The sequence below is a fragment of the Spirosoma horti genome (assembly GCF_054776595.1).
In genome coordinates this window covers 1-115,343 of sequence record NZ_BAAHBQ010000013.1, presented here as the reverse complement: position 1 = coordinate 115,343, position 115,343 = coordinate 1, and the positions used below count along the sequence as shown (strand labels likewise).

Sequence of the window (115,343 nt, the reverse complement as noted above, 5' to 3'; positions counted from 1 at the left end):
CTGCGCTTCGGCAACGGTACTGCCGAGGTCGCGCTCCCGCACCGAGAACTTCACACCGACAAACCGTTTGTTGTTATCGCGGTAGACAAAGGCTGGTCCCGTAACTTCCCGTAAGGTGGCAATTTCGCGCAGCGGTATTTTATCCCCGCGAAGAGTGGGAACCATCAGCCGCATGATATCATCGCCGGTACGCCGGTAATCTTCGCCATACCGAACCCGAATGTCGAATTTCCGTTCGCCTTCGTATAGAATAGAGGCTGTTTTACCGCCAATGGCCATTTCGATAACGGATTGAGCATCAGCCGTCGTTACCCCGTAAAGCGCCATCTTCCGGTCGTCGAACAACACGCTGATTTCCGGCTGGCCAATGTTCCGCAGCACACCTACATCTTTTACCCCTGGCACATCGTGTATGGCCTCCGTTACCCGATTGGCATACTTTTCAAGCTCGTCCAGGTCACTCCCAAAGATCTTGATTCCGTTGCTGGCCTTGAAGCCTGCTACGGCCTCGGCTACATTGTCAATGATGGGTTGCGAATAGTTGTAATTAATGCCCTGATAGCTTTTGAGTTTTGTGTCCATCTCCTCGATCAGGCCATCGACTGTAATGGTGCGTTTCCAGTCTGTTTTAGGCTGGAGATCGACCTGGAACTGGCAGAAGTAGAACCCATTGGGATCGGTACCGTCATTGGAGCGGCCGGTTTGTGAGAGGATTTGCTTTACTTCCGGAAATTTCTGTAAGTCTTCCCGGATGGAACGCGCCATCTTTATACTTTCGGGCAGTGACATGCTCATCGGCATTTCGGCCGTTACCCACAGCGCTCCTTCGTTGAGGGTCGGCAGAAATTCCGAGCCTAAAAGCGTTGAGGAGAAAAAGGTGGTGGTCATGAAAGCGATGCTAGCGAATAAACTCAGCCGTCGATGGGAAAAACACCAGGTAAAACCCGCCATCACGGTTCGGTCGAAGAAGTTGACCAGCGGATTGTTCTTTTCCCTAACGTCTTTCTTAAGCAGGATCGAGCACAAAACGGGTACCAGCGTTAGGGTGAACAGCAGCGCGCCTAACAGGGCAAAGCCCAGCGTCCAGGCCAGGGGCGAGAACATCTTTCCTTCAACTTTCTGAAACGAGAAGATAGGCAGCAGCGCGGTGATAATGATCAGTTTGGAGAAGAAAACGGCTTTGCCTAACTCACCACCGGTTTTTTTTATGAGTCCCCACTTCGCCATTTTGTTAAATCTGGCCATACCGACCCGATGCGCCTGGTGGTCAAGCGTGACAAAAATTCCTTCGACCATCACGACGGCACCATCAACGATAATCCCGAAATCGACGGCACCCATAGAAAGCAGGTTCGCTGACATGCCCCTCAGTTTGAGGCACATAAAAGCAAACAGCAATGCCAGCGGAATAACGATAGAGACAATGATGGTTGTGCGCCAGTCGGCCATAAACAAAAACACAACGACCGTTACCAGAACGATACCTTCGGTCAAATTATGCAATACTGTTCGGGTACAGAACGAGATCAGGTCGTCCCGGTCATAAAAGGTAACCATTTTGACATCGGAGGGTAGAACGCGGGTGTTCAAATCTTCGATTTTGGCTTTTACTCGTTCCAGTACCTCACTGGGGTTTTCATTTTTACGCATGACCACGATGCCTTCCACAACATCGTCGTCGCTGTTGAGCCCCACCTGCCCCACCCGCGGCAGATTCGATTCGGCCACCTCGGCCACGTTTTTAACGAGTACCGGATTGCCTCCCAAATCCTCAACAATCAGGTTCTCGATGTCGGCAATCGACGTAAGCAGGCCGATGCCCCGCACGACATACGCCTGTCCATTTCGTTCGATCACATCGCCCCCCACGTTGATGTTGCTGCGCGTTACGGCCTGATAGACTTCCAGGGGCGTGATATCATATTTAGCCAGTTGAGTGGGGTTAACCCGGATTTCGTAGCTTTTTTCCCGTCCGCCGAAGGCGACCACATCGGCCACGCCCGGCACGCTGCGCAACTGGCGGTCAATGACCCAGTTATGGAGCGTCAATAGTTCGCGGCTGTCGCGGTTGGGCGACGCGAGCGTAAACCGAAAAATTTCGCCCGTGGGACCATACGGAGGCTGCACTTCCGGATCGACGCCCTCGGGCAGCGATACGGAGCGAAGTTGGTTATTGACCTGCTGGCGGGCAAAAAAGTCATCGACATCGTCGTCAAAAATAATCTTGATGACACTCAACCCAAACATGGTAACGGAGCGAACGCTGGATTTGCGTTGCACGGAGTTCATGCCGATCTCGATGGGGGCGGTTACGAAGCGCTCGATTTCTTCGGCCGAGCGGCCTTTCCATTCTGTTACGACAATAATTTGCGTGTTTGTGACATCTGGAAACGCTTCGAGTGGCGTGGTGAGGTAACTGGCGACACCGGCAATGATGAGGCCGATGGTCATGAAAAAGATGAAAAAGCGGTTTTTCAACGAAAAACCCACTACGTTACGGATGAAGGCATTCATAGCTTAGTTGGATGGGTGGGTTAATCATTCAGCGCATCGTACACCAAAAGTTGATTTTTGGCAATGACGCGTTCGCCGGGTTTGATACCGGTGCGGATATAGGCCACATCGCCCAGGGATTTCAGCAGCGTTACTTCACGGGTTTCAATGTCGGTGCGGCTTCGGAACACCATGACATAGTGCTTGGATTTGTCGAAAATGACCGACCCCGCGGGTACCGTGGCCATTTGGCCACCATCGTCATAGCGAATGGTGACGGTAGCATGCATTTCGGGGCGCAATTTCAGGCCCGGATTCGGGAGCCGGATGCGTACCGTCATGGCCTTCGTGCCGGGGTCGAGCACTGTGTAGAGCTTATCGACTTTACCCCGGAAAAGCTCATCGGGATAGGCCAGGGTCTGCATCTCGGCCGTCATGCCGGGCTTCACCCGGCCAATGTCGCTTTCATTGACATTGGCGAGTACCCATACGTCGCTGATTTGGCCCACTGTAAACAGGCTATTGGCATTATCCGACCGAAGCTGCGTACCCTGATTTACGTTTTTCTGGATGATATAACCATCAATGGGCGCTTTGACGATGTAGGTCGATGATTTGCTGACGCCATAAATTCGGTACACTTCTTTGATGCGACTCACTTCGGCCTGGGCTCGTTCCAGTTCTTTCTGGGCCGCAATGACTTCACGCTGGGAGTTGAGTTTGCTCTCAAACAGATCCTGCGCTACCCGAAGGTTCTTTTCGGCCAGCAGTAAATCGGCTTCGGCCTGGGTGTTCTGGCGTTCGAAATCGGCCACTTCCCCCGACCGTATAGTGGCCAGCGTCTGGCCTTTCCGGACATAATCGCCGAGTTCTACTTTTACGCTTTCGACATTTCCACCCACCAGCGGAAACACCTCGATCACCCGGTTTTCGTCGGCAATGATTCGCCCAACGAGGGTCAGTTCGCTACGCAGGGGCTGGGTGCTGGCGGTGTCGATCTGAATACGGCTGAGCATCGTATCCGACAGCATGAAGGCGGTAGCTTCCTGAGGTGCCGGTTTGGGATTACAGCCATTCATAAGAATAATACCTGTAATCAGGATAAAGAAAATACGTAAGCGCATGGGAAACATAGCGTTTGTTATCAAAAAATAAGGGCTGTTTGTTAATTAAAGAGGTCGTCGCCAACAAGGTAATTGAGTTCTTCGTAGGCATTGACGCGGTCGGCTTTCAGGCGATTCAGTTGCCGAATACTCTCGTTATAGGTTTCGATTAGATCGACGAACTCCAGCAACGAGATATTTCCTTTCTGGAAACTCGTGACCACACCCTGATTGAGGAGTTCGAACTGATCGGTAAAGCGCCCTTCTACCGACCGGACCATCTGCTCCACATCCCTGACTTTTTGCAGCGCCGTCGATACCTCGTTGGTTACCTGCATGGCCCGCTGTTTCTGAAGCTGGCTCTGATAACCGATCTGGCTGCGAGCGGCCCGAATGGCTCCCTGATTGCGGTTGAATACCGGGATATCCATACCTACCGACAGCCCCACATAGTTCGGAATGTAACTGCCATTCTGGTCGTAGCTGCCACCCACGCGCAGGTCGGGTTTGGCCAGTGCCCGCTGGAGGTTGTAATTCAGTTCGGCCTGTCGACTCAGTGACTGGGCCGCCCGTAGGTCGGGGCGGTTGCGCAGGGCCAGTTGTTGAAGAGAGTCTTCGGGTTGGGCTGGAATTCGATAGCGGGTCAGGGCTTCATTGCGAACAATTGGCCGAATCGGTTGATCCACGGATAACAACGTTCGGATGCTCCGCTGATCGTCGGCGAGTTGAAACCGAATTTCGGTACGGTCGTTGCTGAGCTGGAACAGCAGGGCTTTTAGCCGGAGTAATTCGCGCAACGATACGTTGTTCCGGTCGTACTCCCGCTCATAGGCCGTCACGGTTGTCTGGATCGTAGCGATCTGGCGGTCATACCGGGCAAGAGTCTGCTGCTGGAAATAAATGGCATAGAACCGGCTGCGTAATTCAAACCGAAGTCCCCGCAGCAGATCGAGCAGTTCGAGTTCGTTCAGGTGAGCGGCTTCGGTGGCCAGCGCAATTCGTTTGTTTCGCTTTCCGGCGGTATAAAGCAATTGCTGAATCGAAATAATTTTTTCGCCCCCGCGCCCAACGTCCACAACCCGGTTGGTTTGGTTGTTGAATGCACTAAATTCAAGTGAAGCAGTGGGGTTGTCGCGCAGGCTGGCCTGGAGAATCTGTGCCTGGCTGACATCAATTCGGAACCGTTCGGCCAGTAATAACAGGTTATTTTTGATGAACAGACTGTCGGCCTGCTGCCGGGTCAAACGAAGGGAGTCCCCACCTTTGACCTGTGCCGCCAAAAGCAGGAATAAAAATAAAATCCAGGAACGCATTACGGATGGTTTTGTTGATACCAGCCACAAAGTTGCTCAGGCTAATCAGGATGACCGATTTTAAGCGATTAGAAAAAAATTAGATTTCTTTAATCGTCCTTAAGGGCGGGGCAATCCCATCACGAATGTGCTTCCTTGGCCAGGTTCGCTTTCGACGCTGATATGGCCATTGTGTAGCTCCAGAATACGCTGACAAATAGCCAGTCCAATTCCGAATCCATTGAAACTGATGGCACCCGGCGCGCGATAAAAAGGCTCGAAAATATGCTTTTGCTCGTCGGTGTTCAGGCCAATGCCTGTATCGGTCACGCTTAGCCAGACCTGTTGGGCATTCTTCCCAATGCGTACGCTTGCCCGTTGGTCAGCGGCATATTTACAGGCATTATCGAGCAGGTTCAACACGACCCGAACCAGCAGCGATTCATTGCCCAGCACAACCATGTCTGTTTCTGTTTCCGGAACCTGGTCGTACTGAAATTGCACGGTATAACCGGAGTGAGCCGTGCGTAATTCTTCCTGAGCGGCAAAGAACACATCATCGAGTCGGACCGATGTCATGGTCACGGCTTCCAGGTTTTCGAGTGTGCGTGCCAGCAGAAGCAGGCTGTTGGACAGGGCAATCAGCCGATCCGTATCGGAAAGCAGATTCTGGAGAATTTCGGTATGGCGCTCGGCGGAAAGTGGTCGGCGCAGGCCCAGCTGAATTTCGGATTTAAGCGCGGCCAATGGGGTTCGTAACTCATGCGACGCATGCGAGACGAAACTACGCTGCTGCTCAAAGGCCTGTTCGAGCCGCTGCAACACGGCGTTAAAATTGACGGCCAACTGGTCGATCTCATCCTGCCGTCGGCCTTCGTCGAGCCGCTGGCGAAGGTTACGGGCCGTAATGGTCTGGACCTGCTGATTAATATGGCCGATGGGTTGCAATGACTGTCCGGCGAAGAAGAAGCCTAACGCGACGGTGAGGCCAATGCCGCCCAGTAGCCCCCAAAAAAGCGTCAGCCGCAGGTTTGCCAGTTTGCTTTGTCCAAACTGGTCGTAAGCCGAAGCCAGCACAACCAGCCGTTTGCCATTGGCTTCATACAGAATGCCCACCAGTTCGTTGTCGCCATTGGTGGTTTCTACCTCTTTGGTCCGGCGAACTTCGTCGAGCAGAGCGGCCTTGTATCGCACCAGATGGTCATCGACGCTACTATAAACCAATTTATTGTTATCGTCCAGAATCAGGACTTTTTCGTCAATCATGGCCGTCAGCGTATTCCGGTCGATGATCCGGAGCAGGTCCCGATCGACCTCCTTTACTTCGACCAGAAAGCGGACCGTTGTCCGGGCCTTACTTTTGAGCCGTTCGTAAAACTCTTCGCGCCGGTAAGTGGCTGATACCAAATAGATCAACAAGGAAAATCCGATCAAAATCGACGCGACGATTAACGTAAACTGGCCGGATATGCGGTTACGAATAGTCATGATTCTTCTTTTAACACATACCCATAGCCGGAGCGGGTATGAATAAGTTTGGGTGAAAAATCGCGATCAATCTTTTTGCGCAGGTAATTTACGTACACCTCCACAACGTTTGTGCCCGTGTCGAATGGCATACGCCAAACGTGTTCGGTCAGTTCAAGCCGCGATATAGCCCGGCCCGTGTGTTGCATCAGGTAGTCCAGCAACACAAATTCTTTGGTTGTCAGCTCAATCACGCGCCCATCCCGAAACACCTCCCGTGTCGTACGATTCAGGGTCAGGTTAGCCACAGTAATAATGTCGTCAGGCTCGTCGGGTTCGGTGCGTAGATCCGCCCGGCGTATGCAGGCGGCTACCCGGGCCAGCAGTTCCCGAAAATCAAATGGCTTCACCAGGTAGTCATCCGCGCCAACGCCAAGCCCAGCTACTTTATCGTCTATTTCACCAAGAGCGGTCAGCATCAAGACGGGCAGATGAGGGTTCTCGGCTCTTAATTCCCGGCACAAATCATAGCCATTCAGCCCCGGCAGATTTACGTCCAGAATGAGTAGGTCAAAGGCATGAGAAAGCGCCAGTTGCCTGCCTTCGAGTCCATCATAAGCAATGACCGTTTCGTATCCTTCGTCGGTCAGGCCCCGGCTTATGTTCTGGGCAATACGCCGGTCGTCTTCAACAAGCAGGATGGTTTTCATCGGTTTCAACGCAAAACTGTACAAAAAAAGCCCGGCGTGACGAGCCGGGCTGTGGTATCTCAAACAAGTAAGTCACTAAATCCGTCCCTTACCGCTTCCGCTTCACTGACGTTCTGGCTGCAACTTCGGCCTGAAACTTTACCTTTAACTTCCGATCAAGCTCTTTATCACGGGGTACAAAGATGCTCGTTTTGCCATCCGATGATTTAAGCATCCAGTAGACGCTATCAGTGGTTGGCGGGATGGAAGTGTACGTCTGTTGGCTCATAACCTAGGGGATAATAGTGAGTTCATGTGACCGTATTGGTACATGTCTATCCAGACAACCCCATTTGTTGCCAAATAGTGTCATTTATGGTCAAAGAGCCCTTAGAATAATTCTAAAAGCTAAGCAACCTGTTTGGCCACATCAACCGCACTTTGACCTTTGGGCGTCATTTCAATAGTAAATGACACTTTATCGTGCTCTTTAATTGGTTCTTTCAACCCATTGACGTGCACGAAAATACTGTCCTGCGACTGTAGATCTTTGATGAACCCGTACCCTTTCGAATCGTTGAAGAAGGTAACTACGCCTTGCCGGATCAAATCCTGCGGGTCAACCGGTTCCTGTTTAGCGACGCCGATCTGAATATCTTCCTGATCAATGCGTTTCTTTTTTCTGGGGTCGGGAGGAGTCGACGAAATGTTGCCATTCTCATCCACATACGCCATCATCTCGTCAAGGCCCTGCCCTTTTACGGCATTGGCTTTCCGATCTTCTCGTTTTTCTTCTTTGTCTTTTCTCTTTTTTTGTCTAGCCTTCTCTTTTTCTTTTTTACTAAATGTCTCCATTCTTTGGTTTTATTCTTGTGAGGTTAACCTACCTGAACTAGGTATGGTATTTTCAGAAAGAGGTGGCTAGGTAGATTGAAAATTGATATACGTGGCGACTTAAGACGCCCCACCATATACAGAACCAAAAACAAGTGAAATAAGTTGATCATTGCCAATTCAGGAAGCAATATTATACGCTACCTCTGATTCCCGGTGAAATTTGCGGTCCGTTAACGCAGCTAGAAGGGGGCCGTTAAGAAGTTTAAACAATAAAGCCCCATTACAACGTAGTGGGGCTTTATGTTACTATACCTAATTTTTATTAAAACAAGTGCTAAACAACCAGAAAGTTAAATAAACATATTTCTTTTTCATAGAATTATAAAAAGCCTTTATCCAGCGGGTCTTTCGAGGGTATACGCTTTCGTTTACAGAGAATTAGCTGCCCATTATTTTCTGGATGCCACGCAGCATATCGCTGGCCACGGCTTCGGGCGAGTAGGGTGCGATAATTTCTTTCGAAGCCACCTGCATCGTTGTCCGATCAAGATCACCATTCATAAACCGAAGGAGCAAAGCCGTGAGCTGGGACTGATTATGAGGATCGAATACAAACCCATTTTCGCCTTCCCGAACCAAATCGGAGGCACACCCGCAACGGTCTGACACAATAACGGGCAGCCCGCAGGCCATGGCTTCATTAACGACCAGTCCCCACGGTTCCGACAGGCTGGGCAGCACCAGCACATCACTCAGGGCTAACAGATCAGGAACCTGATACCAGGGGCGGCTTGGAATCAATTTGACCGGATCGGCCAGACCGAGCGCATTAATCTGGCTGTCGAGCGACGCATAATCCGGGCCTTCGCCCAACAAAATCAGCCCCCATTCGGCCGACTGAGGGGATTGTTGCAGGGCATCGGAAAAAGCCATAAGAAGAGCGGGTAAATTCTTGAAGGCAATGAATCGACCCACAAAGATGAAGTTATTCGGGCGTAGCCCAAGCCGATTCTGTTCCTGAGTCCGCCTAACCAGCGCACGGTCATAAGCGCTCTGAAGCGTATGGTTGTCGACCGCGTTTTTACGCAGCAGAATTTTTTCCGGGCTGACGCCTAGTTGAATCAGGTAGTTGGCCGACTGCGTTCCGAAGCAGAAGAACCCATCACACTGGCTGAAAATCCAGCGTTTGATGCGTTCTTTCCAGCCGCCCCGTTCGTGGTCGGCGGCTGTACTCTCATTTTGCATGATTACCCGAATACCCTGCCGCCTGGCCCATCCTAACAGAAAAACCTGAGCCAAATCATAGTAGCCCGTAAGGACAAGGACATCGGGCTTGTAGGCGCGAGCGTGTACCAGAAGTGCCTTGAATCGCTCACGCAACGTGACCTCCTCCACAAAGCGATCAAAGAGTAATTCGTAGGTATAGGTGTAAGCCGGTGTATGCCCGTCAGCCGGAGCAATTTCCAGTTTGGCCCTGGATTTTTCGTTACGGGCAATCTGTAAAACCCTAAGGCTGGTGTCTGGCTGCTGGTCAGTAAGTTGTTGTAACGCTTGAAAGACACTGGATTTATAATGGGCCCAGAGGATATTGTGAACAATCAGAATGCGCATCAGGAGCGATAAAATCGTTGCGATCAAGCAGTGACGGCGTGCTGACTTCGAGCCTACACGCCGGTCGGTTGATCAAACGAATAAGTGTTTTTTCCTTATTAAGGGACTAAAATTAACTTTTTCGGCCAGATATGTTCGATTACACAACGAAAAAAGGTGAACGCATAGCCGGGTTCACCGAAGTCGGCTGGATGGGTTTGGGCATTTCAGGTAACCATTTTGTCTGCTTTCGACTTATCTTGCGTAGGGTTGTAAGAATAGTGACAGACGCATGACTTTTTCGGTATTGGTGGGGGTGAAAAACAACCTGGTTTATACGCAGTACTTCTATAACCAGACCCGACTGCTGTATCCAACCCTTGAGTTGGTATTTGTCAGTTTTGCTAGTGTCGATGGGACGCACCAATGGCTCGACTCGTTGCAGGATGACCACGTTGTGTATTATTATGAGGACCGGGAACGTACCCTGTCGGATACCTACAATAAGTGCATCGAACTGGCCACGTCGGACTATGTCATCTTCGCGCACAACGACATGGTGCTGGCACCCGGCTTCATTGAGCAACTAACGGCCCTCCAAACCGATCAGCGGGTGATTTTCTATACGACCGTGGAGCCGCCCATTTTCGCCGATGATCCACGTCCGGGGAAAATTGTCCAGGATTTCGGGGCTGACGTAACTACCTTCCAGCGGGATGCTTTCTTTCAGTTTACATTGGCTGAACAGCAACGAAATGAGCTGGCAGGCCAGACGGCCGTCAGCATCAGCAAGGGTATTTTCTTCCTGGCCGCGTCGCGGCAGGTGCTGCTGGAGATGGGCGGACTGGATCCATTGTTCAACCCGATGTTCTGCGAAGACGATGATCTGTTGCTGCGACTTGGCCTGAAAGGGCTGGAAATGGTTGTTGCGCTGAATGTGTTATGCTATCATTTTGTCAGTAAAACATCTCGGTTTTCGGATGAATATGTACACCGGACGAAGCAAATTGAACGGCAGTCCAATCGAAACTTCATTCGAAAATGGGGCTTTCGTAACAGCGCTGTTCGTCGGCAGACGTACGACATCGGCTTGGTGCTGACCAACGGTACGGTGGATGCGCTGCGGGAACTGGAACCCTGGGCGTCAACCATCTACACGAACCTCGATCCAGCGCCCTACATTCGGGAGGAGCAACCCTTTACGGCTATTGACCTGGCTAAGAAGATAAAACCGCTGACGGCCGAGCGTACGAATGGTATCCTGGTTTCACTGGATGGCCGAAAGGCCGATGCGACGCAACGGGAGCAGGTTATGTTTCTTCAGGAGATTATACATCATCGAATTACCAAACCCCGATCTTTGTTGAAGCGACTGTGGTATCGCATCTTTCCGGCGTTTCGCTGGCAAGGGTACCGTATCCGAATCATTGACCCGACTACGCACGAAGCGCGGTTGATCCACAAGGAACTGATGTATGCTTGACCGATTGCTTTCCCGTCGTATCCGGCTGTCCTACGGGATTACCGTTTGCAATGAAGCGGTGGAACTGGAGCGGCTGATTCTGTTCCTGCTGCTCCACAAAGATCCGCACGATCAAATCCTGGTGTTGCAGGATAGCACCCGGCCCGACGACTGGGTTACCGATGTATTGAACCGATACAAGGATAAACTAACGCACCAGTCCGCGCGGCTCGACGGCGATTTTGCGACGTTTAAGAACCACCTGTTGACGATGGCGTCGGGCGATTACCTTTTCCAGATCGACGCCGATGAACTACCCACCGAAAGCCTGCTCCGTTCGTTGAAGGGCGTACTCCGGAAACTCCCAAAAGTGGATTGTCTGGCCGTACCCCGGATCAACCTGGTGAAGGGACTGACGCAGGAATGGATCGATGCCTGGCAATGGCAGGTGGATGAACAGGGGCGCATCAACTACCCGGATTACCAGCTACGAATCGTTAAGTTGAACCACATCATTCATTGGAAAAATAAGGTACACGAAGTGCTGGACGGTCAGCAAAATTGCCATTTTCTGCCGTCTGACAGGGACGATTTTTGTCTTTTGCACCTAAAAGATATTGAGCGGCAGAAAAGGCAAAACGAGTTTTACCAAACGCTCGAATGAGTCGAGGTAGCTGGCGAGATGAACCGGAAATGCACCGGTAGCCGGTTGTTATTCGTTAGCTTAGTTGTATGAAGAAAATAGCGTTTGTCGTGCAGCGATACGGCGTTGAGGTTAATGGTGGGGCCGAATATCACTGTCGACTGTTGGCCGAGCGGCTGGCGGCTACCTACGACGTTGACGTGCTGACCAGTTGCGCCCTTGACTACGTTATCTGGACCAATTGGTACCCGACTGAAACCGTAACCATCAACGGGGTAAAGGTTCACCGATTTGCAACGGCGCATGAACGGCTGGTCGAACAGGGGTCCCACGCCCAACACAAACTCATAAAATGGTCGCAGCCCGAGCAATGGCAGGGGGTAAACCGACTCAAGATGTGGGCGCGGGCCCTGGTCGGCAAAACCATCCGACGCTATAGCCGTTTGTGGGCTATTTATCAGGGCCCCTACACGCCCGACCTGATCAACTATCTGAAACGAAATCACAAACAGTACGATGCGCTGATCTTCATTACGTACCTGTATTATCCTACCATTGCCGGTCTGGACGTAGCGCCCCGCAAGTCCATCCTTATTCCGACCGCGCACAACGAAGAACCGATTTACCTGCCCGTGTTCCGGCCGCTGTTCAAGAAACCGCGCGCCATTCTGTTCAATACCCCGGCCGAACAAAGCTTTGTTCACCAACTGTTCAGGAATGAATCGATCTACAATGACATCGTCGGTGTGGGTATTGAGCCTGCCCGTGCCCTGGCAGAACAACCGGTGAGCGAGATACTGGGCACCAAGGCCGATTACCTGCTGTACATCGGCCGGATAGACACGGCGAAGGGCTGCGATACGATGTTCGATTTCTTTATGCGCTACAAAGCCGAGCATCCATCGGCCCTGAAACTGGTGCTGGTCGGGCAGGCGTTTATGCCCATTCCGGAGCATCCTGATCTGCTACCGGTTGGCTTCGTAGACGAACCCGTGAAAGCGATTCTGCTGCAACACGCGAAAGCGCTGCTCATGCCATCGCCCTACGAAAGCCTCTCGATGGTGACGCTGGAAAGTTTTGCCGTGGGTATTCCCGTCATCGCCACTGCCGAATGCGCCGTCCTCCGCGACCACATCGTGGGGAGTCAGGCGGGCCTGCTGTATCATAGCTACGAGGAGTTCGCAACGGCCATCGATCAAATGCTAACGCAGGATTCGTCCGAGATGGCCAAGAATGGCCGCGCTTACGTTCGTCAGTACTACACCTGGGAAACCGTGCTGGCGAAGTTTGATAAAGCGGTGGCGTATGTGGCAGCGCGCCAGTAGATCTACTGTAACACCTCCTGTATATTATTCAACCGCTTGTAAATACTATCAGTGCGGTTGATGAGGTCGTAGTGGTTGCCGCGCTCGACGATCTCCCCGCCCTCCATGATCAGAATCTCGTCGGCTTCTTTGATCGTGCTCAGGCGGTGGGCAATTACCAGCGTCGTACGGCCTTCCATCAGGTTGTTCAGCGCTTCCTGAACGGACTTTTCGGATTCGACATCGAGGGCCGAGGTCGCTTCGTCCAGGATGAGAATGGATGGTTTTTTGAATACCGCCCGGGCGATGCTCAACCGCTGACGCTGTCCGCCACTCAGGCGTATGCCCCGATCGCCGATGTTGGTGTTGTACCCGTCTTCGGTGTCCATGATGAAGGCGTGGGCATTGGCCACTTTAGCCGCGGCAATGACATCTTCCAGGCGGGCGTCCGGCTGGCCGAGGGCGATGTTGTTGAAGATCGTGTCGTTGAACAGAATGATTTCCTGCGTCACGAAGCTCATTTGTTTGCGTAACGACTCCATGGTGTAGTCGCTTACATCGACGCCATCGATGGTGACGCTGCCCTGGGTGGGTTCATAGAAACGGGGAATTAGATCGGCAATGGTCGATTTGCCAACGCCCGATGGGCCCACCAAGGCGATTTTTCGCCCTTTCTCCATTCGGAAGCTGACGTTTTTCAGGACGGGTTTATCGCCGTACCGGAAGCTGACGTTCTCGAAGACGACATCCCGCTGAAACCGTTCCATCGGTCTGGCATTCGGCTTGTCGTTGATCTCGATGGGTTTGTCCAGGAGCTCCAGGATGCGCTCCCCGGCGGCCTGTCCTTGCTGAATGTTCGTGATGGCCACCACCATCGCTTTGGCGGGTCGGATCACCTGGGAAAAAATGGCAATGAACGCAATGAACGAGCTGGCTTGCAGGTTGCTATCGCTGTTTAGCACCAGACTGCCGCCATATACCAAGATACAGGCTACCACAAAAACGCCCGATGCTTCGGAGAACGCAGGAGCCAGTTCCCGGCGTTTGAAGCCTTCCAGACTGGCTTTCCGGTAAAAATCATTTTCGAGGCTGAACCGCTGGAGCACAAACGGCGTCGCGTTGAAGGAGCGAATGATCCGCATTCCCATCAGCGTTTCGTCCATGAGCGTCAGCATCCGGCCCATCGACGACTGAACATCCTGGGCTTCTTTTTTGAGCCGCTTGGTGACGGCCGCAATGCCCACGGCCGAGATCGGAATGATCACCAGTGTAAACAGCATCAGTTTGGCTGAAATCAGGAAGAGCGCCACGAAATAGCCAATCAGCATGTAGGGTTCTTTAAAGACAACCTCGATCGAACTACCGGCTACGCTCTCGATGACGTAGACATCGCCGTTGAGCCGGGAAAGCAGGTCGCCTTTGTGTTCCTTCGTGAAATAGCCCAGGTGCAGGTTGTTGATTTTGGCGAACAGGGCCTCCCGCAATCGTTTGACCAGCAGAGTTCGGGCTGCCAGCAGGCACTGCTGCGCCAGAAACCGGAAGATGTTGGTCATGATCACCGCCACCACAATCATCCCCGCCAGAAAATACAGCGCGTAGATCGGGTTCGTCGTTTTGAACTGGTAGATCAGGTGGTAGAAAATATCCTTGAAGTAATTCCCGGTCAGATGAAATTCAGGCATCGACGCGTACCTGGCCGCATCGGCGGTGTTGGTCGGATTGAACAGGAAATTAAGCAATGGGATGATCAACGCAAACTGGAAGACGTTGAAAAACACACTGATAATGGTGAAGAAAAAGAACGGAACAATAAATTTTCCATAAGGCTTGGCATACGCCATCAGCCGTCTATAAACCTTCATTCGGTAGTTGTAACGTATATAATGCCATCCATTTCAAAAGCGAACGGATGGCTCTAGTTGGATCAGAACAGGTGTTTTACCCGAGCAAAGATCGGTAAACATCCAGATATTTCCGGGCCGAGTCTTCCCAGTTGAACGTGGCGCTGTAGGCTTTCATTGCTTCCCGGATGTTGTTGCCCGCCTTCTGGTAGTGCAACATGCCGGATTGAAAGTCGTCGTGCATGTTATCGAAATCCTGAAAATAGAAGGCGAAATCTTTGCCGATCTCCGTCATGGCCGTGTGTTTCGACAAAAATACGGGCTTACCTACCGACATGGCTTCGGTGATGGGTAAGCCAAATCCTTCGGCCAGCGACGGCATAACCAAGGCCTGGCAGTTGTGGTAATACCAGGATTTTTCGCCTTCCGTCACTTCATTCACCAGGTGCGTTCGGTCGTGTACTTTCAGCGCCGTGGCCTGCTGCCGGATAAAATTCGCGTAGTCTTTATCTTCGTGTCGACCCGCCAGTACGAGTTCCATGCTCGGGTTACTCTGGAGCAGCGGTAAAATCTGATGCTGGTTCTTTTTGCGGGTAACGGCACCAATGTTGAACAGAAACGGAACGGCGGGGCGGTACGACTTTTCTTCCAGCGCTGGTTTGGGCAACCCGTTTGTCCCATTATAAATAACGTGTACGGCCCGGTTACCGACTTCGCAGTGGGTCAGCACGTCGTTGCGGGTAAATTCGGAAATACAGACGATCGCATCGCTGCGGTTGATGTTCTCCTGTAAATGGCGAAGGCAGCGGGCTTTCTTCCGATCGGTCTTATCTTCATACAGGAAGTTAAGGTCGTGAATCGTGAGCAAGACTTTTATTTTCTTGTTCTGGCGAGGCAGGTAATTGGTATTCTGGTACGTACAATGCCATAGGTGATGCTGACTAACCGATGGCATAAAAAACTTCTGCAACGAGTGCTGCGGCAGGGTAGCTACAGATGGGCCAAACGCGGATTTCATGTGGCTCGGCATGAATACCGACAGCTTTTCCTGAATCATATTTTTCTGGAGGGCTCTCCCCAGATTGAGACAAAAGTAGTACAGGCCTGTGTTGGTGTACTTCATTCGCTCACAATCGAAAATGGTTTGATGCATAAAGAAATCGCTTTATAACGTTGGTTAGCTGAAGGGACAGTTTAGAACGAGCGTCATGGCGAAAAATAAGTGCATACCTGTATAAGTTTACAAGCACGACAGTTCGTCTGTAGGTGATGAGTATCAAACCTTATGAAAGGGTTGGAAAAATGCTCAGGCAATTTTCCTCTACTATAAAACTAGACTAAACCTGATAATGTTGTACAAACTAGCCAAATCTGCGGGTAATTCCCCCATAAACCTGCCATTTTAATCAATGTCTAAAATCATATTGGACTGCGACCTGATGAAGTATTCACATTCTGGGTTGTACCATTATTGCCAGCAACTTGGCGATCATGTCAATGAGTTGCTTAAGGAAAAAAATCAGCCGTTCATGCAGATGTATTTACCGCCCCGGCGAAAATTACAGATCGATCCTGAGCCATATCATCTGGCGGAAGAGCGATGGCATAAACTGTTTCGACCGTTTCTGAATGATTGTCAGGTGTGGCATGCTCCGTTTCAGTCCGGGCGCCTTTTACCCAACAAGAAGCGCTACCCGAACCTTAAGGTTGTGCTGACCATTCACGATTTAAACGTACTGCACGAAGGGAAACCAGCGGCTGTCCAGCAAAAAAGCCTGGCCCATACGCAGTGGCTGATCGATCAGAGTGATGCGATTATTTGCATTTCCGAATTTACCCGAAGCAACGTTCTGGCCCATTGTAACGTCGGCAACACGCCCATACACGTCATCTACAACGGCCTCAATAAACTACCGGAACAGTCAGGAGAGCCCGTCGGGTATAAGCCCACCCGTTCGTTTTTTATGGGCATCGGCTACCAGAATAAGAAAAAGAATTTCCATGTTCTGCTGCCTCTATTGCAGTCGAACCCGGATATGGAATTACTGCTGATTGGCCATCACGACGACCCGGCTTACGTGGATCAAATGCGGCAGTTGGCACAGGGTATGGGGGTTAGTGAGCGCCTGCACCTGCTGGGTACCGTTTCGGAAACCGATAAAGTCTGGTACCTGAAGCACTGCAAAGCCTTCCTGCATCCCTCGTTGGCAGAAGGCTTTGGGTTGCCCGTTATTGAGGCCATGCAGTTTGGTAAGCCGGTGTTCCTCTCAACGGCCACGTCGCTGCCCGAGGTGGGGGGCGATGCGGCATTTTACTTTCCAAGCTTTTCGGCCGAGGTTGTGCAGACGGTGTATGAGGAAGGAATGAAAACGTACGAGAGCACCCCCCGAGCCGAAGCCATCGTTCAGAATGCCGCCCGATTCACCTGGGAAGAAAGTGCCCGGCAGTATTTAGCCGTTTATGAGTCGCTAATGAGTTGACCCCGTGAGTATGGGATCAGCGAAGCCTCCTTTTACAACAGAAGCCAGCTCATTGGCGTGTATCCTTGGCGTTCGGGTCGGCTCAGAATATACACGGCAATGACGGGCGGTTCTCTGGTCCAACTAGCTTCGTTTACTTCGTGAGTCTATAAAAGAACTATCCAATTTATTTATGAACAATTACAAGAGGGTGGGAATTATGATGGCAATTTCTCTGGCAGTATCCCAGAGTTTGTTTAGCCAATCGACCCCTATGACCCGCACTGATTCTGAAACAATTATTGCGCCCAACGCGACGCTTCAAAAAATATCGAGCCAGTTCAAGTTTACCGAAGGCCCCGCCGTCGATAAAAATGGGGCTGTTTATTTTTCTGATCAACCCAATGACAAAATCTGGAAGTACGATACCGATGGTAAACTATCGCTTTTCCTGGATAAGACCGGCCGTTCCAACGGCATGTATTTCGATAAAAAAGGAAATCTGATCACCTGTGCCGATGAGAAAGATGAGTTGTGGTCCATTAGTCCCGACAAAAAAATCACGGTTCTGCTAACCGACTTTCAGGGGCACCGGCTCAACGGTCCTAATGATTTATGGATCGATCCCAAGGGTGGTATTTATTTTACAGACCCCTATTACCAGCGGGATTACTGGGAGCGCAAGAAACCCGACATCGACGGAGAAAAGGTCTATTACCTGCCCAAAGGGCAAAAAGAAGCCATTCTGGTTGATGGCGATCTGAAACAGCCCAACGGCATAGTGGGTACGCCTGATGGAAAGTACCTGTACGTAGCCGATATCCGGGATAACAAGACCTACCGGTACGACATACAGGCCGATGGCAGCCTGAAAAACCGCCAGTTGTACGTTAGCCAGGGGTCTGATGGCATGACGCTCGATAACCGGGGGAACCTGTACCTGACGGGCAAGGGCGTTACCGTGTATGGCCCAGATCGGGTGAAACTCCAGACAATTCCGGTTCCGTCGGGCTGGGTCGGTAATATTTGTTTTGGCGGCAAAGATCGAAACGTGCTCTTCATTACGGCATCGGAGTCTGTCTATACGCTGCAAACGCAGGTGAAAGGCGCTAAATAAAAAGTTGCTTATTCGTCTACACAGAGCGGCCCCGGCAGTTGTCGGGGCCGCTCTGCGTGTGCGCCCGAGCAAAACACTGACCACTAGCTTGCACAAACAGAGGTAACCAGAACCCTACGGTCGAACATGGAGTTACGTGAGGGTTGCTAGATGAATTACCTGTTTGAAAAAAGTGATCCCGGTTTTTTTGCTGCTCAGGCAGGCATTTACCAGCCTGCAGGCCAACGACCCCATTCGCATGGCCGGGGCAACGGCATTCTTTTCTTTTTTCGCATTGCCGCCCATCGTCATCATTCTCAGCAGCGTACTGAGTCAGCTGTTCAACGACCGCTACCAGCGCGTGAGCGGCCAATTGTTCGATGAGCTGGCCGACCTGTTCGGACCGAAAAGCGCCAATCAACTGGAAGATATTTCACATCGTCTTCAGCTTCCCAAACCCAGCCTGCTCTTAACGGCAGGTAGCTTCGTGCTGTTGTTTATGGCGTCGACGACCTTGTTCACCATCCTAAAAAACTCGCTTAACCAACTCTGGAACGTTAAGCCCAAAGCAGGCCGGGGCGTCCTGAATGTGTTGACGGACAAGTTGATCGCCCTGGCCATCATTCTGGGCTCTGGCCTGCTGTTCAGTACCTTTCTGGCGTTGGAACAGCTGATGGCTCACCTGGGAGGGGCGATGGCCCTGTCGTCGCTGGCCTATTATAAGGGCATGGTCGGTATGGCCCATCTGGTGGCGTCGGTGCTGATCCGTACGGTCTGGTTTGCCCTTCTGCTCAAATTTCTGCCCGATGTCAACATTTCCTGGCGAGCCGTTTGGCTGGGTGCTTTTTTTACAAGCTGCCTGTTTAAACTAGGGGAGGGCGTATTGAACTACCTGCTCATCGACAGCCAGGTAGGGTCGCTCTACGGCACAGCGGGGGCTATTATTCTGCTGTTATTATTCGTTTTTTATGCGTCCCTAATGTTTTATTATGGCGCTGCTTTTACCCGCCAGTTCAGCGAGTGGACTCATCTGTCGGTGAAACCCAGCAGCCATGCTGTTGCCTACACGATTACCGAGATAGATCCAGCGGAGTCAACGAACGAATCTGAAACGTAAACACTATGGGTATCCACATTGGCACATCAGGTTGGAGCTATGATCATTGGCAGGGCGTCTTGTATCCCTATCCGACTCCGGTTCAAAAACGGCTGGCCTATTATGTACAGGCGTTTCAGACGGTTGAACTCAACAGTAGCTTTTATCGCTGGCCTAAACAGAGCACCTTTGCCGGATGGGAGCAGCGCCTGCCCGAGGGTTTTCTGTTGACCGTTAAAGCGCCCAGGGGACTGACCCATGCCAAAAAACTTCTTGAGCCAGAAATCTGGATGGAGCGTATCAAAACCTGCTGGCATGAACTGTTGCATAAACGGGCGGTTCTGCTTGTTCAACTGGCTCCTCAGCAAGCCTGTGATTACCCGCGACTGGCGTATTTTCTGGAGCAGGTGCCCTATTGGATGCGTGTCGCCATTGAATTCAGGCATCCAAGCTGGCATACCGACGCCATTTTTGCCTTGCTGGAGCAACATCAGGCGGCTTATTGCATCATGAGTGGTGCCCAACTGCCCTGTATTCTGCGTGTTACGGCTCCTTTTGTCTATGTTCGGCTACACGGCCCGGATACGAGCCATCTGTATGGAGGCTCGTACTCCGATGCGGATCTGCAGTGGTGGGCAGCCCGAATTCGGGAGTGGGCAGGCATGGGGAAGGAGGTATTCGTTTACTTTAACAACGACGGGGCTGGTCATGCCGTGCGGAATGCCCAGACGTTGCAGAAAATACTGGCCTAAACGGTTGACTACCCAATTGCCGGAAGCTACACGGTATGCCCTAATCCGGATTCTTCTTCCAGTTTCTCGGAGGCATCCTTGATCGCTTCTTCTATCGAGTGTGATTTTCGGAGGTCCGATGCTTTTTGGGTGATCTCGGCCATGGTCTGATAATGTTGCTGCAACACACACAGTTCTTCTTCGGTTAAATCTTCTACCGATACCAGCCGGTTACTGGCTCCCTTTGTGGCAGCGATCAGCTCATTGAGCTTTAGCTGAACCGACATCGATTCTTTATTCTGCGCTTTTTGAATCAGAAAAACCATCAGGAATGTGATAATTGTTGTACCCGTATTGATAACCAATTGCCAGTTTTCTGAGTAACCAAAAACAGGGCCCGTTATGGCCCAAAGAATAACCGTACCGAGGGCTACTAAAAAAGCCGCAGAGCTGCCCGTGGCTTTCGTCACACTGGATGAAAAACGTTCGAAGATACCTTTGGAGGTACTGTGAGAAGAACTTTGCTGAGTTTCCATGGTCAATTAGGATGTAGGCGGAGGTCGACTGTTTTAACTAGATAACAGAATAAAGGCCCGTTTATCTTGATTTAATGAACTTTTAATTAAGCACTTGCAGAGCAAAGACGCAGTAGTGGCGGAGGAAAAGCATCGGAGACGCAAAGCGTAAGACGGTTTGTCGGTGATATGGGTAAACTATGCCCTTGTGCATGATAACTGGTTGATCTGTTAATCTGTAGGAGGAGTAAACCATTGCCACTTTTTTCCTTTATTTTGGATTGCCATTACCTAATTATCCGGATGACGGGCAATAAGAAAAGTGCTGAAGAGGAGGTACTCGCCCTCCAGAAAGAACTTCAACGAGTTAAGCAACAAACCGCTTCTGCCCTGGAAGCGGTTGGCATCGGTTTGTGGGTTATGTATCCCGACCAACGCAGGGTCGAGTGGGATGAGCAGTGCCAGAAAATTTATGGATGGCCCCAGACAACGATTTCACTGGATGACCTGTTCCGGCAGATTCATCCCCAGGATCTCATCCATCTGCGGTCATTGGTTGCTGATCCACCCAGTCGGAAAACGCAGAAACCAACAACAATCGACTACCGCATCACCAGCCCCGTAGATGGCGTTATGCGCTGGATACGCCTGACAGGCCGGGTAGCCAGACAGCCATCCGGAATGGGTGATTGCTTTTCGGGGACGGCCCAGGATATTACCGATGAAAAACGCAGGGAGGCAACGTTGAAAACAATAGAACAGCGATTTCAATCGGCTTTCATGAATGCCTCGGTTGGCGTTGTCATTCTGGATACACAAAGCAACATTCAGCTTATTAATAAAGCGTTTGCAGATTTGGTCGGTTACTCGCAGGATGAACTACTCAATCAGCACTTTGGCACCATCAGTCATCCCGATGATATGGAGGAAAACATGGCCCTGATTCAGCAGCTCATACGGGGTGAGTCAAACTCGTATATCTTCAATAAACGCTATCTGCATAAAAACGGCACCATCGTGTGGGGTCAGGTTAGTTCAGCCCTGATTCGGGATCAGGATGGAAAGCCGGACAGTTTTATCAGCATTGTACAGGACATTACGGCCGATTTACAGGCGCAGGCGGAGCAGAAAAAGCTGGTATCGCTGCTGAAAGCCAGTGAAGAACGCCTGCAAGACGCCATCGAACTAGCCGAACTGAGCACCTTTGAAATAAGCCCTGGCGACGGTATAATCCGGCTCTCCGGGCGGGCTAAAGGTTGGCTGGGTTTTAAACCGGACGAGGTGCTTTCACTGGATCAGGTTCTCGACACGATTCGGGATCGGGATCGTGTCGAAGCAACTCTGCGGCAAGCAATAGCCAGCGGCATCGATACGGCCGTGGATATTGAATTCTGGGCTGTCAATCGACAAACGGGCCAGGAGCGGCTGTATCATGCCCAGGGTCGAGCCGTGCGAAATGGGCTGGATGGGGTGTCGCTGCTAATACGGGGCATTGCCAAAGACATAACGGCTCAACGGCAATACGCTCAGGATCTGGAGCAGCAAGTCCAGGGCCGTACGCAGGCCCTGCAGCGAGCCAGCCTGCTGGTCAGGACCCAGGCTGATCAGCTTCGGTTTGTAACCGATAGTTCGTTGACGGCTATTGCCCTGTACACGATTGTTCGGGATGAAACGACCGGTGAAGTCGTCGATCTGAGATACGAGTTAATCAATCAGATGGCGCAGCGCATGACAGGGCGCCCGGCGACCGATTTGCTGGGGCACACCCTGCTGGAGGTATTTCCGGGTATGCGCGAGAACAGTATATGGGCGCGCTACCTTGAACTGGCGCAAACGGGCGTTCCCCTGCGTTACCACAACCACTACACGCAGGATGGGTACGACATCTGGTACCAGGTGCAGGGGGTCCGCCAGGGTGAACTGCTGGTCTTGTCTTTTCTCGACATTACTGAACTTAAACAGACTCAGCTCAAACTCGAAGCGCTTAACAAAGACTTGCTGGAAGCCAATAATAACCTGGAACAGTTTGCCTTCGTGGCCTCGCACGATTTGCAGGAACCATTACGGAAAATTCAATCGTTCGGCACGCTCTTGCTGGAGCAGTACGCTGAGCGGCTGGGTGATGGAACGGACCTGATTCAGCGGATGCAGGTGGCCGCCGAACGAATGTCCATTCTGATCAAAGATTTGCTCACGCTGTCACGCATTACAACACAGCACCATTCTGCCGTTGAGATTCCGTTGTCGCGGGTGATCCATCGGGTTATCGACGACCTGGACTTTGTTATTGAGGAGGCCGACGCAACGATTCATATCGATTCGTTACCTTCCGTAAAAGGGGATGAATCTCAATTGCGGCAGCTCTTTCAGAACTTACTGTCCAACGCCATCAAGTTTCGTAAGCCGGGTGTGGCTTTGCAGGTGCGAATCACTGCCCGTATCATGGTAAGAGCTGATTTGCCAACGATTGTCAAGCCAACCCGGGAGGCCGTTCAATACCATCAGATCAGCATCGAAGACAATGGCATTGGCTTCGATGAAATGTATCTGGATCGTATTTTTCAGGTATTTCAACGCCTGCACACCAAGAGCCAGTATGCCGGTACAGGCATTGGATTAGCGATCGTGCAGAAAGTAGCGGCCAATCATGGGGGGGCTATAACGGCTACCAGCCAGCCCGGTCTGGGGGCTACGTTCTCGGTATATTTTCCGGTATGATTAAAAACCTATACGCCGGGCCGCCGGAGCGGTTTCAAAAACCGTATAGGTTTGCTGTGGTATCGGTTTTGAGAAACCGACACCACTTGGTACAGCACAAAAGATACCTCCCCGTTTTTTTATTGTCCCGTAGAAATGTAGTTTTGAAACCCATCGACTACAACCGTTTACTTGTTTCTTTATGTTAGCCAAAACGTTCGGCGCTGCCGTGTATGGCGTAAATGCCAGTCTTATTACCATTGAAGTCGTTGTAGCACAGGGCCTTCATTTTCATCTGGTGGGCTTGCCCGACAGTGCGGTCAAGGAAAGTGAACAGCGTGTCGAGGCCTCCCTGAAATTTTTTGGCTACCGCATGCCCCGTCAGAAAGTTGTTGTCAATCTGGCTCCCGCCGATATTCGGAAAGAGGGATCGGCCTACGATCTGCCCATTGGGCTTTGCGTACTACAGGCCTCCGAACAGATCACCACGACCCGCAGTCTGGAAGACTATGTCATTATGGGTGAACTGGCGCTCGACGGTACGCTGAGGCCCATTAAAGGCGTACTGCCTATTGCCATCGAAGCCCGGAAACGAGGCTACAAGGGCTTTGTGTTGCCCATCGAAAACGCCCAGGAAGCCTCTATCGTTAACCAGCTGGATGTCATTGGAGTAGCCACTATTCAGGACGCCATTGAATTTTTTGAAGGGAAAAAAGAAATCGTGCCTCTGGAAACTGACACGCGTGATTTGTTCATGACTCAGATCAATGCCTATGATGCTGACTTTTCGCACGTGCAGGGGCAGGAGAACATAAAACGGGCCATGGAGATAGCGGCTGCCGGCGGCCACAATGTCATCATGATTGGCCCACCGGGCGCGGGTAAAACAATGCTGGCCAAGCGGTTGCCCAGTATTTTGCCTCCGCTCACGTTGCAGGAAGCGCTGGAAACAACGAAAATCCATTCGGTGGCGGGGAAGCTTGGTGCCCGAGCTACCCTCATTGCGACCCGCCCGTACCGGTCACCACACCATACCATCTCCGATGCCGCACTGGTGGGTGGGGGCAGCTTTCCGCAGCCGGGCGAGATATCCCTGGCCCACAATGGCGTGTTGTTTCTGGACGAACTGCCCGAGTTCAAACGGTCGGCGCTGGAAGTGATGCGTCAGCCACTCGAAGACCGGAAGGTGAGTATTTCGCGGGCCAAATGGGCCGTCGAGTTTCCCGCCAGCTTTATGCTCATTGCCAGCATGAACCCCTGTCCCTGCGGCTATTATAACCATCCCGAAAAAGAATGCGTCTGCGGACCGGGCGTTGTGCAGCGCTACCTGGCCAAAATAAGCGGGCCCCTGCTCGACCGAATCGACTTGCATGTGGAGGTAACGCCCGTTTCCTTCGATCAGATGACCGCCAATCGCCCCGCCGAAACCAGCGAAGCCATTCGTGAACGCGTGATCCGGGCCCGTGAGATTCAGACAACCCGTTTCGCCAGCCAGCCCGGTATTTACTCCAACGCCATGATGCCCTCGCAACTGGTGAAAGAGATCTGTTTGATCAACGATCCTGGTCGGGCTTTGCTCAAAACGGCCATGGAGCGTCTGGGCTTATCGGCCCGCGCCTATGATCGCATTCTGAAAGTAGCCCGTACCATTGCCGACTTATCGGCCAGTGAGGAGATTCGCATCGAGCACCTAGCCGAAGCCATTCAATACCGGAGTTTAGATCGCGAGAACTGGGCAGGCTAATGAGTAGGCAGACGTTAAAAATGTGTGTAAATATTGCCGGTTTTTCTTGCCAGATTGGATGCATACACACATATTTGGCTCCAAACTAAACCCGATGATGAGACCTTATAGAATCCTGGTGTTCATGCTGTTACTCGCGTTGGAATGGCCGCTTCAGGCACAATCCATCGCTTTTGAAAAGGGGAAGTGGAACGATATGCTGGCCCGGGCAAAAACGGAAAAGAAATTAATTTTTGTTGACGTTTATGCGGTCTGGTGCGGCCCTTGCAAAATGCTTGATCAACAGGTGTTTACCGACAAGCAGGTTGCCGCTACGTACAACGCCTTTTTTATCAACTACAAAGTCGATGCAGAAAGGGGCGAAGGGATGACCCTGGCTCGACAATACAATGTCAGAGCTTACCCAACGGCTTTGTTCATTGATGGCGATGGCCAACTGATTGATACTTGGACGGGGTTCATCCCGCCCGCTCTCTTTAAACAGCAAGGCGAACGCGTGTTTAAAAAAACGCCCCTTGGCCTGACGCTATCCCTGCACGAAGCCGCCTACGCAGAAGGAAATCGCTCGGCCGCCTTCATGAAAACGTATCTGTGGCTGCGCCGTCAGGCTGGTCTTGACGTTACGGATGTGTTGAACGACTACGTGAGCCACGTACCCGCCGACTCTCTGAAAACGCCCCTGTTCGCCACGGTTCTTCTGGCCAATACGACGTCGGCTAAAGGGCCTGCCTTTGAGCTGATGATGCATCGAAAAGACGAGCCTCGGTTTCGGTCGGCTCTCGATATGATCGTTCAGCGGGACGTTAGTGTGGCCGGTAAAGAACGGAGTCGATCCGAGTTTAAGGCGCTTTGTGGCGTAATCGAACGACTAACGCCCACCGATCAGGTAGCTGAACGGCTGGCCCATTATCAGCTCGTTTACGATGCCGAGGCCGAAGACTGGAAGGGGTATGCCGACCATGCTGAAGCGTATATGAATCAGTATTTAGTGCCCAACTTGACCACCCAGGCCCATCAACAACAGCCAGCGTCGTTTCAGAATCGCTATGACCAGTTGTGCAACATGGGTTATTTTATCTGGAAAAACAGCAAAGATGATGCCCGGCTGTCGACCCTGCTAACGACCCTGGTGTCGGTTGGGCAGATTCACGAAAGCCCACTTAATACCAGCCTACAGGCATGTCTGCGGTACAGGCTGGGTGAGCGGGTCGAAGCCGTAGCGCTTCAGACAAAGGCCATCGAACAGGCGCGCACCCAGGGTGAGGATGTATCCAGTTATGAAGCAACACTGCTCCGAATGCAGAAAAAGAAGGCGCTTTAACAGAATGCTAAGGAGCTACTAAAGAGCAAAGTAAGGTTGAGAGCTGGTGCTGGTGGCTGCCCGGGCCAACCCATGATCGGTTTATCTATTTTACATTTATTATTCGCGTGACCGAACATTACTGAATAAAAAAGGTAGTTCTAGTATCCCTACATACATACAGGATTAACTAGCATTGCCATGAGTACAGAACAAAACCGAACAAATACAAACGATAAGCTTGACGAACTGGAACAGAATCGGGAATACAGCACGGGCGAATTCCTGACTACCAACCAAGGCCTGCGCGTCAATGACGATCAGAACTCACTGAAAGCCGGACCAAGAGGGGCCACGCTACTGGAAGATTTTATTCTTCGGGAAAAAATTACCCACTTCGACCATGAACGTATTCCCGAGCGGATTGTCCATGCGCGAGGAGCGGCTGCCCACGGCTATTTTCAAGTTTATGAACCACAGGCCGGTCTAACAAAAGCTAAATTTCTACAGGATCCGTCCGTAAAAACGCCCGTGTTCGTGCGGTTCTCTACCGTGGCCGGTTCGCGCGGTTCGACCGACCTGGCCCGTGACGTACGGGGTTTTGCGGTTAAATTTTATACTGAAGAAGGTAACTTCGACCTGGTTGGCAACAACATGCCGGTCTTCTTTATACAGGATTCCATCAAGTTTCCCGACTTTGTGCACGCGGTAAAACCGGAGCCCAACAACGAGATGCCGCAGGCCGCTTCGGCTCACGATACATTCTGGGACTTTATCTCGATCACGCCTGAGTCGATGCACATGATTATGTGGGTCATGTCGGATCGGGCCATTCCCCGTAGTTATCGCATGATGGAAGGATTTGGGGTACATACCTTCCGGTTTATCAACGCCGAAGGTAAATCGAGCTTCGTAAAATTCCATTGGAAACCACTGCTGGGTGTTCATTCAGTGGTTTGGGATGAAGCCCAGCTTATTTCGGGCCGCGACCCTGATTTTCACCGTCGCGATCTGTGGGACTCCATTGAAGGTGGAGCTTATCCGGAATGGGAACTGGGTGTTCAGATCGTGGCCGAAGAGGACGAACATAAATTCGACTTCGATTTGCTGGATTCGACGAAGATTATTCCTGAAGAACTGGTGCCGGTTCAGCGCATCGGAAAGATGGTGCTCGACCGTAACCCCGACAATTACTTTGCCGAAACCGAACAGGTAGCCTTCCACCTTGGTCATTTGGTACCGGGCCTGGATTTTACCAACGACCCACTTTTGCAGGGACGTTTGTTTTCCTATACCGATACCCAGTTGAAACGCCTGGGTGGGCCCAACTTTCACGAAATTCCCATTAACCGACCCATTGCTCCGGTACACAATGGGCAGCGTGATGGCCACATGCGGCAAACGATCAACGTGGGTCGCACCAGCTACAGCCCGAATGGCATCAATGCCAATTCGCCCGCGCAGGCAAAAGAGAGCGAGGGTGGTTTTACGAGTTATGCCGAACGAATTGACAGCCATAAAATACGCGCCCGAAGCAAAAGTTTCATGGACCACTATAGCCAGGCGAAACTATTCTGGAATAGCCAGTCAGACACGGAGAAAACGCACATTGTGAAAGCGCTGCGCTTTGAGCTAGGCAAAGTAGCCGTGGAAGAAATTCGGGAGCGGATGCTGATTCACTTCGCTCAAGTCGACACGACGCTGGCTACGCTGGTGGCCGAGGGTTTGGGGCTGACGGTACCATCGGCACAGGGTGTTCAGCTCAACATGGGTGTTCCGGCTGATGCCAATCCCGCTGATTATCAACCAACCACCGCTCGCACGGACGTAGGAAAGTCGGCAGCGCTGAGTATGGCTAACCCGCCTAAAGTAGGCATTAAAACACGTCAAGTAGCTATTCTGGCTGCCGATGGCGTAGACAATGCCCAACTCGATGCCATGAAACAGGCGCTGTCGGCCGAGGAAGCCGTGATTGCCATTATTGCTCCCCGTTTGGGTAAGCTTAAAACCTCAACGGGTGAAGCTGTCAAGATCGACGCCAGTTTACAAACAACGGCCTCGGTGCTGTTCGATGCCGTTTATGTGCCCGGCGGTCAGGCCAGTGTTCGTTCACTCTTGCAGGAAGCTGACGCGATCCGATTTGTCCACGAAGCCTTCATGCATTGCAAACCCATTGCCGCTACCTCAGACGGAATTGACCTCCTGAAAGCAGCCGCCAATGGGGGCGCCGAGAAACTCCTAAGCAGTGATGGTATCATTACGGGCGAGGCCACAACCGCTGATGCTGTTCCTCAACAGTTTATTGAGGCCATTGGCCAGCCCCGTTTCTGGAGCCGGGAAAAAACGCTGGTGTAAGCTTTGGGGTAAAGAAAGACATTCGAACGAATTGTATCTGTGGGCTTCAGCCCGTGTATGAACTGGAAGGGACTACGAGCTAAAGCCCGTAGGTACAATATCCTTCTTCAACCAAATAAGTAGCATTGAGTAGCAAAACAGCCCAACTTCACTTTTTTAGCAAAAGTGAAGTTGGGCTGTTTTGTATTTAATTACGACTTGCTGAGTCTATCTCACTTTAACGAGCGTATTTAGCCTGCATCAGCTTAATGAATTTTAGCCCATTTTCGGCAATATTCCAGGGGTCGTTATACTCCCGCCAGACGTTGATCGAATTGGCAAAATCAATATCGTTCCGGGTGAAGGCTTCGATGGTCATCCAGCCGTCGTAGTTCAGCTCCGCCAGCGTCCGAAACGTGTCATCCCAGGGAATATGCCCATCACCGGGTGTACCACGGTCGTTTTCGCTGATATGCACATGGGCAAGTACCGGTGCAATGGTGCGAATGGCTTCCGGAAAACGTTTCTCCTCCATGTTGGCATGATGGGTGTCGAACATAGCCCGAACGTTCGGGTGGTCGGCTCGGCGGATCAGGTCCAGCAACTGGCTCATGGTGTTGCACAGATAGCATTCAAAGCGATTCAGGGCTTCCGGTGCCAAGATGATATTGGCCTGCTGGGCGTAGTCACCAGCGGCATGAAGCACCTCGGCACTGTGAGCATATTCATCGGGCTGGGGCTCCCGTCGACTGAAGGTGGCAAACGCCGAGTGCATCGGCCCACAAATGACGGTGGCGCCCATGGCGTGGGCCCGATCGATGGCTTCTTTCAAGAAGCTTACGGCCTGCTCCCGGATCTTAACCGATTCACTGACCGGATTTTGATCGGGGCCAACCACCATCACGCACGTACGCTGTAAGCCCAGCTGTGTCAGGTGATCACCAAACTGGCGGTATGCGGCAATATTCTGATTGTCGATAAAGCATTCGATGCCATCATACCCAATGTTTTTCAGGCGTTCGGTTATTGGATTTAGTTTCTCCGACATAACGGCCGACCAGGCCAATACATTAAAGCCAATGGGAGACGTTGAGCTTGATTTAGGGACTGTGGCTGCTTCGGACATAGACGGGTAAGATTAACGCAATTTATACGATCTCATAGTAAAGCGTTCGCGAACGTATTTTTCCTGTTAGGTAGCCAAAAATAATGGTGTATCCGTGCTGATGGCCTGGATGGACAGACGTGGCTGAATGAAGACATGCACCGCCGGGGGTTTACTCCTTGCCTTAGTGGATATTTACTCGTTTATTGTAAATCGTAAGGGTAATAGGCAAGAGTGCATTAATGGACTTTTAAGTAGTTAGTACCCGAACCGTCGTACCTTTAGTTCGGAACTATAGCTATACCATAACCTATGTCATTAAAGGGGCCTATTATCTCAATTGAGGATGATGAAGACGATCAGTACCTGATCGGTCAAGTTATTCAGCAACTGAACCTTCCCAATTCGCTTCGTTTCTTCTCAAATGGGCAAACGGCTCTGAACTACCTTAAAACCACTGTTGAACAACCCTTTCTGATTCTTTGTGACATCAACATGCCCATCATGAATGGGCTGGAACTACGGAAAGAGATTAACGAGAGCGAGTATTTAAGGACCAAGTCCATTCCTTTCGTTTATTTGACAACAGCGGCTAATAGCCAGTTGATTCAGGAAGCCTACGATAGTATGGTTCAGGGCTTTTATAAGAAAGCCATTGACTATTCGGGGCTTAATCAGCAACTAAAACTTATCGTTGAATATTGGCAGAACTGCCTGCACCCAAACAGTCAGCTTTAATGGTTGCACCTGCTACTGAAGCCGCGTTATTTCCGCCGGTTCTCCAGCACAATAAGCGGAATAAAGCCATTCCAGGTAGGTGTAAACCGGACTTCGTTCAGGAAGCCCCGCGCGTAATTTCCCAGCACGATGTCAAGGTCGCCATCGTGGTCCCAGTCGCGGGCATCCATACAAATCCAGCGCCCATACTGGCTCACCGGAACGGCATGCGGGGTGAACGATAGGGGTTTAGCCTGCTCAAAATAGATGAAGGTTTCGGCTGGATTATTTTTAAGATCACCGAAGAACGCAATGGTGGCTATGTCCAGATCACCGTCCAGATCGAAGTCCGCAGCCATGGCTTTGGTGCAGCCATTGATTGGGTAAAAGTAAGTCTGTTTGTACTGGTCGCTTCCCTGATTTGTGAAGATATAAACGCCATGAAACGGCTTCAGAATGCGCGAATAGTCGCTGTTATCCCCACAGGTATAGAGAATATCCAAACGGCCGTCCTTATTGATATCGATCAACTGAAAGCTGGTTGAGCCATAAACGGGTGGAAAACGTAGTAAATTCTTATCAGAAAACCCGCCTTTCTGGTCATTCGTGAACAGCCAGATGCCTTCATCGGCATGGGCGAACAGGGCCATAAAATCAAGCCAGCCATCGTGGTTGAAATCGCCGGATATAATCTGCGATGCACCGGCAACTTCCTTAATAACTATTTTTTCGAACGTGTGATCGGGGCGCTGTTTGAGCCAGTACAGAGCCCCCGCTTCATGGCCAAATCCGCAGACAATCCAATCGGTCAGGCCATCTTTCGTGAAGTCGCCGGGGAGAGACTGAATTGGCCGGGGGAGTTGACTCGCCAGCACAACGGGCGATGAGGTGCCTCCTTTGCTGAGACTAATATCCAGGAGTTCGCCCGAGGGCCGATCGACAGCCAGCATGGTTCCAATGCAGGTAAGTTGTGCCCAGCGTGCGCCTGAAGCGTCGACCGTGAAGCTAGCCTGCACTGCCGGAGACGGCAGTTGCTGAATCAGCGTTGGTTTTAGGGCCGAATTCCATTGATAAAGTCCAGCCGTATTTTCATTACTGGAATAAATCTGCCCGCCAGCGGAATCAATCGCAACCAGCGTTGTGGTTGCGAGTTCGGTTTTAATTTCGGCAGGTTTTCGAAGGCTGAACAGGGACCAATCGTTGACCAGCGGTGTTGGCGGAGTGGCTTTTTTGAGTCTGGTCGGTGCCCGTTTTTCATAGTACGCCAGCAGCTTCGTCCAGTTTTCGAATGAAATCGTCGCCTTCGGGGATGGGTAATAATGGGTTTTTTGCCAGACTTCCAGCCCTAGCTTGAGAGCCATTGCCGGTAAAACGTGCTTGCTCCAGGTCTCTTTGTCGAGTGCCTCAGGCGCAACGGGCAAATGGCAGGAACTGCAATAGTGCTTCGCTAATTTTTCCCCTTCGGCATCGGTCGGGTCTTTTGCCGCCGTTGACTCGTTGCTGGATTGGCAACTGGCAACGGCAATAAATAGCCCTAGTAAGGGAAGGACGCAACTGGTATTAAAAAGAAACGATATGTGACGCATGTTGGCTTATTGGAATCGTACCCGACAGCCTCTGGCTGTTTGAGCCGTAGGCTAGGGGTCCGGGTCTTGTTAACTCAAACAACCAGAGACTGTTTGGTACAAGAAAAGGGGCAGTGCGATGACTGCCCCTTTTCTTAGTGTAAGAAAACCCTGACGAATTAATTATACCCCGGATTCTGGGTCAGCGTTGATTTGCCACCCGATGTGCTCAGGTCGATCTGCCGTTGTGGAATAGGGAAGTAATCATTCTTTCCGGCAACGAAGCGGCCACCCCGGATATCCGTCGTGATGGTGCTCTCATAGGTGAAGTACTTGTTTAGCTCGCTCTCGGCAACGCCCCAGCGGACAAGGTCGAAGAACCGGTGGCCTTCGGTGGCCAGTTCCAGCTTGCGCTCGAAGTAAATGGCGTTTAAGGCACCCACCTTACCTAAACCGGCGAATTTACCAGCCGGATACACCGCAATTTTGTAGTTAGCTGCGGGCGTTGTCGAATAGCCCGACAGCGGTGCGGCATTGTTCGCGTATTTATACACGAAGTTGATCGGATTGGCTGCCCGCGCCCGCACCTGATTCACATACGTTTGCGCCTGCTCCAGGTTGCCCAGGTTGGCTTCTGCTTCCGCGGCCATCAACAAGACATCGGCATAGCGAATAATATTCCAGTTAATGGCCGTTCCGGGTGCCCAGGAATGGTTGTCTGAATACTGATCCTGCGTGGCCTGCATGTAAATGTTTTTCTTGGGCGAGTAAGGACCGGCATAGGTTTGACCCGGGCTCCGAATCCAGTCGGCACCGGGGTGATTGCCCCAATCCAGATACGGAATACCCCGGCGGCCAATCGTCCAGTCGATACGAGGATCCAGCGGATCGGTATCTGGCGTAAAGGGCTGGGTCGACGCAACGCCCTGATCATTTTTCACCGGATGGCTGTTGTAATCATTCAGATAGGGCAAACCCGTCGCATCGGTCCGGTAGGAGTTGGCCAGCTCTTGCGACGGCTGAAAGAAGCCACAGCACCGAAAGGGGCTGTTCCCATAGGGGAAGTTCAACATGTCTCCCTGATTAGCATTGGCAATTGTACCCGTACCGTCATTGGCGACCATCTGAATCTGGAAAACCGATTCGGAGTTATTTTCCGTAGCGGCATCGAAATTGTCGTGGTATTTCGGCATCAGCGCGTATTTCAACCCATTACTCGTAACGCCCTGACTAACAACCTGGTCGAAGAGCGTTTTTGCTTCGGCGTATTTGTGTTCGTACAGATACGTTTTCGCCAGATAGGTCGTGGCGGCCCATTTGTTCACCCGACCTACATCCGACTGGGTAGTTGGCAAATTATCGGCCGCATATTTGAAATCAGCCTCAATTTTTGGCCAGATATCCACCGTGTTTGGCTGGGAACTGGCAGCTGATGTTTCGATGGTCTCATCAATCCAGGGCACTTTGTTGAACATACGCTTCAGTTCAAAATAGTAGTGTCCCCGCAGGAAACGGGCCTGAGCCGCCAGTATGGCACGATCGGCATCCGAAATAGTGGTTGCCCGAGCCAGCAGACGCAGGGTCGAGTTGGTCCGGTTTATGCCTTCATATACCGTCCGCCATTTTCCATTGAAGAACCCATTGCTGGCGTCGGTTGTAAATTTGGCAATGGCATCAATCGCAGGCTGATCACTACCGTCGCTTCCTTTGTGTGCTTCACCCCCGGCAATACTGCCGTATACCCAGTTGCTGGGCGATGCCTGCCAGGCATCCGAGCCACTCAGGTTCAAGGCTGAACCATTGTTATACTGGCCATCCAGGGCGGCATAGGCCCCTGTCAATAGGGCATCTACCCCAGCTCGGTTGGCCAATACATCGTCACTAAGGGCACCCTGAGCCGGTATTTCCAGACTTTCCTTACAAGAGTCAAACATCAATCCGGCAGCCATAACTGCCCCGATTGTTATATACTTTGCTAGTTTCATTGGTTGTCGAGTTAATACAAATTAGAACGTCACATTCAGACCAAATAGGAACTGACGTTGGTTTGGATAAACACCTTCGTCGATACCGAACGAGGTGCTATTCGAGAACGACTGGTTCAAACTACCGCCCGAACTGTTGTTGGTGTTGGCCGTAGTACCGATCTCGGGATCCAGACCCGAATACTTGGTAATGGTGAACAGGTTGGCCGACTGAACATAGACCCGTAGCCGTTCGATACCCAGTTTCTTCAGCGTATTGGCGGGTAACGTATAGCCAAGCTGCGCGTTCTTCGCCCGCAGGTACGAACCATTTTCTACGAAGTACGAGTTCGGTACGTTGGCCGAGCTGAATGAACCAACCGTTTCCTGGATAGGCGCTTTCGCGTCGTGGTTTTCGGGTGTCCAGGAATCATATAGGGCCGTCTGGCTCTTGGCACCCTGGAAATTGGCATTGAAGTCCGTCCACCATCTTACGTTGTTCCAGATATCGTTCCCCTGCGTGCCGTAGAAGAAGATGCTGAAATCGAACTTCTTGTAGGTAGCGCCCAGATTCAACCCATAGCTGAATTTTGGGTTTGGATTGCCCAGAAAGGTGCGGTCAGCTTCGGTGATCTGTCCGTCGCCGTTGACGTCAGCATACCGGAAACGACCCACGGCAACGTCGCTCTGATAAACGGCCGCTGTGTTTCCGGTCTTCTGTTGCGCCTGGGCATTTGCTGCGTTGATTTCCTCCTGCGAGTTCCAGAAACCGGCGGTCTTGTAGCCGAAGAACTGACCAATGGAGTGACCAACGGCGTTGCGAACAATGTAGCTCCCGTTGAACCGGCGACCTTCCTGATCGAAGTAGTCGATACCGTCTGCCAGCGAAACGATCTTGTTGTTATAGGTCGTGAACGTCAGCGTTCCGGTCAGTTTCAGATCGCTCGTCACGTTGATCGCGCTCGATGCTGCAATGTCGAGACCCTGGTTGCGCATCCGGGCCACGTTGACGGCCGGAGCCGTTCCCAAACCCGCCGTTCCGGCCAGTTCGAGCGTATAGAGCAGGTCGCGAACCTGTTTGTTGTAGTAATCAACCGTCAGGTCCAGTTTGCCTTTCCACAGGCTGGCATCAAAGCCAATGTTGGCGTTTATGTTCTTCTCCCAGCGAGCGTCGGGATTCCCGATGCGGGTGCGCTGGAAACCCAGTGAGTTCGCCGAATTCGACCCGGTTATGGCGTAATACGATGACGTACGGTCACCACCATAAGTTGTGTAGGCATTGGCCGGATCGACGTTCAACTGGTTACCCATGATCCCGTAGCCCCCCCGGATTTTCAGGTCATTCAGCCAGGTCAGTCCGCTCAGGAAGCTTTCCTGCGAAATACGCCAGCCTGCACTCACCGCCGGGAACCAGCCATACTGGTAGTTCAGGAATCGGGAGGAGCCGTCGCGTCGAATCGTTGCGCCAAAGAGATACTTGTCTTTTAGCGAGTAATCGACCCGGCCAATCAACGAGAACAGCGCATCGGCATAGCGATTGCTGTAGTTGGTTGGTGTTCCCGACCCCGTTGAGAGGTTGGTATAGTTAGGGTCGAAGGAGAAGTAACTCTGCGTGGTTCCACCAACGTTGCGTCCCTGGTTCTGATAGGCTTCTGTACCGACCAGTACTTTCAGATCGTGCGTGTTGTTGAAGTTGTGCTGATATTGTACGGTGTTGGTCCATGTCCAGTTTGCCCCGTTGAACGTGTTCTCCGTGTACGAATTGGTTGTGGTATTTTCCTGGTTCTCATACGTGGGGTACGTGAACGAATGGAAGTTACCCATGTAGATCTCACCCCCGAAGCTAGTGCGGGCCGTAAAGTCTTTCAGGAAGTCGACTTCAGCGTACATATTACCGAACAGTCGATTGTTCTGACCCCGGTTATTGGCTGTCCGCTGCTGAATGGCAACCGGGTTATTGGCATTACCCAATCCCTGGCCGTATCCACCGGCATAGTTGCCCATAATGTCATAGACCGGAATAATGCGCTGTTCCCGGAACGCCATACCAATGGCGCTACCTTCCTGTAAGGCGTTTACCCGTGGGTTATCCGACACGGAGAAGGCCAGGTTTTCGCCTACGCGGATGTTCTCCCGGATGTTATACTGGCTGTTCGACCGAATCGTGTACCGTTTCAGATACGTGTTGATCAATGTTCCCTGTTGATTGAAGTAATTGAACGAGAACAGGTAGTTGCCTTGTGGGCCGCCACCGCTCACGGCCAGGTTATGGCTCATGATCGGCGCTGATTTGAAAATCTCGTGGAACCAGTCCGTGCCGGTTTTATTAGCCCGTGTAATTCGGTTAAATGCGTTGTACTGAGAGGCATCGTTGTAGGTCGGATTGACATTGTACCGCGATGGATCGACCGACGGATCCCCTTCTTTGGCCCCCTGCGGAGCAATATAATCCGGTAAAACAGGCGTAGTGCCGCTACCATAGAGGGGATCATTGATCGCTGCGTTCGGGTTGGCATTGCGGAGGGCATTAAATTTGAGTTGGGCCGTTTCCTGCGGATCCAACAAATTCCATACGTTACCGCTCTTTGGGATCTGAACACCATAATAGGCATCGTACTGTACTTTCACTTTGCCCGTTCCGCGACGCGTTGTGATAATAATGACACCATTGGCCGCCCGCGAACCGTAGATCGACGCTGAACCGGCATCCTTCAGGACCTGCATCGAAGCCACGTCGTTCGGGTTGATGTCGTTGATGTTCTGCGTCGGTACACCATCCACGACATACAGCGGCTGGTTATTGCCGAAGGTGTTTAGCCCCCGAATCCGCACCTGTGGCGCTTCGCCCGGCTGGCCCGAACCCAGCACCGTAACCCCCGACGCCCGGCCCTGCAACTGGTTGGTAATCTGCGAGGTTGGCTGTTGTTGGAGTTCCGCTACGTTGACCACCGCCACGGCCCCGGTCAGGTCTTTTTTGCGCTGTGTACCGTAGCCAACCACGACTACCTCATTCAGCGATTTTACATCGGACGCCAGCTGGATGTCGGGTAGGGTCGTGCGGTTGTTGATCGCAACCTCCTGCGTAGTGTAACTGATGGATGAGATGACCAGCGTTCCATTACCGTCGGGTACGTTCAGGGTAAAGCGCCCATCGGCGTCCGTTGCCGTACCGACGTTGGCGGTTCCTTTGACAAGGATCGTTGCGCCCGGCAAGCCCGTCCCTTTTTCATCGAGAACCCGGCCCGTGACGGTAATTGGCGGAACGGGTTTTTCGACGTTTGGGTCAGCTGCTGCGCGTGAATTTGTTGACGAAGCATCAGCTACCCGTTTCAGAATGATCGTTTTCCCGCCCACTTCATAGTTAATGGCAGCGGGTCCTAACACGGCGTTGAGTACCTCGGACAGCCGCTCGTTGGTAAACGTGAGCGAACTGATCCGTTGTTGGGTAAAAATGCGCGGGTTATACATAAACTTCACATCGGCTTCTTTGCCAATGCGACTAATGGCCTGCTCAATGGTCAGGTTAGATAACTGAAGACTTACCCGGCGATTAAGTAGTTCCTGACCATACGTGTCATGTGCTCGTGCTATGGTAGCAAAGGCAGTCACCACGAAAAACAGGTAAAAACTGACGCGCATAATTTTGAGCAACTTTTGCTGCTTTTGTATTCTAATTGTCATACTTTTGAATTGGTTGTCGGTTTACATCGGCAATAAAAATCCCTTACCCTATCAGGGCATGCTTTTTTTCGCAGAGAGCAATTGGGAGACTAGTTCCAGAGTCAGTGATGTTGGCGCATTGCTGACTCTTTTTTTTGTATTCTAACGTGAGTGTTTTTCGGACATAGGCTGGTTTAGTGAGTTGAGTAATTTTATGGGCATCCTTTACTGGTAATTAAAATTTTTCCGTCCATTTGCTCGTGTTGAGCATCCAGCGTCTGGCAGATCATCGTCAACTTCTCGAAAAGCGGCTCATCGTCCAGTGAAGCGGTCAGGTAGCAGTTCTTCATGACCTCGGCATCAAAAACAATCTCAACACCGTAGGCTTTTTCAAGGGCGGCAAAGACCTGGGTAATGGGCGTTCCACTAAACTCGAACATGGCCTGCTGAATGGGCATGTCCAGCAGGGTTGGCGAATCGACCAGCGACCGCACCAGCCGGCTTTCATCCCGGTCGAACTGCACCCGCTGATTTGGCGTTAGCACCAGCCCGATCAACTGGCGGGATTCCTGTTTGTCAACGCGGTCGCGATCCGTGCGGGTGAAAACAGATACCCGACCCGTTTTTACCGTTACATCAACGGCTTTTTTGTCGTAAGCCCGAACCGTAAAGCTTGTTCCCAGCACTTTAGTGATCAGGTTATCTGCATAAACGAAAAAGGGTCTGTCCGGATTTTTAGCAACTTCAAAAAAAGCTTCTCCTACCAAATACACTTCCCGCTTGTTCTGGCTGGCAAACGCACTGGGGTAACTAATGCGGCTGTTCGGCTGCAACACAACAGAACTGCCGTCGGCCAACAACACTAGTTTTAGTTTAGTACCCGTGTTTACTACTTCCTTCATCGGCACCGTAGAACTGGCAACCAGCTTCTGGTAAACCGCCGTTGGTTTATCCTGACCGTTGTACCAGCCAAACCAGCTCAATAAAATTATGGCTACCGAAGCCGCTGCAATCCAGGCCATTCGACCATACGACCAAAAAGGAGTCGATTCCCGCAGGGCGGGTTCGGTATCCTGCATGATTTGTTGAATGCTCCGGTGGATAAACTCGGGTGTTGGTTCAGCCGTATCTTCGCCAATGGCCTGCAAGGTTTCACGAGCCTGAATCATGAGCATGGCTTTTTCCGGAAACAGGACCGGAAAGCGCTCCCACCACTCGGCTACCGGGGACGGTGCTTGCTCAAATACCCATGATCGGAATGATTCGTCTTCCAGAAAATCATAGAGCTCAAAATGATCAAATGATTTCATAGAAAATAACTATTTTTTGGCTGCATTACCTATATAATTAGCCAGCAAGGGCCTCATACCCTCCAATTTCGATATTTTTTGAAATAAATTAACGTATGGCTCACAGGCAGCCAGTGCGCTGATCGCTTACCAGTGTTCGCGAAGAAAATTCAGGGCTTTGTGCAGGTGGTTGGAGACGGACTGACGACTGATGGACATCACATCGGCAATGTGCTCAATGTCGAGTTCCTGAAAGTAACGCAGGTGGAGCGCTTCCTGCTGACGTTGGGGGAGGAGGTCGAACAGGGTTTTAATTTTCCGGGCCGAGAGTTGCTCGGCTTCTATGGCCACAAAGAAGTCTTCGAAGGGTTGTTCGGGAGTTACGTCCAGGGCTTCGTCTTCATCGACCCAGCCCCGGCGCTGGGTCCGCTGCAGTTCCAGCAGTATCTTGTGGCGTAGTGATTTGAGCAGGTATTTTTTAATGTTGTCGGTGCTGCTGACGTGCAGGCGACGTTCCCACAAGTACACGAACATATCGTGCAGACAATCCTGAATCAAATCAGTGTCTTTGCTGTAGCGTGTTCCAAATCGGAACAGCGATGCATAATGGACCGAAATAATCTGCTCGAATGCCTGGCGGTCACCTTTCTTGAAGCGTTCCCAAAGCGCTTCATCATTCGGCAAATTAGTTGAGAATATACTCTTCATGTTTAACGTGAGCCACTGCCTGCTCTATACGTTTAACAGTAGTTTCATCTTTGAGAATTCCACGAAAATCTGGAAATTCATCAAGAAACTATAAAACGTACTGGCTCTGCGATTGGTAAGTTGCCGGATTAAGTTACCGGCCTGTATGGGGCATCTGTACGTACGGCTAAGTGAATTTAACGCTTTATTGACTTGGCGTAACAAATCGCCAAAATATTGCTCTTTTTTTTGTCTGCACCGGTTTTTAACATGATGCAGACAAAAAGGCAGGCATTTATGTCGTGTAAATTAATGAACGATAGGCCTGTTAACAGGCTATTTGCGGTGGATCGTTGTGGCTGCCGACTGGGCTGCCGCCAGAATGGTCATGTCCGCAATCGTAACATTGGCCGGGGCTGTTACAGCATACACAATCGTATCGGCAATATCGTCGGCGGTTAGGGGCGCGTAGCCTTCATACACTTTAGCGGCTCGTTCCCTGTCACCTTTGAACCGCACGACCGAAAACTCCGTCTCAACGGCACCGGGTGCAATGTTGGTCACCTTAATGCCATGCTGGGTCAGGTCCAGGCGCATCCCCGTGCTGAGGGCTTCGACGGCTGCTTTGCTGGCGCAGTAGACCGCCCCATTAGCATAGGTCTGCTTGCCCGCTATCGAACTCAGGTTCACGATATGCCCTCGCTGGCGTTCGACCATGCCGGGTATCACCGCTTTCGATACATACAGCAACCCCTGCACATTGCCATCAATCATCTGATCCCAGTCGGCAGGGTCTCCCTCCTGAATTGGCGACAGGCCGTGGGCGTTCCCCGCATTATTGACCAGAATGTCGATGGCTTTCCAGTCATCGGGCAAGGTGCTTATTGCATCATCGACTTCGGTCCGGTTCCGCACATCGAAGGTAAGGGTTGTTACAGCGGTCTGTGCACCAAGCTGGTCGGCCACTTCGTCTAAACGGTCCTGTCGACGACCACAAAGAATCAGTCGGTAGTCGAGATCGGCAAAGGCCTTCGCTGTGGCGTAGCCAATGCCAGAGGTTGCACCGGTAATGAGAGCAATACGAGACATAGAAAGGTGAAAATAAATGATTTTACAAAGATAAACGGGTGTGGGCAGGTTTAGGGGCTATAGGATACAAATCCGTTCCTGTATGTCTCTTACGAAGAGTTTTTAATTAATAAGCCGCTCATTTATTGGGGCTTACACAACTTATTGCTGTTTAAAAAAAGTCTGTTAGTGAATTTGGTCGGGTTTTTGCACCGAATTGAATATTGTTTGATTCCGTGAATGTGAACGATATGTTTGGCCCTTAGTGGCTACATAAGTGCCTCTTTCGGGATCAATTCTTCCTCTTTTTTTAAATAATCATTACTCGTTGTTATGCTACCTGAATTCTCGGTTGTAATTCCAACTTATCAGCAGCCAGCTTTATTGCTTAAATGCCTGGATGCATTGGGTCGTCAACGGTTATCTCATGACCAGTTTGAAATCATTGTCGTCGATGAGGGGAACTCGCCTGAAACAGAAACGGCCGTTTTACTCTTTGCCAGACAAATAGCCCGCAGTGGTGCCCCAATCGAAGTGCGCTACCTGGGTCAGCCGCAACAGCGTGGCCTGGCCGCTGCCCGTAATCGGGGCTGGCGGGCGGCTCGTGGCCGAGTGATCGCGTTTACCGACGAAGACTGCCTGCCAGAGCCTACCTGGCTTTCAGCGGCTTTAACCTGTTTTCAGCGTGGGGCGCAGGTGGTGAGCGGCCAATTACGGGTACACCTCCCGAACCAGCCAACACCCCTCGATCGCACCGCTACGTTCCTGAAGCGGGCTGAGTTCATGGCGTCCAACTGCTTTTGCCGGAAATCTACGCTGGACCGCGTTGGTGGGTTTGAAGAAGCCTTCGATACGGACTGGCGGGAAGACAGTGATTTGCAATTCAAGTTTCTCCAGACTGGAATTCCCATCGCCAAGTGTCCCGAAGCCGTTGTCGTTTACCCCATTCGCCCATGCGCCTGGTATGAGTTATTACAGGATGAGCGTAACAATTGCTACGATGCGCTGCTCTACAAACGTCATCCGGATTTGTTTCGGGAGCGGATTCCAACGTACCGTCGGCAGGTGGTTGGCTATTATGCTTCCGTTGTGAGCCTCGTCCTTGGCCTGATCGGCCTGTTGAGTGGCCAGATGAACATGGCTATTATGGGCTTATGTATATGGGCTGTTCTGTCGGTAGATCGGGTGCTGCATCATTTACCCAACACGCCCCTAACCCGGCCAATTCTTAAACAGGTTATACTAACCGCTATTGCAACGCCCTTTCTGTCTGTCTACTGGCGACTGTATGGGGCCGTAAAATACAGGGTACTATATCTGTAGGCGACCAGCCTCGTCTATAATTGCGTAAAAAATACATGCTGGAACCTATTTTCCTGTGTATAAACGACACAATAAGGAACCATTAACGATTTGATTGTATTTTTGAGGGATGAAGCCAGTACTACTCAACTGGCTTCATCCTTTCATGGATCACTTGCATCAAAGTTTTAGCGTTCGGTTTTCTTATAGTGTTCTTTTTACCGAACGTCTTTTCGATTATACCAATCCGTTATTCGCCGACTTTTTTAGCCAGCAAGCCACTGCCGATACGCGAAAAAAGCTTCTGTTTATCGTTGATTCTGGCGTTGTTGATACGCACCCCGATCTATTGGACGCCATCAGGACGTACTTTGAGAAACACGCTGGTATAGTGGATCTTATCGCTGATTTTCTGATTATTCCGGGTGGTGAGATCGCCAAGAATGATCCCGATTTTGTCGAACAGATCGTTGATGCCGTAGATCGGTATGGCATAGATCGTCACTCGTATGTGGCGGCCATTGGAGGTGGATCAGTGCTCGATCTGGTTGGCTATGCAGCGGCAATTTCACACCGGGGTATTCGCCACATTCGGATTCCAACGACGGTGCTTTCGCAGAATGATTCGGGAGTGGGCGTTAAAAATGGCGTCAACTACCGGGCAAAGAAAAATTTCCTCGGCACATTTGTTCCTCCCGTTGCGGTATTCAACGACAGCCTGTTTTTAACGACACTCGATGATCGCGACTGGCGGGCAGGTATTTCTGAAGCGATCAAAGTGGCGCTCATTAAAGACAAGGCGTTTTTTGAGTGGATTGAAGCACATGCCGAGGCATTAGCCGCCCGCGACATGACGGCGATGCACTACCTCATTCATCGGTGCGCCGACATGCATTTGCAGCACATTGCGGGCGGTGATCCGTTCGAAATGGGCTCCTCCCGACCGCTTGATTTTGGCCACTGGAGCGCTCATAAGCTGGAACAGCTCACCAATTTCGAGATCCGGCACGGCGAAGCGGTGGCCATTGGTATTGCGCTCGATAGCCTGTACTCGCAGCAACTGGGCTGGCTTACCCAAACGGACACGGACCGTATTCTGACGACACTCCGCACGCTTGGCTTTGCCCTTTACCAACCCATGCTCGACGCCGACAACAGCGCCGGAGTACTGAAAGGACTCGCTGAGTTTCGCGAACATTTAGGTGGCCAACTAACCATTATGCTGCTGAAAGGCCTTGGGCAGGGTGTAGAAGTGCACGAGATGGATGCCGACCGTATTCGGCAGGCCATTGCAACCTTACGACAAACGGATTCACTAGCCTTTCAGACCTATAAAGTTTCTGAAACCTTATAGGTTTTCTTCTTATGAAAACTTCCCTCGGCCACCTCGGCTATTGCACCAATATTCATGCCGGTGAAACCTGGACGGATCATTTTACGGCGCTGCAGGAGTCTATTCCTGAATTGAAGCAGCGGCTGTCGCCGGAGGCTCCCTTTGGTATCGGGTTGCGCCTGTCGAATATAGCGAGCGAGGAGCTGGAAATCCCCGACAATCTGGTCGCCTTTCAGCATTGGTTAGCCCAGAATGACTGCTATGTGTTTACCATGAACGGCTTTCCGTTCGGAGGCTTTCATGATACCGTTGTTAAAGATCAGGTGCACGCACCCGACTGGACCACCGAAGCCAGAGTTGAGTATACCAAACGGCTGTTTCGCATTCTATCGGTTCTGTTGCCAGTCGATGAGCTGGGAAACCCCATTCAGGGGGGCGTGTCTACCTCACCGTTGACCTACCGGCTCTGGTTCGAATGGGAACAACCGGCCGCCCGCGACTATATCTTTTCCCAGACCACCCAAAATGTGCTTGAGGTTGTGGCTGACCTGGTTCGGTTGAGAAAGCAGACGGATCGGCTTATGCACCTCGATCTGGAACCCGAACCGGATGGCATTATCGAAACCGCCGACGAGTTCATTAGCTGGTTTACCGATTACCTGCTGCCGATGGGGATTGAGCAGTTAAGCGAACAATTTGGGCTGACGGACGAAGAAGCGGAGGCTGCCATTTGTGAACACGTTCGGTTGTGCTATGACGTCTGTCATTTTGCCGTGGGTTATGAACGGCCGGCGGAGGTGCTGGATAAACTCAAAAATTATGGCTTGCGCGTCGGTAAAATTCAGATTAGCGCGGCTTTAAAAGCTGAATTTCCGGAGGTAGCCAACGAACGGGAAGCGGTTTGGCAGGCGTTTGAGGAATTTAACGAACCTACGTATCTGCACCAGGTAGTGGCTCGAACGAAGGCCGGGGAACTGGTTCGCTTCCCCGATCTGCCACAAGCACTGGCCGCTTTCAACGAGACCCATGCCGAATGGCGGGCGCATTTCCACGTTCCGCTTTTTGTGTCGGATTATGGTGTGCTACAGTCCACGCAGGATGATATTCGGGAGGTGCTCCGGTTGCAGGCCGATCGGATGTTTACCAACCAGCTGGAGGTCGAAACCTATACATGGGGCGTATTGCCGGAGGATTTAAAGAAAAACCTGGTCGATTCAATTGAACGGGAAATGAAATGGGTGTCTAAATCAATGAAGAATGATGAATGATGAATGTGTTAGTCTAATATCAATCATCTTTCATTTCTGATTTATCCGTATGAGAAAGACCGTAGTACTCGACGTTGTCGGCTTGTCGTATTCGCTGATTGGCGAACACACGCCTTTTCTGAAACAATGGTTTGCCAATAAAAACCAGGCGACCATTGAGCCAATGCTCCCCGCCGTAACGACGTCGGTGCAGTCTACTTACGTAACGGGCAAATGGCCCAGCGAAACCGGTATCGTTGCCAATGGCTGGTATGACCGCACGGATTCGGAAGTGAAGTTCTGGAAACAGTCGAACAAGCTCGTAGCGGGGGAAAAGATCTGGGAGCGCGCCCGGAAACTGGACCCCAATTTTACGGTCTCGAAAATGTTCTGGTGGTACAACATGTACTCCTCCGCCGATTATTCGGCCACGCCCCGGCCGCAATATCCGTCCGACGGCATGAAGCTCCCTGATTGCTACACCCAGCCCGGCGACCTACGCGATCGACTCACGAAAGAATTGGGGACCTTTCCGCTCTTCCAGTTCTGGGGACCAGCCACAACGATCAAGAGTAGCCGCTGGATCGCCGATGCCTCGATGCTGGTCGACAAATGGCACAATCCGACGCTGACGCTGATTTATTTACCACACCTCGATTACTGCCTGCAAAAGTTCGGTCAGGATTTCTCGAAAATCAGCAATGATCTGCGGGAAATCGACGATGTATGCCGCGACCTGATTCAGTATTATGAAAAGCAGGGGGCTGAAATCATTGTGCTGTCGGAATACGGGATAACGAACGTCAGTAAACCCATTCATATCAACCGGATTCTGCGGGAAGCAGGCATGATCCGCTACCGGGAAGAGCGTGGTCTGGAACTGTTCGATGCCGGGGCTTCGCCCGCCTTCGCTACCCCCGATCACCAGATTGCCCACGTGTATATCAACGACCAAAGGGTTTTCGAAAAAGTGCGGTCATTGCTGGAAAAAACACCCGGCATTGAACTTGTGCTGGATAAAGAGCAGCAGAAGCAGTACCATATCGATCATGAACGCTCCGGCGATCTGGTGGTGGTTGCCGATGCCGATAGCTGGTTTACCTACTATTACTGGCTCGACGACGCCCGCGCCCCCGACTTTGCCCGGCTGGTGGCTATCCACCAGAAACCCGGCTACGATCCTGTCGAGATGTTTATGGACCAAACCAATCCATTAATCAAATTAAAAGCGGGGTACAAATTGGGCCGTAAACTGCTTGGGTTCCGGTATTTGATGAACGTTATTTCGCTGGATGCCACGCTCGTGAAAGGGTCGCACGGACGGATCGGGACCGCTCCCGAACACCATCCTGTGTTTGTGAGCAGCCACAACGTAGGTAAAACATTGACAGCCACTGCTGTATACGATAAAATATGGGAGACGCTATCCGTCGGAATAGTTGAAAAACAGACGAGCTAAGTTGTTGGTTATTCGGACGAAAGCACGTAATTTAACTTTATGAAAGCCTTCGTCGCCCTCATCCTGCTGGTCTCCGCCTGTACGTCGACCCGGCCCGTAGCCGTAAATGCCCCGGCCGATGGTGCTGAATACTATCAGCCTAATCAGCCGGTGTCGGCTATCATGCCCCGGCTCTATCCCGACCCACAAGGAGGGCTCGGCCATTCGCAGGACCCCGACATTCGTGTGACGGATATTCGCCTGACGGCTAGTTACACCGTGCTGTATCTGACGTTTGGCAAAAACAAAGACGACCGGAATAGCAATTATTACGGCACCAGCAACATTTCGTTCAACCCCAAAGCGGTGCTGGCTTCGGCCGGTGGTAAGCGCACTTATGCCTTGGTGAAAACGGAGGGTATCCCCATGTCTCCGGATAGCCGTGAGATCAAGAATGATGAAAAAGTTGTGTTCGTCCTCTACTTCGAGCGGTTGGATAAAGGCGTCGAATCGTTTGATTTATTCGAGTGCAAAAGCGATAATCTGAACTCATGCTTCAATGTAGCGGGCATGACCGTTCAGAATCCGCTCAATTCAGAAGCTCAGCAGAACTAGCCGTTTCCGGCGATACGTTTTTCCACCCTCATTTTACCGCCGTTCCCATAATGGCGCTGCTATTTACCCTTAAGGTGGGGAAGATTGGCGGCTTTTTCTCATCATCTACACACCGAACGGGTTAGTCAGACGTTAACCAAGTATGGTTATCATTTAGTTTTTGTTTGATTATGTCCTCTTTTGCCTCGTTTCATCGTCATTTACGCACTCCTCTTTTTATTGTTGCTGGCCTGTTTTTCAGCTTATTTGCGCTTGCTCAGGTTAACCTGACGTACCGTTTACTGACGGGTTATAGCCTCAGCCCCGATGCGCCTGTTACTAAAGGAAAGCCTACACTTTTTGTATTTGAACAGACCGAAACATTCAGCCAGGTGTTTCAGCCGACTTCAACCGGTTCAGTTCGTAAACGCGATGCGCCCAATTTTGATAAAGAAATGGCCATTGGCATCGCCCTGCCTTCGACTAAAACACCGCCAAAACTTTCTGTAAGCAAAATATTTGTGCAAGATTCTACCTTAACGGTACGCTATATACGTATAGCTGATACGGCTTCGGTGAAATCGCCTTTAGCGGAAGCTATACACCCAATGTTACTGGTTATGATTCCTAAACAGACAGTTTTGAAAACAAGACTGGTCGAAAACGGGAAAGTTGTCCAAACAATTAAAAAACGCGAAGATTAAGGATACAACTTGAAGGCTAACAAGTTGGTTGAACGATCGTTTTCTATCTGTATAAATATACTTTTATAGATAGAAAGGGTATATGTTATTATTTATAGCGAGTAACTTTGAAAAGTTTTAACGTTATACATTCAATTCAACTTATTTTATCTTAGTTTGTAACTAAAATTAAAAAGAATGAATTGAGTAATTAGCGCAGAATATTTCTGCGCTAATTCTTTTTGAGGCTTTCTTTAAAAATCAATCCGCCTTCCACAGCCGTTTGGCAATGTGCAATGTTGTCAGTCAATCCGCCTGCTTTGTATAGGGCGCTAATGCCTTCATGACCTCATTATGGTATGTTTCCAGCATGGCTATCAACTGTTTATGGCTGTAAGCTGACTCCGCGAACTGGCTTTGTAAATCTGATGTAAAATCGTTGTTGCTTAGCTGACCGTATTCTTTCGGTAATCTCGATTCAAAAAATGCCAGAAACTTACGGCTATTGGCTAGGTTGTGCTCGAGCCTGTATTTCTGTTCTTCCAGATGCGCCTTGTTCTGTTTATTTATTGTGTTCATTTTCATTCTTGCTGACAAAGAATCTGCTCTGTCTGTTCGTGCTAGTCCTATTAACAGGAGGTATAAACGGGGCAATTTGGTTCATTTTCTACCAGATGTAACGGTTAGTCTACGACTTGTTGCTACCGACCAGGCCAGGATTAAGCACCAGTCGATCTAAGGTTCACCTAATAACTTCATGTATCAAAAAAAGCCACGCCCTATACTTCTGACTTTATAATGTTACCATGGTCACTAAGTATACGGTGTTTTTAATCTAAAAAATGACTTAGCAAGAAGAACAGATAAACATGAATTAATCCAACTAAGGAAACGGGCCTGTTCATTAAAAACGCCCAAATCAGGGCTATATCATACCGTTTAGTCAATCTACAAAAAAGCATGTCTTTGTTTATTAACTTTGTTACGAACAAGAACAGGACGGAGCTTACATATATACGTTAAGCGCCGTTGAATGACTACAAGGTGATTATGAATAATGATACGTTTAGCCAGTTACTGGATGCTTACCGGCAGCAGACTATTGAGATGAATGTATCTTCCATTACCCCAAGCTCATCGGGTGCTACCTTAAGTTGGGTGCAACTGCTTCAGCGGCATGTTCAGGAATGGAAGCAGCATTATAGGCTTGAAAGCCAGGCGGTTGAGCAAGTCCGGGAGACTTATCAGCACATTCGGCGTCAGGTGGATCCGTCGAATATAATGGAACAATCGGCCATACTGGCTGCTGAATCGCAGGAATCAAAAGAAGTGTCTATGGTTTTTCAGGCAAAGCGGGACTTAATTTGGGCACGTCATCAACAGGAGTTGAGCACAAGCCGATTTGTGGCCTAACTCACGCTTTTTGAAATCCGTCGATTTTGTTTAGGTAAAGAAAATTCGTAGACTGTTCCACAAGTCTCAAAAGGGCTCTGGCTGTATAGCCAGAGCCCTTTCATTTACAGAATGCCGACCTTAGGAGTCGGCATTCTGTTTTCTAAACCATGTCGGAAGCGCCTTCACAGTCTTCCCTCAGAGCTCAATTAATTTAATAGGATACCGACGAGATCGCTTTTTAAGTGGGCGCCATACGTCAGGCAAAAAATGCTGTTTTCTGATTTTTTAACCAAAAAACGGGTAAAACCAACAGTTCATCGAAATGTCAGGCTTCATTGACTCATTATTGGTGAATCTTGTACTATAAATCGCTGACAAAAACCACCAAGCATTAAGGCATACACATACACTTATGAACCCTGCTATTTCAACCATCCGTCCTGCTTTGTCAACTGTAGTAATATCGGCTAATCAACATGGAAATAGTCGTAAGTTAGATGAGTTATTAGCCGTTAGCCAGGAGACACATTCGTGCTATTCGATGGAAGAGCCATCGACCTACTGGTTATCGGATAGAAATTGCCTGGGGGTAGATGAGAATAATTATTTAATGTATAGTCTGACACGCAAAGAAAACTGGCTGTTTGCCACCGGTTCTATTCTTGGGCTAACTGTTTTAGGATATGTTTGTAAGTGTCTGTTAATGTTTTAGTTAGTTAGACTGGCGCCAATTGATAGCGCACGTAATCAACACCAGACCGCTCGATACATAAAAACAGGCCTCTTCGATCAAGCGATGCAGAGGAGCCGCTCAGGCTCTGCCTTGACCAGATTTTTTGTGATTATAGAGAGGCCGAGGTCATTGCTCAATAACATCTTATATAGGACCAGGCCAGATTCTTATACCAGGGATCTGGTTTTGCTTTATGGGGCAGGAGGGCCCGAAAAAGAAACGTTCCGTTAACCGCTTCACTCAAGACCTCAGAGTTTCCTCTCGTTTAATTGGTAAGCCTATTTAATTCGACCTGCTCTGGTGAGTCAAACAGGCTTACGTATACGCATTGGCGGCTAGTTGGCTGTAATCGCGTGGCGTTTACTTGTTGTTAACCCCTTCGGTTGTCTTACTGAGTGATGGTCGCTTGTTTCAGTCTGTCTGAAGGAAATAAAGAACTTGAAAACCAAAACTATACTAAGACGTTACTGTACTGTAAACACTAATTTTTTCATCAATGACTGGCGAGCAAAAGCCATTTAATCAAGATAAGGCACTCCACGAGCGGTTAGATGTAAATTTTGTCTTGAAGGCAGCCCGACTGGGCGTTTGGGAATTGGACCCGGTAACGTTTATGATTCACTGGGATGAGCGCTGTCAGGAATTATACGGCATAGCTTATCAAGCTCGAATTTCTTACGACGAAGCTGTCCGTCATATTCATCCTGATGATATCGACCGAGTAAATCAGGCTGTCCAATTAGCCATGAATCCTCAGGGCAATGGGGAGTACGATGTTACCTACCGCACGATTGGCGCTAATGATGGTCGCCTGCGCTGGGTTCGTTTTATGGGCCAGGGTTACACCAATGAAGCCGGAGAACTGTTCCGATTTTCGGGTGTGGCCCAGGAGGTGACTGAGGATGCACTAGCTCACCAGCGGGTCGAGCTGAGCGAACATCGTTTCAAGAGCCTAATCCAGGAAGCTCCCTTTGCTATTGGTGTTTATACAACTCGGGAGTTCATTATTGACATGGCCAATGACGCTATGATTAAAGTGTGGGGGAAAACCCCGGCGGTCATTGGCATGAAACTGGCTGAAGCCCTACCCGAACTGGAGGGCCAGCCCTTTATTGGTTTACTTGAGCAGGTTTACGATACCAATATTCTATACCAGACAACTGAACAGGAGGTGTATCTGGTAGTAGATGGGCGCCTGCAAAGCTTTTGGTTTACGTTTACGTATCAGCCTCTGACCAACAAAGATGGAAAGGTTTACGCCATCCTGAACATGGCGGTTGACATGACCGAGCGGGTATTGGCGAATCGGAAACTGGTGAATACGGAAGAAACCCTTCGGGGCGCTATCGAACTGGCAGAGTTGGCGACCTGGAGCCTGGATATTGAAACAAACACATTCAGTTATTCAAAGCGGTTTATGGAATGGCTTGGTTTCGCCAGTGAAACCAAATCGCTGGACGAAGCCTTTAACCCGATACCGGTAGAGTACAGGGACCGGGTTGCCGACGCCATTGGCTCCGCTATTCAGCCGGGTTCATCCGGGCGTTATGAAAACGAGCATCCTATCATCAACCGGCTCACGGGTCAGGTACGGATGATCCATGCACAGGCCCAGTTGTTTTACGATGCAAAGGGCGTTCCTGTCGCGCTAAGCGGTAGTGCACAAGACGTTACTGAACAACGGAGACTTCAGCTAGCCCTGGAGCAGCAGGTCAGAGAACGTACCGAAGAATTAGAAGTAACGAATGAAGAATTAGCGGCTACAATTGAAGAACTGGCAGCCACGAACGAAGAACTAGCCGCTACCAATGAGGAACTGACAGAAGCCAATGAAGGTCTTGCCGAATCCAATCAGCATCTTACCCGTTCCAATCAGAATCTGGAGCAGTTTGCCTACATTGCCAGTCACGACTTGCAGGAGCCCCTACGCAAGATTCAGCAGTTTAGTGATCTGCTCAAAACGCGCTATGCATTCTCATCGATGGGCGATGAGCTTGTTTATCTGGAACGAATGCAGGTGGCGGCCAGCCGGATGTCACTCCTGATAAAGGACTTGCTGGCGTTTTCACGCATTTCGACCAGTCCGGCGCCAGCCGCTCGGGTACCGCTGTCGCGGGTTGTTAACGAAGTGTTGGAAAATCTGTCGGTTGCTATTGAGGAAACGAATGCTCAAATTCAGATAGATCCATTACCAACGGTATTTGGCGATGCCTCGCAGTTAGGTCAACTATTTCAGAACCTTTTCTCAAACGCGCTCAAATTCCAGCGACAGGGCGTTTCGCCCCAAATCATAGTTCGTGTGGATATCGTTCAGGTAGACGATTTGCCGCGTGGTGTAAGACCTACTCGCCAGACGGCTACCTATCATTCAATAGAGATCGCTGACAACGGCATTGGTTTTGATGAGAAGTATGCCGACCGTATTTTTCAGGTTTTTCAGCGACTGCACGGCAGGAATGAATTTGCCGGTACAGGTGTTGGGTTAGCTATCTGCCAGAAAGTAGTGACCAATCACGGAGGAGCCATCACCGCCATGAGCCAGCCTGGGTTTGGTGCAAAGTTCAGTATCTATCTGCCCATATAAGGGCGTATCTCGTCAATTAAATAACCATGGCAAAGACAATTTTCATCACGGGAGCATCGTCGGGCATCGGGAAAGCCGCAGCCATTTTGTTTGCCAAACACGGCTGGAACGTGGCCGCTACCATGCGCAACCCACAGAATGAGACCGAGTTGCAGCAATATCCGTCAATTAAAGTATATGCCCTCGATGTAACCCAAACCGACAGCGTAACTCAGGCGGTCGAGCAGGCGCTGGCCGACTGGCAACAGATTGATGTGCTGCTCAATAACGCGGGTTATGGGCTGGCGGGGCCGCTGGAAACGGCTTCAGAAGAGAAAATTATGGATCAATTCAATACCAATATGTTTGGTGTGATGCGGACCATAAAAGCGCTGTTGCCTACTTTTCGGGAAATAGGCGGGGGCACGATTATCAATATTACGTCGATTGGCGGGTTGGTTGGCCTACCGTTCAATTCGATCTATCACGCGACTAAATTCGGAGTTGACGGGTTATCGGAGTCACTGAACTATGAGTTGCGTCCCTTTAATATCCGGGTTAAGGTTGTCGCTCCGGGGGGCGTCATTACTGATTTCGCTACCCGTTCGTTGCAACGCACTATGGACGGGGAGAGCGTTTATGACGCGGGCCTGGAGAAAGTATTTGCCGCTTTCGGTACGAATGCAGCCAATTACTCAACCGCCGACCAGATTGCTGAGGTCATTTATCAGGCCGCTACCGACAACACAGACCAGATACGTTACGTGGCCGGACAGGATGCACAAGCGTTATATGGCGCCTGGAAAAGCATGAGCAACGAAGAGTTTTTTGCGATGGTCAGTCAGCGATTTGGCTTAGCGTAACTGTATCTTGTGATTAGGGTGTAGCACACCCTAATCACGCCTTACAATCAATTGTTGCAACACCTCGGTCTCAACTTTGTGACCACCCTCAAAGGCCGTCATTTTTAGCGTTGGCACATCGGCTTGTAGCCGGTTCAGGTAGCCTTCTACATCGTCCATCTGGCTAATGTATTCATCCTGTCGACCATACACGTAGTGCGTTTCAATGGCCTGTAATTTATCAGGGTCGATTAACTCGCGCAGCCCATTCGGAAAATAACCTGCCCATAAAATGAGCCGGTCGACCCGCAGAAGGCTTACCTGATTACTGGGTTGGTTGAGCCAGCGACAGGCAACGGCCGCGCCCTGTGAGAAACCCAGTACCGTAATGTGAAGACTCGACGGCGCTTTCCCGTTCAGAATGCTGGCATACACGGTGTTTAAGTAAGTCAGGAAATCACTGATTTCGTGTTCTTTATCTTCTCGCGTGAGCCAGGACGCCCCCACCCGATTGTACGTACCATCCAGATAGGAGCGGGATAGGCCCTCCGGTAGAACAACGAACGTATTTGCATCGGTTAGACTAATAAACTTCCGGCTAAAATACGCGGCCAATTGGCCGAAGCCATGCAGACAAAACCAGACATGCGTTGTCGTTGAACTTAGTTCGCCCAGCGTATAGTAACGGGCCGTTCGCTGGACGGCCAGGTGATGTTCGGTTGCCATAATAAACTCAGCGTTGAAACCGTGACTGTTGTTTGTCGTTCTTTCGTTCCTCGTAATGCTGCCTGTCGGCAATGTAGCAAAGCCGTTCAATTTGAGCGTGAACAACGCCATGGGCATCCAGCCATTGGACGCTGAATGTCTGCTCGGTTTGCCCATTTGCTGCCACGGCCTGCCGAACGGTAGCCAGTTGGTCGTCGGTGATGTCAAAACGGGCATAGAGTGTCTGGCGGCCCGGCTTTCGAAAACGAATAGTGCCCGTTTTGTCCCAGACAACGTAGTTGTTGCCTAAAATCCGGAGGAGCATCAGCATGTAAAACGGATCGGCAGCCGCAAACATACTGCCGCCAAAAATGGTACCTACGTAATTATAGGTCCACAAACTTCGGCGCAGTCGCAAATGAACCTCCCGTGAATCGCCCGACCAGAACAGGATTTTGCCGCCCGTTCCGAAATACATCGGATACCAGTTCATGAATTGACGAAATCGCCATGATTTGAACGATTCCCGACGGTTAGTTTGCAGAAAAGCGGGTGTCATACGGAATAGCTGAATACGGGAGTTGGATCACAGGGCAAACTCTTTTCCCTTTTTGGTCGCCTGCGCAATTTGTCCGGCATGGTAGGAATTGTGGTGCATCATGAAGGTAAGAAGCTGCATACGGGATACCTCGCCGAAAGGAGACTGGATAAGTTCAGCCCATTGGGTGTCGTCAGTTTGCTGAATGTGCTCCGCAATCATAGCATAACTATCCTCAACCAGTTGCTTAACCGCTGCCAGATCGAGGAGCTTGCCATCGTCCGTAACACCGCCGGTAGTCTGTAGCTCAATACCTAGCTCGCGTCCAAACAGCATGCTGGCAAACCGGTGCATGACCTCGGCCGAATGCAGAGCGATGAAACCAGCCGAAGCGGTTTCGGGCGTCAGGCGATTTCTAAAATTTTCGGGTGTGAGTTTACGAATGGCGCCTGATGCAGCCCCCTGGTTAAATTGCCATAGCTGGGTTACGAGTTCGGTGGTCATGGTGGTAGGGTTTAATGAGATTAGATCAATCAGTTGGCAAAAGTTTAGTCAGCACATTCGCCGAAAAAGCCGTCAGGCCGTCAATTGCCTCCGGGCCCAGTTCCTGGCGAATCTGTTCGTTGAGTACTTTCCATATTTTGTGGCATCGTTTGGCTAATGCCCGGCCTTCTTCGGTCAGGAAGAGGCCGTTACGAAGGTTATCCGTGAGCCAGCCGTTTTTCTGGAGCAGCTGAACATCGCGGCTCATGGCTGATTTTTCAATCTGAAGCAATTTCGATAACTCCGCCTGCCGCACGCCCGGTTGAGCAAAAATGCGCATGAGTAGGCCTGCCTGTGCGAACGTAACGCCTTCGGGCCCGAACGCATCATTATAGCGGCCCGTAACGACCCGTGCCAGCATCCGCAACCGACCGGCAACGCAATAGGTTTCAGGTGAGCTACGGTCGTTCGTGTTATTCTCGGCGTTCATGTTGTAAAGATAGAAGTCGCAGTTGTATATGCAACTTTAGGCTTCTGAAAAAAGCTATTGGCTTCATCAATCACCCAATAGCTTTTTTAGCAGAAGTTATGGGCTCTTCTCAACTATTCTAAGAAGACACCGACTTTATGGGCGTTGGCTGGTTATCCAGCACCTCTTTAGGTGGATGCTGGCTCCAGTAGGTAGCCAGCAGTGAGCCGGTAGTGTTCATAATTGGGCCGAACAGGGCAGGCGCAAGGCCCACAGTGGCTACTTTGCCCATCTGAACGGCAATGCCCGAGGCTAACCCGCCATTCTGTAAGCCAACTTCAATGGCTACCGTGCGACAACTCTGCTCGTCCATCCCGAATATACGGGCGCTCCAATAGCCCAATGTGAAACCCGTCAGATTATGAATCAGAACACAAAGGGCCAATGTCCAGCCTACTGTCAGTAAACTATCCCGTCCGGCGGCTGTAATAATAGCGACAATCAGCACGATACCCGCCATCGAAATGAGGGGCATAATCCGGTTTAAGATAACGGCTGACTTATGGAAAATACGGTTCAGGGCTAACCCGATAATGACGGGGAAGATGACGATCTCCATAATTTCGAGCATCATTTTCAAGAATGAAATCTCAATGAACTGGCCTGCCAGGAGCGTCATCAGGGCAGGCATCAGGAAGGGGGCCAACAGGGTCGACAAGGTCGTTACGGTGATGGATAGGGGCACGTTGGCCTTGGCAATAAAACACATCACGTTGGAGGCCAGCCCGCTGGGCGAACAGCCGATCAGCACGACGCCGGCCGCAATTTCGGGCGGAAATTTGAAGACATTCGCCAGCGTAAAACCCAGCAGCGGCATGATCAGAAAATGGCATGAGACGCCCACAAATACGGCCCTTGGCTGCTTGATAACCCCTTCAAAATCCTTGATCGACATGGTTGTACCCATGCCCAGCATAATGATCTGAAGCAGCGGCACAATCAGTTTCTTCAGCGGAAAATCGCCTATTTTGGTGAATGGCTCCGGAAACGTGAGCGCAATGGCGACGGCCGAAATAATGAGGGCCGTATAAATTAAATTGCTGTAGGACGAGCGTTCGTTTGTTTCGGCTTTCATTTCCTCAACGGGCTGACAGATGATGGGTGACAGGCATGTGTATCAGGAACTAAAAGTGCGTCTATCGATAAAATTACCCGTTCTGAATATAGATCAGGCTGTTTGGTACAACAATTAATCTTGAAGCGAAGCCAGAACGCCTTCTTTCAAGGAGTAAGTAGACGTTCTGATCTGTGAAATGCCATAGGTCTTCAGAACGTAGTCGATCAGGCAAACAGCTACCACAATCATATCGACGCGCAGTTCGATCATGCCGGGAATCTGCATCCGCTCAGCCTGGTTCCGGGTGATGAGTAGTTCATAGACCCGATAAAACTCAGCTATCGGCAAAGTGAACGACGATTGAGTAGGTTCGGGCAGGTGCCCGTGTTCGTGCATAGACCACATATCGACCAACGTATCGAAAGAGCCCGATGAGCCAACCAGAACCGTAGGCTCGTATTGGTGGATCGCATTAGCCAGAGGCAGCAGCTTTTCCTGAAAATAGTCGTGGAGCCGACGAATACTACCTGAGTTAATCGGATCCGTTGACATGAACCGTTCACGCAGACGTTGTCCGCCAATTTCAAAACTTTGTTTCCAGTACGTTCTTGAGTGATTGCCCAGGATAAATTCAACGCTACCGCCACCAATATCGATGACCAGCGAAGTGGCCTCATCCAAGGCGCCCGCTGCCCGAACGCCCTGATAAATATAATCGGCCTCCTGCTCGCCCGAAATAACGGTAATCGGAATGCCGGTTGCTTCCCGGACGCGGTCAATGAATGCCGCCTGGTTGCGGGCAACGCGAATGGCACTTGTGCCCGTAGCAATCACCTGACCAGGATCAACCCCGTGCTGGTCGAGCACCTGCCGGAAGTATGTTAACACCTGAAGTGCCCGCTCAATGCCTTCTTCGGTAATGAAGCCCTGGTTGATACCCGCTTGCCCGATTTTGGCAGGTAGGCTTTCCCGGAACAGGGTTGTATAGGCAGAACCTGTTTTTTCTACAATCAGCAAATGAAATGTATTGGTACCTAAGTCGATAATGGCTTGTTTCATAGTTGCAAATCTATTACCTTTGCCGTCCGGTTTTTAGCTAAAACAGAATATTTAGAACATGCTTATCATTAACGTAAAAGACAACGAGTCGATTGACAAGGCCCTGAAACGCTTCAAAAAGAAGTTCGAGAAGACGGGTGTGTTGCGGCAGTTGCGGTCGCGGACAGCTTTCCAGAAGCCATCCATCAAGCGTCGCACAGAGATCATTAAAGCCACGTACAAAGAACGCATGTACGGCAATCACACCGAACAATAGACTTGTTTGGTGGTGTGAAGTTGGTTGTGGATGAATCGTTGAATGCGCAGTCAACGATGATGAATCGCCAAATGCTATGACACGACATAAAAGCAGCAAACAGAAATGGTTGCTGCTTTTTTTGTTGTCCGAACCGTGCTTTTTATGATTCGTTTGATTCCATGAACATTAGCTCCTATCTTTTGAATTGTAACTTTAAGCCGATTCATCAGATTAAGATGAGTAGATTTGCTTTATAAAATCAGGGGAATCAAATGAATCAACAAAATCCGGCCGGGCCGCCGTGCGGTCAAGATTTCCTGCAGCACATTCGGTTTGAAAAACGACTGAGCCACCATACTCTGACGGCCTATACAAAGGATTTAGAGCAGTTTTGTCTATTTCTGCTGACCGAATGCAACATCGATCAACCCGAACTTGCTGATTTTCGACACGTTCGTTCCTGGATTGTGAGCCTGGTAGAAGGGAAAGCCGATAAATCATCCGTTAACCGGAAGATCGCTACATTACGTGCTTTCTTTGGTTTCCTGCTCCGCCGAAAAGTGATTGATGTCGATCCAATGTCGAAGATTCAGGCATTGAAAACCAGCAAAAAACTGCCGCAATACGTTGAGGAAAAGCCGATGGACATGTTGCTCAGCGATGTCGATTTTCCTGATACTTTCGAGGGAGTCCGCGACAAATTAGTACTCGAATTATTGTACGGTACGGGCATTCGACTGAGTGAGCTAACGGGCCTGAAAACAGTTGATGTAAACCTCTACGAAAAGACCATCACAGTGCTGGGCAAGCGAAACAAACACCGGATTATTCCCCTGACCGATCCGCTGTTTGTGCTCATTCAGCAATACAGTCGACTAAAAGAGGAAACGTTTCTGGGGCAGGCCGATCGGGTGCATTTGATTGTCAGTGATAAAGGTGTTCCAGCCTATGCCATGCTGATTCAACGCATTGTGACTCGGCACCTTACGCTGGTTACCACACTTGAAAAGAAAAGCCCTCACGTCTTGCGGCACTCATTTGCTACGCATTTGCTCAATCGGGGGGCTGACTTAAATGCCATTAAAGATTTGCTTGGACACAGTAGTTTAGCCGCCACCCAGATTTATACACATACAAGCCTGGAACAGTTAAAAAAGACGTACGATCAGGCTCACCCGAAGGCGAAAAATTAAGACGGGCTGGACGTCCGCGTTACGGTATGAATATTCTTATAATGAGTCAAACGCTGTTCTACTTACTCGAGCAGCAACCAAATTCTGAAAAGGCCGTAAGCTATCTCAACCAGCAGGCTGACGCCTTCAACGAGAAGCAGCAAGTCGCTCTATTCTATCGCACGTTTACGGCTATTCCCCGCTTTGTTGGCAAACAACCCATCGATATACCCGCTGATCTTCAATTTACGCTCCAACGGACACGTCCCGGATTTTCGGTTGAGGGCTGGACGTTAGATCGGCTGGCGCGGGTCTGGTGGTTGCTTCAACTCCCGGCCGATGATCAGGCTACGTATGTTAAAACGATCAGTGAACTGTTCAAAGCTGGCGAGTTAAACGAATTAGTGGCGCTTTATTCAGCGTTGCCCGTGCTGGCGTATCCCGAAGCCTGGACGTTTCAGGCTACAGAAGGCATTCGCAATAACATCGCCGATGTACAGTCAGCCATCATGCTGCATAATCCTTTTCCCGCCGATTATTTTAGCGAAGCGGCCTGGAACCAGTTGATTATGAAAGCATTTTTTACGGATAAGGATGTGACGCAGATCACAGGCCTGCAGGAACGTAAAAACGCCCGGCTGTCTCAGACGCTGGCCGATTATGCTGCCGAACGCCGAGCTGCCGGGCGTAGTTTGCCCGCTCATATTGAGGAGTTAATGTGAGTACGATTTTTGGTTCTTATTTTATAGTTTGTGGTTTACGGTTTGTGGTTAGCTGACGGGCGAAAGCAATACTCGTCCGTTAGTCAACCACAAACGTCAAACTACAAACTAATAAAATCGGTACGAAATACCCGCTGACAGCATCAATGAAGGGCTGCTATTCTTCAACAGGTCATAATTAAAGAACACATTCTGATATTGAGCCTGAATTTCGGCACCCAGCCCCTGTTCGCGCTTGCCATAGTATTTGACCCCAATGGCCGGTGCAATAGCGCCTTTGAAGCCACTCGACTGATCGGCCAGGGTTCCGAAGTAGTTCGTGTAATCAACAAAGGCACCACCACCAGCAAACTGCACATACGGCCGAAGAGCCGCGGCATTATCGGCAAAATAGTAGGACAGCGAAACCATGGCTGGAATTACCGACAGCGTACGCGTTTGAACCGCCGAAATGGACTGGTTTTCGTATTCGTAAACCTGCCGGGGAAGGCGTTGCTTGTTGTATTGATAGCCTGTTTTAAGGCCGATCGAGAACCGCTTTGGAAAGAGCCATTCACCCTCCAGCGCGAAATTTGTTGGCGATACCTTATCAATATACCCCTGGGTTCCGCCCATTGGAAAGGCGACACCATACCGGGCCGAAATGTTGAACGTTACATACTCCTGATAAGGTGATGGGAAGGTATAGTTCCCTTTATTATCGTTCTGATATTGTGCCCGGGTCGTTGTCGTTAACGCCATCAGGGCAATGAAAGCTATGATCGGTTTCATAAGTGCTTATTCAGTGGCCTTCAGATAAGGCGATTGGTTGAAAATAGCAGTCACGGCTGTATCGACCGCTTGCTGATCGGTGATGTCGGTGCCGCGAATAGTGGCATCATAAATGACATTCAACTGGGCTTGTGTTGTGCCTGTGCCCGTTGCCGGCCGATTTTTCAGGTCGACAATCTGGATTTCCCAATATTGATCCGTAACCTGGTAGGTGTAATAGCTGGGATAATAAGGGTAATACCCATACCCGCCAAAGCCACCAAATCCTCCACCCCAGTAGTTTGAGTAATACGAGTACGGATCGGAGGCAACCCCCGTATACTGGTTATTGACCCGAATAATAGCTACGCCTAAATCGGCGTTTTCTCCACGATTAACCCGCCGAAACCCCTTTGCTGTCAGCGCGTTAGCTACATTCGTGACGAACCGGCTCGAAACATCCGTTTGGGTAGTGCTATACGAATCGTTCGACTCAATAATGACCGAGTCGGGCAAACTGAACGTTTTATACTGGCCGAAGTTAACTGAGCGGTCATAGTTCGTGATATACACCGGACTATCGGCGGGGCTCAGGTCATTGACTGCGTTTTCGCGGCAGGATGTCAATCCGCCTACGCCCAGAAGCAGTAAAACTGCCCCAAGTTTCCACTTTCCTACTTTACGTTGATGATGCGTCTTCATGGTTGCATTTGTTGTACGATTGGTTGTGGAGCTTTCGAAGAGAATTACGCGCTACGCGTATCAGCTATGGCTAATGCGAGTATGCCTCTTTGAAAACTCTATCTATAAAACGAATGGACTAGTGTGACAGTTTATTGAGATTGATTAAATGTTGCTAAAAAACGTGCAGAAAGGGGCTATTTTTTGCAGAACTTTACAATTCTATTGACGCTTGCTTAATGCCTTTAACGTAGTACAATTATGGATTTTATGGATTCAATTCGTGGCATGTCCTTTTTCGACATGCACGTTCACATGACCTCCCGGACCACCGATGATTATCAGGCTATGGCCGATGCGGGTGTGGTGGCGCTGATTGAACCGGCTTTCTGGCTAGGTCAGCCCCGGACGGGTATAGATTCGTTTCGCGACTATTTTGCCAGCCTGGTCGGATGGGAGCGGTTTCGGGCTTCCCAGTTCGGTATTCGGCACTACTGCACCATTGGGTTGAATTCCAAAGAAGCAAATCAGGAAGAATTAGCCGAGCAGGTTATGGAAATCCTGCCTTTATTCATCTATAAAGAAGGCGTGGTTGGCGTTGGCGAAATTGGCTTCGATGATCAAACACCTGCTGAGGACAAATACTACCGTGCGCAGCTTGAACTTGCTAAAGAGGCCAATCTGCCGGTTCAGATTCACACGCCCCACCGCGACAAGAAGCAGGGAACCAGCCGAAGTATGGATATTGCCATTGAGCACGGCATTGCGCCCGGGATGGTGATTGTCGACCACAATAATGAGGAAACGGTACGGGAAGTACTGGACCGGGGATTCTGGGCGGGCTTCACCATTTATCCGTTTACCAAAATGGGAAATGAGCGGATGGTTGACATTGTGAAGCAGTATGGACCGGAGCGGATTATGATCAACTCAGCCGCCGACTGGGGTATCAGCGATCCGCTGGCCGTGCCGAAAACGGCCGCTTTAATGAAGCAACGTGGTATTTCAGATGAAGCTATCAAACTGGTCACCTTTACCAATGCCATAACGGCTTTTGCGCAAAGTGGACAGCTTAGCCTTGACGAACTTACCCAGCCGATGGGTGTCGATCAGAGCCAGCGATTTAATGGAAGTTCAATCCTGCGCGGTGGACAGGCACCAAGAGTAGATAAAGAATCAACAATCATAAAATAGAATGATGAACGATAAGTGATGAACTTAAAATCGCTTATCGCTTATCATTCATCATTCATCATTGAAAAATCTTAAAGCACTTCTTTCCCTGACCCGCCCGGCTAACCTTGTTACGGCCGTTGCCGATGTGCTGGCGGGGATGGCTATTGCGGGTTATTTTCAAGTGTTCGACCCAGCTCCGGCTCCTGTGGGATGGCTTTGTCTGGCCACCGTTGGGTTATATGGTGGGGGGGTTGTGTTCAATGATGTTTTCGATGCGGAGTTGGATGCCATCGAGCGTCCTGAGCGACCAATTCCCAGCGGTGTTATCCGTAAAGCTACAGCAACTTTATTGGGTATCATATTGCTGGCTATTGGCATTGTCTGCTCATTTCTGGTAAACCAAACGGCAGGCTTTCTGGCGATTGGGATCAGTGTGGCGTCGCTCGTATATGACCGATTCGGGAAGCATCACAATTGGTTGGGCCCCGTTAATATGGGTCTTTGCCGGGGCCTGAATCTACTGCTGGGCGTCAGTATCTTACCCGATCAGGTGCTGCCCTGGGCCTGGGTAGGTATCGTGCCTATCGCCTATATTGCCGCCATTACCATGATTAGCCGGGGCGAGGTGCATGGAGGCAGTCCGACTACCTTACGATTTGCCGGTATTCTTTACGCCCTTGTTATTGGCTGCGTGGCGGCTCTGGCTCAACGGCAGGAGCAGTTGGGTACGGCTTTGCCCTTTCTGCTATTGTTTGGCTATTACATTTTTCCGCCACTCTGGCGGGCTGTAAAAGAGCCCATTGGACGAAATATTGGTCTTGCCGTTCGGGCGGGCGTGTTATCGCTTATTGTCATGAATGCAGCCTGGGTGGCGTCGTTCGCGTCGTTTCCGCTGGCTATGCTGGTCTTTTGCCTATTGCCCCTGTCGCGGTTTCTGGCCAAGATTTTTGCCGTAACATAAAAAATCGGGTGGTCAGCCACATCTTTCGATGTGCTGACCACCCGATTCTGCAATAAGTACGTTACGCGTTTGCTGGTGTGCAGAACTCTTCCAAAGCCATTTCGAGGTGTTGGGCAATCATCTGCGCCGAACGGCCTTCGATGTGGTGCCGCTCGATGAAATGGACCAGATCACCATCTTTAAAAATGCCGATTGCCGGCGATGATGGCGGATAAGGCAGCAAGTACTCCCGCATTTTGGCGGTAGCTTCCAGGTCACCACCCGCAAAAACAGATACCATTTTGTCTGGTTTAACCGCGCTGGCGGCCAGGGCAGCTTTCACACCGGGGCGAGCAGCACCAGCGGCACAGCCACAAACCGAGTTCACCACAACGAGCATGGTTCCCGGGGTGTTTTCCATCGTGTTCACCACGTCTTCAGCAGTGGTTAATTCTTCAAACCCAACGCTTGTCAGGTCTTCCCGCATGGGGATAAGCAAATGAGGAGGATACATAATTGGTTAAATTTAGTCGAAGTTAGTAAGTCGTAAGGCTATAAATCGCGAATGGCCTACGACTGTTTTTTTTACATAAAGCCAAGTTCCAGTTTCGCTACTTCCGACATCAGCTCGGTTGAATACGGTGGATCGAACGTCAATTCGACACTCACATCGCTGACACCGTCGATAGCGCGTACTTTCTCTTCAATTTCCGCCGGAATAGAGCCTGCCGATGGACACGACGGCGAGGTCAGCGTCATCAAAATATATACATTGTTGACCGGAAATATTTTGATGTCGTAAATGAGGCCCAACTCATACACATCCACCGGAATCTCGGGGTCATAAACACCCTTCAGGGCCAGTACAACTTGTTCTTTTAATTCTTCGTCTGTCATGACTATGCTTAACTAGTTTTTTCCGTGTAGGCGCGACCGAAGGCTTTCATACGCTCGATCATCGACGCCAGGCCACCAGCCCGTAACGATGTAATCAGGTTTCCCATACCGACCTGCGGAATAAAGTACAGATCAGTATTGGCAATGTCTTCAGGTTTTTCACCGGAGAGAACCCGAATCAGAAGGCCAACTAATCCTTTGGAAATCTGGGCAGTTGGTTCGCTATCTCCATAGAAATAAAGTTTGCCGTCTTTCAGTTCAGCATCAACCCAAACTTTTGACTGACAACCCATAATCCGGTTCTCATCCGTTTTAAGGGATTCAGGCATCGGCGGTAGCTTTTTGCCCAAATCAATTATGTATTGCGTCTTGTCGAGCTGGTCGTCGAACAAGTCAAATTCTTCTATAATCTCGTCCTGTTTCTCGTTAATCGTCATGCTTAGATTCTTCCTAAAGGTCGGCCCATTGGACGGACAGCGAGTATCGTTGGCGTCTCACTTTGTGTGCTATAAACCAATCGATACCTGCCCACAAATATTTCGCGGATAAACGAAATATAGAAGTCTGGTACCATTCTTCCCATTTCTGGAAATTGATCTATCAAGTTTAATTTTTTCTCTAATTCGTCAGCTACCGCAATCGACTGGTCAAATAAATACTCGTAAGTTTCTCGAACTTCTTCTCTCGCCGACTCTTTCCAAACAATCATCCTTTCTTCCCTAATTCGGCCATCTTCTTTTGCTTGATCGCCCTAAGCTCCTGCATGACCTGCTCGTGGGGAGTTGCGCCTGTTTCGCGCAATCTACTTTCAATCAATTTGATGAACAGAATGCGCTCGATCAGATCTTCGGAAGACACCCTATCTGGGAGTTCATTAAGGCTGGCGAGCACTTGATTTTTGTCCAATAAGATTTCCTCAGGGAACATATCAGTAAGGGTTAGAGATCACAACATCATTTTCTGAACCCGTCGTAAGCCTATTACAAGCCGGTCAACTTCGTCTCTGGTGTTATAAACCGCAAATGACGCCCGCGTAGTTCCGGCAATGCCGAAGCGCTGCATGAGCGGCTGCGTACAGTGGTGGCCCGTGCGAACGGCTATACCCTGCTGATCCAGAATAACGCCCGTATCCTGGTGGTGAATGCCATCCAATACAAAGGAGATGACGCCGATTTTATGTTTAGCCTGCCCGATAATACGCAGTCCATCCAACTCGCTCAATTGCTCGGTAGCATACTGAAGCAGGTCATTTTCATGGGCTGCGATGTTCTCTTTGCCCAAACCAGCCATGTACTTGAGGGCGGTTTTTACAGCAATAACATCCGCAATATTGGGGGTTCCCGCTTCAAATTTGTAGGGAATCTCATTATAAGTCGTTTTGGCAAAAGTGACTTCCTTGATCATTTCGCCACCGCCCCGGTAAGGAGGCATTGAGTCGAGAAGTTCTTTTTTGCCATATAAAACGCCCATACCTGTTGGGCCATACAGCTTGTGGGCCGACAAGGCATAAAAATCAGCGTCGAGTGCCTGAACGTCGAGGTCAAGGTGCGAACTGGCCTGGGCGCCATCAATCAAGACAACGGCACCGACTGCGTGCGCTTTGTCGATGATCGTCTTGACGGGGTTAACCGTTCCGAGTGAATTGGAAACGTGAACACAGGAAACGAATTTGGTGCGTTCTGACAGAAGCTTTTCGTATTCATCCAGCATCAGTTCACCCGCGTCGTTTACTGGAATAACTTTCAGGATACACCCTTTTTCTTCACATAGCATCTGCCAAGGAACAATGTTGGAATGGTGTTCCATCGTCGATATGATGATCTCGTCACCTTCTTTCAAAAACCGGCGTCCGTAACTTTGCGCGACCAGGTTGATGCTATCGGTGGTGCCGTAGGTGAAAATAATCTCCTGCCAGTGTTTAGCGTTCAGAAATTCCTGAACGGCCCGTCGGGAGGCTTCAAAGGCGGCTGTCGCTTTTTCGGCCAGGTGGTGAATTCCCCGGTGGATATTGGCATTATACCCCTCATAATAGCCCGTTAGCGCATTGATTACCGCCGTTGGCTTCTGGTTCGTTGCTGCGTTATCGAAATAAACCAGCGGACGACCGTTCACCTGTTGATCGAGTATGGGAAAATCCCGGCGGATCTGCTGAATATCGAGGGTAGTTTCTATCGCTGACTGCATAGTGTGTTCGTGTCGAAAAGAGGTTGATTGATTGAGCCATTCACCTCAAAGGTTATTTCTAAAACGTAAATAAAGGGCTGTTAGGTTCGTGTAAATACTACCGTCTTTTCAAAACGATGACCTGATTTCGCAGGGTCTTGTTGATCCGAAAATTATCATCGGCCATGACAACCAGCGTCTGATGTTGCTCATCGAGCCAGGCCATGGCTTCCAGATTACAGACAGTGCCGGGAAACTGGCGGTTAAAATCGAAAGCCAGCTCTTTGCGCAACGTGCGGGTGCGCCGATCCTGCGTTGCCAGATATAAATTGGCCGTTACCCGTTTTTGGGCGGCATCGTAACACCGTTCCAGTATCAGCAGCCGGTTCTCATCCACCGCTACGATGTCCGAAATACCGCCAACACGTTCTTCACCCTGCGCAAAGGGGCATCGATCGATGGGGTAGGCATACCGCTCCACAATCGGATCTGACACGAGCGGAGTTGGGTATCGAAAAAAAGTGATGGTATCCTGACGCATACGGGTTTGACCCTCCCAACCGGCTTCGGGCGCTACCCAGAGTGCCCCCGATGGCGTTAAGGCCAATCCTTCGAGCCCTTTATTGGGGCCGGGTAATGGTAGTTTCAACAAGACCTGTGCAGCACTGTCGCGCAGGGTTTGACCATATTGAACAGATGTAACATATTCGTGTTCGTCGGTCCAGAAGTAGGTACTGATCTGTGGGTTGAACCGGACGCTTTCGAACCAGTAGGGCGTTTTTTGTGCGTTTATCAGATGAGTACTATCGCCCAAATCACGGATGGTTCTGATGTTCGAAAAGGTGAAGTGCCAGCCCCGGTCGCTGACCAGGTGCCACTCGCCAGTACTCGGAATAATCTCAAGCCCTGATATTCCCCGCAGACTGTCGCGCACGAAGGGGATCGTTAGCGAATCACCCTCGAAGGAAAACCGAACCCCCTGCGCATGCGTGTAGCAGGTGAGCAATAAACAGGTAAGTAGGTGGAGAAGTCGCATGGGAAATAAAAAAGGTGTCGGGTTTGAGAACCCGACACCACCAAAACTTGAGAATCTGGCACCACCAAAATAAATACGGAACAGATCTTATTTCGTCAATTTTTCGCGAACCACTCCTTCCAGATACTCACGGATGGGCACAATTTTTATCTGGCTCAGAACGTCCTGCGAAAAGGCATAGAGCAGTAACGTCCGGGCTTCATCTTTTGGAATACCCCGCGAACGCATGTAAAACAACGCATCGTCGTTAAGCTGGCCAGTTGTAGTACCGTGTGAACATTTTACGTCGTCGGCATAAATCTCCAGTTGCGGCTTCGTATTCATTGAAGCGCCTAGTGAGAGCACCACGTTCTTACAGGATTGGTAGGCGTTGGTTTTCTGCGCGTCAGGCCGAACGAAGATTTTACCGTTGAACACGCCCGTACTGTTATCGTCCAGAATGCCTTTGTAAAGTTCATTACTGTACGAGTTGGGCATGGCGTGATCCACAAGAGTGTGGTTATCGACGTGCTGGCGGCCGTTGGGCATGTACAAGCCATACATGAAGGCTTCGGCATGTTGGCCATTCAGCACAATGTTCAGGTTATTCCGAACAAAGCTACCGTTGAGCGTTATCGAAGCCGAGTAGAAGTGGCTATTATCGGATTGGCTCACCTGCGTGGTGCCAATATGGTAGGCTTTCTCCGTTTCGTTCAGCACTTTGTAATACTGCATCCGGGCATCGCGTTCGAGTACGATTTCCGTCACGACGTTCACAAAGCTGGTTTTCTCGCCCAATGTCCGGTAAGACTCAGCCATCATCACTTCGGCGTTCTTACCAACAACTACGAGGTTACGAGGTTGGGAAGCTATATTTTTCTCCCGGGTATCGGTGATGAAACGCAGGATAATAGGTTGCTCAACTGTGGTGTTATTAGGAACCCGAATAACAACGCCATCGCTGGCCATCGCGGTGTTCAGGGCAGTAAATGCACTTTCCTGATAATCGGCATAGCTGGCAAAATGAGCGTCCATAAACTCAGGGTCACTCTTTATCGCGTCGGCAAAACTGGTGATGGTTACCTGATCGGCCGGGCTAACGATTCGCGACAGTTCTGGATGGTAAATGCCGTTGATAAAATACAGAATGTTACCGTCGAGATTCGGTATTTCAAGTGGGCTAAGGTCTTCGGCCGTTAGCGTAGACGTGGTATCGAGGCCAAATTCCTCTTTGAGCAGGCCATTCACGTTCGAGTATTTCCACTCTTCGTGCCGAATTGTTGGGAAGCCCAATTGCTCAAACTGTTTCAGAGCCGACCGTCGAAGCTGGTGTAAAGGCGATTTTCGTTCGCCGTTCATGCGCTCTTCGTTGTCCCGAAAAGACGCCAGCAACTGCTCTTTAAAATCGTTATAAGATGCGTAAGAGGGAGTCATTTTTTGAATGATAAATGATGAATGCTGAATGAGGATGACGGGGTTGACATCATTTCTCATTTATCATTCCTCATTGGTTTACTTCGGCTTCAGCCTTGATCCAGTCGTATCCTTTTTCTTCCAGTTCGAGGGCTAATTCCTTCGGCCCCGATTTGACAATACGACCTTTGTATAATACGTGTACATAATCGGGCACGATGTAATCCAGCAAGCGCTGATAGTGGGTTACCACGATGGTTGATCGTTCTGGCGACCGAAGTTTATTGACACCATCGGCCACAATCCGTAAGGCATCGATATCCAGGCCCGAATCCGTCTCGTCAAGAATAGCCAATTTCGGTTCGAGCATGGCCATTTGGAAGATTTCATTCCGTTTTTTCTCACCGCCCGAAAAGCCTTCGTTCAGGGAGCGACTCAGCAGCGACTGATCGATGTTGACGAGCTTCATCTTCTCTTTCATCAACTTCAGAAACTGGACCGCATCAAGTGATTCCTGACCACGATACTTACGAATTTCGTTAAGCGCTGTTTTTAGGAAATTAGTTGTACTGACGCCGGGAATCTCTATTGGGTACTGGAAAGCCAGAAAAATACCTTCAGCTGCCCGGTCTTCAGGCGCCATATCTAATAAGTCTTTGCCATCAAATACCACGCTGCCGCCCGTTACGTCATAGTCTTCACGACCTGCAAGGACCGACGCCAATGTGCTTTTTCCAGCACCATTTGGTCCCATAATAGCATGAACCTCACCGGCGTTGACTTGCAGGTTGAGGCCTCTTAATATTTCTTTTTCGCCGATTGAGGCATGTAAATTACTGATGGATAACATAATAGGTTGTATCGTGACAGCGCTAAATAAAGCCGCAAAGTTAACAGATGAAATGGCATCTGCGCTGTTTGATAACAAAATCGGGTAGTTAAAAGTTGGCCTGCATTCAGCTTATTCATTGATAATCAAAAAACTCCCTTTGTGTACCGACCAAAACTGTCTTAGTCAGTACACAAAGGGAGTTTTACTCAGTTACGTTATTTCAGGAGTCCAGCGCTGAGTCGCTTGGGGGTAAGCGATCAATTAGTATGGGTCACCAATTCATCTGGCCCGCCTGGACTGGCTAACGACGAACGGCACGCACACCTCTGCCGGACAACTACATACCGTTGGTATCAGTAACGCGGTTACATCTCGATAACAGCCCGATTCATTGTAAACCCGGATGGTATAGGCCTGCGCGACCGCTGGATTTACCAGATTACTAGCCAGTACCCCATCCGTCGGTATGGCTTTGGCTGTTCCCGACAAGGAGGCTGCCTCATTGAAGCTGGACCCCAGCGAGTACTGATAGGTGTCGGTGGACTGCCCCCCCTTGATTACCAACTGACCATTGGCCTGTACTGTGCTACCTGTACAGGTGGCAGGTCGGGCACTGGCCTGGAAATCAGGTAGGCTATCTTGCTCCACAATAAAGGGGCAGCAACTGAAGTTCGAGCACTGTCCTGTCTGACCATCTACCGTCAATTTATATTCGCCGGGCTGGGTGACAGTGAGCACGTTAGCTGTGAAGCTAGTCAGTTCAGTGGTTACTCCCTGGAAAGTACGGAACCACTGGTAGCGATTATGACCTGCCGCGGCCGAGATCTGGAACTCAAACTCCTCTCCCACACAAACCTTGGCGGGTACAGAGGTGCATACCTTGGCCGTATCACCAGGAATGGAAGCTATGTTCTGAAAGATACCCGAGCTGTCAGCTTTAGCCTGGAGGGTTAGACTTAGACTTTGTCCGGCGCTGATTGAGGCTATTGTCCAGCTACTGAGTGAAAGCCCTGGATTAAAGACAGTACCGGCTGGCGGGGTAGCCGAGTTAGTCACATAAGCTAATCCGACCGTTTGCGTTAGCTGAACGGTTGTTGCCGTCGCTGAACTAGTACCGGTGTTGGTAAGCACGATCGTGTAGCTTATCAATTCACCAATTTTCGCTTTCGATTTATCAACTAGTTGCTGAAGAGCGAAGACCGCCGGCACTGGCGAGTTAATGACACAGGATTCAGGCGCAATATAGGTGGTGCTGGCAGATTGGCTGACAAAATTAACCGTTACGGTATGCATTCCCGAACCGCTTACTAGACCAGTTAGGCTGTAAGCAACCGAGGTAGTTCCGGCACTTATCGAAAGGGATGTAGTGATCGTTCCATCGGTTACAGTAGCTATGCCTGACGGCGCATTTGTGAGTGTAATAATGCCAGTTGAGGTGTAAAGGTTGCTCCCCGGATCGCAAACACCGGGATCTGTAACACTCAAGGTTAAGCCAGATAAAACAGGGGCCACCGAGCAGGAGGCCGGAGCGGTGTAAGTGGCCGTCACCTGAGTATAGCCCATGCCGCTCACCGTCAGCGTATGTGAACCCGAACCTGAGGCCAAGCCATTCAACGTGAAGGGAGCCGCGGTTTGTCCGTCCGTAATGGCCAGGGTGGTCGAGCTGGTCCCATCGGTGAGGGTAAGCGTGGTGGCCGCCACGGCAGCACTCAGGCTGATGGTGCCGCCCAAGCTATACTGATTAGTGGCAGGCAGACAGGCACCGGGCGAGACGGTGATGGCCAAGCTTGGTTGAGCAGGGGCCACCGAGCAGGAGGCCGGAGCGGTGTAGGTAGCCGTCACCTGAGTATAGCCCGTTCCGCTCACCGTCAGGGCGTGCGAACCTGAGCCTGAGGGCAGGCCATCTAAAGTGAAAGGGGCGGTGGTTTGTCCAGCCGTGATGGCCAGTGTGGTCGAGTTGGTGCCATCGGTGAGGGTAAGCGTGGTGGCCACGGCGGCACTCAGGCTAAGGGTACCCGAGAGGCTATACTGATTAGTGGCAGGCAGACAGGCACCGGGCGAGACGGTGAGGGCCAGGCTGGGTTGAGCAGGGGCCACTGAGCAGGAGGTTGGAGCCGTATAGGTGGTCGCCATCTGAGTGTAGCCTGTCCCACTCACCGTCAGCGTATGTGAACCCGAACCTGAGAGCAGGCCTTCCAAGGTAAAGGGAGCCGTGGTCTGTCCGTCCGTGATGGCTAGGGTGGTCGAGTTGGTCCCATCGGTGAGGGTAAGCGTGGTGGCCGCCACGGCAGCACTCAGGCTGATGGTGCCTGAGAGGGTGTATTGGTTCGTGACGGGCACACAGGCACCAGGGGTGATACTGATGGCCAGACTGGGTTGAGCAGGGGCCACCGAGCAGGAGGCCGGAGCGGTGTAAGTGGCCGTCACCTGAGTATAGCCCGTTCCGCTCACCGTCAGGGCGTGCGAACCTGAGCCTGAGGGCAGGCCATCTAAAGTGAAAGGGGCGGTGGTTTGTCCAGCCGTGATGGCCAGGGTGGTCGAGCTGGTGCCATCGGTCAGGGTGAGGGTGGTGGCCACGGCAGCACTCAGGCTGATGGTGCCGCCCAAGCTATACTGATTAGTGGCAGGCAGACAAGCGCCGGGCGAGACGGTGATGGCCAGACTGGGTTGAGCAGGTGCCACCGAACAGGAGGCCGGAGCGGTGTAGGTGGCGGCCACCTGAGTGTAGCCTGTCCCGCTCACGGTCAGGGTGTGGGAACCTGAGCCCGAGAGCAGGCCTTCCAAGGTAAAGGGAGCGGTGGTTTGTCCGTCCGTGATGGCCAGGGTGGTCGAGCTGGTCCCATCGGTGAGGGTAAGCGTGGTGGCCAAGGCAGCACTCAGGCTAAGGGTACCCGAGAGGGTGTATTGGTTCGTGACGGGCACACAGGCACCAGGGGTGATATTGATGGCCAGACTGGGTTGAGCAGGGGCCACCGAGCAGGAGGTTGGAGCCGTATAGGTGGTCGCCATCTGAGTGTAGCCCGTGCCGCTCACCGTCAGCGTGTGCGAACCGGAACCTGAGGCCAAGCCATTCAACGTGAAGGGAGCCGTGGTTTGTCCGTCCGTGATGGCCAGGGTGGTCGAGCTGGTGCCATCGGTCAGGGTGAGGGTGGTGGCCACGGCAGCGCTCAAGCTGATGGTGCCGCTCAAGCTATACTGATTAGTAGCAGGCACGCAGGCGTCTGGTGAGACGGTGATGGTCAGACTGGGCTGAGCAGGTGCCACCGAGCAGGAGGCCGGAGCGGTGTAGGTGGCCGTCACCTGAGTGTAGCCTGCTCCGCTCACCGTCAGGGTGTGGGAGCCTGAGCCTGAGGTTAGTCCATCCAACGTGAAGGGAGCCGTGGTTTGTCCGTCCGTGATGGCCAGTGTAGTCGAGGTTGTCCCGTCGGTCAGGGTGAGGGTGGTGGCCACGGCGGCACTCAGGCTAAGGGTGCCCGAGAGGCTATACTGATTAGTGGCAGGCACACAGGCACCAGGGTTGATACTGATGGCCAGACTTGGTTGTGGAGGGGCCACCGAACAGGAGGCCGGAGCCGTGTAGGTAGCTGAAGTGCTAGAGCAACCTGCTAGACTAGCTATTAGAATGTGAGAGCTTCCGTTTGATATAATATTGTCAAAAACAGCCGTAACCGGTCCACTGCCCGTTGTGGCCACCGTTTGGCTGAGTGGTCCATCGGTGATAGTCAGCACACCTGCGGTGGAATTAGCGAGTGTAACAGTCACCGTACTGGAGAATGTATTTGTCACTACATCGCAGGCACCGGGAGTGACTATCGCGACAAGACTGCAACAAGATGCCGGAACCAGAGCTACTGTTTTGTCAACATAACAACCCGAAGCATTGTAGACCCGGATGGTATAGGATTTGTTTGTTGTTGGGTTTGATAAATTCGTTGCAATCAGGCCATCGGCCGGAATAACAGCAGGCGCTTCGGGCAAGGAAGCAGACGGGTTAAATTCTGTTCCTTCAGAATACTGATAAGTATCTGTAGCACCGAAGCCCGTTAGTTTGATTTGTCCATTGGCCTGAGCTGTAGAGCCCGAACAGCTTGCCGATAAAGCACTAGCCTGAAAAGCAGGTAAGGCATATTGCTCGATAATGAAAGGGCAAAGTGAAAAGTCTGGACATTTACCCGTCGTATTATCGACGGCCAGACTATAGCTGCCCGGTGCGGTTATATTTAATACGCGCGTGGTTTGACTGGTAATTTCTACGCCATCCTTGAACCATTGATAACTGCTTCGTCCGCCAGGGCCCGTCAATTGAAACAGATAGGTATCTCCCTCACAAACTCTAACTGGAATGGATGTGCAGGATGCGGCCGTATCGCCGGGTATGGTTGCTATACTATACAATACGCCTGAACTATCGGCAACTGCCTGGTATGTCAGGCTTAAACTTTGACCGGCGCTTAACGATGGTACCGACCAGGTGCTGATGGGTACGCCAACCGTGAACGCAGTGCCGGGCGGGGTAGATGATGTATTGGGTAAATAACGTAGGCCGGTCGAAAGTGAATCGCGCACAACGATACCGTTTACGGTTGATGTGCCTGTATTTGTCAGGACCAACGTGTGCGTGATCGTCTGGCCCTGGGCGGCTTTCGATTTGTCCGCAAAATTTGTTAGATTAACAGAGTTCGTCGTCGTAGTCTGGGCAACCACTGGCTTAGTGAGGCCCGCCAATAGACTAATAAGGAGTAAAAACCTTTTAAAAAACAGAGCCGATCCATACGTTCTAAAAAGGCTATTTGTGTGTCGGTGATCCTTAACAAAATGTCCTATGTGTTTGGCCAACGCTACCTTATTGGTGTGTATTTTCATGAACGATATGTATAACACAGTATGAAATTGTTGCTATACGTACCCTCAGTCAAACAGTGTGCCATTCTTTATTAAAACAGTATTTAAGTGTTACTAAATATGTTATGCGGTAAATTACAATACACCCTGATTTAGGATTAAAGTTAGTACAGAGCTGTATATATTACCTTACAGGTCAATTCCTGGCACATCTTTGTCGATAAAAAGTTGAAGGCATAGTCAAGGCTTTTTATTTCCTACTGCAAACGAGTACCTTGCAAGTCGAGCCTGCCAAGGGCTGTTAAGCTGAATTCATCTATGGCGAATGAAGAAAACAATGTTGTTGCTGAATCGGTAATTACACAGGACGATAAGCCAGCCCATCGTTCATCACGCATCAATGTGTCATCGGAAATCGGTACGTTAAGGCGTCTGCTTATCCACAGTCCCGACCGGGGCTTGGGTAAAGTCGTGCCGTCAAAGGCGCAGGACTGGCTCTTTGAGGACATCGTTCATTTGGATATGATGCGCCGTGATGAGTATGATTATTACGTTAAGATTTTATTATACTTTCTGGACCCCGACAAGGTAAAAGGAAAGATAGCCGAACTCGGGCCCGATTCTGACCGGTCGTTTTTTAAGCCCGACCATGCCGATTATTTTAAGTCGGATAAGGTCATTGACATTCAATGCCTGCTCTCCGATATTCTGGCCAATGAAGTTATCAGAACCCGGCTGATTGCGGCCATATGCGGCATTGAACGAACGTCGTTTCGGACCCAGCAGCAATTGAGTCAATACGAACCCGTCGAACTGGCAAAAATCATGATTTCCGGTTCGCTGCCTGATTTGACGATGCTGTTTGCGCCCCTGCCTAATTTTATTTTTACGCGGGATATTGGTATTGTTATCAACGACCATATTCTGCTAAATAAACCCGCTAAACTGGCCCGTACCCGCGAAGCGCTGCTGGCGCAATATATTTTCTTCAATCACCCGCTCTTTGTTGATTATCAGGATAAGATACTGGAGATACCTGATAATGAGCACGCTTTTCTGCTCCCGGATGCGGATACCAAGCGCGATGTTACCCGAACAACCCTGGAAGGGGGCGACGTTATGATGATTGGCAAACGCCATCTTCTTGTTGGCGTTAGCGAACGGACAACCTTATACGCGGCTCAGCAAGTGATGCGGCTTGTGTTTGATAAAGATGTAGTCGATAAAGTGACGATTCTTCAGATTCCCAAGAAGCGTGACTATATGCACATCGATACCGTTTTCACCCAGGTGAAGCGCAATGTATGGGTGTTGCTTGGGTCGTTGGCCCGTACGGGCGATGAAACCAGAAAACGCGATGTCATTCACTTCTTTGCGCCGAAAGACGTATCGGAAGATCTGAGAATCATGCAATTCAGGAAAGGCCAGGAACAAAAGCCCATTGAAATTGAAAACCTCGAAGATCTGCTGACCGACATTAGTAAAAACGACCTTGGTGCCACCGAGCCAATCCAGTTTATCTATTCTGGAAATAACGAGTTCCCGTTTGGTGCCCGTGAGCAATGGACAGACTCGTGCAACCTACTGGCACTAAAAGATGGCGTCGTTGTTGGGTACGACCGGAATGAGAAAACGGCTGATGCGTTCCGAAGTGCAGGGTTCGAGGTGATTGGCGCGGCTAAATTACTCGCCCGGTTCGAGCGGGGCGAGTCTTCGCCCGAAACCATCGAAAACACATTTATTATGTTGCCATCGGCCGAATTAAGCCGGGCGCGGGGCGGTTCCCACTGCATGAGCTTACCCCTTTTCCGGGAAGAGGTGTGAAGGGGTGAGTCCGGAAAGCCGACGGGAAGGGTTTTATGGGTGGAACCAGCCCTCCGAAAACCATTGTCAAAATGACAACCAGGTGCTAATTTGCAAGAGATTTAACCTTTATTGGCCTTACAACTTTACGAGTCTTACCCATTTACCATTCAGCATATGCAATCACAGGCTACTTCCCGAATCTTGATGATTCGTCCGGTCAATTTTGGCTTCAACAGCGAAACGGCCGAGTCGAACGCGTTTCAGGATATAAAACTGGCGGCCCAAACAAAGGACATAGCTCAGGAAGATGCCCGGCGTGAATTCGATGAAATGGCTGGCCAGCTTCAGGCAATCGGTGTGGACATACTGATCTATGACGATACCGCTGAACCATATACACCCGACTCGATCTTTCCCAATAATTGGGTTTCTTTTCATGCCAGCGGAACGGTCGTACTCTATCCAATGCAGGCCGAAAACCGGCGTCTCGAACGTAGGCAGGATATAATCGACGATCTGGCCAAGCAGTATCATGTGGCTAAAGTCGTTGATTTAACCCATTTTGAGAAAGAAGGTAAGTTTCTGGAAGGTACTGGAAGTATGGTACTCGACCGGATGAACCGTGTCGCGTTTGCCAGCCTTTCTCCCCGAACGCACCCCGATGTGCTGGCTGAGTTCAGTAAGCAGACCGGCTACCGGACCGTGTCGTTTCACTCGGCGGATGCAAGCGGAAAACCCATTTACCATACCAATGTACTTATGTGCATTGCCGATACCTTTGCCGTGGTGTGCCTGTCTGCAATCAGTGACCCCGACGAGCGGCTTATGGTGCGTCAGGAACTGGAAAAACTGAAAAAGCGGATTATCGACATTTCGCTGGAACAGATGGCCAGTTTTGCGGGGAACATGCTTATGGTACAAACCCAGAAAGGCCAGAAATTGCTGGTTATGTCTACTCGGGCTTTCGAGTCCCTGACGCCCAAACAGATCGATCTTCTGGACGATTATGCTACTTTGTTTCACTTCGATCTGTCAATGATTGAAGGAAATGGCGGAGGCTCTGCCCGCTGCATGATGGCCGAAATTCATTTGCCCAGAAAATAAAAAGCTATCAGCTTGTTGGTTAGTAAACGGTAAGTGTTTGATAATGAGAAACGTTTCTTGTATTTATCACTTACCGTATAATCGTTGTTAAAATTTTTTCTAATTCTTGTTTGCACATACAAATATCGTGTTCTATCTTTGTAACATACTTTTAGAAGGACGTAATGACGGACGAAAAAACAGTTATCCTAGCCGATGAAGAAAAATCCGTAACGCGCTTCAGTGCCTGTCTGCTGTTTTCAGCCAATGCACTATCAAGAGCTATTACGGCCATCGGCGATGAGGAGTTTGGTCGCTTTGGCATGTGCTATTCTCACGCGTATATGTTGTGTGAAGTCGTTGGCCAGCCGGGCATAACACCATCCGAATTAAGTGAAACGCTCTATTTAACGCCATCGACGATTACACGCCTGGTCGAAAAACTGGAACAGAAACAGTTAGTCCGGCGGGAATCGGAGGGAAAGAAAACGCTGATTTATCCGACAACCGAGGGCATAGCCCTTCAACCGGAAATTGCCGAAGCCTGGGATCGGGTAGGAAAGCACTACTCGGAACTGATTGGAGAAACGGACGTTTGTCGGTTAACCCAACAGGTGTTCAAAGCGGCCCAGGCATTGGGCTAGGCCGCAAAAAAATTTACTGAAAAGATTGTTTGCACATACAACAAACCAAAAGCCATGAAAACGAACGAAGAAACTATTGGACTAGTCAGCAGTAATGCTACGGAAACCACGAAAGACATTTGCCGCTCATTGGCTAAGAAAGGCATTTCGGCCATTGTTGTGCAGAAGGATACTACCCAGCACGATGTTCAGGAGCCTGCCGATCAGCATAACTGGTCGGGGCAGCCAGGTAAAGACCTGTTCTTTAATGGTTGGAAATTGATGTTCTAAGGTTTACGCCAGGGTTTTCCTATCCAATTTATCAGCCTGTCTCTTTTAACAAAACCAGGCAGACTAGTTAATTTATAACTAGTCTGCCTGGTTTTGTTTATTTTTCTACCAGCAATCATCCCAGGACTTTCGTTCCTAAACACTATCTATTCATGAAAACGGCATTGATTACGGGGGCAAACGTGGGTATTGGTCTGGCAACAGCAAAGGCACTGGCTCGGAAAGGATTCAATCTGATCTTGCTTTGCCGCAACAAAGAGAAAGGGGAGGAGGCCGTGAACATCCTGCGACAGGCAAACCCGGCCATATCCGTCAACCTATTGCTGGCCGATCTGACCGATGCTGTCTCCATCCGCCGGGCGGCCGATCAGGTTAAGCGTACGCATCAGACGCTGGATGTGCTGATCAATAATGCCGGTTACTCGCCCGACCGAATTGAGTTTGTCGATAACGTTGAAAAATCGTTTTATGCTAATCACATTGGTCATTTTATATTGACCTATCACCTAATGGATTTGCTCAAGGCCGCTGGCGAAGCTCGTATCATTAACCTGTCGTCGGCTGCTTATGCTCTGGGAAATGCATCCCGCTTTTTTCAGCGAGACGGAAAATTATCGATCCTGTCGGCCTATGGCGATGGCAAACTGGCTAATATCTTGTTCACCAAAGAGTTGGCAAGCCGATATGCCGATGTCGGCATTACTGCCTATGCCGTACATCCGGGCGTAGTCAACTCCGGGTTCGGCAGCAATTTCACGGGCGGCATCGGCTTGCTCATGGGTCTGGCGCGCCCGTTCATGCGGACACCGGAGCGAGGAGCTGAAACATCCGTTTATTTAGCGACGGCCCCACTGGCTGTATTAACCAGAACAGATGGAAAAGCGGGAGGCTCCGGCGGTTTTTTCGCGGATTCGAAGCCCAAGTCGGTTAAGCATAATGATCTGACAAACAAACGGGCGGCTGACTTATGGAATAAAAGTATGGCGTTTGTATAGGCTAACATATGGTGTACCAAACAACCTCTGGCTGTTTGAGTAGAAGACTGATCAGAAATATCAATGCGTTTAACTCATACAGCCAGAGGCCGTTTGATACAACCACAGCCGTGCTCTATCCTATTTTTCATTGAGGAAGCAACGTCAGCCAATAATGACCATCTTTACTATATAAACATAACCTTTAGCTTTCTGGATATGAAAACACTACGACTAACTTCCTTTATCGCTCTACTTACATTTCTGACACAGGGCGTGTACGCCCAAAATTCCATTACCGGTAATGGTCAGATTGTGAAGCAACAACGCACCCTTGGTAGTTTTAATAAATTAACGGTTCGCGTGGGCATGCGTGTTCACATTATGGCTGGCAATGCCAGTGTAGCTGAGTTGGAAGGGGAGAGCAATATTCTTGAGCATGTTGTGACGGAGGTGAAAAACGGGGAACTGACGGTTATGCTGTCAAAAAACAAAAGCTTCAACCAAACGAAAGGGGTAACCGTAACCATTCATGTAGCCAGACTCAACGAAATTCTGGTGAGTACGGGCTGTAGTGTTGAATCAGATCTGCCGATTGAAAGCAACCAATTAACGACAATTGTTGAAACCGGTAGCCGCCTGACCGCGCCCATTTCGACTAAAAACCTGAAGTTAACGGTGAAAGAAGGTTCGCAGGCTACCCTCCAGGGAACGGCCGCCGAGGCCGATATCCGCTTGTCGGGGGCGGGCAAATTAAGCGCCGACAAGTTAACGATTGCCCGTGCCAGCGTCCGGGCCGATGGGGCTAGCCGGGCCGATATTCATGTGACACAAACCTTGTCAGCGTCGGCCGATGGGGTTAGTACGGTTAATTACACCGGCAATCCATCGGTAACGTCGCAGGAAGCTACGGGCCTATCGAAAATTCGGAAGCAAAGCTGAACGAGTTGTCCGTTTTCGTGGAGAAACAAAAATGGCGACGACCAACCGGTCGTCGCCATTTTAAAACCCACTCTATGAGAAATTTCGTTGTTTACCGGCCACCCAGGGGAAATATATAACCGAGCGTTCCTTGTCCAAAAATTGTCTTTGAATTGGTGTTGAAACCATTGTCTGTATCACCCAGCGGATACAGCCCTCTGACCTCAACCGTAACATGGCCGGGTCCGGCTTTTATGGCCGCGCCAACACCGGCGGCCGCCCCAAACCCAAACCGACCTTTGGCACCATCAAGCGATATTTTTTTGCCATCTTCACTATTGCTTAGTGCGTAGGACGCATAAGGACCTACATTCAGGAAGAAGCGGTTTCCCGCATAGGTTCCTGAAGAGATTTTCAAAAATAAGGGTACCTCTAGAACATCAGTAGCGACTTTTGTGGTGAACCCAAATGCGTTCACTTTTTGACTGTATCGCGCATAATTGACTTCGGGCTGAAAGGATACCGTTCCGTTTCCAAAATTAAACGTTAGCCCACCCACAAAGCCCAGCGCAGGATCGATCCCTACAACTTTTTCCGTATAGAACGGATACGTTACACCACCCCGAATACCAATTCGGGTGCGGGAGGTGCTACCATCCATAGTTGCCTGATCTGACTTGCCTACGCCCGCTGTCGACTGGTCGGCGGCAGGCTCGTTGGTTTGCCGTTCAGGTCTGGTTCGGACAGGCTTTTCCGATGGCGAAGATGAGCCGGCAGGTGCATTGGTTGCTCTTTTTTTGGTAATGCCGTGGTGCTCATCGTAAAGGTCCTGCATGCGGTTTGTGCTGCCCGATGTAGTCGTACTTGTTGGCGTTGTTGCTGTACTCTGTGCTATAGATAGTCCAATAGGCAGAAGTGTAAGCGCCAAAAAACAAGAAAGCGATTTCATTAAATACTTCATTAGAAATTGACTTTGTAAGATTAACCGCTAATCTACTAATTTATATAACAGCACTTAGGGAACGGTTAATGAGTTTGAGGATACGGTTATTTTTACAAACATTTTACCCGGAAGTGGAGTAAATAAAGGGTAGTAAATAAGTAACTATGAAAACAGAACACCAGCGCACTGCCCTGATTACAGGAGCTAATAAAGGAATTGGTAAGGAAATTGCCCGGCAATTAGCCCAGCGTGGGTTTGCCGTTTTTATTGGTTCCCGCGACATAACCAAAGGGCGGGAGGCCGCAGAAGAACTTTGTCAGGAAGGCTATGAGTCAACGTTCATTCAACTCGATGTGACCGATCCGGTTAGCATTCGAACAGCCTGTGGAACCTTGTCTCAGAAAGCCGATCACTTGGATGTACTGATTAATAACGCGGCCGTTCTGGAAGATCATGGTGAAAATATTGTTGATCTGAATCCGGAAATGCTGGAACGAACCTTGAAAACGAATGTTTCCGGGCCGATTATGGTCATTCAGTATTTTCTGGAACATCTGCAGAAAAGTCAGGCTGGCGCCCGAATCATCAATGTGTCGAGTGGAGCTGGCTCGTTAGCGGGCATGAGCACGTACGCACCCGCGTACAGCATTTCTAAAACGGCGCTCAATGCTGTAACCAGGCAATTTGCCGGTGCCTTAAAAGAGCATAATATCGCGGTCAACTGTGTCGATCCCGGCTGGGTACGTACCGATATGGGCGGTGCCAGCGCCAGCCGACCTGTTGACAAGGGGGCCGAAACGATTGTCTGGCTGGCTACGGAAGCGCCCCAGTCTGAAACCGGTAAGTTCTGGCACGATAAACGGGAAGCTTCGTGGTAATCTGAACGCCCGGCGGGATTTTTATGATTTTTTATAGTCAGATGGTCTGTGAGGACACGGACCATCTGACCGAATGGTCTTGCCGGATGAGGTCATGCCCTGTTATGACACAGACCAGGGAGTTGAGTAATCAGATCAATCAAAAAAATCATTTAAATCCCGCCGGGCCGCCGGGCAGTTCAGACAGAATTAGCTTTACGGCTTCGTAAGCGTTGAGTAATCCACCCGACCGACTCAGATTTCTGAAAGCCGTTAGCTGACTCGACCGCCCTGGCTTTCGCACCTGCACATCGGGTTTAAAACTGCTTCTGAGAAGTATGTCCTTCACCTGGACTGCTGTCAATTTTGGAAAATAGGACCGCAACAAAGCAGCTACGCCTGCCGTCATAGGGGCCGCCATGCTGGTGCCCGAAAAGCTGGCGTACTCATTGTGAGGCAGCGTCGACAGAATGTCGGTGCCGGGTGCAAAAATATCCACCGTTTGCAACCCATAGTTGGACGACCGGCTGGGCAATCCCTCGCCAATGCGCCAGGTGCTGTTGCCGACAACCAGCACATTTTGGGCTGTTTTTCCATTTTCGTACCGAGCCGATGGATAGGCCGGAATCGAGTCGTAGTTTTCGCCGTTGTTGCCCGCTGCATGCACGATCAGTACATCGTGTTCTTCGGCGAATCGAATTGCGGCATCGACTTGTTCCTTGAATGGGGATAAACGCTTGCCAAAACTCATATTGATCACTTTGGCTCCATTCTCAACGGCGTATCGAATGCCATTGGCTACATCTTTATCGCGCTCATCGCCATTGGCTGGTACGACAGAAACGGGCATAATCCGGACGTTATCGGCCACGCCGTCGATACCCCGGCCATTGCCTCGTTTTGCTGCAATGATCCCCGCTACATGACTGCCGTGCATGGCCAGTTGCTGCGATTCACCAATGATCATTCGGGGGCTTCCGTAATAACGTTCGGTTGGGTTTGCGGGATTGTCGCCAACAGAGGTGCGCGCATTATAATCCGGGTTGTACGCAATCGTGGCCTCGCTCCCCATGATCTGCCGAAACCGAGCCCAGTTCCGGCGAACCAGGAATGTGTAATACGAAAATGGCCCATATTGAGGAAAATACCCATCGGCCAAAATAGTTTTTACCGCAATGGCTACGGAATCGGTTCCTAGATCGACCTGACGAATAGCACCCTGTGACGTTGTTGAATCTGGTAGCTTGGCGGCAATCTGACGGGCTACCGCCCAGAATTTCACCGTATCGGCAAAGGCTATTCGTTTGGGCTGGTCGACCGCATAATGTTTCAGGAACTGCTTTTTTGCCGTCTGGTAAGTGTTGTATTGCCGCTTCTCCGAAGGGCTAAGTGTGGCTGGGTTTGCCTTGTCGTATTTGTTCTTCAGCACAACGTAGGTCTGAGTAATTTCGGGCTGATCGTACTCGTAGGTCGTGCCATCTTTAGCGCCCATAAAATTCCAGCCATTCAGGTCATCGGTATAGCCATTTTTGTCGTCGTCGATTTGGTTATCGGGCCGCTCATTTGGGTTTACCCAGATCACATCGCGTAAATCTTCCTGGCTGATGTCAACGCCCGAGTCCAGTACGCCCACAATCACGGGTACCGACGTTCGATTTTTCAGTAAGTCGTAGGCTCGATAAAGACTAATACCCGCTATAGAATCGGCTGTGGGGTCAAGGTAAGGCCAATTACGCGGAGGCTGATTTGGAGAAAGACGCTGACGGATAAATGGGGCTGCTGACTCGAGGCTTTTCGGCCGTTCCGGGCAATCATCCGCAATTGATTGCAGGCGTAGTTTTTCTCCGTTATCTGTATAGGTAATTCTGTAGAAGCCTGTTACGTTGCTACACGGATTTTGGCCTGAAAAGTTCTGTAGCCGAAGTGTATCGCCCAGTTGCTGATACCGCATAATCTCAAATTTCGTAGGTGTACTCTCTGGTGTGATGCGTAACGTATCCCGTTGAAATGTCAGTATAACCTGACCCTTGTTAGCTGTCAGCACAACGCCCGTCCAGCGCGTGCCGCGCACCGGCAACTGCGCCTGGGCAACCGAAACAAGGCCGAGTAGGAAGTAGACAAAGAACAGATAAGCTTTTGGTGAATTCATGATCGATTCCGTTAACTTTCGTCGAAAATAACGCTTTATTGATAGATACTGACGGTACCGTTGCGTTAGTAGTCTACCTCAATTTACTCAGAAGACCGCGTTCTATGGATTATTCATTCGCTTTTTTGATTTGTTTATTCATTGTTGGGTTCGTTTATGCCTCTGTAGGGCATGGCGGAGCCAGTGGTTATTTAGCCACAATGGCCCTGTTCGGCATTGCCCCGGCATTGGCCAAACCATCGGCGCTGATCCTGAATCTGTTTGTCTCAACAATCTCTTTTATCCAGTTTTACCGGGCCGGGTACTTTCGATGGCATACGTTCTGGCCCTTTGCCATCGCGAGTATTCCCCTGGCTTTCCTGGGTGCCCGCATACCCCTCAGCGACACCCTATACCGGCAATTGTTGGCAGTTTGTCTGCTGTTGGTCTTGGTTCGGCTGCTGTGGACAGTCCGGGGGCAGGAAGAGCAAACGCGGCCAATCCCCTTGGGTGGGGGGCTGCTGACGGGGGGTGTCATTGGGTTGCTATCTGGTATGATCGGTATGGGGGGAGGCATTATATTAAGCCCACTGATGCTCCTGTTTCGCTGGGCGCGGCTAAAAGAAGTGGCCGCCACATCGGCACTATTTATTTTTGTCAATTCCCTGTCGGGCTTATTCGGCCTGTTGAGCAAAGGCTACTCGCCCGACCCGACTCTATATGGCTGGATTGGCGCTGCTTTTGCCGGAGGGATTTTGGGTGGGTATTTTGGGAGCCATCGGTTTAATGTGCCAACACTCCGGTATATGCTGGCTTTCGGGGTGGGCGTTGCCTGCGTTAAATTGATTTTTACCTAAGCTGATTTCCGGGTTGCTCACTCAGGTAACGTGCCGAGCTATCAACCTAACAAAAAAATGCCCTCTGATTAATCAGAGGGCATTTTTTGTAAAATTAACTCATTAATTACGCAACAATGCGAACCCGAACAGGCTCAGGAACAATCTGCGTCCCATCATCCAGCGTAACCAGGAACAGAAACTGAATTTCTGTGTAGTTTGGCAACGCAACAGGTGCTGTTGCTACGGATGGATACTTCGTTTTAAACGCGGCAAGCGTTGTGGTGAAAACTGCTGTAGTACCGCTACCCGCGATAGGAGCGGTATTGAAGGCGGTCGTTGCGGTAGCTGCATTCAACGTAGCCACGTTAATACCCGTACCACCGCCAACAATTTTGGTGATCTCCTTAATGGTACGTCCACTAGTCGAAGGTATCGACAGTGTGAACTGGATTGGAGCGCCCGCTGCCAGTGACGTAACGATGAAGGGGTTAAATCCGTAGGTTGTTGCGCCCGGAAACGTTACCGGAATGGCCGGACGATTATCACGAACGAGGTCGCTATAAACGAGGTCGTCCTTGCAAGAGAAGCTGCTACCGGCCAGCAAAGCCAGAAACAGTATATTTATGAATGTATTTTTCATGCACTATGCGTGTTTAAAGTCGTGAATGATTAATCGATATCCCACCAAACGCGAATGTTCGATTGTGGAGCCGGATTTGGGAAGTTTGGATTGCGCTGAAGCTCGTTGTTGACATACACCGCCCGAACAGGCCGGGTGCCATCAATACCAGCCGCATTCTGCGATGGTTGAAGAGCGGGGTATCCCGTCCGACGATAATCATTCCATAGCTCTAAACCATTACCCGTAAAGGCAATGTATTTCTGGGTGATGATCTGGGCGATTTTCTCTTCCGTTGTTCCCGTTAGTGTTCCTACGGCTGGATTGGCGAGATATGTATTAACCTGATCGGTGGTTAAACCGGCGAGCGCCATTGAGGCTTTAATGCCTTCTGTATACAGCGCCTGTGGGTCGCCGGGCGTTCCCAGGCGAAGCGCTGCTTCGGCCAGAATAAACGCCCGCTGGAAATTAGTAATCAACCGAACAGGACCTTCACCATTGCTGCCAGTTACGTATTTGTTATAACGCGACCAGTTAGCCACCGGAGATGGTAATGTTCCCCGGAAACCGTTATCAAGCGTTACGTAATTAGCTCCTGGTTTCGTGAAGAAAACAGGCAGACGTGGATCGTTCAACGCCGTGAGCAGATTCAGGTAACGGGTGCTCATAATCAGATCATCCTTAAACGTGCTGAGGTTGGTATATACGAATATAGGAGCCTGGCTGTTTACACTGGCACCAAACGTTAGATTCAAATCACCAGCATTCGTCGTGATGTAGTTATTGCCCGTTAGGACTTCATTGATAACCGATGTCGCCAGGGCTGGTTCTTTGCGGCTAATGGTCATCGCTAATTTCAGCAGAATCGTGTTACCCGCCCGCTTCCATTTTGCTAGATCGCCTGCGTAAACAATATCGTCGGCGGCTGGTTTCGTGGTCGATGCAGCATCAAGATCCTTTATTCCTTCACGCACCAGGTCAAACAGACTTTGAATACCCTGGGCAGAGTTGCCTTTGTAAATATCTTCCTGCTTGTCCAGGCGGGGTGTCGAGAATGTTTCACCTTGCAAAGCCTGCGAGTAAGGCACATCTCCCCACACATCGGTAGCAATACTGAAGGTATACGCCTTCATAATCTTGGCAATACCGCTGTAAGCTTTCGAGTTGGTTGCATCACCTAATTCGACCAGTTTCTGGTAGTTGACCAAGGCACCACCGTAGAGCTCGAAATTCCACTGGTTACCGAAATCAGCTCCATTTGTCTGATAGACATCGTAAGCTTGCGGGTTGTTCGACGCACCGGTCAACTGCTGAACGACAACCGAGGCAAAGCGATTTAACTCATTGGAATTTGCAAAAGCGGTTCCTGCCTCAGCACCTGGTAATAATACCGCTGGTGTAACGGAGGTGGGGTTATTGGGCGTTACGTTAACGTCCAGATATTTGCTACAGGCACCCATTCCCAGAAAGAGAGGAATGAGCAGATAGCTTTTTGGAATTATAAATTTCATAAATAAGTCGTATCAATAAAGTGATTAGAACGTGAGCCGAATATTACCGCCGAAGTTGCGTGTGTTAGGTGGTCCGTTCAGGTCAAGGCCCTGGATGTTACCCGCGCCCTGTGTGTTTACTTCAGGATCAGCCGGGAAGTTAGGTGCGTAGAAGTACAAATTCCGTCCACTAACACCTACGGAGATCGAGCCAAATGGCGTTTTACCCAATAAAGTCTTTGGTAGTGTGTAGTTCAAGGCTACTTCGCGCAGACGATAAACCGTAGCGTCAAATACCGCAGCTTCTGACGCCAAACCACCTAATCCCTGCCAGTATACCTGCGGAGATAACTGAATATTATTTGGCCGGAACGTACCATCCGCGTTTTGAATCACACCGGGTAAAATACGAGGCTGATCACGGTCAATTCCCGTGACATACATTGTACCATTTGACCGGGCATCGACGGCATTGAAGGAGAAAATTTGCCCGCCTTGACGCGTATCGACCAAAACCGATAAGGCTAAACCTTTATACGAGAATGTATTGGTCAATCCAGCTATATAATTAGGCTGTGGAGTAGAAATGATCGAGTTAGGAATGCCTGGCGCAAACTGACCGCTGGTGGCATTGATAAGGTACTGACCCGCAAACTGGCCGGTTGCATCGTAATACAAGCCGTTTGGATCCGTACTTTGTACCCGAGCATTGGCTGTACTCACAATGACACCGTAAGGCGCACCTTCATAAATAGAAGGGGCAATACCCGTAAAGGAGCCACCCGTGATGTTCGATGACTTCACACCTGGCGCAATGGAAATAACCTTGTTGCGAATCAGCGTGTAGTTCAGCGTAGCATCCCATTTGAAGCCACCAATCCGTAAAGGCGTTGCGTTCAAAACTAATTCAACACCCCGGTTTTGCAACTCACCAACGTTCGTCGTCCGTGTATCGTATCCCGATGAGTTCGATACGGCTACGTTGAAAATCTGCTGGGTACTTCTTGAATCGAAATAGGTCGCATCAATGCTCAGTCGGTTCTTGAAAAAGCCAAGATTTACCCCTACTTCATAAGACGTGACAAACTCAGGCTTGAGGTTGTTGCTGCCAATCCGGCTGCCGATACCAAAACCAGGAATACTGGCACCATTAACGGATAACGGAAAGGCGATGCTGGCCACGTTATTTCCGTAAGATGAAGTCGCGTAAACCGAATTCAACAGGTAAGGATCGGCATCGCGACCTACTTTGGCTATGCTCGCGCGAACTTTGGCGTACGACAGCACGTCGGAGTTGATCTTGAACGCATCTGTTGGTACAAAACTAACCGACGCTGCGGGATAGAAATACGTGTTATTCGCCTTCGGTAGGGTAGACGATTGGTCAGCACGGCCCGATAATTCCAGGAACAGATAGTTGTTATAATTCAGCGATAACTGACCATAGTAACCTACCAGCCGACGGTTTGTGGAGGACTCAGTACTACCCGTAAATACGGTACCGTTATTGATGTTATAGTAGCCTGGAATAGTCAACGAAGCACCTACAGCAAGGACTTCCTGCGTTTTTCGTTGGTTGATATTATTGCCTAACAGCAGATTAGCATTCAACCCTTCCAGAAATAAGTTGTCTTTCCGGGCGCTGATCAGCAGGTCTCCATTCAATTCATTCCGGAAGAAGTTATCCTGTTGAACTTCGCCCAGTGGAGCACGACCTGCCCCAATTGGCTGGACAAGTTTACGGCGGTCCGTGTAGGTATCACCCGTAACTCGATACGCTACATTTAACCATTTAGCTACATCATAGCTAACCTGAAAATTACCGAAGAAACGGTCCACCTGGCTGTCAAGGCGTTCGTTATTAACGCTCCACTGCGGATTGACAGATGTCGTTGAGTAATAGATACTCTTTCCGTTGGCATCCTGGTAAGGCTCGTTAGCCAGATCATAACTACGTGGGATACGGGTTATCTGTCCGAACGCACTGGCGCCGTTACCACCCGGAATACCTCTCGATACGGTTTGGACATACGTGCCCGTACCGCTGATCTTCAGGCCATTCTGCAACTTAGATTCACCACCGAGTTGGACGTTTGTCCGGTTGAACTTCGAGTTCTGGACAACACCGTTTTGGAGAGTATTGCCAATAGCAATAATGTAATTACGGGTAGCGTCGCCAGAAGCAATGTTAACCGAATTTTGAATGATGCTGCCTTGCTTATAGAAGTCACGGACGTTGTTTGGATACGCCTGATAAGGCACAACCAAGTTTTGGGTGTTTGTAACGGATGTTGGACCACCCACAAATGGAACTCCCCAAGAGTTGGCCGAGTTGGCCGTAAATAAATTATTCGCTCCCTGGCCATAGTCATTCTGGAATTTAGGAATGCCATAGACGTCCTGTACGTTGTACGAGGAGTTAACCGTTACTTCCGTCTTGTTATTTTGGTTACGGCCTGATTTCGTCGTAATGACGATGGCACCGGCCGATGCCCGCGAACCATAAAGAACAGCTGCGGCTGGTCCTTTCAGTACGTTGACAGACTCAATGCTTTCAGGGTTAATATCGGCCAGACGGTTGGATGGCTGCGTACCGAACAGCGTGTTTTGTGTGGCGTTGACATCGTTACTGAAAATGATCCCATCGACCACGATCAGCGGCTGGTTGCTGCCATTGAACGATGTAATACCTCGAATGTTGATGTTTGTCGATGCACCCGGCGCTCCGCTGGAACCAGTGATGTTGACACCGGCTATTTTGCCCTGAAGGGCATTAAGCAGGTTTGGCTCCGAGCGCTGGGCCAGAATATTACCGCCTACTTCCTGGGTTGCGTAACCCAGCGACCGCTTGTCGCGCTCGATACCCTGAGCTGTTACGACGATCTCGTCGAGACTCTGCGAACCGGCAACCAGACTAACATTGATGGTTGTTTTGTTCCCAACCGCAACTTCCTGACCTGTGTAGCCAATGAAGCTGAATACGAGTCTGGCATTGGCGGGTACACTGATTTTGTAATCTCCGTTGGCGTCGGTAATGGCACCACGGGTCGTTCCTTTTACTTGTACGCTCACACCCGGTAAAGTAGAGCCGTCGTCTGATGAAGTGACGCGACCGCTAACCGCTATATCCTGCGCTATGGATGGCAAACAGAATAACAGCGAAAGCAGCCAGCTTCCGAATAAAATTTTCTGCATTGGTGAGTAAAGATTTAATAAATAGTAAAAAAAAGTAAAATGGGTAACAAAGGTACACTATGAGATTAAAATACGTTAAAAAATATGAGACTTTTTTTAGAAACTACTGTTAAAAAAAAGTATTCCTGGGAATTGCCTTCTAATTGCTGCATATTAGACGACATATGCATATCTGTCCTATGGGTCAGTACATAGGGATGCCAATACCGTGCTGATTATAGCTGCTCATTCGTCTAAATCTGTGCTTTTCCTACTTTATTATACATACAGCCAAATTGAACAATTTGATGAAAAAACCATTTATCTGTATCAGCCTCGTAAGCCTTGGCCTGTTCGCTTCTCAGGCATTATTTGCCCAAAATTCGGCCCTGAATGCCCGAATGGATAAAGCGGCCGAGAGCCTCGAGAAAAAGGTGGTTGCCTGGCGACGGGATTTTCACCAACACCCCGAACTAGGCAATCGTGAATTTCAAACGGCGGCTAAAATTGCGGCACACCTGCAAGCGCTCGGTATGGAGGTCAAGACGGGCGTTGGCAAAACGGGTGTTGTTGGGTTGCTGAAAGGCGGTAAGCCGGGACCCGTCGTTGCCTTACGTGCCGATATGGATGGCCTGCCCGTAACGGAACGGGTCGACCTGCCGTTCAAATCGGAAGCCCACACGGAGTACAATGGCCAGCAAACGGGTATCATGCATGCCTGTGGCCACGATACCCACGTAGCCATGCTCATGGGCGCGGCCGAAGTGCTGGCTTCGGTCAAGAGTGATCTACGTGGTACCGTTAAGTTTATCTTTCAACCCGCCGAAGAAGGGGCACCCGCTGGCGAGGAAGGGGGCGCTAAGCTGATGGTGAAAGAAGGCGTGCTCGAAAACCCGAAGGTAGATGCCATTTTTGGTCTGCACATTAATTCGCAAACCGAAGTAGGTACGATCAAATACCGCCCTGGCGCCACAATGGCTGCCGTGGATGAGTATGCGATTAAAATTAAAGGGAAACAAACCCACGGTGCGGCTCCCTGGTCGGGCGTCGATCCAATTGTGACATCCGCACAAGTGGTGATGGGGCTTCAAACCATTGTGAGCCGAAATGTAATTCTCACCGATAATGCCGCCGTCGTAACGGTAGGTGCGCTGCATAGCGGTATCCGGCAGAACATCATTCCGGAAGAGGCTAATATGATCGGTACCATCCGGACGTTCAGTCCTGAAGCCCAGACGCTGGTGCATCGGCGCATCAATGAAATTGCTACGAACATTGCCGAAAGTGCGGGTGCCAAGGCGGATGTGAAAATCAACATCATGTATCCCGTTACCTACAACGATCCGAAATTAACGGACCAGATGGCTCCTTCCCTCGAAGCCGTAGCTGGTAAGAATAATGTGAAGCTGACGCCAGCCCAGACGGGGGCCGAAGATTTTTCCTTTTATCAGCAGAAAGTGCCCGGCTTTTTCTATTTCCTGGGTGGGATGACGAAAGGGAAAAGACTAGAGGAAGCCGCTCCACACCATACACCTGATTTTCAGATCGACGAAGCTTGTTTTGTACTAGGTATGAAGTCGCTTTGCCACCTGACGGTCGATTATATGGATCAGTCGGCCAAAGGGGGCGCTGTTAGCGGAAAATAAAGCAAAAACAGTAACGGACAAGAGCAAGCGACCTGGGTCAGCAGATGGAGAAGGGATCTCTTATTTGCTGGCCCTACTTGTTTACATGCCTTGCCGATTACGTAGTATTCTCGAGAGTAATCCCGGTAGAAATCGTTTCAGGTAGATACCATAAATCTCCTTGCCACCGATGTAGACTTCTTCTTTTTCCTGACCGACCGCCCGTAAAAGCTGTTTTGCAAACGCACTCGCAGGCATACCATTTTCCTGATTCTCATCCATTTGGCCGTGTTTCTGTCCGTTGGCGCTTAAGGCATTCGTTGAAATAGGGGTACGTATATACCCAGGACAAACCAGGGTCACGCGCAACCCTTCGGCGTAGGTTTCGGCCCGAAGTGCATCAAAAAAACCGTGGAGTGCGTGTTTACTGGCACAGTAACCCGAACGCTGTTTGGTGCCTAGTTTACCCGCTACGCTGCTCGTTACCACGAAATACCCCTGACCTTGTGCCAGCATTATCGGCAGAACGGCTTTGGTGAGCGCCACCACACCAAAAAAGTTAATGTCCATGATGCGTTTATAAACAGAAAAATCGGTGTCGACAACAGCGCTGCGCTGTGTGATGCCTGCATTCTGAAAAACGTAATCAATCCGGCCAAACCGCTGGTAAACAGCGTCCACACAACTGGGCAAGCGGTCGGTATCGCTCATGTCCATGGGTAATACCATGATATTGGCCTCTGGAAGGCCCGTTTTCATGGCGACTCGGCTTAAGGCATCGCTCCGTCGGGCTGATAAAACCAGGCGAACGCTCCGGTATCGGGCAAGCTCAAGAGCAACCGCTTCGCCAATACCCGATGAGGCTCCCGTAATCCAAATGACAGCATCGGAAAATGAAGTGGGCATGGCTGCTTATACTGAAAAATTGATGCTGGCTTCTTCAGCCTGAACCGCCAGACCAACCGTTTTGCCAATTGGCAAGGCCAGGTTATAATCCACGTGCCCGGCCGGAAAATTAAACAGGACCGGATAGGTATAGCTCGAAACGGTATCAGCAATAATCTCGTAGGAGTCTTTGCCAAATGGCAGCGACAGATTCGCACGCATGTCCGTAAACTGACCGACAACTAAACCGGCCAATTCGGCCAGGCGACCAGATCGACGGAGTTGCGTCATCATGCGATCGAGGGAAAAAAGCGTTTCATCGATATCTTCGATGAATAGAATGTTGCCGCGAAAGTCAAGATCCGTTGGCGTACCGAGGGAATTGATAAGCAACGTCAGGTTACCACCTATCAACTGGCCGGTTGCCTGGCCCGGTCGATTCAGGTAATGCGGTGCGGTGCCGTAATGGGTTGGAGGTACACCGAATAGCCATTGCCGTAAAGACTCCAGGGACTCGGCCCGGTCTGGATCGCCAAATTGTCGGGGCATGAGGCCATGCAGGCTCACCAGCTTGTGATTACACAGCAAACTCAGCAAGACAGTTACGTCGCTAAAGCCGACAAGCCATTTGGGACTGGCTTGTAGACCGGATAAGTCGAGCCCATCCGCGATGCGGTAGCAGCCATAGCCGCCACGAGCCGCGAATACGGCCCGAACCGTCGGGTCATCGAAAAGACGCTGAAGGTCGGCCCGGCGGAGGTCGTCAGAACCGGCAAAGGGCCCTTCCGTTGCGTGTAAACTAGCGCCTTCGATCACATTCAGTTGCCAGCGATCACGTAAAATATGCAACCCTTCAGCAAGCTCCTCATAGGGAAACCAACTGGCTGGGGCTACTACCCCGACGGTGTCGCCAGGCGACAGAAAAGGAGGTACAATCACGTTACGGTGTTTTAAGGTTTATGGTTGGGTTTCCGGTATCCACGAGGCAGTCTCACTGTTGATAGAATCAATGGCTGTCTACTACCGAAACGGGCACTTAATTTAAGGAAGCCTCCTCGGTTTCGTCGAGTTTGTCCAGGTCAAGCCGTACCGGCGTTTGTTCGCTGACGTCAAACATCGGGCGAAACTTTTGACCCCATTTTACTTCGTTATACCGGTAAGAGAAGCGTGTATGGACATTTTGCATAAAGGTGTCATCAAGTGCCTGAACAGAAACCAGGAATTCTGTGTCCGATTGTTCAAGATCTTCGGGGGCGCATCCATACAATGGGCTATGTTCCGTAATGGGATGAACCAGCGTCCAGTTTGTCGGAAAAAAAGACACTTTATTTCGTTCAAGACTCAGGTTGTAATACTTTCTGGACAGTACACCGTCGGCTTTCGGCTCGACCCGCGACATGGATACCGAAACTTCCAGATTGATAAGTTGATTGGGCCGGGTATTGATAATTCTGAACATCCATCCATTAACGTCCAGATAAGGCGCAAACACGGCTTGTTTCGAAAACCGAATGTGGGCCATTGGTCGGGAAAACCGCCCGTAGAGCAACCCTGTAGCCAGGGCAAAAGCCAGTAGGCCCATCATGGATTCGAAGGCGGCAATGGAACTGGTCAGGAAACTATCGGGCGAAATATGGCCGTAGCCAACTGTTGTGAGTGTTTGTGAACTGAAAAAAAAGCATTTCCAGAAAGGGCCATAGAGTTCCTTGTCGTCTGCAGCTTTAAGGGTATCGGCTCCCGCCAGCATATAAACCTCGGCGAACAGTATATTGGCGGTTAAATAAAAAACAAGCAGCCAGCTCAAAAACTGGACCCAGCCCATGGTAATCAGGCGGTTATAAACATTCAGCCGATCCCATAAGGAGCTGTTGATCCGAACAATGTTGAAGGTGCCATCCTGATTGACGAGCCGCGAACGCGAATCGGTTAATTTAGTGCCAAAGCCGATATCGTCACGCCGAACCTCCTGCTCAACTAATTTACTTTCTTTAGTTGTTTGACTGAAAAGACGTTGATTTGTAGTATTCATGGCGGATCGGTTAGGCTGCGAAAGTAGTTCAATAGGCCGATTAACAAAGTTATTGCAAATTTGACCCGCTCTTCACTGCTCAACCTGAAATTGTAGTCAACGTATGCATCCAATTGAAATTGTAACCAGTTTACTCGGTGTAACAACACTGCTGGCGGTCATTGCTCGTCGGCTACGCATATCCTACCCCATATTGCTGGTAATTACCGGACTGGTTATTGGCTGGGTTCCTGGATTACCCCCCGTCATTTTATCCCCCGATGCTGTTTTCCTGGTATTTTTACCACCGCTGCTCTACTATGCTGCCTGGCAGATCGACAATGTGGAACTGAAGCTTTATAGCCGTTCGGTATCGTTCCTGGCCGTTGGGCTGGTGCTGTTTACCTCCACCGTTGTGGCACTGGTGGCCTACATGTTCATTCCGGGTTTTTCACTGGCGCAAGGGTATTTGCTCGGTGCGATCATTGCTCCGCCCGACGCTATTGCGGCCTCTTCGGTGATGAAAGGGCTGAATGTACCGAAACGTATTACAACTGTACTGGAAGGCGAAAGCCTGATAAATGACGCGAGCAGTTTAATTATATACCGCTACGGGCTGATTGCTGTTCTGACCAGCCAGTTTGTGTTATGGAAGGCAGGTCTGCAATTTATTGGCATTGCTGTGGCTAGCGTATTGGCAGGGTTGCTCATTGGCTGGGTGGCAATTCTCGTGCACAAGGCAATTAGCCGGGATACTGTCACCAATACCGCTATTACGCTACTGATTCCGTATGGCTCCTACCTGGTAGCCGAAGAACTACACATCTCCGGCGTGCTGGTTGTCGTAACCGTTGGCCTGTATGTATCGGCGCGTAGTGAACAGGTATTTACGTACCAGAGCCGCTTACAAACAAACTCGGTTTGGGAAACCGTCGTGTTTCTGCTCAATGGCCTGGTATTCATTCTGATTGGCCTGCAACTGCCCACAATTGTGTCGGAACTGAATGGCTATACGCTTACGCAGGCGCTCAACTATGCCCTGCTAATCAGTGCCGTTGCTATTGTTTGTCGGATTGCCTGGGTTTTTCCGGGTGCTTACCTGCCCCGCTGGTTTAGCAAACGCATTCGCCAGCGCGAAGTAAAACCCACCTGGCAGCAGGTTTCGGTCGTGAGTTGGGCTGGTATGCGGGGCGTTGTTTCGCTGGCCGGTGCGCTGGCCTTGCCGCTTACCCTGCCCAACGGCCAGCCATTTCCGGGCCGTGACCTGATCCTGTTTATTACCTTCGGTGTCATCTTCTGCACCCTGGTGTTGCAGGGGCTTACCCTTCCTGTATTGATTGATGAGCTAAACGTGCGGGCACCAGTCGATGAAAAGCTGGAAGAGCGTAAGCTCAGACGCAAGATGGCGCAACAGGTTATTACCCATCTGGAGGCCAACCACTCAGCGGGGTCGGTTCATGACGATGTGCTGAACTATGTGAAAAATGCGTATGAGTTACGGATCAATGAGCTAAATGGAATGCTTCGGGCCAAGAACGCATCAGACCGGCCCGCCGAGCTGTATCAGGAAGCCATCCGACTTCAACTGGAGCTGCTGTCTGTGGAGCGGACGGTGTTGAGTGAACAGCGTAAAGATAGCTTACTGGACGATGACACGCTCCGCAAGCTGGAACAGGAGTTGGATCTGGAAGCCGCCCGACTTTCCCTCGTTCAGCCCGTTATATGAACCAAACTGTATTTTTTGATGTATAAAAATGATTATCTGATAGACTTATTAAGCTAGACTGGATTCCTGCAAGAAACTTGACATTAAAATTTGTAGGTATAGTAGCAATTGATTAGGTAATACTACTTAATTTAGTGCGAAAATAAAGGGATTCGTCCGTAACGATCCTTAACTGTTAAAAATATGAAATTTCCGTCAGGTATGATTAGTTTAATCGTACCAGCTTTTAACGAAGAAGAGAACTTAGCCGTGCTGGTTCACCGACTCATGGCTGTCATGGAACCGTATGCTTCTTATGAAATTCTAATTATTGATGACGGTAGTTCCGACCAGACGCGCCATGTTCTTCGGCAATTGAGCCAGGCCTATCCTGTCGTTCGATTCCTGTCGTTTTCCCGAAATTTTGGCCACCAGATGGCGTTGAGGGCTGGCTACGACAATGCGCGTGGTGAAGCCGTTATCTGTCTGGATGCCGATCTGCAGCATCCACCGGAGCTGATTCCAACGCTGATCGACAAATGGTGTGAAGGATATGAAGTGGTGTATACCGTTCGGCAACCCGATCCCAAACTGTCGTGGTTTAAACGAACGACATCGAAATACTTTTATCAATTACTTCGCAACGTTTCCAACTTACAGATTGAAGATGGGGCCGCTGATTTCCGGCTCCTCGATCGCAAAGTGGTCAACACGCTGAAGCAGTTTAAGGAAAACGATCTTTTTCTACGGGGCGCCATCTCCTGGGTAGGATTCCGGCAATGCCGTATTCTGTACGAGCCAGCCGCCCGATACGCCGGCCGCTCGAAATACTCGTTCCGGAAAATGCTGCAACTGGCAGCGATGGGCATCACATCCTTTTCGACAAGACCCCTGTATATGTCGGTTTTGCTCGGTTTTGGGATGTTTTTTCTGGCCTCCTTATTCGGGGCAGAAGCGCTATATGAGCATTATTTTACGCATGCAACCGTATCTGGCTGGACAACGCTGGTTCTGCTGATGGTGCTCATTGGGGGTGTTCAGTTTATAATGATTGGGATCATCGGCGTATATTTGGGCAAAACGTTCGTGGAAGTCAAAGGCCGACCCGCTTATATTATCGGCGACACGAGCGAGATAGAGGAGAGCGTAACGACATGGCAAGCCCCAATTCAGGAAGTATTTTATTCACCGTTGACGTAGAAGAGTTTGATACCGCCGTTGAATTCGGCCACGATATTCCATTAACCGAACAAGTGGCCGTGTCAACGCGCGGGCTAACCTTGCTGGCTGAGCGCTTTGAACTGGTTGGCGCCCGGACAACCCTATTTACGACGGCTAATTATGCCCTTCACGAGCCTGCTCTGATTCGATCGCTGGCCCGGAAACACGAAATTGCATCGCACGGCTATTTTCACACAACGTTCGAACCTGCCGATCTGCTGAAATCCCGATTAGCACTGGAAGCTTTACTAAAACAACCGGTAACGGGTTTCCGTCGGGCGCGAATGGGATTTGTTGATCCGGACGACGTTCATCAGGCTGGTTACAGCTATAATTCGTCCCTGCATCCCACCTGGCTACCTGGCCGGTATAACCACTGGGGCGAGCCCCGTCATCCATTCCGCGAATCGGGGGTTTGGCAAATTCCGGCTTCGGTAACGCCAACGCTGCGCCTACCGCTGTTCTGGTTAAGCCTGAAAAATTTCCCATTTGCCTATTACAAACAACTTTGCCGCCAAACGCTCCGATCGGATGGTTTCCTGAACCTGTATGTTCACCCCTGGGAATTTACCGATCTGTCGGCTTATGAAAAAATTCCTGGGTATGTCCGTCGGCATTCGCGGGATGAATTACTCGACCGGGTCGAAAAGCTGTTGCGCTATCTGAAACCGCTTGGTCAGTTTGTAACGATGGGTGAATTTGCCAACACCTTGAGCTTACATACGTCCGTCGGTAAGGTAATTTAAGACATATTCATCATGTAAAAGGGCGTACAGTTTCAAAACTGTACGCCCTTTTACATGATGAGATATTATCTGTCTAGATGAAAATGACATCGTCGATCACCTCCGTACCCATGTCCTTGTTGACAAGCTGAATGAGCTTCTGCTTGGCATTGACGAGTTCGTTGCGGAGTGGAGCTGAGGCAATTTCAATATAAAGCTTACGATCACGAACGTAAAGCCGGTTTGTGCGGGAGGCAATGGATGGCCCCATCATACGACCCCAAAACGCTTCGAGGTACGTTTCGTTAAACCGGGTTTGAAGCTGGTAGGCTTTTAACAACTGCCCAATCGCATCTTTTAAGGACGTAACTCCGGCCACGCGGGTGGCATTTTCACGATTATAGCGGTACGTCTGATTCATGAGGAGAAGTTCTTACATGCAAAAGTAAACAATCAATTGACTTAATTGAGCAGAGAGAAGCGAACCATATTAAAAAAAGTTAATCGCATAGAAAAAAGAAGTGGTGTTTGGATTCACGCCGTTTGGCTAGTATACTTGCGCCATCAAGTCAATAGCAACGCGTCATCTCTATGACTCACGACGCGCGTTGATTTATAAAGAAGCGAGGAGAGATCAGGCTCTGTGAATCGCTGGCAACCTACCGCATGGCAAGGTGCTAACTCCTGCCTAAAGTTATTTAGGGACTATAAATCGTTAATACACATGCTTTATCTTCAGCACTGTATGTCCTCCGGGGCTTACTAAGCAATCCTCACCAACCGCCACGAAAACCGGGAGGGTTTGTCGTGCTTTTCACTAGTCCGATGGTCAACAGTTGTCGGTTGACGTTGCCGGAACGCAACGCCAGTTCGATCAGCCTGTAATGAACCTTACTTGATAAACCACTAACTATTTCTAAAACTATGGCTGAACTTCATTTTGATACCCTTCAACTGCACGCTGGTCAGGAGGTCGACCCGACAACCAACGCCCGGGCCGTCCCCATTTATCAAACGACCTCGTTTGTCTTTAATGACTCGGCACATGGCGCTGATTTATTTGCACTGAAGGCATTCGGTAATATCTATAGCCGAATTATGAACCCCACCTCCGATGTGTTCGAGAAGCGTATTGCGGCTCTCGAAGGCGGGGTGGCTGCGCTGGCGGTAGCCTCGGGTCAGGCCGCTCAGTTTATTGCCCTGAGCAACATTCTTAGCGCGGGCGATAACTTCGTAACGACTTCATTTCTATACGGCGGAACCTACAACCAATTCAAGGTTTCGTTCAAACGGCTGGGTATCGAAGCCCGCTTCGCGGACGGCGACAAGCCCGAGTCGTTTGCCAAACTGATCGATGGGAAAACCAGGGCGATTTACCTTGAAACGATTGGAAACCCCGGATTCAATATCCCCGATTTCGATGCGTTTGCGGCTTTGGCCAAAGAGCACGATCTGCCACTGATTGTGGATAACACGTTTGGGGCGGGTGGCTATCTTTTCCGGCCCATCGAACACGGAGCAGCGGTGGTGGTCGAATCAGCGACGAAATGGATTGGTGGTCACGGCACCAGCATTGGGGGCGTTATTGTCGACAGCGGTAACTACAACTGGGGCAACGGCAAGTTTCCGCAGTTCAGCGAGCCGTCAGAAGGCTATCATGGTCTGGTATTCAGCGATGTATTTGGGGTGGGTGGCCCGTTTGGCAATATCCAGTTCATTATTCGTGCCCGCGTCGAAGGGCTGCGTGACTGGGGCCCGGCCATTAGTCCATTCAATTCGTTCCTGTTGTTACAGGGTGTCGAAACGCTATCCCTGCGGGTCGATCGGACGGTGCAGAATGCCCTGGCGCTGGCTCAATGGCTCGAACAGCATGAGCAAGTCGAATCCGTCAACTACCCTGGTCTGGAAAGCAGTCCTTACCACGATCTGGCCAAAAAATACCTGAAACGCGGTTTTGGGGGTGTTTTTTCCTTTAAAGTGAAAGGGAGCAGCGAGGCCGCCGATCAGTTCGTGAACAACCTGAAAATGGTGAGCCATCTGGCGAACGTCGGCGATTCAAAAACGCTCATTATTCACCCTGCCGCAACTACCCACCAGCAGTTAAGTGAACTGGAACAGGCAAGCGCAGGCGTTGAGGTGGGCGTTCTGCGTGTGTCGGCGGGTATTGAGCATATAGACGATATTAAAGCTGACTTCGAGCAGGCTTTTGCCAAAATAGCCGAACCGGTTCTTGGTTAAACTGTTTGTGGTTTGTGGTTTGCCGATAGGTACGCTGGTATATTGGTACCAAGGCGTATGGAACGCAAACCACAAACCACAAACCACAAATAACAAACTTGATTGAATCTTAACTACTTCGATTATAAATATTCGTTTCCGCTCGAATCGGGGGAAAGCCTGCCGGGATTCCGGTTGGCTTATACCACACGCGGTACCATCAACAGCGACCAATCGAATGTTGTTTGGGTATGTCATGCCTTAACGGGAAATGCGGATGCTGGCGACTGGTGGGGCGGTATGGTAGGGCCGGGTAAATACTATGACCCGGAACAGACGTTTATAATCTGCGCCAATATCATTGGTTCGTGTTATGGATCCACAGGGCCGTTGTCCGTAAATCCGGCAACGGGCAGAGCCTATCACCACGATTTTCCAATGATTACCATTCGGGATATGGTAGCGGCTCTGGACTTGCTTCGCCAGGAGTTAGGGATCGAAAAAATTCATACCTGCATTGGCGGATCAGTCGGGGGCGAACAGGCGCTCGAATGGGCCATTTTACAGCCGAACCTGATCGAAAACCTGGTACTTATTGCGGCCAGCGCCATTGCTTCTCCCTGGTGCATTGCGTTTAACGAAGCGCAGCGGATGGCGATTGAAGCCGATCCGACCTGGGCTGAACAACGCGACGATGCCGGTCTGGCGGGCATGAAAGCCGCCCGGGCTATGGCCATGATTTCGTACCGGAATTATGATACGTACGGATTTACCCAGGCTTTAGATAACAATGAGCAATTAGATGGGTTTAAAGCAGCAGGATACCAGCGGTATCAGGGCGAAAAACTGGCTGACCGGTTCAATGCATTTACCTATTGGGTATTGTCGAAGGTGATGGACTCGCACAACGTAGGTCGAAACCGGGGCAGTATTCTGAATGCACTGGGGCAGGTGAAGGCCCGGACCTTGGTTGTTGGTATCCGGTCTGACCTGCTTTTCCCTCCATCCGAACAGCAGTTTCTGGCCCGGCATATTCCCAACGCGTTCTACGAAGAGATCGACTCGTTGTATGGGCACGATGGTTTTTTAATTGAATTCAGACCACTAACGGGCATTATCCGGAAGTGGATGGCGAGTGCAGCTTCGTCTGCCGTGGTTCCGACAGCCAACTCGCTGATAACCAATAATAGGTCGGTTAAATAGTGCATTATGGTCTGGTACGAAGCCGACGTTCGAGAAGTAGAAAATAGAGTAGCCGCTATACCACAGGCAACAAATCGAGTTGTTTTTTATGGAAGTTCATCCATTCGACTCTGGACAACGCTGGCGCAGGATTTCCCCGGCAGCCAGACACTTAATTTAGGCTTTGGTGGCTCAACATTAGCGGCCTGCGCCTGGTTTTTCGAGCGATTGATCGTTCCGGTTGCCCCCCAGTCGCTGGTTTTTTACGCTGGGGATAATGACCTCGGCGATGGCCGCCATCCGCAGGAGGTTTATTTATTCTTTTGCGCTTTCGCCGAAAAAATGAGCCGCCTTCTACCCGGTGTACCCTGGTATTTTCTGTCGATCAAAGTAAGTCCTGCCCGCTGGGGTATTTCCCGACAGATCCTGGAAACAAACAAATTAATTCGTGATGAGTTGGTTAACGTGCCTAATTGCCAATACGTTGACATGACAACGCCTTTGCTGGCTGCTGACGGTAAACCACGCCGGGAGTTTTTCGAAGGTGACGGGTTGCACCTTAATTCGGTTGGCTACCAGGCATGGCGACAAGCGTTGCTGCAGCAGACGCCGATTTTTTAACGATTTGTTTACCCACACCGTCGTTGAGGTTCTCCTGAATTAGTGCAATTTCACAGGTACCTAATGCCTACGTTATGCACCGTGAGTATCATAAATGGTTCAGTCCGAACCTGAACCGCGATATGGAACTGCTTATTTTGGGTCATGCTGGCGCACGCGTGCTGGTATTTCCCACTCGTCGCGGGCGGTTCTACGAGTATGAAGCGTTAGGGCTGGTGGAGGCACTGGCGGAAAAAATCGAAAATGGATGGCTGCAGCTCTATTGTGTGGATAGTATAGATCGAGAAAGCGTCTATAATAGTGAAGCTCATCCCTATGATCGCATTCGTCGACATGGCCAATATGAACAGTACATTATCAACGAAGTACTGCCCCTGTCCCGGCTCAAGAACCCACAACCCTTCATGATCTCGCACGGCTGTAGCCTGGGCGCTTACCATGCGTTGAACATCGCGTTTCGGCATCCACAGTGGTTTGGTAAAGTCGTTGCGTTTAGCGGGCGCTATAACCTGTCGGAGCCGGTAGGGGAGTTTCGCGGTTTGTTCGATGACTACTACGACGAGGAAATTTATTTTCACAGCCCCAATCACTTTCTGCCCAACCTGGACGATTCCGCCTTGCTTGATTCGTTACGTCGCCTGCAAATTGTGATGACAATAGGGGCCGAGGACCCGTTTCTGGGCAGTAATGTTACCTTGAGTTCAGCCCTTCACGATAAGCAGATTGCCCACGAACTATATGTGTGGGAAGGCCGGGCGCACCAGGCCAGCGACTGGCAGAAAATGGCACAACTGTATTTGTAGAAAGCGGCTTGCTCCGGTAACGGGTTAAGGCAGCTTTTCGGCCAGATACAAATAAGGCGGGTGAAAATGATGGGTGAAAATCTTCTCCTCACTATCCGGGTACTTTTTAAAGTACTCATTATCTGCCTTCAAGACGATGGTCGTCCCGGTTCTGACGTAATCATTGCTGTTGTAATAGTCGGGGGCCACGTAGCCGCTGAGGTTCTTGCTGACCGTTTTGGAAGCCAGCCGTCCGAGGTATTTCTGGTAATTTTTCTGGGCTTTCAACGCCGGTTTACTCAAGCTATTGTAAATGTACTTGAGCACAATGCGCTGGGGTAATTTCTGTTTTTTGATCAGAGCCGGTGCCCCCTTAAACGGGTTTGTGGTATTGACGTCGTTGATCGTTTGAATGGAGAAAGGGACTTCGGGTACCCAATCGGCCGAGTTAACGACATTATAGCCCCAGCCATTTTGTGTAGCCGCTTCGTACTCGTAGGCGAAATACAAGTTGCCCGGTTTGGGCCCCGCGCTGCAATAGGTTTTGAACTGAATATCGGCAGGAAGCCGCGACTGCTTTTGCAAACTTTTGAGATGGGCGGTCAGCAGATAAGCGATCGCGCCCCCCTGGCTATGCCCCATAATAAGCATGTTTTTGATACCCGCCCGGTAGCAGGAGTCGATTTTTGGGAGCATATCCTTCACCAAAAAAGCCGTGCCGACCAGCCAGCCCACATGAATGGCGGCTTTAGGGTCGTCTGCCAGCTGATAGCTGAATGTCTCGGAATCGCTGATCTGGATTTTGCCCTTTGCCGGTACCATGGCCGCATAAAAATTGCTGAGCCAGCTAACGCTATTGGCGGTCGTTCCCCGAATACTGATGACGGCTACGGATTGATTATCAGCCCATAGGTCCCAACGGTTATCGAGCCCCATGACCGGCGATCGATAGGCAAGCTTGAAGTGCTGGGGAGCCGGAAAAGAGTTGACGTATGTAGAATCGCCAAACTGGGCCGACACTTTGAGTAGTTCGATGTACTCGGCTTTATCGAAACCCGGTTTGAGTTTTTGGCCGAAACCGGCACTCGAAAGCACAAGCAGAATGGCAAGAGTAGATAGGTATTTCATAAGCAGGGAATGGTTTTGGCCATGTATGTACGGCTGCCCGATCGACAAATGGCGCTCTAACTGATCAGCCGCAGGACATTTACCCTACTCGTACTAGCGGATACTAGTTAAAGAGGATCATTGCCTGATAGACGAAAGTTACCTCCTTAACTAGTTGTTCGGCAAAAGGTTAGCTTGTTAGAAGGTCGATTTCCTGAACAATTGCCTGTGCCTCCAACAGGGCGTTGGCATAAGGCTCTACCAGTACCCGACCTACTGGATTCGTTGTCAGATCGGCGTCCCACAAGCCGGAATGATGCCAATAGTCGGTATGATCCCAATCGGGGCGGTCTATGATCGGATACAGGCACACGCCGAAAAGCGGGACATTGGCCTGTAGAACAGCCAGGCACTCACGGGCAATCATTTTAATCCAAACGGGCCGGTCGATACCCGGATGGCTGGTTTCGGTGAGGGCAATGGGTCGGCCATAGCGTCGGTAGGCTTTTACGAGCAGGTGACGCAGCGGTACCCAACGAGGATCGGGGATCGCATCATTCCACCCCAGAAACGTACCCGTTCCGTTAATCCACTGGTTATTGTAATAATAGTTGAAGCCCAACAGGTCGACATAATCGGGCGACCCGCCTAGTTCCGGAACCAGTTTGCCCGCTAGCATATCCACCGACTGAAACTGGTTTTCGTCCGCAATCGCTGCGTTAATGATCTGTTCCTGAGTTGCGTTCAGCGGTGGCACCATTTGCACCAGCGGTTCGGTTGTCAGAATGCGGATGGTGGGGTCAAGCTCACGCATGGCCGCTACGCCTTCGATGTAGGCCCGCATCAGGCCGATTTTTACCTCCCAGCCTTGCTTGGTGCAATAGGGCGAGGTGCCGCAGGCATCGCCCCCCAGCCAGGACATAAAGCTCACCTCGTTGATGGGCGTTACAATCAGGGTATCGTCTGGATACTGATCACGGTAAAATTTGACAAACGCCCGGCATAAAGCCGCAAAACGTCGGGCAAACATCGGGTGCAGGGGCGTCAGGTCGTCGGGGTAACCGAAATGGCACAAATCCCAAACCTGCTGAATGCCCTGTCGATGGCCTTCGGTCATCATAGTGCTTACAACGCTCCAATCGTATTGATATGGTCTTTTTTCGACCTGGCTCCACTGGATACCTTCCCGAACCGTTCGAATATTGAACGTCTGGATTTGCTGATAATCTTCACGGAGCAATTGTATGTGTCCCGACTGACGTAGTAAATCGACCCGGTTTCCGAAGCAGTTTAATTGGTCGCTGCATTCGTAACCAGCCCACCAAAACGACTGAAAGGGATTCGTGAACGGCGAGGTTGTTGAGTTGAGTAGCAAGGAGAAAATGGTTGGTATCCTCAAATATCAGGAAAAAGAAGCCAGCCATCAACCACAAGCCTCTTTTCTGAGGCAAAGGTTTAGGTTATTCGAATGAATTCTACTGGCTATGCCTTTTCATAGAGAACTGTTGACACACCGGCCTTTATCATTTCCCCAGCGCCTGGACGATGGCAATGACGAGCTTGGCGGAATTTCGGGCTGCCGTCGGATAGAATTTGTCATAAGCAATGTGCGCTTCGGCATCGGCCCGGTCGCTCAGGCTACGAATAATCAGGTGCGGCACCTGAATCTGATAACAAACCTGCGCTACGGCAGCCCCTTCCATTTCGGTGGCATCGGCGCCAAAGTCAGCCCGTAGACTGCTCACTTTTGTCGGCGAGGCCACAAAAACATCGCCCGTAACCACCGTGCCTGTCATCACCTTAACCGGCCGGTTCGACACGCCCCCGGACGCCAGCGGAATGCCTTCCAGCGAAACGCTTTTTACAACTGTTTCGGCTAGTTTTAGCAGGGCCGAGTCGGCCGGGAAGTAGACCGGATTAAATTGTTTTGTCAGCGCATTCCGAGTTTGCCGGGTCGGGGTGTTTTTGTCGGTAATGGCACCATAATCATGATGCGCCGTTCGTCCGGCAATTACAATGTCGCCGGGCTGAAGGTCGGGGTTCGTGCCACCGGCAATACCCGTAAATAAAACCCGTTGGGGCCGGAAGTGATCAAGTAACAGCGCCGTCGTCATGGCGGCATTTACTTTGCCAATCCCCGTCTCGGCCACCACGACCCGTTGGCTACCAAGCCGCCCGGTCGTGAAGGTGATGCCGTCGACAATAACTTTCTTCGGGTTCTTCAACGACTGATTAACCAGGGCCACTTCGGCTCCGAACGCCCCCAGAAGACCCGTTACAGGGCGAGGCTTGTAGTGTTGAGCAACGGAGACATGGGTAATAAGCAGGAAGATTAACGTTACTTTTTTCATCTGGTTGTATGTAAATTAATGGGAAGTTGCGCCAATAGTGGTGATTGTACTGTAACAGTGATGTCGGTTTTAAGAAACTGACATCACTTTAAGGGGCTCAGTGTCCGCTCGTTAAGGCCAATACGCAAAAGACATCGACAATCCACAAGCCAAGGGACACTTCCCGGCTTTTACCGATGGCTACTTTAATGACTGTCCAGGATAAAAAGCCCCAGATCAATCCCTGCGTGATCGAGTAGCTGAACGGAATCAGGACGAGCGCCAGAAAAGCGGGGAGTGCGTCATCCAACTGGCCCCACTCAATGCGTGTAATGGGCTTCATCATAAACGCGCCCACCAGCACCAGCGCCGGCGCTGTGGCAATGGATGGAATAATTGACAGTAAAGGCGACAGAAAGAGAAAGGGCAGAAAGCAACAGCCAGCCACGATGGCCGTAAGCCCCGTACGCCCACCCTGGGCAATGCCTACCGCCGACTCGATGTAGGCCGTTCCGGGGCTGGTACCCACCAGGCCCGCCAGTGTAGTCGCCACGGCATCGGTCAGGAGAGACCGGTTTAAGTTACGCGGCTCGCCATCCACATCCTGTAGACCGCCCGCTTCGGCAACGCCTACGAATGTGGACAGGCTATCGAATAAATCGGTGAAGGCAAAGGCGAAAATAACGGGCCAGAGCGACCACGAAAGTGAACCGACCAAATCTAACTTTCCAAGCAGTGAAAAATCCGGCATAGACCAGATTCCCTGAAAGTTGACCAGCGTTTTTTGCCCGAAATTAACGGCCGATGCGTCGCCCCAAAAGCGCCCGATGGGCCAGGCTGCGAGTGTTGTTAAGATAATGCCCATAATGATGCCTCCCGGTATGTCGCGTACCACCAGCACGCTCATGAGCAAAAGACCAAAAACAAAGGTCAGTACGATAGGGTCGTTGAACGACGCAATACTCACTAAAGTAGCCGGATTGGCGACAATGAACCGGGCGTTTTCGAAACCAATTAGGGTAATGAATAACCCGATACCCGCTGAAACCGCATAGCGTAAGGGTTGCGGAATTGCCCGTACAATGGCCGACCGAATGTTGAATATGGACAGCAATAGAAACAACATACCCGCCCAGAACACGGCTCCCAGGGCTACTTCGGGCCGAATGCCCATGCCTTTCACGGCCGTAAAGGTGAAAAAGGCATTCATGCCCATGCCTGGCGCGACGACAATCGGATTTCGGGCATAAAGCCCCATCATCAGGCTGCAAAAAAACGAGAGCAGCACCGTTGCCGTGAGTACGCCACTAAATGGCAAACCTGCCTGACTCAGAATAGCCGGGTTGACAACGATGATGTACATCGTTGCCAGAAACGTGGAAATGCCAGCAAGAACTTCAGTTCGACGAGAAGAGGTAGTAAAGGCAGTTGACAAGAGGAATACGGTTTTTGGTTTGTTGGCTGTATCAGGCAATCGGTACAAACTACAAACTACCCGCCACAAACTCAAACGCCCGCTAACAAACTTCCGGCGGCTTCATCGACCCAAATCTGTGTATTCGGATGTGTTTGCATGATACTGGCCGGCACTTGCTCGGTAACAGGTCCTTGCAGAGCTTCGTGTAAAATGCCCGCTTTTTTCGCCCCGCTCACCAGCAAAATGACTTCGTGCGCTTCGGTCAGGTGGCGTAAACCGAGGGTAATGCCCTGGGTGAGTGTAGTTTCTTTCTCGAAGTATTTCTGCCCGACCGTTTTGGTGCTTTCGGCTAATTCCGAGACGTGGCAACCTAAGGTAAAGGAGGTGCCCGGCTCGTTCAGGGCAATATGTCCGTTCATACCCATGCCAACGAGCAGGACATCCAGCCCGCCTTTTGCCTGAATCAGCGAATCTATTTTGGTGCATTCGGCCGTAAGGTCGGTGGCCTTGGCATCGAAAACGTGAATCTGATCGGGGCGAAGCGCCAACGGGACGAATAAATCCCGAAATACGTAGTACGAACAACTGCCGAAGTCATTAGGTCCGAAGCCAACCCATTCGTCGAGCCCAACGAAGGTGCATTGGCTAACGTCCACCCGTTCGGCCTTGACCAGCTCAACGAACCGGTGGTAGGTTTCAATCGGTGTGTCGCCCGAGGCCAGGCAGAGCGTCGCATCAGGTTTTCGATTAATAAGGGCAGCAATGTGTTCCGCCGTATACTGCGACAGGGTGGCGTGGTCAGGAAATTGGTGAATAGTCATGTTTTTGTGTTTGTCGTTCAGGGTATACAGTTTGTGGTTCATGAATGCATAACTGTAAACTACAAACCGTAAACCACAAACCGTAAACTTACTTCAACTCACTCGCCCGCACATCGCGGCTCCAGCGTTCGCTGCCTTTTTGGTCGTAAACTTTAATGTTCAATACCCGATCCGCTAAAGGGCCGCTAACGCTCAGGATGCCAAAGTTGCGGTCGGTTACCAATGTACCGTTTACATAAGTAGGCAACTTTAACTCGTCGGCCAATGGTTTTGCCGGGCTGGATGTTAGCGGGGATATGGTCAGATCGTACAGCGGATACGTGCCGGGTCGATCCAGTTTGTGTAAGATCGAGTGGTGCCGGTCGCCGGTAATGAACAGGACGCCGGGAATTTTGGCGTCCGCAATGGCTTTGAACAGCCGGTCGCGTTCGGTGCCGTAAATGGCGTAATTTTCAAACGATTTGGTCGGATTAACAATCTGGCCACCGGTTACGATAAACTTGAACGTTGCTTTGCTGAACGTCAGGGCATCCAGTAGCCATTGGAGTTGTTTATCCGCAAAGTACGTCTTGCCAGGCCCGTCGGGCATTTTGTCGGGCGCGCGAAATGTGCGGTCATCGAGCATAAAAAACTGGCAGTCATTCCATTCAAACGTTCCGGCGCAGCTTTCGGGGAATATGAAATTCGGATTTGCCCAGAACAGCTTGAACGCATCGAGGGTCACTTCTTTCAGCCAGTAAGAACGATCGGAATCGTCGGGACCATAATCGTGATCGTCCCAGATGGCGTAATTATGCGTAGCGGCCAGCAACGGCTGCATCTCCGGCAGCGAACGCGTATGGGTATATCGACGCAACACGCCACTCCGGCTGTTCCAGTCGGCCTCGCGGGTGTAGGTATTGTCGCCCGTCCAGAGCATAAAATCGGGCTTTTGGGCCGCCAGCGCCGTAAAGATTTCATAGCCTCCGCCATAGGGCGTGCCGGGACGATCGAACCTAGCTTCGTTGACGTAGGTGCAGCTTCCGACGCCGAAGTGAAACGTCGGTGGGTCGGTCCGCCACTGCCACAGGTTTTGGGTTTGGAACTGAGTCGGGTAGGGCAGGCTCACCTTCTGGCCCTCGATCAACAGTTCGTACGTGTACTTTTTTCCGGGTTCCACCTGATCGGCGAGCAGGTGGGCCGTAAAAGCCGTTTGCCGGTTGGTGTATACTTCGTTGGTTACGTAACTGGTCGGTGGTTTGCCGTCCGCCGGGCTTTTGTCTTCATGGTAACGGATCTGAACGTGAGCCGGTTGGTTCGTTTGTACCCAGAGTTTTACTTCGCGCATGTCCGAATAGCCAACCATCGGCCCCGACTGAAGCACCTTTGTCTGGGCTACATTTTTTTTGCTATTTCGGGTAACTGGTGCCTGTCGTTTCGCGGTTGACTGACCGTAGACTATCACTTGGCCAGACAATAGAAGGACTAAGAGAAACTGAATTTTGTACATGGGGGAAAGATGGCGTAATTTTGCGGTTCGTTCAATGAAGTCATGCAACTAAATAACCGTACTTACCAGATCCAGGGTGTCAATGTATTGGATATAGCCGACGAATTCGGTTTGCCTTTATACGTCTATGACGCCGACAAAATTATCGAAAAAATCGGCTTGCTCCGGTCATCCTTTAGCGGAGTCAACCTAAAGATAAAATATGCGGCCAAAGCCCTGACCAATATATCAATTTTGAAATTGATGCGTCAGCAGGGCGTTGAGATGGACTCTGTATCGGTCAACGAAGCCCGTATGGGTATGCTGGCTGGTTTTACACCGGCTCAGATTATGTTTACGCCCAGTGGTGTGTCGTTTGACGAGATTCGCGAGGCCATTGATCTGGGTTTGCAGTTGAACGTCGACAGCTTGCCCCTGCTGAAATGGGTTGGTCAAACGTACGGAAATCAGGTTGCGGTTAGCATCCGAATCAATCCGCACATCAGCGAGGGGGGGAATATCAAGATTTCGACGGGTCATGCCGATTCTAAGTTCGGAATTTCAATTCTGCAACGCGATGCCATTCGGGAACTGACGGAGCAGTACCAGATTCCGGTTGCCGGGCTGCACATTCACACGGGTTCCGATTTCAAGAACGCCGACGCGTTTCTGCGCGGAGCGGATGTCCTGTTCGACCTCGCTGCCGACTACCCAAATCTGACATTCATCGACTTCGGCAGTGGATTTAAAGTGGCCTATAAAGAAGGCGACCACGTGACCGATGTAGTTGAACTGGGCCGTAAAGTATCGGCCGCTTTTCAGAATTTCTGCCAGCAATATGGCCGCGACATTGAACTTTGGTTCGAGCCGGGCAAGTTTCTGGTCAGCGAAAGCGGGCATCTGCTGGTTAAAACCAATATTGTGAAGGAGAATCCGACACGAACGTTCGTCGCCGTTGATTCCGGGCTGAACCACCTCATTCGCCCCATGATGTATGATGCTTATCATGACATCAAAAATATCTCGAATCCATCCGCATCAGCGGAAACCGCTGCTGAGAAGACCTATAACGTAGTTGGGTATATTTGTGAGACGGATACCTTTGCTACGGATCGCTCGTTGCCAGAAGTGAAGCCCGGCGATGTGCTGTCGTTCGAGAATGCAGGAGCTTATGGCTTCAGTATGGCGTCGAATTACAACGCCCGGTTCCGTCCGGCCGAAGTACTGGTGTACGAGGGTCGCCCGTACCTGATCCGTCAACGCGAAACGTTCGATGATTTGATACGCGGTCAGGTCGATGTACCCGCGTTGACTTTAGAAGTAATAGAGCAGTAAAAATGGTTTGTTGTTTACGGTTTGTGGTTCGTAATAGGCTAATTCGAAGCTATATGTACGTCAGCCAGCCACAAACTAGGAACCTCAAACTATGAACTCCAAAACGCACAAACCACAAACAAATAATGGGACGCGCATTTGAATACCGGAAAGCCCGAAAAATGAAACGATGGGGGCAGATGGCTAAAACCTTTACCCGTATTGGTAAAGACATTGTGATGGCCGTTAAAGGCGGTGGTCCAGATCCTGACACCAATGGTCGGTTAAGGGCTATCATCCAGAATGCCAAGGCGGCTAACATGCCGAAGGAAAACGTAGACCGGGCCATTAAAAAGGCATCGTCCAAGGAGCAGGAGGATTATAAAGAAATTGTATACGAAGCCTACGCTCCTCATGGCATTGCGCTTGTTATTGAAACCGCTACGGATAACCACAACCGTACGGTAGCCAATGTTCGTAGCTACCTCAACAAACTTGGTGGAAGCCTGGGTACGCAGGGAATGCTCGACTTTATGTTCGACCGGAAATCGGTCTTTCGGATTCCTGCCGAAGGTATCGACCAGGAAGGGCTTGAACTTGAACTGATTGACGTAGGTGGTGATGAGGTGGAATTTGATGAGGAAGCCAATCAATACATCATCTACGGTGAATTTACCGCCTTTGGTAGTGTCCAGAAGTTTCTGGAAGAAAAAGGCTACGAAATCAAACAGGCAGAATTTGAGCGCATTCCGAATGATTATAAAGAACTGACGGATGAAGAAGCGGCTGATGTTGAGAAGCTCATTGAGCGAATCGAAGAGGACGACGACGTCCAGATGGTTTATCACAACATGAAATAAAAAGAGGCCGGTTCTACCGGCCTCTTTTTATTTATCGTAAACTGGTTTCTTCGCGAACGATCTGGACCCAGCTCTTGATGACCGTCGGGGGGGCGTTGCGGTCCAGCACCGCAAAACGCACACTGGCCTGGTAGTAGTACAAACCCGTCGGCAAAGCCGACCCGTCACTGCCCCGACCATCCCAGCTCAGCGTTGCCCCCGTGCTCTCATACACCTTGGCCCCCCACCGGGTGTAAACCACAAAGCTGATCTGCTCGACAAACCGGGGACACTTCAACGGACTGAACACATCGTTCTTGCCATCCCCGTTGGGGGTGAACACGTTGGGCAGCACCAGCGCCGGACAGACCTCGTTGCAGACCTTGTTGGAGGGCGCACTCTCCAGCCCCCGCTGACTCACCGCCGTCACATAATAACAACCCGCCACCGTGCTCAGCCCGCTGTGATCGAAGCGGGTGGTGGGCACACTCACCGAGCTCAGGGCCGTCAGCGAGTCCTGCCGGTAGCGCCCGTAGTAGATCTTGTAGGAGGCAATGTTGGCATCACAGCTGGGCCCCGCGTTGGGTGTCCAGTTGAGCTTGTTGGTGAAGCTGGTCTGGTCACAGAGGCTCTCGGCCGTCAGGCTGGCGCAGTTCAGCGAGTCCAGCCCCAGGGTGGGCGGACAGGGCCGGGTGGTGTCGGTGGGGCTGGCACAGAGCACCTGGCTGTAGTTGGTCAGCAGGCCCAGGCGGGCCAGTTGGGGGTCGGTGTACTGGCCCCTTGTCATCACCCGGTAGCAGTAGCTGGAGTCGGCTGAGAGCACCCGACTGGTGTTGCCATCGGCCAGGAAGCTGTCGGTGCCATCATCGGTGAAGGTGTAGGAAGCGGGGGTGGTAACGCTCACCTCCCGGATCTTGTTGAAGGGTCCGTTGGGTCCCGACCGACTGCGGTACACATCGTGGACCCGGTTGTCGTTACTCCAGGGCACATTGGCCTGCCAGGCCAGGGTGATGCGCCGGTTGGTGGGGCTGGCCGCCAGGCGCACCGAGGAGGCTGGCTCGGTCACATCGAGTCGGGTGAGCTGGCGGGTGGTGGGGTCGGTGTAGTAGAACTCGAGCCGGTATCGGTAAGGGTTGGCCCCGGTGTTGAGGGGGGCGTTGGCGGAGCCCCGGTCGACGAAGAGGGTGTCTGGGGCTCCGGGTTGGAGGGAGGTGTTGATGGTGGCGATGGGGGTGTAGGTGTTGCCGTCGAGTCCGGTGGCTCGTTGGATGCGGTACTGGTAGGGGGCGCCCAGGTCGCCGGGGTTGAGTCCGATGGGTCGTGACCATCGGAGGGTGATCTGTCCGTTGGGATCACGGGTGGAGTCGACGGTGACCTGGGTGATGACTGGAGCCAGCAGAGGCAGGCTCAGACAGGCCTGCTCGGAAGATCGGCTGGCGCCACCATTGGTGCCCCCGTTAACATCGGGGTAAAGGGCCACCATGCGGTAAGAGTAGGAGACGCCCCGGCGGAGAGCGGATGTGTCGGTGTAGGTGGTAGCCGTGGAGGGCACCTGGGCAATGAGGGTATAGCCCGCTGGAACGCCAGTAGAACACTTGTCAATGTTCACCACCTCACAGCCTTCCTTGCGGTAGATGGCTAGTTTGGTACCGGGCAGCCCACAGGCGTAGGGACTCCAACTGAGCTGGATGGCTCGTCCGTTGGCGGTGGCCGTAGCGCGAGCGGTGAGGTTCTGGATAGGTGGTCCAATGAGCCGGATGCGGAAAGTCTGGAAGGAGACCAGCGAGGGCGTTGGTTTGGGGGGCACATCGGTGACCTTGAAGGTCACGTCGTAGGGTGTCTCCCGGATCTGATTGCAGTTAGTTTGCCAGCTGAAGGTGGCCGTGGCGGGCTGATTCTGGGTAATTCCTCCATTAATGAGTCGGGCGTAGGCAGGCTGGATCAGTTCGCCGGCTGCCAGTGCCTGACCATCCTGTCCCACATTGAAGACTCCGCCGAATCCCGAGATGATGACGCGTTGTCCGTCGGGGTCGGTGGCCGTGACGGGTTGGTTGATGAGCGTGCCGGCTTCGACGCACAGGTCAGGAATAGGCTGGATAAGGGGGCGCAGGTTTTTATTATCCACCACGATGATTTGCATATCGCGGGTAATCTCGCCAATGAGTACACCATTTCGCCACTCTTCAATGATGAAGGCGAAGTTGAACTGGCCCAGTTCGCCGGGGGAATCCCAGCATAGTTCGCCGGTGATGGGGTTGATCGAGAAGGTAGGGGGCGCTCCGCCGTCTTCCCGGACGGTGCTGAAGCGGGTCGGGTCCTGATAGGCTGGAATCGCTCGCCCGACGCATCCATTATCGGTCAAACTGGTTGCAGGCACACTCAATCGGTAGGCCAGGCTGTCGCCATCGGCATCGAAGGCGGCCGGGTTGTGGCAGAACTTCTGGCCCACACGCCCCGAATCCAGGGGTGGGTTGAGCATCACCGGCGTGGAGTTGGTCAGCAGGGCTGCATTAACATAAATCGTCGTCGAAACGAAGAACCGAAGTTGGTCAGAGCTGGCGGCAGGCGGCAGGTTTTTGGTATCGGCGTTTCGGTTAGGTACAGTAACCCCAATGGTATAGGTACCTGGTCCGGGATACGTATGAATAACCGTATAGCTGTTAACCGATGATGTACGGCCATTAATGTAGGCACGATTACTGCGCCGAACATCAGCCGTGGTGCCATCGCCAAAGCAAATGGTATAATTTTCGGCCTGATCAGCGGCCGGTTTACCTTTCACTTCATCAAAATAAGCCGTAAAGGTAACTTTGTATGTCAGGGAGGTTTTGGAAATAAGCTTGGTCGTTATTTCGCCAGCCCGTACGTGAGTTGCCTGACTAATGCTGGGATAAAGTACAGCACCCAAAAAAAGGCTCAAAAGCCCAGATATATAGAGAAACCGCATAGAATTGTCGCGTTTTTCTTAAAACGCTTCACCGAGTGAAAAGTGTATTAATATTAGGTTGTAAGATAAGGTAAAAAGAAAAAAGGAGAAAGAGAAATAGTTTACGACCATTTCTTTCTCCTTTTACCTCTCCTTATTATCTAATTTTCTAGCGTAACGTCATCTCTTCGCGAACGATCTGGACCCAGCTCTTGATGACCGTCGGGGGGGCGTTGCGGTCCAGCACCGCAAAACGCACACTGGCCTGGTAGTAGTACAAACCCGTCGGCAAAGCCGACCCGTCACTGCCCC

98 protein-coding genes and 1 riboswitch (1 of these 99 running past the window's edge) are annotated in these 115,343 nt (G+C 50.7%); of the genes, 45 read left to right on the top strand and 53 right to left on the bottom strand.

Annotated elements, in window-relative coordinates; translation table 11 throughout:
• The 8 genes from ACYVAM_RS29990 to ACYVAM_RS29955 form a co-directional block, all read right to left on the bottom strand.
• Positions 1–2,514 carry the 5' portion of an efflux RND transporter permease subunit gene (locus tag ACYVAM_RS29990; RefSeq protein ID WP_461073842.1) on the bottom strand. 591 nt of this gene lie to the left of the window's left edge, so 2,514 of the gene's 3,105 nt are visible here — the first part of the coding sequence; the start codon lies at positions 2,512–2,514; its stop codon lies off the left edge, out of view.
• A gap of 20 nt (positions 2,515–2,534) precedes the next feature.
• Positions 2,535–3,617 carry an efflux RND transporter periplasmic adaptor subunit gene (locus ACYVAM_RS29985; protein ID WP_461073841.1) on the bottom strand — a complete coding sequence of 361 codons (1,083 nt, stop codon included), beginning with the start codon at positions 3,615–3,617 and terminating at the stop codon, positions 2,535–2,537.
• Between the two features lie 41 nt (positions 3,618–3,658).
• Positions 3,659–4,909, bottom strand: a complete 1,251-nt coding sequence (locus ACYVAM_RS29980) for a TolC family protein (RefSeq protein ID WP_461073840.1) — start codon at positions 4,907–4,909, stop codon at positions 3,659–3,661.
• Positions 4,910–5,008: 99 nt separating this feature from the next.
• A complete protein-coding gene (locus ACYVAM_RS29975; RefSeq protein ID WP_461073839.1) occupies positions 5,009–6,376 on the bottom strand; it encodes a sensor histidine kinase in 1,368 nt (455 codons plus the stop codon).
• On the bottom strand, positions 6,373–7,065 hold the full coding sequence (locus ACYVAM_RS29970; RefSeq protein ID WP_461073838.1) for a response regulator transcription factor: 693 nt from the start codon (positions 7,063–7,065) through the stop codon (positions 6,373–6,375). Before ACYVAM_RS29970 ends, ACYVAM_RS29975 begins: the two co-directional genes overlap by 4 nt.
• Before the next feature lie 88 nt (positions 7,066–7,153).
• The gene (locus ACYVAM_RS29965; protein ID WP_460940605.1) at positions 7,154–7,333 is read right to left on the bottom strand and encodes a hypothetical protein; all 180 of its coding nucleotides are present in this window, start codon (positions 7,331–7,333) and stop codon (positions 7,154–7,156) included.
• Positions 7,334–7,452: 119 nt separating this feature from the next.
• Complete coding sequence (locus tag ACYVAM_RS29960) at positions 7,453–7,899, bottom strand: cold-shock protein (RefSeq protein ID WP_461073837.1); 447 nt, start codon at positions 7,897–7,899, stop codon at positions 7,453–7,455.
• Between the two features lie 420 nt (positions 7,900–8,319).
• Positions 8,320–9,519, bottom strand: a complete 1,200-nt coding sequence (locus tag ACYVAM_RS29955) for a glycosyltransferase (protein ID WP_461073836.1) — start codon at positions 9,517–9,519, stop codon at positions 8,320–8,322.
• A gap of 244 nt (positions 9,520–9,763) precedes the next feature.
• Here ACYVAM_RS29955 and ACYVAM_RS29950 point away from each other — a divergent pair, with 244 nt between their 5' ends.
• From ACYVAM_RS29950 to ACYVAM_RS29940, 3 genes are all read left to right on the top strand, one after another.
• Positions 9,764–10,954, top strand: a complete 1,191-nt coding sequence (locus ACYVAM_RS29950) for a glycosyltransferase family 2 protein (RefSeq protein ID WP_461073835.1) — start codon at positions 9,764–9,766, stop codon at positions 10,952–10,954.
• On the top strand, positions 10,947–11,597 hold the full coding sequence (locus ACYVAM_RS29945) for a glycosyltransferase (RefSeq protein ID WP_461073834.1): 651 nt from the start codon (positions 10,947–10,949) through the stop codon (positions 11,595–11,597). Before ACYVAM_RS29950 ends, ACYVAM_RS29945 begins: the two co-directional genes overlap by 8 nt.
• Before the next feature lie 68 nt (positions 11,598–11,665).
• The gene (locus ACYVAM_RS29940; RefSeq protein ID WP_461073833.1) at positions 11,666–12,901 is read left to right on the top strand and encodes a glycosyltransferase family 4 protein; all 1,236 of its coding nucleotides are present in this window, start codon (positions 11,666–11,668) and stop codon (positions 12,899–12,901) included.
• 2 nt (positions 12,902–12,903) lie between these two features.
• On the opposite strand, the gene ACYVAM_RS29935 is transcribed toward ACYVAM_RS29940, so the two are convergent.
• The gene (locus ACYVAM_RS29935; protein ID WP_461073832.1) at positions 12,904–14,742 is read right to left on the bottom strand and encodes an ABC transporter ATP-binding protein; all 1,839 of its coding nucleotides are present in this window, start codon (positions 14,740–14,742) and stop codon (positions 12,904–12,906) included.
• Between the two features lie 76 nt (positions 14,743–14,818).
• Positions 14,819–15,874 carry a glycosyltransferase family 4 protein gene (locus ACYVAM_RS29930; protein ID WP_461073831.1) on the bottom strand — a complete coding sequence of 352 codons (1,056 nt, stop codon included), beginning with the start codon at positions 15,872–15,874 and terminating at the stop codon, positions 14,819–14,821.
• Between the two features lie 256 nt (positions 15,875–16,130).
• On the opposite strand from ACYVAM_RS29930, the gene ACYVAM_RS29925 reads away from it, so the two are divergent.
• The 4 genes from ACYVAM_RS29925 (at position 16,131) to ACYVAM_RS29910 (ending at position 20,124) form a co-directional block, all read left to right on the top strand.
• Positions 16,131–17,201, top strand: a complete 1,071-nt coding sequence (locus ACYVAM_RS29925) for a glycosyltransferase family 4 protein (RefSeq protein WP_461073830.1) — start codon at positions 16,131–16,133, stop codon at positions 17,199–17,201.
• 172 nt (positions 17,202–17,373) lie between these two features.
• On the top strand, positions 17,374–18,297 hold the full coding sequence (locus ACYVAM_RS29920) for an SMP-30/gluconolactonase/LRE family protein (RefSeq protein ID WP_461073829.1): 924 nt from the start codon (positions 17,374–17,376) through the stop codon (positions 18,295–18,297).
• A 172-nt stretch (positions 18,298–18,469) separates the two neighbouring features.
• A complete protein-coding gene (locus tag ACYVAM_RS29915; protein ID WP_461073878.1) occupies positions 18,470–19,393 on the top strand; it encodes a YihY/virulence factor BrkB family protein in 924 nt (307 codons plus the stop codon).
• Positions 19,394–19,398: 5 nt separating this feature from the next.
• On the top strand, positions 19,399–20,124 hold the full coding sequence (locus ACYVAM_RS29910; protein WP_461073828.1) for a DUF72 domain-containing protein: 726 nt from the start codon (positions 19,399–19,401) through the stop codon (positions 20,122–20,124).
• 26 nt (positions 20,125–20,150) lie between these two features.
• Here ACYVAM_RS29910 and ACYVAM_RS29905 read toward each other — a convergent pair whose 3' ends face one another.
• Positions 20,151–20,639: a low affinity iron permease family protein gene (locus tag ACYVAM_RS29905; RefSeq protein ID WP_461073827.1), complete on the bottom strand. Its 489-nt coding sequence runs from the start codon at positions 20,637–20,639 to the stop codon at positions 20,151–20,153.
• A gap of 234 nt (positions 20,640–20,873) precedes the next feature.
• Between ACYVAM_RS29905 and ACYVAM_RS29900 the strand changes: the two genes are divergently transcribed.
• The 4 genes from ACYVAM_RS29900 to katE all read left to right on the top strand — a co-directional run bounded on the left by ACYVAM_RS29900 (position 20,874) and on the right by katE (position 28,714).
• Entirely contained in the window at positions 20,874–23,336 is a 2,463-nt protein-coding gene (locus ACYVAM_RS29900; RefSeq protein WP_461073826.1) for a PAS domain S-box protein, read from the top strand.
• Between the two features lie 181 nt (positions 23,337–23,517).
• Entirely contained in the window at positions 23,518–25,059 is a 1,542-nt protein-coding gene (locus tag ACYVAM_RS29895) for a YifB family Mg chelatase-like AAA ATPase (RefSeq protein WP_461073825.1), read from the top strand.
• 94 nt (positions 25,060–25,153) lie between these two features.
• Entirely contained in the window at positions 25,154–26,380 is a 1,227-nt protein-coding gene (locus ACYVAM_RS29890; RefSeq protein ID WP_461073824.1) for a thioredoxin family protein, read from the top strand.
• A gap of 180 nt (positions 26,381–26,560) precedes the next feature.
• Complete coding sequence (gene katE / locus ACYVAM_RS29885; protein ID WP_461073823.1) at positions 26,561–28,714, top strand: catalase HPII; 2,154 nt, start codon at positions 26,561–26,563, stop codon at positions 28,712–28,714.
• Between the two features lie 217 nt (positions 28,715–28,931).
• On the opposite strand, the gene ACYVAM_RS29880 is transcribed toward katE, so the two are convergent.
• Positions 28,932–29,819: a sugar phosphate isomerase/epimerase family protein gene (locus tag ACYVAM_RS29880; RefSeq protein WP_461073822.1), complete on the bottom strand. Its 888-nt coding sequence runs from the start codon at positions 29,817–29,819 to the stop codon at positions 28,932–28,934.
• 291 nt (positions 29,820–30,110) lie between these two features.
• Between ACYVAM_RS29880 and ACYVAM_RS29875 the strand changes: the two genes are divergently transcribed.
• Positions 30,111–30,536: a response regulator gene (locus ACYVAM_RS29875; RefSeq protein ID WP_461073821.1), complete on the top strand. Its 426-nt coding sequence runs from the start codon at positions 30,111–30,113 to the stop codon at positions 30,534–30,536.
• 26 nt (positions 30,537–30,562) lie between these two features.
• Here the strand turns inward: ACYVAM_RS29875 and ACYVAM_RS29870 are convergent, their stop codons facing one another.
• The 6 genes from ACYVAM_RS29870 to ACYVAM_RS29845 form a co-directional block, all read right to left on the bottom strand.
• Complete coding sequence (locus ACYVAM_RS29870) at positions 30,563–32,101, bottom strand: FG-GAP repeat domain-containing protein (RefSeq protein WP_461073820.1); 1,539 nt, start codon at positions 32,099–32,101, stop codon at positions 30,563–30,565.
• A gap of 158 nt (positions 32,102–32,259) precedes the next feature.
• On the bottom strand, positions 32,260–34,065 hold the full coding sequence (locus ACYVAM_RS29865) for a RagB/SusD family nutrient uptake outer membrane protein (RefSeq protein ID WP_461073819.1): 1,806 nt from the start codon (positions 34,063–34,065) through the stop codon (positions 32,260–32,262).
• A 21-nt stretch (positions 34,066–34,086) separates the two neighbouring features.
• On the bottom strand, positions 34,087–37,725 hold the full coding sequence (locus ACYVAM_RS29860; RefSeq protein WP_461073818.1) for a SusC/RagA family TonB-linked outer membrane protein: 3,639 nt from the start codon (positions 37,723–37,725) through the stop codon (positions 34,087–34,089).
• Between the two features lie 191 nt (positions 37,726–37,916).
• Positions 37,917–39,014: a FecR family protein gene (locus ACYVAM_RS29855; protein WP_461073817.1), complete on the bottom strand. Its 1,098-nt coding sequence runs from the start codon at positions 39,012–39,014 to the stop codon at positions 37,917–37,919.
• A 126-nt stretch (positions 39,015–39,140) separates the two neighbouring features.
• Complete coding sequence (locus ACYVAM_RS29850) at positions 39,141–39,701, bottom strand: RNA polymerase sigma factor (RefSeq protein ID WP_461073816.1); 561 nt, start codon at positions 39,699–39,701, stop codon at positions 39,141–39,143.
• A 315-nt stretch (positions 39,702–40,016) separates the two neighbouring features.
• Complete coding sequence (locus ACYVAM_RS29845; protein ID WP_461073815.1) at positions 40,017–40,769, bottom strand: SDR family NAD(P)-dependent oxidoreductase; 753 nt, start codon at positions 40,767–40,769, stop codon at positions 40,017–40,019.
• A gap of 312 nt (positions 40,770–41,081) precedes the next feature.
• Here ACYVAM_RS29845 and ACYVAM_RS29840 point away from each other — a divergent pair, with 312 nt between their 5' ends.
• The 6 genes from ACYVAM_RS29840 (at position 41,082) to ACYVAM_RS29815 (ending at position 47,366) form a co-directional block, all read left to right on the top strand.
• Complete coding sequence (locus ACYVAM_RS29840; RefSeq protein ID WP_461073814.1) at positions 41,082–42,071, top strand: glycosyltransferase family 2 protein; 990 nt, start codon at positions 41,082–41,084, stop codon at positions 42,069–42,071.
• 145 nt (positions 42,072–42,216) lie between these two features.
• Positions 42,217–43,404 carry a 3-dehydroquinate synthase gene (locus ACYVAM_RS29835; RefSeq protein ID WP_461073813.1) on the top strand — a complete coding sequence of 396 codons (1,188 nt, stop codon included), beginning with the start codon at positions 42,217–42,219 and terminating at the stop codon, positions 43,402–43,404.
• Positions 43,405–43,415: 11 nt separating this feature from the next.
• Positions 43,416–44,651, top strand: a complete 1,236-nt coding sequence (gene eboE / locus ACYVAM_RS29830) for a metabolite traffic protein EboE (RefSeq protein ID WP_461073812.1) — start codon at positions 43,416–43,418, stop codon at positions 44,649–44,651.
• Positions 44,652–44,700: 49 nt separating this feature from the next.
• On the top strand, positions 44,701–46,089 hold the full coding sequence (locus tag ACYVAM_RS29825) for an alkaline phosphatase family protein (RefSeq protein WP_461073811.1): 1,389 nt from the start codon (positions 44,701–44,703) through the stop codon (positions 46,087–46,089).
• A 39-nt stretch (positions 46,090–46,128) separates the two neighbouring features.
• Complete coding sequence (locus tag ACYVAM_RS29820; protein ID WP_461073810.1) at positions 46,129–46,683, top strand: hypothetical protein; 555 nt, start codon at positions 46,129–46,131, stop codon at positions 46,681–46,683.
• A 170-nt stretch (positions 46,684–46,853) separates the two neighbouring features.
• On the top strand, positions 46,854–47,366 hold the full coding sequence (locus tag ACYVAM_RS29815; RefSeq protein ID WP_461073809.1) for a hypothetical protein: 513 nt from the start codon (positions 46,854–46,856) through the stop codon (positions 47,364–47,366).
• Between the two features lie 285 nt (positions 47,367–47,651).
• On the opposite strand, the gene ACYVAM_RS29810 is transcribed toward ACYVAM_RS29815, so the two are convergent.
• A complete protein-coding gene (locus ACYVAM_RS29810) occupies positions 47,652–47,924 on the bottom strand; it encodes a hypothetical protein (protein WP_461073808.1) in 273 nt (90 codons plus the stop codon).
• A gap of 471 nt (positions 47,925–48,395) precedes the next feature.
• Between ACYVAM_RS29810 and ACYVAM_RS29805 the strand changes: the two genes are divergently transcribed.
• The 4 genes from ACYVAM_RS29805 to ACYVAM_RS29790 all read left to right on the top strand — a co-directional run bounded on the left by ACYVAM_RS29805 (position 48,396) and on the right by ACYVAM_RS29790 (position 52,899).
• Positions 48,396–48,758, top strand: coding sequence for a hypothetical protein (locus ACYVAM_RS29805; RefSeq protein ID WP_461073807.1), 363 nt, complete (start codon positions 48,396–48,398; stop codon positions 48,756–48,758).
• A 394-nt stretch (positions 48,759–49,152) separates the two neighbouring features.
• Positions 49,153–49,452, top strand: coding sequence for a hypothetical protein (locus ACYVAM_RS29800; protein WP_461073806.1), 300 nt, complete (start codon positions 49,153–49,155; stop codon positions 49,450–49,452).
• A gap of 517 nt (positions 49,453–49,969) precedes the next feature.
• Positions 49,970–52,057: a PAS domain-containing sensor histidine kinase gene (locus ACYVAM_RS29795; RefSeq protein WP_461073805.1), complete on the top strand. Its 2,088-nt coding sequence runs from the start codon at positions 49,970–49,972 to the stop codon at positions 52,055–52,057.
• Positions 52,058–52,083: 26 nt separating this feature from the next.
• A complete protein-coding gene (locus tag ACYVAM_RS29790) occupies positions 52,084–52,899 on the top strand; it encodes an SDR family oxidoreductase (RefSeq protein WP_461073804.1) in 816 nt (271 codons plus the stop codon).
• Between the two features lie 30 nt (positions 52,900–52,929).
• Here the strand turns inward: ACYVAM_RS29790 and ACYVAM_RS29785 are convergent, their stop codons facing one another.
• The 6 genes from ACYVAM_RS29785 to ACYVAM_RS29760 all read right to left on the bottom strand — a co-directional run bounded on the left by ACYVAM_RS29785 (position 52,930) and on the right by ACYVAM_RS29760 (position 57,249).
• Positions 52,930–53,604: an alpha/beta hydrolase gene (locus tag ACYVAM_RS29785; protein WP_461073803.1), complete on the bottom strand. Its 675-nt coding sequence runs from the start codon at positions 53,602–53,604 to the stop codon at positions 52,930–52,932.
• Between the two features lie 7 nt (positions 53,605–53,611).
• Positions 53,612–54,142 (bottom strand): DUF4442 domain-containing protein, encoded by a 531-nt coding sequence (locus tag ACYVAM_RS29780; RefSeq protein WP_461073802.1) that lies wholly within the window; start codon positions 54,140–54,142, stop codon positions 53,612–53,614.
• Positions 54,143–54,169: 27 nt separating this feature from the next.
• The gene (locus ACYVAM_RS29775) at positions 54,170–54,625 is read right to left on the bottom strand and encodes a DinB family protein (RefSeq protein ID WP_461073801.1); all 456 of its coding nucleotides are present in this window, start codon (positions 54,623–54,625) and stop codon (positions 54,170–54,172) included.
• A 25-nt stretch (positions 54,626–54,650) separates the two neighbouring features.
• Positions 54,651–55,094 carry a MarR family winged helix-turn-helix transcriptional regulator gene (locus ACYVAM_RS29770; protein WP_461073800.1) on the bottom strand — a complete coding sequence of 148 codons (444 nt, stop codon included), beginning with the start codon at positions 55,092–55,094 and terminating at the stop codon, positions 54,651–54,653.
• A 118-nt stretch (positions 55,095–55,212) separates the two neighbouring features.
• Positions 55,213–56,208, bottom strand: coding sequence for a bile acid:sodium symporter family protein (locus tag ACYVAM_RS29765; RefSeq protein WP_461073799.1), 996 nt, complete (start codon positions 56,206–56,208; stop codon positions 55,213–55,215).
• A gap of 114 nt (positions 56,209–56,322) precedes the next feature.
• Positions 56,323–57,249 carry a Ppx/GppA phosphatase family protein gene (locus ACYVAM_RS29760; RefSeq protein WP_461073798.1) on the bottom strand — a complete coding sequence of 309 codons (927 nt, stop codon included), beginning with the start codon at positions 57,247–57,249 and terminating at the stop codon, positions 56,323–56,325.
• A 58-nt stretch (positions 57,250–57,307) separates the two neighbouring features.
• Between ACYVAM_RS29760 and rpsU the strand changes: the two genes are divergently transcribed.
• The 3 genes from rpsU to ACYVAM_RS29745 all read left to right on the top strand — a co-directional run bounded on the left by rpsU (position 57,308) and on the right by ACYVAM_RS29745 (position 59,381).
• Positions 57,308–57,505: a 30S ribosomal protein S21 gene (rpsU, locus tag ACYVAM_RS29755; protein ID WP_046576296.1), complete on the top strand. Its 198-nt coding sequence runs from the start codon at positions 57,308–57,310 to the stop codon at positions 57,503–57,505.
• Between the two features lie 254 nt (positions 57,506–57,759).
• Positions 57,760–58,680 carry a tyrosine-type recombinase/integrase gene (locus tag ACYVAM_RS29750; protein WP_461073797.1) on the top strand — a complete coding sequence of 307 codons (921 nt, stop codon included), beginning with the start codon at positions 57,760–57,762 and terminating at the stop codon, positions 58,678–58,680.
• A gap of 26 nt (positions 58,681–58,706) precedes the next feature.
• The gene (locus ACYVAM_RS29745) at positions 58,707–59,381 is read left to right on the top strand and encodes an EboA domain-containing protein (protein ID WP_461073796.1); all 675 of its coding nucleotides are present in this window, start codon (positions 58,707–58,709) and stop codon (positions 59,379–59,381) included.
• A 108-nt stretch (positions 59,382–59,489) separates the two neighbouring features.
• Here the strand turns inward: ACYVAM_RS29745 and ACYVAM_RS29740 are convergent, their stop codons facing one another.
• Together ACYVAM_RS29740 and ACYVAM_RS29735 are read right to left on the bottom strand one after the other, a co-directional pair.
• A complete protein-coding gene (locus tag ACYVAM_RS29740; protein ID WP_461073795.1) occupies positions 59,490–60,152 on the bottom strand; it encodes a porin family protein in 663 nt (220 codons plus the stop codon).
• A 6-nt stretch (positions 60,153–60,158) separates the two neighbouring features.
• The gene (locus tag ACYVAM_RS29735) at positions 60,159–60,833 is read right to left on the bottom strand and encodes a DUF4136 domain-containing protein (protein WP_461073794.1); all 675 of its coding nucleotides are present in this window, start codon (positions 60,831–60,833) and stop codon (positions 60,159–60,161) included.
• 240 nt (positions 60,834–61,073) lie between these two features.
• Here ACYVAM_RS29735 and ACYVAM_RS29730 point away from each other — a divergent pair, with 240 nt between their 5' ends.
• Both ACYVAM_RS29730 and eboC read left to right on the top strand, forming a co-directional pair.
• Positions 61,074–62,006 (top strand): TatD family hydrolase, encoded by a 933-nt coding sequence (locus tag ACYVAM_RS29730; protein WP_046576288.1) that lies wholly within the window; start codon positions 61,074–61,076, stop codon positions 62,004–62,006.
• 61 nt (positions 62,007–62,067) lie between these two features.
• Positions 62,068–62,949, top strand: coding sequence for a UbiA-like protein EboC (gene eboC, locus ACYVAM_RS29725; protein ID WP_461073793.1), 882 nt, complete (start codon positions 62,068–62,070; stop codon positions 62,947–62,949).
• Positions 62,950–63,010: 61 nt separating this feature from the next.
• Here the strand turns inward: eboC and ACYVAM_RS29720 are convergent, their stop codons facing one another.
• The 10 genes from ACYVAM_RS29720 to ACYVAM_RS29675 form a co-directional block, all read right to left on the bottom strand.
• A complete protein-coding gene (locus tag ACYVAM_RS29720) occupies positions 63,011–63,442 on the bottom strand; it encodes a BrxA/BrxB family bacilliredoxin (RefSeq protein ID WP_461073792.1) in 432 nt (143 codons plus the stop codon).
• A 71-nt stretch (positions 63,443–63,513) separates the two neighbouring features.
• Positions 63,514–63,825 (bottom strand): DUF59 domain-containing protein, encoded by a 312-nt coding sequence (locus ACYVAM_RS29715; protein ID WP_046576286.1) that lies wholly within the window; start codon positions 63,823–63,825, stop codon positions 63,514–63,516.
• A gap of 8 nt (positions 63,826–63,833) precedes the next feature.
• Positions 63,834–64,262, bottom strand: coding sequence for a SufE family protein (locus ACYVAM_RS29710; protein WP_461073791.1), 429 nt, complete (start codon positions 64,260–64,262; stop codon positions 63,834–63,836).
• Positions 64,263–64,264: 2 nt separating this feature from the next.
• A complete protein-coding gene (locus ACYVAM_RS29705; protein ID WP_461073790.1) occupies positions 64,265–64,534 on the bottom strand; it encodes a type II toxin-antitoxin system RelE/ParE family toxin in 270 nt (89 codons plus the stop codon).
• Positions 64,531–64,752 (bottom strand): hypothetical protein, encoded by a 222-nt coding sequence (locus tag ACYVAM_RS29700; RefSeq protein WP_461073789.1) that lies wholly within the window; start codon positions 64,750–64,752, stop codon positions 64,531–64,533. Before ACYVAM_RS29700 ends, ACYVAM_RS29705 begins: the two co-directional genes overlap by 4 nt.
• An 18-nt stretch (positions 64,753–64,770) precedes the next feature.
• Positions 64,771–66,009 (bottom strand): SufS family cysteine desulfurase, encoded by a 1,239-nt coding sequence (locus ACYVAM_RS29695; RefSeq protein ID WP_461073788.1) that lies wholly within the window; start codon positions 66,007–66,009, stop codon positions 64,771–64,773.
• 97 nt (positions 66,010–66,106) lie between these two features.
• Positions 66,107–67,024 carry an esterase-like activity of phytase family protein gene (locus tag ACYVAM_RS29690; RefSeq protein WP_461073787.1) on the bottom strand — a complete coding sequence of 306 codons (918 nt, stop codon included), beginning with the start codon at positions 67,022–67,024 and terminating at the stop codon, positions 66,107–66,109.
• An 87-nt stretch (positions 67,025–67,111) separates the two neighbouring features.
• Positions 67,112–68,437, bottom strand: a complete 1,326-nt coding sequence (gene sufD / locus ACYVAM_RS29685) for a Fe-S cluster assembly protein SufD (protein ID WP_461073786.1) — start codon at positions 68,435–68,437, stop codon at positions 67,112–67,114.
• A gap of 70 nt (positions 68,438–68,507) precedes the next feature.
• Complete coding sequence (gene sufC, locus ACYVAM_RS29680; protein ID WP_461073785.1) at positions 68,508–69,266, bottom strand: Fe-S cluster assembly ATPase SufC; 759 nt, start codon at positions 69,264–69,266, stop codon at positions 68,508–68,510.
• A 261-nt stretch (positions 69,267–69,527) separates the two neighbouring features.
• Positions 69,528–73,952: a beta strand repeat-containing protein gene (locus tag ACYVAM_RS29675; protein WP_461073784.1), complete on the bottom strand. Its 4,425-nt coding sequence runs from the start codon at positions 73,950–73,952 to the stop codon at positions 69,528–69,530.
• 456 nt (positions 73,953–74,408) lie between these two features.
• Between ACYVAM_RS29675 and ACYVAM_RS29670 the strand changes: the two genes are divergently transcribed.
• From ACYVAM_RS29670 to ACYVAM_RS29645, 6 genes are all read left to right on the top strand, one after another.
• The gene (locus ACYVAM_RS29670; RefSeq protein WP_461073783.1) at positions 74,409–75,914 is read left to right on the top strand and encodes an arginine deiminase family protein; all 1,506 of its coding nucleotides are present in this window, start codon (positions 74,409–74,411) and stop codon (positions 75,912–75,914) included.
• A gap of 156 nt (positions 75,915–76,070) precedes the next feature.
• Entirely contained in the window at positions 76,071–77,000 is a 930-nt protein-coding gene (gene ctlX / locus ACYVAM_RS29665) for a citrulline utilization hydrolase CtlX (protein WP_461073782.1), read from the top strand.
• Positions 77,001–77,164: 164 nt separating this feature from the next.
• The gene (locus ACYVAM_RS29660) at positions 77,165–77,623 is read left to right on the top strand and encodes a MarR family winged helix-turn-helix transcriptional regulator (RefSeq protein WP_460940652.1); all 459 of its coding nucleotides are present in this window, start codon (positions 77,165–77,167) and stop codon (positions 77,621–77,623) included.
• A 54-nt stretch (positions 77,624–77,677) separates the two neighbouring features.
• Positions 77,678–77,893, top strand: a complete 216-nt coding sequence (locus ACYVAM_RS29655) for a hypothetical protein (RefSeq protein WP_461073781.1) — start codon at positions 77,678–77,680, stop codon at positions 77,891–77,893.
• Positions 77,894–78,045: 152 nt separating this feature from the next.
• Positions 78,046–78,888, top strand: a complete 843-nt coding sequence (locus ACYVAM_RS29650; protein WP_461073780.1) for an SDR family NAD(P)-dependent oxidoreductase — start codon at positions 78,046–78,048, stop codon at positions 78,886–78,888.
• A gap of 198 nt (positions 78,889–79,086) precedes the next feature.
• Positions 79,087–79,809, top strand: coding sequence for a head GIN domain-containing protein (locus tag ACYVAM_RS29645; protein WP_461073779.1), 723 nt, complete (start codon positions 79,087–79,089; stop codon positions 79,807–79,809).
• A gap of 91 nt (positions 79,810–79,900) precedes the next feature.
• Here the strand turns inward: ACYVAM_RS29645 and ACYVAM_RS29640 are convergent, their stop codons facing one another.
• Positions 79,901–80,623 carry a porin family protein gene (locus ACYVAM_RS29640; protein WP_461073778.1) on the bottom strand — a complete coding sequence of 241 codons (723 nt, stop codon included), beginning with the start codon at positions 80,621–80,623 and terminating at the stop codon, positions 79,901–79,903.
• A 272-nt stretch (positions 80,624–80,895) separates the two neighbouring features.
• Here ACYVAM_RS29640 and ACYVAM_RS29635 point away from each other — a divergent pair, with 272 nt between their 5' ends.
• On the top strand, positions 80,896–81,609 hold the full coding sequence (locus ACYVAM_RS29635; protein ID WP_461073777.1) for an SDR family oxidoreductase: 714 nt from the start codon (positions 80,896–80,898) through the stop codon (positions 81,607–81,609).
• Between the two features lie 148 nt (positions 81,610–81,757).
• Here the strand turns inward: ACYVAM_RS29635 and ACYVAM_RS29630 are convergent, their stop codons facing one another.
• Complete coding sequence (locus ACYVAM_RS29630; protein ID WP_461073776.1) at positions 81,758–83,737, bottom strand: S8 family peptidase; 1,980 nt, start codon at positions 83,735–83,737, stop codon at positions 81,758–81,760.
• 104 nt (positions 83,738–83,841) lie between these two features.
• On the opposite strand from ACYVAM_RS29630, the gene ACYVAM_RS29625 reads away from it, so the two are divergent.
• Complete coding sequence (locus ACYVAM_RS29625) at positions 83,842–84,573, top strand: sulfite exporter TauE/SafE family protein (RefSeq protein ID WP_461073775.1); 732 nt, start codon at positions 83,842–83,844, stop codon at positions 84,571–84,573.
• A gap of 106 nt (positions 84,574–84,679) precedes the next feature.
• Here the strand turns inward: ACYVAM_RS29625 and ACYVAM_RS29620 are convergent, their stop codons facing one another.
• The 3 genes from ACYVAM_RS29620 to ACYVAM_RS29610 are packed head-to-tail and all read right to left on the bottom strand — an operon-like array spanning position 84,680 to position 89,859.
• On the bottom strand, positions 84,680–85,195 hold the full coding sequence (locus tag ACYVAM_RS29620) for a hypothetical protein (protein WP_461073774.1): 516 nt from the start codon (positions 85,193–85,195) through the stop codon (positions 84,680–84,682).
• Between the two features lie 29 nt (positions 85,196–85,224).
• The gene (locus tag ACYVAM_RS29615; RefSeq protein WP_461073773.1) at positions 85,225–86,685 is read right to left on the bottom strand and encodes a SusD/RagB family nutrient-binding outer membrane lipoprotein; all 1,461 of its coding nucleotides are present in this window, start codon (positions 86,683–86,685) and stop codon (positions 85,225–85,227) included.
• Between the two features lie 24 nt (positions 86,686–86,709).
• The gene (locus ACYVAM_RS29610) at positions 86,710–89,859 is read right to left on the bottom strand and encodes a SusC/RagA family TonB-linked outer membrane protein (RefSeq protein ID WP_461073772.1); all 3,150 of its coding nucleotides are present in this window, start codon (positions 89,857–89,859) and stop codon (positions 86,710–86,712) included.
• 287 nt (positions 89,860–90,146) lie between these two features.
• Between ACYVAM_RS29610 and ACYVAM_RS29605 the strand changes: the two genes are divergently transcribed.
• On the top strand, positions 90,147–91,484 hold the full coding sequence (locus tag ACYVAM_RS29605) for an amidohydrolase (protein WP_461073771.1): 1,338 nt from the start codon (positions 90,147–90,149) through the stop codon (positions 91,482–91,484).
• 81 nt (positions 91,485–91,565) lie between these two features.
• On the opposite strand, the gene ACYVAM_RS29600 is transcribed toward ACYVAM_RS29605, so the two are convergent.
• The 3 genes from ACYVAM_RS29600 to ACYVAM_RS29590 all read right to left on the bottom strand — a co-directional run bounded on the left by ACYVAM_RS29600 (position 91,566) and on the right by ACYVAM_RS29590 (position 94,377).
• Positions 91,566–92,369 carry an SDR family oxidoreductase gene (locus ACYVAM_RS29600; RefSeq protein ID WP_461073770.1) on the bottom strand — a complete coding sequence of 268 codons (804 nt, stop codon included), beginning with the start codon at positions 92,367–92,369 and terminating at the stop codon, positions 91,566–91,568.
• Positions 92,370–92,375: 6 nt separating this feature from the next.
• Positions 92,376–93,287 (bottom strand): S66 peptidase family protein, encoded by a 912-nt coding sequence (locus tag ACYVAM_RS29595; RefSeq protein ID WP_461073769.1) that lies wholly within the window; start codon positions 93,285–93,287, stop codon positions 92,376–92,378.
• 97 nt (positions 93,288–93,384) lie between these two features.
• A complete protein-coding gene (locus ACYVAM_RS29590; RefSeq protein ID WP_461073768.1) occupies positions 93,385–94,377 on the bottom strand; it encodes an ion channel in 993 nt (330 codons plus the stop codon).
• Positions 94,378–94,480: 103 nt separating this feature from the next.
• Here ACYVAM_RS29590 and ACYVAM_RS29585 point away from each other — a divergent pair, with 103 nt between their 5' ends.
• The 3 genes from ACYVAM_RS29585 to ACYVAM_RS29575 all read left to right on the top strand — a co-directional run bounded on the left by ACYVAM_RS29585 (position 94,481) and on the right by ACYVAM_RS29575 (position 98,028).
• Positions 94,481–96,082: a Na+/H+ antiporter gene (locus ACYVAM_RS29585; RefSeq protein ID WP_461073767.1), complete on the top strand. Its 1,602-nt coding sequence runs from the start codon at positions 94,481–94,483 to the stop codon at positions 96,080–96,082.
• A gap of 183 nt (positions 96,083–96,265) precedes the next feature.
• Positions 96,266–97,261 carry a glycosyltransferase family 2 protein gene (locus ACYVAM_RS29580; protein ID WP_461073766.1) on the top strand — a complete coding sequence of 332 codons (996 nt, stop codon included), beginning with the start codon at positions 96,266–96,268 and terminating at the stop codon, positions 97,259–97,261.
• Positions 97,216–98,028 (top strand): polysaccharide deacetylase family protein, encoded by an 813-nt coding sequence (locus ACYVAM_RS29575; protein WP_461073765.1) that lies wholly within the window; start codon positions 97,216–97,218, stop codon positions 98,026–98,028. The genes ACYVAM_RS29580 and ACYVAM_RS29575 overlap by 46 nt, the downstream gene beginning before the upstream one ends.
• Before the next feature lie 73 nt (positions 98,029–98,101).
• Here ACYVAM_RS29575 and ACYVAM_RS29570 read toward each other — a convergent pair whose 3' ends face one another.
• A complete protein-coding gene (locus tag ACYVAM_RS29570; protein ID WP_046375863.1) occupies positions 98,102–98,428 on the bottom strand; it encodes a DciA family protein in 327 nt (108 codons plus the stop codon).
• Positions 98,429–98,617: 189 nt separating this feature from the next.
• Positions 98,618–98,721, top strand: a riboswitch (SAM riboswitch).
• Between the two features lie 210 nt (positions 98,722–98,931).
• On the opposite strand from ACYVAM_RS29570, the gene ACYVAM_RS29565 reads away from it, so the two are divergent.
• From ACYVAM_RS29565 to ACYVAM_RS29550, 4 genes are all read left to right on the top strand, one after another.
• On the top strand, positions 98,932–100,245 hold the full coding sequence (locus tag ACYVAM_RS29565; protein ID WP_461073764.1) for an O-acetylhomoserine aminocarboxypropyltransferase/cysteine synthase family protein: 1,314 nt from the start codon (positions 98,932–98,934) through the stop codon (positions 100,243–100,245).
• A gap of 102 nt (positions 100,246–100,347) precedes the next feature.
• Positions 100,348–101,427, top strand: a complete 1,080-nt coding sequence (locus tag ACYVAM_RS29560; protein WP_461073763.1) for a homoserine O-acetyltransferase family protein — start codon at positions 100,348–100,350, stop codon at positions 101,425–101,427.
• A 6-nt stretch (positions 101,428–101,433) separates the two neighbouring features.
• Positions 101,434–102,027 carry a GDSL-type esterase/lipase family protein gene (locus ACYVAM_RS29555; RefSeq protein ID WP_461073762.1) on the top strand — a complete coding sequence of 198 codons (594 nt, stop codon included), beginning with the start codon at positions 101,434–101,436 and terminating at the stop codon, positions 102,025–102,027.
• Positions 102,028–102,101: 74 nt separating this feature from the next.
• Positions 102,102–102,830: an esterase family protein gene (locus tag ACYVAM_RS29550; protein ID WP_461073761.1), complete on the top strand. Its 729-nt coding sequence runs from the start codon at positions 102,102–102,104 to the stop codon at positions 102,828–102,830.
• A 24-nt stretch (positions 102,831–102,854) separates the two neighbouring features.
• On the opposite strand, the gene ACYVAM_RS29545 is transcribed toward ACYVAM_RS29550, so the two are convergent.
• From ACYVAM_RS29545 to ACYVAM_RS29520, 6 genes are all read right to left on the bottom strand, one after another.
• Complete coding sequence (locus ACYVAM_RS29545; RefSeq protein ID WP_461073760.1) at positions 102,855–103,937, bottom strand: lipase family protein; 1,083 nt, start codon at positions 103,935–103,937, stop codon at positions 102,855–102,857.
• A 169-nt stretch (positions 103,938–104,106) separates the two neighbouring features.
• Positions 104,107–105,291: an amine oxidase gene (locus tag ACYVAM_RS29540; RefSeq protein ID WP_461073759.1), complete on the bottom strand. Its 1,185-nt coding sequence runs from the start codon at positions 105,289–105,291 to the stop codon at positions 104,107–104,109.
• A 148-nt stretch (positions 105,292–105,439) separates the two neighbouring features.
• Complete coding sequence (locus ACYVAM_RS29535; protein ID WP_461073758.1) at positions 105,440–106,267, bottom strand: 5'-methylthioadenosine/adenosylhomocysteine nucleosidase; 828 nt, start codon at positions 106,265–106,267, stop codon at positions 105,440–105,442.
• A 97-nt stretch (positions 106,268–106,364) separates the two neighbouring features.
• Positions 106,365–107,681 carry an NCS2 family permease gene (locus tag ACYVAM_RS29530; RefSeq protein ID WP_461073757.1) on the bottom strand — a complete coding sequence of 439 codons (1,317 nt, stop codon included), beginning with the start codon at positions 107,679–107,681 and terminating at the stop codon, positions 106,365–106,367.
• 71 nt (positions 107,682–107,752) lie between these two features.
• Positions 107,753–108,484 carry a glucosamine-6-phosphate deaminase gene (locus ACYVAM_RS29525; protein WP_461073877.1) on the bottom strand — a complete coding sequence of 244 codons (732 nt, stop codon included), beginning with the start codon at positions 108,482–108,484 and terminating at the stop codon, positions 107,753–107,755.
• 88 nt (positions 108,485–108,572) lie between these two features.
• Positions 108,573–109,973: an alkaline phosphatase D family protein gene (locus ACYVAM_RS29520; RefSeq protein WP_461073756.1), complete on the bottom strand. Its 1,401-nt coding sequence runs from the start codon at positions 109,971–109,973 to the stop codon at positions 108,573–108,575.
• Between the two features lie 42 nt (positions 109,974–110,015).
• Here ACYVAM_RS29520 and lysA point away from each other — a divergent pair, with 42 nt between their 5' ends.
• Entirely contained in the window at positions 110,016–111,287 is a 1,272-nt protein-coding gene (gene lysA / locus ACYVAM_RS29515) for a diaminopimelate decarboxylase (protein ID WP_461073755.1), read from the top strand.
• 125 nt (positions 111,288–111,412) lie between these two features.
• Entirely contained in the window at positions 111,413–112,126 is a 714-nt protein-coding gene (locus ACYVAM_RS29510; RefSeq protein WP_461073754.1) for a YebC/PmpR family DNA-binding transcriptional regulator, read from the top strand.
• 31 nt (positions 112,127–112,157) lie between these two features.
• Here ACYVAM_RS29510 and ACYVAM_RS29505 read toward each other — a convergent pair whose 3' ends face one another.
• Positions 112,158–115,052, bottom strand: coding sequence for a T9SS type B sorting domain-containing protein (locus tag ACYVAM_RS29505; RefSeq protein ID WP_461073753.1), 2,895 nt, complete (start codon positions 115,050–115,052; stop codon positions 112,158–112,160).
• Positions 115,053–115,343 lie beyond the last annotated feature (291 nt).

Excerpts from the sequence above, each read along its gene's own strand:
- ACYVAM_RS29750 (WP_461073797.1), top strand. The coding sequence starts at position 57,760 with ATGAATCAACAAAATCCGGCCGGGCCGCCGTGCGGTCAAGATTTCCTG.
- ACYVAM_RS29805 (WP_461073807.1), top strand. The coding sequence starts at position 48,396 with ATGAATAATGATACGTTTAGCCAGTTACTGGATGCTTACCGGCAGCAG.
- ACYVAM_RS29815 (WP_461073809.1), top strand. The coding sequence starts at position 46,854 with ATGTCCTCTTTTGCCTCGTTTCATCGTCATTTACGCACTCCTCTTTTT.
- ACYVAM_RS29810 (WP_461073808.1), bottom strand. The coding sequence starts at position 47,924 with ATGAACACAATAAATAAACAGAACAAGGCGCATCTGGAAGAACAGAAA.
- ACYVAM_RS29765 (WP_461073799.1), bottom strand. The coding sequence starts at position 56,208 with ATGAAAGCCGAAACAAACGAACGCTCGTCCTACAGCAATTTAATTTAT.
- ACYVAM_RS29960 (WP_461073837.1), bottom strand. The coding sequence starts at position 7,899 with ATGGAGACATTTAGTAAAAAAGAAAAAGAGAAGGCTAGACAAAAAAAG.
- ACYVAM_RS29510 (WP_461073754.1), top strand. The coding sequence starts at position 111,413 with ATGGGACGCGCATTTGAATACCGGAAAGCCCGAAAAATGAAACGATGG.
- ACYVAM_RS29520 (WP_461073756.1), bottom strand. The coding sequence starts at position 109,973 with ATGTACAAAATTCAGTTTCTCTTAGTCCTTCTATTGTCTGGCCAAGTG.
- ACYVAM_RS29910 (WP_461073828.1), top strand. The coding sequence starts at position 19,399 with ATGGGTATCCACATTGGCACATCAGGTTGGAGCTATGATCATTGGCAG.
- ACYVAM_RS29790 (WP_461073804.1), top strand. The coding sequence starts at position 52,084 with ATGGCAAAGACAATTTTCATCACGGGAGCATCGTCGGGCATCGGGAAA.
- ACYVAM_RS29925 (WP_461073830.1), top strand. The coding sequence starts at position 16,131 with ATGTCTAAAATCATATTGGACTGCGACCTGATGAAGTATTCACATTCT.
- ACYVAM_RS29735 (WP_461073794.1), bottom strand. The coding sequence starts at position 60,833 with ATGAAGACGCATCATCAACGTAAAGTAGGAAAGTGGAAACTTGGGGCA.
- ACYVAM_RS29705 (WP_461073790.1), bottom strand. The coding sequence starts at position 64,534 with ATGATTGTTTGGAAAGAGTCGGCGAGAGAAGAAGTTCGAGAAACTTAC.
- ACYVAM_RS29890 (WP_461073824.1), top strand. The coding sequence starts at position 25,154 with ATGATGAGACCTTATAGAATCCTGGTGTTCATGCTGTTACTCGCGTTG.
- ACYVAM_RS29690 (WP_461073787.1), bottom strand. The coding sequence starts at position 67,024 with ATGCGACTTCTCCACCTACTTACCTGTTTATTGCTCACCTGCTACACG.
- ACYVAM_RS29785 (WP_461073803.1), bottom strand. The coding sequence starts at position 53,604 with ATGGCAACCGAACATCACCTGGCCGTCCAGCGAACGGCCCGTTACTAT.
- sufD (WP_461073786.1), bottom strand. The coding sequence starts at position 68,437 with ATGACTCCCTCTTACGCATCTTATAACGATTTTAAAGAGCAGTTGCTG.
- ACYVAM_RS29795 (WP_461073805.1), top strand. The coding sequence starts at position 49,970 with ATGACTGGCGAGCAAAAGCCATTTAATCAAGATAAGGCACTCCACGAG.
- ACYVAM_RS29935 (WP_461073832.1), bottom strand. The coding sequence starts at position 14,742 with ATGAAGGTTTATAGACGGCTGATGGCGTATGCCAAGCCTTATGGAAAA.
- ACYVAM_RS29800 (WP_461073806.1), top strand. The coding sequence starts at position 49,153 with ATGAACCCTGCTATTTCAACCATCCGTCCTGCTTTGTCAACTGTAGTA.
- ACYVAM_RS29650 (WP_461073780.1), top strand. The coding sequence starts at position 78,046 with ATGAAAACGGCATTGATTACGGGGGCAAACGTGGGTATTGGTCTGGCA.
- ACYVAM_RS29615 (WP_461073773.1), bottom strand. The coding sequence starts at position 86,685 with ATGAAATTTATAATTCCAAAAAGCTATCTGCTCATTCCTCTCTTTCTG.
- ACYVAM_RS29670 (WP_461073783.1), top strand. The coding sequence starts at position 74,409 with ATGGCGAATGAAGAAAACAATGTTGTTGCTGAATCGGTAATTACACAG.
- sufC (WP_461073785.1), bottom strand. The coding sequence starts at position 69,266 with ATGTTATCCATCAGTAATTTACATGCCTCAATCGGCGAAAAAGAAATA.
- ACYVAM_RS29920 (WP_461073829.1), top strand. The coding sequence starts at position 17,374 with ATGAACAATTACAAGAGGGTGGGAATTATGATGGCAATTTCTCTGGCA.
- ACYVAM_RS29895 (WP_461073825.1), top strand. The coding sequence starts at position 23,518 with ATGTTAGCCAAAACGTTCGGCGCTGCCGTGTATGGCGTAAATGCCAGT.
- ACYVAM_RS29550 (WP_461073761.1), top strand. The coding sequence starts at position 102,102 with ATGCACCGTGAGTATCATAAATGGTTCAGTCCGAACCTGAACCGCGAT.
- ACYVAM_RS29715 (WP_046576286.1), bottom strand. The coding sequence starts at position 63,825 with ATGACAGACGAAGAATTAAAAGAACAAGTTGTACTGGCCCTGAAGGGT.
- ACYVAM_RS29870 (WP_461073820.1), bottom strand. The coding sequence starts at position 32,101 with ATGCGTCACATATCGTTTCTTTTTAATACCAGTTGCGTCCTTCCCTTA.
- ACYVAM_RS29635 (WP_461073777.1), top strand. The coding sequence starts at position 80,896 with ATGAAAACAGAACACCAGCGCACTGCCCTGATTACAGGAGCTAATAAA.
- ACYVAM_RS29740 (WP_461073795.1), bottom strand. The coding sequence starts at position 60,152 with ATGAAACCGATCATAGCTTTCATTGCCCTGATGGCGTTAACGACAACG.
- ACYVAM_RS29720 (WP_461073792.1), bottom strand. The coding sequence starts at position 63,442 with ATGTATCCTCCTCATTTGCTTATCCCCATGCGGGAAGACCTGACAAGC.
- ACYVAM_RS29625 (WP_461073775.1), top strand. The coding sequence starts at position 83,842 with ATGGATTATTCATTCGCTTTTTTGATTTGTTTATTCATTGTTGGGTTC.
- ACYVAM_RS29505 (WP_461073753.1), bottom strand. The coding sequence starts at position 115,052 with ATGCGGTTTCTCTATATATCTGGGCTTTTGAGCCTTTTTTTGGGTGCT.
- ACYVAM_RS29610 (WP_461073772.1), bottom strand. The coding sequence starts at position 89,859 with ATGCAGAAAATTTTATTCGGAAGCTGGCTGCTTTCGCTGTTATTCTGT.
- ACYVAM_RS29860 (WP_461073818.1), bottom strand. The coding sequence starts at position 37,725 with ATGACAATTAGAATACAAAAGCAGCAAAAGTTGCTCAAAATTATGCGC.
- ACYVAM_RS29840 (WP_461073814.1), top strand. The coding sequence starts at position 41,082 with ATGCTACCTGAATTCTCGGTTGTAATTCCAACTTATCAGCAGCCAGCT.
- ACYVAM_RS29570 (WP_046375863.1), bottom strand. The coding sequence starts at position 98,428 with ATGAATCAGACGTACCGCTATAATCGTGAAAATGCCACCCGCGTGGCC.
- ACYVAM_RS29940 (WP_461073833.1), top strand. The coding sequence starts at position 11,666 with ATGAAGAAAATAGCGTTTGTCGTGCAGCGATACGGCGTTGAGGTTAAT.
- ACYVAM_RS29760 (WP_461073798.1), bottom strand. The coding sequence starts at position 57,249 with ATGAAACAAGCCATTATCGACTTAGGTACCAATACATTTCATTTGCTG.
- ACYVAM_RS29580 (WP_461073766.1), top strand. The coding sequence starts at position 96,266 with ATGAAATTTCCGTCAGGTATGATTAGTTTAATCGTACCAGCTTTTAAC.
- ACYVAM_RS29535 (WP_461073758.1), bottom strand. The coding sequence starts at position 106,267 with ATGAAAAAAGTAACGTTAATCTTCCTGCTTATTACCCATGTCTCCGTT.
- ACYVAM_RS29645 (WP_461073779.1), top strand. The coding sequence starts at position 79,087 with ATGAAAACACTACGACTAACTTCCTTTATCGCTCTACTTACATTTCTG.
- ACYVAM_RS29975 (WP_461073839.1), bottom strand. The coding sequence starts at position 6,376 with ATGACTATTCGTAACCGCATATCCGGCCAGTTTACGTTAATCGTCGCG.
- eboE (WP_461073812.1), top strand. The coding sequence starts at position 43,416 with ATGAAAACTTCCCTCGGCCACCTCGGCTATTGCACCAATATTCATGCC.
- lysA (WP_461073755.1), top strand. The coding sequence starts at position 110,016 with ATGCAACTAAATAACCGTACTTACCAGATCCAGGGTGTCAATGTATTG.
- ACYVAM_RS29985 (WP_461073841.1), bottom strand. The coding sequence starts at position 3,617 with ATGCGCTTACGTATTTTCTTTATCCTGATTACAGGTATTATTCTTATG.
- ACYVAM_RS29745 (WP_461073796.1), top strand. The coding sequence starts at position 58,707 with ATGAATATTCTTATAATGAGTCAAACGCTGTTCTACTTACTCGAGCAG.
- ACYVAM_RS29590 (WP_461073768.1), bottom strand. The coding sequence starts at position 94,377 with ATGAATACTACAAATCAACGTCTTTTCAGTCAAACAACTAAAGAAAGT.
- ACYVAM_RS29850 (WP_461073816.1), bottom strand. The coding sequence starts at position 39,701 with ATGAAGAGTATATTCTCAACTAATTTGCCGAATGATGAAGCGCTTTGG.
- ACYVAM_RS29965 (WP_460940605.1), bottom strand. The coding sequence starts at position 7,333 with ATGAGCCAACAGACGTACACTTCCATCCCGCCAACCACTGATAGCGTC.
- ACYVAM_RS29835 (WP_461073813.1), top strand. The coding sequence starts at position 42,217 with ATGGATCACTTGCATCAAAGTTTTAGCGTTCGGTTTTCTTATAGTGTT.
- ACYVAM_RS29820 (WP_461073810.1), top strand. The coding sequence starts at position 46,129 with ATGAAAGCCTTCGTCGCCCTCATCCTGCTGGTCTCCGCCTGTACGTCG.
- ACYVAM_RS29710 (WP_461073791.1), bottom strand. The coding sequence starts at position 64,262 with ATGACGATTAACGAGAAACAGGACGAGATTATAGAAGAATTTGACTTG.
- ACYVAM_RS29875 (WP_461073821.1), top strand. The coding sequence starts at position 30,111 with ATGTCATTAAAGGGGCCTATTATCTCAATTGAGGATGATGAAGACGAT.
- ACYVAM_RS29575 (WP_461073765.1), top strand. The coding sequence starts at position 97,216 with ATGGCAAGCCCCAATTCAGGAAGTATTTTATTCACCGTTGACGTAGAA.
- ACYVAM_RS29700 (WP_461073789.1), bottom strand. The coding sequence starts at position 64,752 with ATGTTCCCTGAGGAAATCTTATTGGACAAAAATCAAGTGCTCGCCAGC.
- ACYVAM_RS29525 (WP_461073877.1), bottom strand. The coding sequence starts at position 108,484 with ATGACTATTCACCAATTTCCTGACCACGCCACCCTGTCGCAGTATACG.
- ACYVAM_RS29845 (WP_461073815.1), bottom strand. The coding sequence starts at position 40,769 with ATGTCTCGTATTGCTCTCATTACCGGTGCAACCTCTGGCATTGGCTAC.
- ACYVAM_RS29620 (WP_461073774.1), bottom strand. The coding sequence starts at position 85,195 with ATGAAAAATACATTCATAAATATACTGTTTCTGGCTTTGCTGGCCGGT.
- ACYVAM_RS29950 (WP_461073835.1), top strand. The coding sequence starts at position 9,764 with ATGACTTTTTCGGTATTGGTGGGGGTGAAAAACAACCTGGTTTATACG.
- ACYVAM_RS29970 (WP_461073838.1), bottom strand. The coding sequence starts at position 7,065 with ATGAAAACCATCCTGCTTGTTGAAGACGACCGGCGTATTGCCCAGAAC.
- katE (WP_461073823.1), top strand. The coding sequence starts at position 26,561 with ATGAGTACAGAACAAAACCGAACAAATACAAACGATAAGCTTGACGAA.
- ACYVAM_RS29545 (WP_461073760.1), bottom strand. The coding sequence starts at position 103,937 with ATGAAATACCTATCTACTCTTGCCATTCTGCTTGTGCTTTCGAGTGCC.
- ACYVAM_RS29930 (WP_461073831.1), bottom strand. The coding sequence starts at position 15,874 with ATGCATCAAACCATTTTCGATTGTGAGCGAATGAAGTACACCAACACA.
- ACYVAM_RS29825 (WP_461073811.1), top strand. The coding sequence starts at position 44,701 with ATGAGAAAGACCGTAGTACTCGACGTTGTCGGCTTGTCGTATTCGCTG.
- ACYVAM_RS29660 (WP_460940652.1), top strand. The coding sequence starts at position 77,165 with ATGACGGACGAAAAAACAGTTATCCTAGCCGATGAAGAAAAATCCGTA.
- ACYVAM_RS29640 (WP_461073778.1), bottom strand. The coding sequence starts at position 80,623 with ATGCAGGACCTTTACGATGAGCACCACGGCATTACCAAAAAAAGAGCA.
- ACYVAM_RS29945 (WP_461073834.1), top strand. The coding sequence starts at position 10,947 with ATGCTTGACCGATTGCTTTCCCGTCGTATCCGGCTGTCCTACGGGATT.
- ACYVAM_RS29775 (WP_461073801.1), bottom strand. The coding sequence starts at position 54,625 with ATGACCACCGAACTCGTAACCCAGCTATGGCAATTTAACCAGGGGGCT.
- ACYVAM_RS29730 (WP_046576288.1), top strand. The coding sequence starts at position 61,074 with ATGGATTTTATGGATTCAATTCGTGGCATGTCCTTTTTCGACATGCAC.
- ACYVAM_RS29780 (WP_461073802.1), bottom strand. The coding sequence starts at position 54,142 with ATGACACCCGCTTTTCTGCAAACTAACCGTCGGGAATCGTTCAAATCA.
- ACYVAM_RS29630 (WP_461073776.1), bottom strand. The coding sequence starts at position 83,737 with ATGAATTCACCAAAAGCTTATCTGTTCTTTGTCTACTTCCTACTCGGC.
- ACYVAM_RS29695 (WP_461073788.1), bottom strand. The coding sequence starts at position 66,009 with ATGCAGTCAGCGATAGAAACTACCCTCGATATTCAGCAGATCCGCCGG.
- ACYVAM_RS29980 (WP_461073840.1), bottom strand. The coding sequence starts at position 4,909 with ATGCGTTCCTGGATTTTATTTTTATTCCTGCTTTTGGCGGCACAGGTC.
- ACYVAM_RS29865 (WP_461073819.1), bottom strand. The coding sequence starts at position 34,065 with ATGAAACTAGCAAAGTATATAACAATCGGGGCAGTTATGGCTGCCGGA.
- ACYVAM_RS29565 (WP_461073764.1), top strand. The coding sequence starts at position 98,932 with ATGGCTGAACTTCATTTTGATACCCTTCAACTGCACGCTGGTCAGGAG.
- ACYVAM_RS29855 (WP_461073817.1), bottom strand. The coding sequence starts at position 39,014 with ATGAAATCATTTGATCATTTTGAGCTCTATGATTTTCTGGAAGACGAA.
- ACYVAM_RS29605 (WP_461073771.1), top strand. The coding sequence starts at position 90,147 with ATGAAAAAACCATTTATCTGTATCAGCCTCGTAAGCCTTGGCCTGTTC.
- ACYVAM_RS29655 (WP_461073781.1), top strand. The coding sequence starts at position 77,678 with ATGAAAACGAACGAAGAAACTATTGGACTAGTCAGCAGTAATGCTACG.
- ACYVAM_RS29585 (WP_461073767.1), top strand. The coding sequence starts at position 94,481 with ATGCATCCAATTGAAATTGTAACCAGTTTACTCGGTGTAACAACACTG.
- ACYVAM_RS29600 (WP_461073770.1), bottom strand. The coding sequence starts at position 92,369 with ATGCCCACTTCATTTTCCGATGCTGTCATTTGGATTACGGGAGCCTCA.
- ACYVAM_RS29880 (WP_461073822.1), bottom strand. The coding sequence starts at position 29,819 with ATGTCCGAAGCAGCCACAGTCCCTAAATCAAGCTCAACGTCTCCCATT.
- rpsU (WP_046576296.1), top strand. The coding sequence starts at position 57,308 with ATGCTTATCATTAACGTAAAAGACAACGAGTCGATTGACAAGGCCCTG.
- ACYVAM_RS29905 (WP_461073827.1), bottom strand. The coding sequence starts at position 20,639 with ATGGAAACTCAGCAAAGTTCTTCTCACAGTACCTCCAAAGGTATCTTC.
- ACYVAM_RS29555 (WP_461073762.1), top strand. The coding sequence starts at position 101,434 with ATGGTCTGGTACGAAGCCGACGTTCGAGAAGTAGAAAATAGAGTAGCC.
- ACYVAM_RS29770 (WP_461073800.1), bottom strand. The coding sequence starts at position 55,094 with ATGAACGCCGAGAATAACACGAACGACCGTAGCTCACCTGAAACCTAT.
- ctlX (WP_461073782.1), top strand. The coding sequence starts at position 76,071 with ATGCAATCACAGGCTACTTCCCGAATCTTGATGATTCGTCCGGTCAAT.